Source organism: Micromonospora sp. NPDC005979 (assembly GCF_040614415.1).
In the GTDB taxonomy this organism is placed as follows: domain Bacteria; phylum Actinomycetota; class Actinomycetes; order Mycobacteriales; family Micromonosporaceae; genus Micromonospora.
The window spans coordinates 282,210-397,552 of the sequence record NZ_JBEXUR010000003.1 but is presented as its reverse complement, the minus strand read 5'-3'; the positions used below and the strand labels follow the sequence as shown (position 1 = coordinate 397,552).

Annotated in this window: 97 protein-coding genes and 1 tRNA gene (2 of these 98 cut by a window edge); 45 read left to right on the top strand and 53 right to left on the bottom strand. The window is 70.7% G+C overall.

Going from position 1 to position 115,343, the window contains the following annotated elements:
- The 6 genes from ABZ272_RS07990 to ABZ272_RS07965 all read right to left on the bottom strand — a co-directional run.
- Window positions 1-988, bottom strand: partial view of a DUF6596 domain-containing protein gene (locus ABZ272_RS07990; RefSeq protein ID WP_355049135.1) — the 5' portion only. Its footprint begins 266 nt before the window's first position; 988 of the gene's 1,254 nt are visible here — the first part of the coding sequence; its start codon is at window positions 986-988; the stop codon falls past the left edge of the window.
- The gene (locus ABZ272_RS07985) at window positions 985-1,341 is read right to left on the bottom strand and encodes a YciI family protein (protein WP_355049324.1); all 357 of its coding nucleotides are present in this window, start codon (window positions 1,339-1,341) and stop codon (window positions 985-987) included. The genes ABZ272_RS07990 and ABZ272_RS07985 overlap by 4 nt, the downstream gene beginning before the upstream one ends.
- Before the next feature lie 147 nt (window positions 1,342-1,488).
- On the bottom strand, window positions 1,489-2,823 hold the full coding sequence (locus ABZ272_RS07980) for a DUF2786 domain-containing protein (RefSeq protein ID WP_355049134.1): 1,335 nt from the start codon (window positions 2,821-2,823) through the stop codon (window positions 1,489-1,491).
- A 162-nt stretch (window positions 2,824-2,985) separates the two neighbouring features.
- The gene (locus tag ABZ272_RS07975; protein WP_355049133.1) at window positions 2,986-3,264 is read right to left on the bottom strand and encodes a hypothetical protein; all 279 of its coding nucleotides are present in this window, start codon (window positions 3,262-3,264) and stop codon (window positions 2,986-2,988) included.
- A gap of 69 nt (window positions 3,265-3,333) precedes the next feature.
- Complete coding sequence (locus ABZ272_RS07970; protein WP_355049132.1) at window positions 3,334-4,482, bottom strand: CaiB/BaiF CoA-transferase family protein; 1,149 nt, start codon at window positions 4,480-4,482, stop codon at window positions 3,334-3,336.
- The gene (locus ABZ272_RS07965; RefSeq protein ID WP_355049131.1) at window positions 4,472-5,632 is read right to left on the bottom strand and encodes an acyl-CoA dehydrogenase family protein; all 1,161 of its coding nucleotides are present in this window, start codon (window positions 5,630-5,632) and stop codon (window positions 4,472-4,474) included. The genes ABZ272_RS07970 and ABZ272_RS07965 overlap by 11 nt, the downstream gene beginning before the upstream one ends.
- A 141-nt stretch (window positions 5,633-5,773) precedes the next feature.
- On the opposite strand from ABZ272_RS07965, the gene ABZ272_RS07960 reads away from it, so the two are divergent.
- On the top strand, window positions 5,774-6,073 hold the full coding sequence (locus ABZ272_RS07960; RefSeq protein WP_355049130.1) for a hypothetical protein: 300 nt from the start codon (window positions 5,774-5,776) through the stop codon (window positions 6,071-6,073).
- Window positions 6,074-6,199: 126 nt separating this feature from the next.
- On the opposite strand, the gene ABZ272_RS07955 is transcribed toward ABZ272_RS07960, so the two are convergent.
- Complete coding sequence (locus ABZ272_RS07955; protein WP_355049129.1) at window positions 6,200-6,415, bottom strand: hypothetical protein; 216 nt, start codon at window positions 6,413-6,415, stop codon at window positions 6,200-6,202.
- An 82-nt stretch (window positions 6,416-6,497) separates the two neighbouring features.
- Between ABZ272_RS07955 and ABZ272_RS07950 the strand changes: the two genes are divergently transcribed.
- Window positions 6,498-6,806 carry a hypothetical protein gene (locus ABZ272_RS07950; protein ID WP_355049128.1) on the top strand — a complete coding sequence of 103 codons (309 nt, stop codon included), beginning with the start codon at window positions 6,498-6,500 and terminating at the stop codon, window positions 6,804-6,806.
- 144 nt (window positions 6,807-6,950) lie between these two features.
- Here ABZ272_RS07950 and ABZ272_RS07945 read toward each other — a convergent pair whose 3' ends face one another.
- Window positions 6,951-8,105: a peptidoglycan recognition family protein gene (locus ABZ272_RS07945; protein WP_355049127.1), complete on the bottom strand. Its 1,155-nt coding sequence runs from the start codon at window positions 8,103-8,105 to the stop codon at window positions 6,951-6,953.
- A 233-nt stretch (window positions 8,106-8,338) separates the two neighbouring features.
- On the opposite strand from ABZ272_RS07945, the gene ABZ272_RS07940 reads away from it, so the two are divergent.
- A complete protein-coding gene (locus ABZ272_RS07940; protein WP_355049126.1) occupies window positions 8,339-8,992 on the top strand; it encodes a TetR/AcrR family transcriptional regulator in 654 nt (217 codons plus the stop codon).
- 70 nt (window positions 8,993-9,062) lie between these two features.
- On the opposite strand, the gene ABZ272_RS07935 is transcribed toward ABZ272_RS07940, so the two are convergent.
- Entirely contained in the window at window positions 9,063-9,905 is an 843-nt protein-coding gene (locus ABZ272_RS07935; protein ID WP_355049125.1) for a zf-HC2 domain-containing protein, read from the bottom strand.
- A 72-nt stretch (window positions 9,906-9,977) separates the two neighbouring features.
- Between ABZ272_RS07935 and ABZ272_RS07930 the strand changes: the two genes are divergently transcribed.
- From ABZ272_RS07930 to ABZ272_RS07895, 8 genes are all read left to right on the top strand, one after another.
- Window positions 9,978-11,018: an SAM-dependent methyltransferase gene (locus ABZ272_RS07930; RefSeq protein ID WP_355049124.1), complete on the top strand. Its 1,041-nt coding sequence runs from the start codon at window positions 9,978-9,980 to the stop codon at window positions 11,016-11,018.
- 387 nt (window positions 11,019-11,405) lie between these two features.
- Window positions 11,406-11,495 carry a K(+)-transporting ATPase subunit F gene (gene kdpF, locus ABZ272_RS07925; protein ID WP_355049123.1) on the top strand — a complete coding sequence of 30 codons (90 nt, stop codon included), beginning with the start codon at window positions 11,406-11,408 and terminating at the stop codon, window positions 11,493-11,495.
- Complete coding sequence (kdpA, locus tag ABZ272_RS07920; RefSeq protein ID WP_355049122.1) at window positions 11,495-13,150, top strand: potassium-transporting ATPase subunit KdpA; 1,656 nt, start codon at window positions 11,495-11,497, stop codon at window positions 13,148-13,150. The genes kdpF and kdpA overlap by 1 nt, the downstream gene beginning before the upstream one ends.
- A 20-nt stretch (window positions 13,151-13,170) precedes the next feature.
- On the top strand, window positions 13,171-15,366 hold the full coding sequence (kdpB, locus tag ABZ272_RS07915) for a potassium-transporting ATPase subunit KdpB (protein WP_355049121.1): 2,196 nt from the start codon (window positions 13,171-13,173) through the stop codon (window positions 15,364-15,366).
- Entirely contained in the window at window positions 15,366-16,247 is an 882-nt protein-coding gene (locus ABZ272_RS07910; RefSeq protein WP_355049120.1) for a potassium-transporting ATPase subunit C, read from the top strand. Before kdpB ends, ABZ272_RS07910 begins: the two co-directional genes overlap by 1 nt.
- A gap of 77 nt (window positions 16,248-16,324) precedes the next feature.
- Window positions 16,325-18,877, top strand: a complete 2,553-nt coding sequence (locus ABZ272_RS07905) for a DUF4118 domain-containing protein (protein WP_355049119.1) — start codon at window positions 16,325-16,327, stop codon at window positions 18,875-18,877.
- A complete protein-coding gene (locus ABZ272_RS07900; RefSeq protein WP_355049118.1) occupies window positions 18,874-19,554 on the top strand; it encodes a response regulator in 681 nt (226 codons plus the stop codon). Before ABZ272_RS07905 ends, ABZ272_RS07900 begins: the two co-directional genes overlap by 4 nt.
- Before the next feature lie 98 nt (window positions 19,555-19,652).
- Window positions 19,653-21,662 (top strand): FAD-dependent oxidoreductase, encoded by a 2,010-nt coding sequence (locus tag ABZ272_RS07895; protein ID WP_355049117.1) that lies wholly within the window; start codon window positions 19,653-19,655, stop codon window positions 21,660-21,662.
- Here the strand turns inward: ABZ272_RS07895 and ABZ272_RS07890 are convergent.
- The 4 genes from ABZ272_RS07890 to ABZ272_RS07875 form a co-directional block, all read right to left on the bottom strand.
- On the bottom strand, window positions 21,623-21,967 hold the full coding sequence (locus ABZ272_RS07890; RefSeq protein ID WP_355049116.1) for an SAV_915 family protein: 345 nt from the start codon (window positions 21,965-21,967) through the stop codon (window positions 21,623-21,625). The genes ABZ272_RS07895 and ABZ272_RS07890 overlap by 40 nt on opposite strands.
- A gap of 74 nt (window positions 21,968-22,041) precedes the next feature.
- Window positions 22,042-22,545 carry a universal stress protein gene (locus ABZ272_RS07885; RefSeq protein WP_355049115.1) on the bottom strand — a complete coding sequence of 168 codons (504 nt, stop codon included), beginning with the start codon at window positions 22,543-22,545 and terminating at the stop codon, window positions 22,042-22,044.
- On the bottom strand, window positions 22,542-22,934 hold the full coding sequence (locus ABZ272_RS07880; RefSeq protein WP_355049114.1) for a hypothetical protein: 393 nt from the start codon (window positions 22,932-22,934) through the stop codon (window positions 22,542-22,544). Before ABZ272_RS07880 ends, ABZ272_RS07885 begins: the two co-directional genes overlap by 4 nt.
- Before the next feature lie 147 nt (window positions 22,935-23,081).
- Window positions 23,082-24,041 carry an SDR family oxidoreductase gene (locus ABZ272_RS07875; protein WP_355049113.1) on the bottom strand — a complete coding sequence of 320 codons (960 nt, stop codon included), beginning with the start codon at window positions 24,039-24,041 and terminating at the stop codon, window positions 23,082-23,084.
- A gap of 138 nt (window positions 24,042-24,179) precedes the next feature.
- On the opposite strand from ABZ272_RS07875, the gene ABZ272_RS07870 reads away from it, so the two are divergent.
- On the top strand, window positions 24,180-24,935 hold the full coding sequence (locus ABZ272_RS07870) for a dienelactone hydrolase family protein (RefSeq protein ID WP_355049112.1): 756 nt from the start codon (window positions 24,180-24,182) through the stop codon (window positions 24,933-24,935).
- Between the two features lie 17 nt (window positions 24,936-24,952).
- Here ABZ272_RS07870 and ABZ272_RS07865 read toward each other — a convergent pair whose 3' ends face one another.
- The 7 genes from ABZ272_RS07865 to ABZ272_RS07835 form a co-directional block, all read right to left on the bottom strand.
- A complete protein-coding gene (locus ABZ272_RS07865; RefSeq protein ID WP_355049111.1) occupies window positions 24,953-25,471 on the bottom strand; it encodes a YetF domain-containing protein in 519 nt (172 codons plus the stop codon).
- Between the two features lie 41 nt (window positions 25,472-25,512).
- Window positions 25,513-26,616: an L-dopachrome tautomerase-related protein gene (locus ABZ272_RS07860; protein ID WP_355049110.1), complete on the bottom strand. Its 1,104-nt coding sequence runs from the start codon at window positions 26,614-26,616 to the stop codon at window positions 25,513-25,515.
- Window positions 26,617-26,808: 192 nt separating this feature from the next.
- Window positions 26,809-27,684: an SMP-30/gluconolactonase/LRE family protein gene (locus ABZ272_RS07855; protein WP_355049109.1), complete on the bottom strand. Its 876-nt coding sequence runs from the start codon at window positions 27,682-27,684 to the stop codon at window positions 26,809-26,811.
- 92 nt (window positions 27,685-27,776) lie between these two features.
- Window positions 27,777-30,209: an AAA family ATPase gene (locus tag ABZ272_RS07850; protein WP_355049108.1), complete on the bottom strand. Its 2,433-nt coding sequence runs from the start codon at window positions 30,207-30,209 to the stop codon at window positions 27,777-27,779.
- Between the two features lie 97 nt (window positions 30,210-30,306).
- A complete protein-coding gene (locus ABZ272_RS07845; RefSeq protein WP_355049107.1) occupies window positions 30,307-33,321 on the bottom strand; it encodes a S8 family serine peptidase in 3,015 nt (1,004 codons plus the stop codon).
- Between the two features lie 502 nt (window positions 33,322-33,823).
- Window positions 33,824-35,074, bottom strand: a complete 1,251-nt coding sequence (locus ABZ272_RS07840) for a DUF222 domain-containing protein (protein WP_355049106.1) — start codon at window positions 35,072-35,074, stop codon at window positions 33,824-33,826.
- 528 nt (window positions 35,075-35,602) lie between these two features.
- On the bottom strand, window positions 35,603-36,082 hold the full coding sequence (locus tag ABZ272_RS07835; RefSeq protein ID WP_355049105.1) for a helix-turn-helix domain-containing protein: 480 nt from the start codon (window positions 36,080-36,082) through the stop codon (window positions 35,603-35,605).
- Window positions 36,083-36,189: 107 nt separating this feature from the next.
- Here ABZ272_RS07835 and ABZ272_RS07830 point away from each other — a divergent pair, with 107 nt between their 5' ends.
- Window positions 36,190-37,731 (top strand): MFS transporter, encoded by a 1,542-nt coding sequence (locus ABZ272_RS07830; RefSeq protein WP_355049104.1) that lies wholly within the window; start codon window positions 36,190-36,192, stop codon window positions 37,729-37,731.
- 226 nt (window positions 37,732-37,957) lie between these two features.
- On the opposite strand, the gene ABZ272_RS07825 is transcribed toward ABZ272_RS07830, so the two are convergent.
- Complete coding sequence (locus ABZ272_RS07825; RefSeq protein WP_355049103.1) at window positions 37,958-38,824, bottom strand: oxidoreductase; 867 nt, start codon at window positions 38,822-38,824, stop codon at window positions 37,958-37,960.
- Between the two features lie 151 nt (window positions 38,825-38,975).
- On the opposite strand from ABZ272_RS07825, the gene ABZ272_RS07820 reads away from it, so the two are divergent.
- The gene (locus ABZ272_RS07820) at window positions 38,976-39,518 is read left to right on the top strand and encodes a TetR/AcrR family transcriptional regulator (protein WP_355049102.1); all 543 of its coding nucleotides are present in this window, start codon (window positions 38,976-38,978) and stop codon (window positions 39,516-39,518) included.
- Between the two features lie 96 nt (window positions 39,519-39,614).
- Window positions 39,615-40,643, top strand: a complete 1,029-nt coding sequence (locus ABZ272_RS07815; RefSeq protein WP_355049101.1) for a medium chain dehydrogenase/reductase family protein — start codon at window positions 39,615-39,617, stop codon at window positions 40,641-40,643.
- Between the two features lie 7 nt (window positions 40,644-40,650).
- Here the strand turns inward: ABZ272_RS07815 and ABZ272_RS07810 are convergent, their stop codons facing one another.
- Complete coding sequence (locus ABZ272_RS07810) at window positions 40,651-41,430, bottom strand: SigB/SigF/SigG family RNA polymerase sigma factor (RefSeq protein ID WP_355049100.1); 780 nt, start codon at window positions 41,428-41,430, stop codon at window positions 40,651-40,653.
- Between the two features lie 283 nt (window positions 41,431-41,713).
- Between ABZ272_RS07810 and ABZ272_RS07805 the strand changes: the two genes are divergently transcribed.
- Window positions 41,714-42,928 carry a PP2C family protein-serine/threonine phosphatase gene (locus ABZ272_RS07805; RefSeq protein ID WP_355049099.1) on the top strand — a complete coding sequence of 405 codons (1,215 nt, stop codon included), beginning with the start codon at window positions 41,714-41,716 and terminating at the stop codon, window positions 42,926-42,928.
- Between the two features lie 67 nt (window positions 42,929-42,995).
- A complete protein-coding gene (locus ABZ272_RS07800; RefSeq protein WP_355049098.1) occupies window positions 42,996-44,063 on the top strand; it encodes a DUF2855 family protein in 1,068 nt (355 codons plus the stop codon).
- Between the two features lie 14 nt (window positions 44,064-44,077).
- Here the strand turns inward: ABZ272_RS07800 and ABZ272_RS07795 are convergent, their stop codons facing one another.
- A complete protein-coding gene (locus ABZ272_RS07795) occupies window positions 44,078-44,878 on the bottom strand; it encodes an SDR family oxidoreductase (RefSeq protein WP_355049097.1) in 801 nt (266 codons plus the stop codon).
- Window positions 44,879-45,103: 225 nt separating this feature from the next.
- On the opposite strand from ABZ272_RS07795, the gene ABZ272_RS07790 reads away from it, so the two are divergent.
- The 3 genes from ABZ272_RS07790 to ABZ272_RS07780 are packed head-to-tail and all read left to right on the top strand — an operon-like array spanning window position 45,104 to window position 48,250.
- A complete protein-coding gene (locus tag ABZ272_RS07790; protein ID WP_355049096.1) occupies window positions 45,104-46,936 on the top strand; it encodes a sigma-70 family RNA polymerase sigma factor in 1,833 nt (610 codons plus the stop codon).
- Window positions 46,936-47,568, top strand: coding sequence for a DUF305 domain-containing protein (locus ABZ272_RS07785; RefSeq protein WP_355049095.1), 633 nt, complete (start codon window positions 46,936-46,938; stop codon window positions 47,566-47,568). The genes ABZ272_RS07790 and ABZ272_RS07785 overlap by 1 nt, the downstream gene beginning before the upstream one ends.
- Complete coding sequence (locus ABZ272_RS07780) at window positions 47,555-48,250, top strand: hypothetical protein (RefSeq protein WP_355049094.1); 696 nt, start codon at window positions 47,555-47,557, stop codon at window positions 48,248-48,250. The genes ABZ272_RS07785 and ABZ272_RS07780 overlap by 14 nt, the downstream gene beginning before the upstream one ends.
- A gap of 8 nt (window positions 48,251-48,258) precedes the next feature.
- On the opposite strand, the gene ABZ272_RS07775 is transcribed toward ABZ272_RS07780, so the two are convergent.
- Window positions 48,259-48,816 (bottom strand): GNAT family N-acetyltransferase, encoded by a 558-nt coding sequence (locus ABZ272_RS07775; RefSeq protein ID WP_355049093.1) that lies wholly within the window; start codon window positions 48,814-48,816, stop codon window positions 48,259-48,261.
- 114 nt (window positions 48,817-48,930) lie between these two features.
- On the opposite strand from ABZ272_RS07775, the gene ABZ272_RS07770 reads away from it, so the two are divergent.
- The 3 genes from ABZ272_RS07770 to ABZ272_RS07760 are packed head-to-tail and all read left to right on the top strand — an operon-like array spanning window position 48,931 to window position 52,414.
- Complete coding sequence (locus ABZ272_RS07770) at window positions 48,931-49,641, top strand: siderophore-interacting protein (RefSeq protein ID WP_355049092.1); 711 nt, start codon at window positions 48,931-48,933, stop codon at window positions 49,639-49,641.
- Window positions 49,638-50,894 (top strand): MFS transporter, encoded by a 1,257-nt coding sequence (locus ABZ272_RS07765; RefSeq protein ID WP_355049091.1) that lies wholly within the window; start codon window positions 49,638-49,640, stop codon window positions 50,892-50,894. The genes ABZ272_RS07770 and ABZ272_RS07765 overlap by 4 nt, the downstream gene beginning before the upstream one ends.
- The gene (locus ABZ272_RS07760) at window positions 50,891-52,414 is read left to right on the top strand and encodes an MFS transporter (protein WP_355049090.1); all 1,524 of its coding nucleotides are present in this window, start codon (window positions 50,891-50,893) and stop codon (window positions 52,412-52,414) included. Before ABZ272_RS07765 ends, ABZ272_RS07760 begins: the two co-directional genes overlap by 4 nt.
- Here ABZ272_RS07760 and ABZ272_RS07755 read toward each other — a convergent pair.
- The 3 genes from ABZ272_RS07755 to ABZ272_RS07745 are packed head-to-tail and all read right to left on the bottom strand — an operon-like array spanning window position 52,411 to window position 58,052.
- Window positions 52,411-55,278 carry an FAD-binding and (Fe-S)-binding domain-containing protein gene (locus ABZ272_RS07755; protein WP_355049089.1) on the bottom strand — a complete coding sequence of 956 codons (2,868 nt, stop codon included), beginning with the start codon at window positions 55,276-55,278 and terminating at the stop codon, window positions 52,411-52,413. The genes ABZ272_RS07760 and ABZ272_RS07755 overlap by 4 nt on opposite strands.
- Before the next feature lie 27 nt (window positions 55,279-55,305).
- The gene (locus ABZ272_RS07750; RefSeq protein WP_355049088.1) at window positions 55,306-56,481 is read right to left on the bottom strand and encodes an anhydro-N-acetylmuramic acid kinase; all 1,176 of its coding nucleotides are present in this window, start codon (window positions 56,479-56,481) and stop codon (window positions 55,306-55,308) included.
- 11 nt (window positions 56,482-56,492) lie between these two features.
- Window positions 56,493-58,052 (bottom strand): sodium:solute symporter, encoded by a 1,560-nt coding sequence (locus ABZ272_RS07745; RefSeq protein ID WP_355049087.1) that lies wholly within the window; start codon window positions 58,050-58,052, stop codon window positions 56,493-56,495.
- Between the two features lie 243 nt (window positions 58,053-58,295).
- Between ABZ272_RS07745 and murQ the strand changes: the two genes are divergently transcribed.
- Window positions 58,296-59,189, top strand: coding sequence for an N-acetylmuramic acid 6-phosphate etherase (gene murQ, locus ABZ272_RS07740; RefSeq protein ID WP_355049086.1), 894 nt, complete (start codon window positions 58,296-58,298; stop codon window positions 59,187-59,189).
- Between the two features lie 21 nt (window positions 59,190-59,210).
- On the opposite strand, the gene ABZ272_RS07735 is transcribed toward murQ, so the two are convergent.
- The 8 genes from ABZ272_RS07735 to ABZ272_RS07700 form a co-directional block, all read right to left on the bottom strand.
- Window positions 59,211-60,566, bottom strand: coding sequence for a GAF domain-containing protein (locus tag ABZ272_RS07735; RefSeq protein WP_355049085.1), 1,356 nt, complete (start codon window positions 60,564-60,566; stop codon window positions 59,211-59,213).
- A 49-nt stretch (window positions 60,567-60,615) separates the two neighbouring features.
- Window positions 60,616-60,885: a hypothetical protein gene (locus ABZ272_RS07730; RefSeq protein WP_355049084.1), complete on the bottom strand. Its 270-nt coding sequence runs from the start codon at window positions 60,883-60,885 to the stop codon at window positions 60,616-60,618.
- A 28-nt stretch (window positions 60,886-60,913) separates the two neighbouring features.
- Window positions 60,914-62,770 carry a hypothetical protein gene (locus tag ABZ272_RS07725; RefSeq protein ID WP_355049083.1) on the bottom strand — a complete coding sequence of 619 codons (1,857 nt, stop codon included), beginning with the start codon at window positions 62,768-62,770 and terminating at the stop codon, window positions 60,914-60,916.
- The gene (locus tag ABZ272_RS07720) at window positions 62,767-63,090 is read right to left on the bottom strand and encodes a hypothetical protein (protein ID WP_355049082.1); all 324 of its coding nucleotides are present in this window, start codon (window positions 63,088-63,090) and stop codon (window positions 62,767-62,769) included. The genes ABZ272_RS07725 and ABZ272_RS07720 overlap by 4 nt, the downstream gene beginning before the upstream one ends.
- On the bottom strand, window positions 63,080-63,511 hold the full coding sequence (locus tag ABZ272_RS07715; protein WP_355049081.1) for a YbaB/EbfC family nucleoid-associated protein: 432 nt from the start codon (window positions 63,509-63,511) through the stop codon (window positions 63,080-63,082). Before ABZ272_RS07715 ends, ABZ272_RS07720 begins: the two co-directional genes overlap by 11 nt.
- Window positions 63,512-63,703: 192 nt before the next feature.
- Window positions 63,704-66,157: a ricin-type beta-trefoil lectin domain protein gene (locus tag ABZ272_RS07710; RefSeq protein ID WP_355049080.1), complete on the bottom strand. Its 2,454-nt coding sequence runs from the start codon at window positions 66,155-66,157 to the stop codon at window positions 63,704-63,706.
- 325 nt (window positions 66,158-66,482) lie between these two features.
- Complete coding sequence (locus ABZ272_RS07705) at window positions 66,483-67,853, bottom strand: ricin-type beta-trefoil lectin domain protein (RefSeq protein WP_355049079.1); 1,371 nt, start codon at window positions 67,851-67,853, stop codon at window positions 66,483-66,485.
- A gap of 355 nt (window positions 67,854-68,208) precedes the next feature.
- On the bottom strand, window positions 68,209-68,613 hold the full coding sequence (locus ABZ272_RS07700; RefSeq protein WP_355049078.1) for an ATP-binding protein: 405 nt from the start codon (window positions 68,611-68,613) through the stop codon (window positions 68,209-68,211).
- Window positions 68,614-68,829: 216 nt separating this feature from the next.
- Between ABZ272_RS07700 and ABZ272_RS07695 the strand changes: the two genes are divergently transcribed.
- Window positions 68,830-69,168 carry an STAS domain-containing protein gene (locus tag ABZ272_RS07695; protein ID WP_355049077.1) on the top strand — a complete coding sequence of 113 codons (339 nt, stop codon included), beginning with the start codon at window positions 68,830-68,832 and terminating at the stop codon, window positions 69,166-69,168.
- A gap of 8 nt (window positions 69,169-69,176) precedes the next feature.
- Here ABZ272_RS07695 and ABZ272_RS07690 read toward each other — a convergent pair whose 3' ends face one another.
- The 3 genes from ABZ272_RS07690 to ABZ272_RS07680 all read right to left on the bottom strand — a co-directional run bounded on the left by ABZ272_RS07690 (window position 69,177) and on the right by ABZ272_RS07680 (window position 71,752).
- The gene (locus ABZ272_RS07690) at window positions 69,177-70,418 is read right to left on the bottom strand and encodes a PP2C family protein-serine/threonine phosphatase (RefSeq protein ID WP_355049076.1); all 1,242 of its coding nucleotides are present in this window, start codon (window positions 70,416-70,418) and stop codon (window positions 69,177-69,179) included.
- A gap of 62 nt (window positions 70,419-70,480) precedes the next feature.
- Window positions 70,481-71,119 carry a malonic semialdehyde reductase gene (locus tag ABZ272_RS07685; RefSeq protein WP_355049075.1) on the bottom strand — a complete coding sequence of 213 codons (639 nt, stop codon included), beginning with the start codon at window positions 71,117-71,119 and terminating at the stop codon, window positions 70,481-70,483.
- A 162-nt stretch (window positions 71,120-71,281) separates the two neighbouring features.
- Window positions 71,282-71,752 (bottom strand): MarR family winged helix-turn-helix transcriptional regulator, encoded by a 471-nt coding sequence (locus ABZ272_RS07680; protein ID WP_355049074.1) that lies wholly within the window; start codon window positions 71,750-71,752, stop codon window positions 71,282-71,284.
- 151 nt (window positions 71,753-71,903) lie between these two features.
- On the opposite strand from ABZ272_RS07680, the gene ABZ272_RS07675 reads away from it, so the two are divergent.
- Together ABZ272_RS07675 and ABZ272_RS07670 are read left to right on the top strand one after the other, a co-directional pair.
- Window positions 71,904-72,437 carry a SigE family RNA polymerase sigma factor gene (locus tag ABZ272_RS07675; RefSeq protein ID WP_355049073.1) on the top strand — a complete coding sequence of 178 codons (534 nt, stop codon included), beginning with the start codon at window positions 71,904-71,906 and terminating at the stop codon, window positions 72,435-72,437.
- Window positions 72,424-73,656: a hypothetical protein gene (locus ABZ272_RS07670; RefSeq protein WP_355049072.1), complete on the top strand. Its 1,233-nt coding sequence runs from the start codon at window positions 72,424-72,426 to the stop codon at window positions 73,654-73,656. Before ABZ272_RS07675 ends, ABZ272_RS07670 begins: the two co-directional genes overlap by 14 nt.
- A 110-nt stretch (window positions 73,657-73,766) precedes the next feature.
- Here the strand turns inward: ABZ272_RS07670 and ABZ272_RS07665 are convergent, their stop codons facing one another.
- Window positions 73,767-74,675 (bottom strand): alpha/beta fold hydrolase, encoded by a 909-nt coding sequence (locus ABZ272_RS07665; protein WP_355049071.1) that lies wholly within the window; start codon window positions 74,673-74,675, stop codon window positions 73,767-73,769.
- A 327-nt stretch (window positions 74,676-75,002) separates the two neighbouring features.
- On the opposite strand from ABZ272_RS07665, the gene ABZ272_RS07660 reads away from it, so the two are divergent.
- A complete protein-coding gene (locus tag ABZ272_RS07660; protein ID WP_355049070.1) occupies window positions 75,003-76,409 on the top strand; it encodes a glycoside hydrolase family 6 protein in 1,407 nt (468 codons plus the stop codon).
- Window positions 76,410-76,548: 139 nt separating this feature from the next.
- Here the strand turns inward: ABZ272_RS07660 and ABZ272_RS07655 are convergent, their stop codons facing one another.
- The gene (locus tag ABZ272_RS07655) at window positions 76,549-77,769 is read right to left on the bottom strand and encodes an MFS transporter (protein WP_355049069.1); all 1,221 of its coding nucleotides are present in this window, start codon (window positions 77,767-77,769) and stop codon (window positions 76,549-76,551) included.
- A 159-nt stretch (window positions 77,770-77,928) separates the two neighbouring features.
- On the opposite strand from ABZ272_RS07655, the gene ABZ272_RS07650 reads away from it, so the two are divergent.
- Together ABZ272_RS07650 and ABZ272_RS07645 are read left to right on the top strand one after the other, a co-directional pair.
- The gene (locus ABZ272_RS07650; RefSeq protein WP_355049068.1) at window positions 77,929-78,588 is read left to right on the top strand and encodes a CGNR zinc finger domain-containing protein; all 660 of its coding nucleotides are present in this window, start codon (window positions 77,929-77,931) and stop codon (window positions 78,586-78,588) included.
- A 124-nt stretch (window positions 78,589-78,712) separates the two neighbouring features.
- A complete protein-coding gene (locus tag ABZ272_RS07645) occupies window positions 78,713-79,600 on the top strand; it encodes a helix-turn-helix transcriptional regulator (protein WP_355049067.1) in 888 nt (295 codons plus the stop codon).
- A gap of 81 nt (window positions 79,601-79,681) precedes the next feature.
- Here the strand turns inward: ABZ272_RS07645 and ABZ272_RS07640 are convergent, their stop codons facing one another.
- The 3 genes from ABZ272_RS07640 to ABZ272_RS07630 all read right to left on the bottom strand — a co-directional run bounded on the left by ABZ272_RS07640 (window position 79,682) and on the right by ABZ272_RS07630 (window position 83,116).
- Window positions 79,682-81,304: a serine/threonine-protein kinase gene (locus ABZ272_RS07640; protein WP_355049066.1), complete on the bottom strand. Its 1,623-nt coding sequence runs from the start codon at window positions 81,302-81,304 to the stop codon at window positions 79,682-79,684.
- Between the two features lie 177 nt (window positions 81,305-81,481).
- Complete coding sequence (locus tag ABZ272_RS07635) at window positions 81,482-82,312, bottom strand: M23 family metallopeptidase (protein WP_355049065.1); 831 nt, start codon at window positions 82,310-82,312, stop codon at window positions 81,482-81,484.
- A 102-nt stretch (window positions 82,313-82,414) separates the two neighbouring features.
- Window positions 82,415-83,116, bottom strand: a complete 702-nt coding sequence (locus ABZ272_RS07630) for an SDR family oxidoreductase (RefSeq protein ID WP_355049064.1) — start codon at window positions 83,114-83,116, stop codon at window positions 82,415-82,417.
- Between the two features lie 294 nt (window positions 83,117-83,410).
- Here ABZ272_RS07630 and ABZ272_RS07625 point away from each other — a divergent pair, with 294 nt between their 5' ends.
- Window positions 83,411-84,262, top strand: coding sequence for a VOC family protein (locus tag ABZ272_RS07625; RefSeq protein ID WP_355049063.1), 852 nt, complete (start codon window positions 83,411-83,413; stop codon window positions 84,260-84,262).
- Window positions 84,263-84,639: 377 nt separating this feature from the next.
- Here ABZ272_RS07625 and ABZ272_RS07620 read toward each other — a convergent pair whose 3' ends face one another.
- From ABZ272_RS07620 to ABZ272_RS07610, 3 genes are all read right to left on the bottom strand, one after another.
- Entirely contained in the window at window positions 84,640-85,296 is a 657-nt protein-coding gene (locus ABZ272_RS07620) for a nucleotidyl transferase AbiEii/AbiGii toxin family protein (protein WP_355049062.1), read from the bottom strand.
- Between the two features lie 2 nt (window positions 85,297-85,298).
- Complete coding sequence (locus ABZ272_RS07615; RefSeq protein ID WP_355049061.1) at window positions 85,299-85,865, bottom strand: hypothetical protein; 567 nt, start codon at window positions 85,863-85,865, stop codon at window positions 85,299-85,301.
- Window positions 85,866-85,959: 94 nt separating this feature from the next.
- Window positions 85,960-88,308, bottom strand: a complete 2,349-nt coding sequence (locus tag ABZ272_RS07610) for a DEAD/DEAH box helicase family protein (protein ID WP_355049060.1) — start codon at window positions 88,306-88,308, stop codon at window positions 85,960-85,962.
- 61 nt (window positions 88,309-88,369) lie between these two features.
- Here ABZ272_RS07610 and ABZ272_RS07605 point away from each other — a divergent pair, with 61 nt between their 5' ends.
- From ABZ272_RS07605 to ABZ272_RS07585, 5 genes are all read left to right on the top strand, one after another.
- A complete protein-coding gene (locus tag ABZ272_RS07605) occupies window positions 88,370-88,681 on the top strand; it encodes a hypothetical protein (protein ID WP_355049059.1) in 312 nt (103 codons plus the stop codon).
- A gap of 6 nt (window positions 88,682-88,687) precedes the next feature.
- Complete coding sequence (locus ABZ272_RS07600) at window positions 88,688-89,836, top strand: hypothetical protein (protein WP_355049058.1); 1,149 nt, start codon at window positions 88,688-88,690, stop codon at window positions 89,834-89,836.
- Window positions 89,837-90,199: 363 nt separating this feature from the next.
- A complete protein-coding gene (locus ABZ272_RS07595) occupies window positions 90,200-91,405 on the top strand; it encodes an IS110 family transposase (RefSeq protein ID WP_355049057.1) in 1,206 nt (401 codons plus the stop codon).
- 199 nt (window positions 91,406-91,604) lie between these two features.
- A tRNA-Arg gene (locus ABZ272_RS07590) sits at window positions 91,605-91,680 on the top strand.
- Between the two features lie 692 nt (window positions 91,681-92,372).
- Window positions 92,373-95,120, top strand: coding sequence for an NB-ARC domain-containing protein (locus ABZ272_RS07585; RefSeq protein WP_355049056.1), 2,748 nt, complete (start codon window positions 92,373-92,375; stop codon window positions 95,118-95,120).
- Here the strand turns inward: ABZ272_RS07585 and ABZ272_RS07580 are convergent.
- Entirely contained in the window at window positions 95,101-95,997 is an 897-nt protein-coding gene (locus ABZ272_RS07580; protein ID WP_355049055.1) for a serine/threonine-protein kinase, read from the bottom strand. The two genes, ABZ272_RS07585 and ABZ272_RS07580, sit on opposite strands and share 20 nt — an antisense overlap.
- On the opposite strand from ABZ272_RS07580, the gene ABZ272_RS07575 reads away from it, so the two are divergent.
- The 7 genes from ABZ272_RS07575 (at window position 95,981) to ABZ272_RS07545 (ending at window position 107,741) form a co-directional block, all read left to right on the top strand.
- Window positions 95,981-97,600 (top strand): PD-(D/E)XK nuclease family protein, encoded by a 1,620-nt coding sequence (locus tag ABZ272_RS07575; RefSeq protein WP_355049054.1) that lies wholly within the window; start codon window positions 95,981-95,983, stop codon window positions 97,598-97,600. The two genes, ABZ272_RS07580 and ABZ272_RS07575, sit on opposite strands and share 17 nt — an antisense overlap.
- The gene (locus ABZ272_RS07570) at window positions 97,597-98,646 is read left to right on the top strand and encodes a hypothetical protein (RefSeq protein WP_355049053.1); all 1,050 of its coding nucleotides are present in this window, start codon (window positions 97,597-97,599) and stop codon (window positions 98,644-98,646) included. Before ABZ272_RS07575 ends, ABZ272_RS07570 begins: the two co-directional genes overlap by 4 nt.
- A complete protein-coding gene (locus tag ABZ272_RS07565) occupies window positions 98,639-101,992 on the top strand; it encodes a signal recognition particle (protein ID WP_355049052.1) in 3,354 nt (1,117 codons plus the stop codon). The genes ABZ272_RS07570 and ABZ272_RS07565 overlap by 8 nt, the downstream gene beginning before the upstream one ends.
- Window positions 101,993-101,996: 4 nt before the next feature.
- Window positions 101,997-104,687: a DUF3962 domain-containing protein gene (locus ABZ272_RS07560; protein WP_355049051.1), complete on the top strand. Its 2,691-nt coding sequence runs from the start codon at window positions 101,997-101,999 to the stop codon at window positions 104,685-104,687.
- Window positions 104,688-105,002: 315 nt separating this feature from the next.
- Window positions 105,003-105,263 carry a hypothetical protein gene (locus ABZ272_RS07555; RefSeq protein WP_355049050.1) on the top strand — a complete coding sequence of 87 codons (261 nt, stop codon included), beginning with the start codon at window positions 105,003-105,005 and terminating at the stop codon, window positions 105,261-105,263.
- 596 nt (window positions 105,264-105,859) lie between these two features.
- Entirely contained in the window at window positions 105,860-106,435 is a 576-nt protein-coding gene (locus ABZ272_RS07550; protein ID WP_355049049.1) for a TetR/AcrR family transcriptional regulator, read from the top strand.
- A gap of 82 nt (window positions 106,436-106,517) precedes the next feature.
- Window positions 106,518-107,741 carry an MFS transporter gene (locus tag ABZ272_RS07545; RefSeq protein WP_355049048.1) on the top strand — a complete coding sequence of 408 codons (1,224 nt, stop codon included), beginning with the start codon at window positions 106,518-106,520 and terminating at the stop codon, window positions 107,739-107,741.
- A 149-nt stretch (window positions 107,742-107,890) separates the two neighbouring features.
- On the opposite strand, the gene ABZ272_RS07540 is transcribed toward ABZ272_RS07545, so the two are convergent.
- The 3 genes from ABZ272_RS07540 to ABZ272_RS07530 form a co-directional block, all read right to left on the bottom strand.
- Entirely contained in the window at window positions 107,891-108,658 is a 768-nt protein-coding gene (locus ABZ272_RS07540; RefSeq protein WP_355049047.1) for a hypothetical protein, read from the bottom strand.
- A gap of 55 nt (window positions 108,659-108,713) precedes the next feature.
- Window positions 108,714-109,313, bottom strand: coding sequence for an ATP-dependent Clp protease proteolytic subunit (locus ABZ272_RS07535; protein WP_355049046.1), 600 nt, complete (start codon window positions 109,311-109,313; stop codon window positions 108,714-108,716).
- A 136-nt stretch (window positions 109,314-109,449) separates the two neighbouring features.
- Window positions 109,450-110,037 carry a helix-turn-helix transcriptional regulator gene (locus ABZ272_RS07530; protein ID WP_355049045.1) on the bottom strand — a complete coding sequence of 196 codons (588 nt, stop codon included), beginning with the start codon at window positions 110,035-110,037 and terminating at the stop codon, window positions 109,450-109,452.
- 177 nt (window positions 110,038-110,214) lie between these two features.
- On the opposite strand from ABZ272_RS07530, the gene ABZ272_RS07525 reads away from it, so the two are divergent.
- The gene (locus tag ABZ272_RS07525; RefSeq protein ID WP_355049044.1) at window positions 110,215-111,225 is read left to right on the top strand and encodes a potassium channel family protein; all 1,011 of its coding nucleotides are present in this window, start codon (window positions 110,215-110,217) and stop codon (window positions 111,223-111,225) included.
- Between the two features lie 10 nt (window positions 111,226-111,235).
- Here ABZ272_RS07525 and ABZ272_RS07520 read toward each other — a convergent pair whose 3' ends face one another.
- On the bottom strand, window positions 111,236-111,718 hold the full coding sequence (locus ABZ272_RS07520) for a MarR family winged helix-turn-helix transcriptional regulator (RefSeq protein WP_355049043.1): 483 nt from the start codon (window positions 111,716-111,718) through the stop codon (window positions 111,236-111,238).
- A gap of 82 nt (window positions 111,719-111,800) precedes the next feature.
- Between ABZ272_RS07520 and ABZ272_RS07515 the strand changes: the two genes are divergently transcribed.
- A complete protein-coding gene (locus ABZ272_RS07515) occupies window positions 111,801-112,445 on the top strand; it encodes an NAD(P)H-dependent oxidoreductase (RefSeq protein WP_355049042.1) in 645 nt (214 codons plus the stop codon).
- A gap of 69 nt (window positions 112,446-112,514) precedes the next feature.
- Here ABZ272_RS07515 and ABZ272_RS07510 read toward each other — a convergent pair whose 3' ends face one another.
- Complete coding sequence (locus tag ABZ272_RS07510) at window positions 112,515-113,549, bottom strand: 2-oxoacid:ferredoxin oxidoreductase subunit beta (RefSeq protein WP_355049041.1); 1,035 nt, start codon at window positions 113,547-113,549, stop codon at window positions 112,515-112,517.
- Window positions 113,542-115,343, bottom strand: the 3' portion of a protein-coding gene (locus tag ABZ272_RS07505) for a 2-oxoacid:acceptor oxidoreductase subunit alpha (RefSeq protein ID WP_355049040.1). 46 nt of this gene lie beyond the right edge of the window; the window shows 1,802 of its 1,848 coding nt (coding positions 47-1,848); its start codon lies off the right edge, out of view — the gene reads right to left on this strand; its stop codon occupies window positions 113,542-113,544. The genes ABZ272_RS07510 and ABZ272_RS07505 overlap by 8 nt, the downstream gene beginning before the upstream one ends.

Below are 115,343 nucleotides of genomic sequence, written 5' to 3'. Positions count from 1 at the left end.
TCGGGGCGATCCGGCCCAGCAGCCGGTAGAGCGCGGCGATCTGCCGCCAGTCCGTCTCCGCCGCCGTCGCCGCCTCGGCGTGCACGGCGGCGATGGCGGCCTGGAGCTGGTACGGGCCGGGCGGCGACCAGGTCAACGCCTCGGTGATCAGTGCGACCCCCTCCGCGATGGCGGCGCCGTCCCAGCGGGAACGGTCCTGTTCCGTCAGCGGCACCAGCTCCCCGTCCGCGCCCACCCGGGCCGCCCGGTGCGCGTCGGTGAGCAGCATGAGCGCCAGCAGCCCGGTGACCTCGCCGTCGTCGGGCAGCAGCCCGTGCAGGACGCGGCCCAACCGGATCGCCTCGGCCGTCAGCTCGGCCCGGTGCAGGTCCGGCCCGCTGGACGCCGTGTACCCCTCGTTGAAGATCAGGTAGAGCACCCGCAGCACCGTTCGCAGCCGCTCCTCCCGCTCGGCCGGTCCGGGCATGGCGAACCGCGCGCCGGCCGCCTCGATCCGCTGCTTGGCCCGCCGGATGCGCTGGCTCATGGTCGCCTCCGGCACCAGGTGCGCCCGGGCGATCTGGGCCGTGCTGAGGCCGCCCACCGCGCGCAGCGTGAGCGCCACCTGCGCCGAGGGGGCCAGCGCCGGATGACAGCAGAGGAACAGCAGGGTCAGCGTGTCGTCCGCGTCCGGCACCGCCGGCTGGGCGTCCGCCGGAGGCGCCACCTGGGCGTACGCCGGCTCGCGCAGCGCCACCGCGACCTCGCGCTGCCGGCGGGCGCTCTCGCTGCGCCACTCGTCGGTGAGCCGGCGGGTCGCCACGGTGAGCAGCCAGCCGCGCGGGTTGTCCGGTACGCCCTGCCCGGGCCACTGCGTCGCGGCGGCCAACAGCGCCTCCTGGACCGCGTCCTCGCACCTGTCGAACTGGCCGTGCCGGCGGACCAGCAGGCCGAGGACCTGCGGCGCGAGGGTGCGCAGCAGGTCCTCGACCGTCCGGTCGTCGGTCACATCTCCGTCCCGGCCTCGTCCATGATCGGGCGAACCTCCATCGCGCCGCCGAAGCGCACGTCCGGCCAGCGGGCGGCGATCTCGGCGGCCCGCTGCGGGCTGTCGCAGTCCACAGCCAGGTAGCCGGCGAACTGCTCCTTGCTCTCCATGAACGGCCCGTCGACGACCTCGGGGTGACCGCCGGCCAGCCGGACCGTCTGCGTCTGCGACGGGTCGGCCAGCGCCTGGCCGCCGATCAGCTCACCGGTCTCGGTCAGCTCCTTCATGATCTCGTCGACCTCGCCAAACAGGGCGGTGCGGTCCTCTTCGGTCAGGCTTTCGGTGAAGCCGGGCCGGTTCCAGATCAGCAACATGTACTTCACGGGGATGCTCCTCGGTTCCTGGTCGCGCCCCGGCTGGGGTGCGGCTCACCGGAGGGTCGGAGCCGTCACCCCGTTCCCTACCGCGTACCGAAGAAAATCGCAGAAACGTCCGGCCGTGGCGTTCCCACGCCGGGCGGATCAGGGTCGGCCCGGCACCTGCCGAGGCTTGGAGCCGCCGCCGACGTCCAGGGATGCCCGATCGGCGGCCGACGTGCCGGACGACCAGCCCTCGGCGTCGCGCACGCTGAGCCGGTGCCGGGTCACGCCGGGGAACAGCGTCTCCAGTCGCTCCCGGACCGCCTCGCCCCGCGCGGCGAGCACCGGCAACAGCCGATCCGCCCCGGCTTCCGTCTGCCCCGCCGCCTCGGTCGCCGCGTCGGTGGCCGTGCGCAGCCGCTCCCCGATCCGCAGCGCGAACGCGTTGAGGAAGGACTCGTCCCACACCTTCGTCCGGCGGCCCGACCCGGGCCGGCGCTCGGCACGCCCGCGCAGCATCGCGGCCGTCGCCTGCACCAACAGCGACGTGTAGAGCAGCTCCACCGCCACGAGGTCCGCCGGCCACCCAAGCACGGTGGTGAAGCCGAGGTCGTCGGACCAGATCGCCTCGCACCGGTTCGCCGCCGCCACCTCCTGCACGAGCAGCGCCTTCGCCCCGGCGTACGGCGTCTCGACGCCCAGGCGCACCCCGCTCGGCACGTCGCCCCGCTCGGTGCCGGCGGCCAGCAGCGCCTCGTCGATGCTGTGCCGGGCGATCAGCTCCTGCGCCTTGCCGGTCAACGCCTCCGCCTCGGCCGGGAAGGTGGTCGACTCCGCCTTCGCCAACAGCGCGCGTACCCGGTCCAGCATCGGCGACCCGCTGCGGGCCGCACCGGCGGCGCGGGGGAGCGCCGTTCCGGCCGAGCCCGGCGGCGGGCGCAGCACCGCGATCGGCGGCAGGCTCTCCACCAGCGCGAGTACGTCGACCGCCGTGCGCAGCGCGTCGACCCGGTCCAGCCCTTCAGCGCGGGTCCAGTCGGCCACCAGATCCTCCGGGCCGACGTCCCGGCCGGCCTTCGAGCCCTGGCCGGCGTCCCGGCCCCGGCTGGCCTTCGAGCCCTGGCTGACGCTTGAGCCCTGGCCTGCCGCCTCCCGGTCCTGGGCGGCGAGCACGCGGAGCTGGTCGTCCCACCAGGCGGGGACCGGCTCGGCCTGCTCGCGTCGCTGCGCGGCCAGCGCGTCGCGGACCAGTCGGGCCGCGCCGGCGTCGAGCCGACGCCTGACGATCCGGTGTACGTCGACCGGCTGCCAGCCGCGCGGCCAGAGCCGCCCGAGGCCACGGACCAACCGTCGGGCCAGGGCGGCGTCCACCGCCGTCGCGCCGTCCGCCGTCCCGGTGCCGACCATCAGTCGGTCGAGCTGCCGTTCGGTCTGTCGTACGTCGGTGCCACGCACCGCCGCCAGCGCCTCGGCGACGAGGTCCTCCGCGTCCGGCACCGGCACCTCCTCGGCCCAGGCGGCCCACCGCGACCCGCCCCCACCATGATCATGCCGTCCCCCACCCAAGACACCCAAAACAGGAAGGTCGACCCCGCCCGTTAGGCGGTGATCAAGAGGTTTGCGTCACGGTGCGGCCGTCTTCTGACGCCAACCTCTTGATCAACGTTGTGGCGGGGTGGCCGCCAGTGCGGCCGACAGGCGGCGGAGGAACGCGCGGATGTCGTCCTCGCTGTGGTGCGTCTCGGCCTGGTCGTTGAGCGGGCCCGAACAGCGCAGCGCCTGATCGATCGCGTCCCGCGTCTCGGCCCGGTCGCCCGGGTAGCTCCCGGCGTCCACCCCGTCGGCGACCCGGGTCACCACCGCGTCGTCGAGCGCGCTGTCGAATTGGACCCCGTACAGGATCCCGTTGACGTGGCCCTTCCAACTGTCCGTACCCATGCGCTGACTCCCCCCGGACCGTCGGTGCACGACCGTATCAACGCGACACCGGCACGGCTGTCCCGCCGGCTACGACCAGGCGGTCAGGATCTCCTCGACCGGCGACACGTCCCGCTCCGGATCGGGCGCCGGGATCGGCGGGCCCGTCGGCGTACGGTCGAAGCGCGGCGCCGGTGCCGGTTGCACCTCGCCGTCCACCTCGACGAACGTCCCCCGGGCCGCGTTGTGCGGGTGCCGGTGCGCGTCGCCGGGAGCGAGCACCGGGGCGACGCAGGCATCCCGGTCGGCGAAGATCGCCGTCCACTCGTCCCGCGTCCGCTCGGCGAACCGCTCGGTGAATCGCCTGCGCAGCTCGTCCCAGCCGCTCGGGTCGTACTGGTTGGGCAGGTCCGCGTCGGCGAGGCCGAGACCGGCCAGCAGTTCGCCGTAGAAGGCCGGTTCCAGCGCCCCGACGGCCATGAAGCCACCGTCGGCCGTGGCGTACGTGTCGTAGAAGGGCGCTCCTCCGTCGAGCAGGTTCCGCCCCCGCGGGGCCGCCCACAGGCCGGTGCCGAGCAGCCCGTGCAGGAACGAAGTGAGCAGCGCCGAACCGTCGACCATGGCCGCGTCGACGACCTGGCCGAGGCCCGAGCGCTCCCGTTCGAGCAGCGCGGCCAACACGCCCACGGCCAGCAGCATGCCGCCACCGGCGAAGTCGCCGATCAGGTTCAACGGCGCGTGCGGGCGCTCACCGGCCCGGCCCAACGGTTCCAGCGCTCCGGCGACCGCGATGTAGTCGATGTCGTGGCCGGCCCGGGCGGCCAGCGGGCCGTCCTGGCCCCAGCCGGTCATTCGCGCGTACACCAGCCGGGGGTTGCGTTCCCGGCAGACGTCCGGGCCGAAGCCGAGGCGCTCGGCGACCCCCGGCCGGTACGCCTCGACCAGCACGTCCGCCCGCTCGACGAGGCGCAGCAGGTCCGCCACACCGGTCGGGGACTTCAGGTCCAGCGCGGTCAGCCGCCGGCCGCGCTGCAACGGTCCTCCGCTCGGCGCGGCCAGCCGACCGGCGCCCGGGCCACCCGGCCGGTCGACGCGCACCACGTCCGCCCCGAGGTCGGCCAGCACCATGCAGCCGAACGGCGCCGGCGCGAGACTGGCCAGCTCGACCACCCGTACGCCGGCCAGCGGTCCACCCCGCGACGATCCGTGCGTGCCGCGCGTGAACGCCTCAGAGGGCACGAGCGATCAGCTCCTTCATGATCTCGTTGGTGCCGCCGTAGATCTTCTGTACCCGGGCGTCGGCGTACATGCGGGCGATCGGGTACTCCGTCGTGTAGCCGTACCCGCCGAAGACCTGGAGGCACCGGTCGACGACCTCGCACTGCCCGTCGGTGAGCCACGACTTGGCCATCGCGGCCGTCGCCACGTCCAGGTCGCCACGCGTGTGCCGGACGACGCAGTCGTCCAGGAAGACCCGACTGACCCGGGTACGCGTCGCGCACTCCGCGAGCACCATCCGGGTGTTCTGGTGGCCCATCAGCGGCTTGCCGAAGGCGGTGCGCTCCTTGGCGTACGCGACGGTCAGCGCCACCGCCCGTTCCATGGCCGCCACCGCGCCGACGCCGATGACCAGGCGCTCCTGTGGAAGCTGCTGCATCATCTGGACGAAGCCCAGCCCCTCGACGCCGCCGAGCAGGTTGGCCGCCGGCACCCGGAACTCGTCGAAGAACAGCTCGGCCGTGTCGTTGGCGTGCAACCCGATCTTGGACAGCAGCCGGCCGCGACGGAACCCCTCCGGGTCCCCGCCCACCTCGCAGACCAGCAGTGAGATGCCGGCCGCCCGCTGCTCGGGGTCGGTCTTGACCGCCACGATGACCAGGTCGGCCAGACCGCCGTTGGTGATGAACGTCTTCGCGCCGCTGACCAGGTAGTCGTCGCCGTCGCGGACCGCCCGCGTCCGCATCGCCTGAAGGTCCGAGCCGCCGTCCGGCTCGGTCATCGCGATCGCGCCCACCAGCTCACCGCTGCACAGGCCGGGCAGCCACCGCCGCTTCTGCTCCTCGCTGCCGTACGCCACGAGGTAGCCGGTGACGATGCCACTGTGTACGGCCAACCCGAGGCTGCCCTCTCCGGCGTACGCCTGCTCGTGCAGCACCACGGCCTCGTGGGTGAAGTCGCCGCCCCCGCCGCTGTACTCCTCGGGCACGGACAGGCCGAGCAGCCCCAGCGCACCGGCCCGCCGGTAGTGCTCGCGGTCCGGGTGCCCCTGTGTCGACAGGCGTTCGGTGTGCGGCAGCACGTCCTTGCTGAAGAAGGTGCGGGCCAGCTCGGCGAGGTCGTCGTGTTCCGGTTCGCGCCAGGGCGAGGGGGAGCCGTCCGGGGTGGGCATGTGCACCACCCTCGCGCCCTGTTGGCAGCATGTCAATAAGCCCGCGACGCCTTGATCGACTCATGTTCCGTGAAGTCGGGCCGTCCACCCGAGCGGGACACCCCGCCTTGCAGGACGTCGAGTCGGGGCGAGAATCGTGCCATGAGAGCAACGCCGCCCCTGCTCGACGGAGCCCGGGTCACGCTGTTCGCCAACCTCGCGCCGGGGCAGTCGCCGACCGGGGCGACGCGGCACTCCGTCAGCAACTTCGCGGAGGTCGTCGCCCATCTGGCGATCGCCCGCTACGAGGGGACCGACGCGGAGTTCTACCTCTTTTACTGCGCGGACGACTGGCAGGTCGTCACGGACACCTGCCATCCCACGCAGGCGGAAGCTGTCGCGCAGGCGGTCCGCGAGTTCGGAGACGTGACGTTCACCCGGCTGGTGACGGAGGGCGGCTGAGCCCGCCCGCGGCGGCCTCCGGGACGTCCGCAGAGCGTGATCCACTCCGGATCGGCGATGTGGCGGTATTCCGGCGATCGGACGCGCCCAGATCGGCGATCTCGTGTGGATCACGCCAAACAGGTGCTACTCGGCCTCGTCGCCGTCCGTGGGGCGCGGCGGGCGGTGCTCGGCGATCCACGCCTCCACATCAGCCCGCAGCCAGACCGTGGTCCCGTGCAGCCTCTGAAACGGCGCGGGGAAGGTCGGGTAACGGATGAGCTGGCGCATGCGGGTCCGGCTCACGCCGAGCAGGTCTTGCAGCTCGTGTGGACCGACCAGCGGACCCGGAACTCCACCCATTACCTGACGGTAGGGCGATCAGGTATGCCAAATTAGGTCTACCTACTTGAGCAGCCCTTTCGAATGGGTGAGGGTGAACCTGGTGGTCCGAGAAGCGATCGGGCGTATGGGCGCGGTGCGGCGAGAGGCGGGCGTGGTGGATCAGGCGACGGAGTTGGCGTGGTTGCGGGAGCGGGTCGGGGGACTGGAGACGGCGTTGCACTGCGCGCGGCGGGAGTTGTTCGACCTGCGGTGTCGGCTGGCGTTGATCGGCCGGGTGGTGCAGGACGTCGACCGGGTGCAGCGCGCCCCGGGAGTCGCGGTCGGGGCGATCAACGCGGCGCTCTACTCCGAGACGTCCAACCTGCGGCACCTCGGCCGACACCTGGTCCGCCGTCGACGGCTCCAGTGATCACTTGATGCTGACCAGTCGCCGGGAACGCCCGCCGAACTGGTGAGCATCAGGTGATCACTGCCGGGAACGAGCGCGCCCCACCGCCTCCGCCGGGCGTCGGGGGAGACGGAGTCGAGACGGAGACGGTGGGGCGCGGGTCACCTAGTGGGGGTGCTTCGGCGGCGTCGGGAACTGCCTCAGCAGCACCGCCACCTCCTGGCGGAGCTTGCCGAGGTAGGGGTGGAAGGCGTCGCCGGGGCACTCGGTCGGATCGGCCCCGATGGTCGCCCAGTCCCGGTGGCCGGAGATGACGTCGACAGTGCCGCTCGCCCCGCTGACCGGGTTGACGTAGTTGGTCTTGGCGCCGGGGGCGAGCCGACCGGCGGCGGCGAGGCCCGCCAGGACGAACACCAACGACCGGTGCGCGGCGGCGCTGGGCTGGCGGGACGTGAACCGGCCCAGCAGGCAGATGCCGATGTTGCCGGCGTTGTAGCCGCCGACGTGCGCCGCGTTGACCATGAGCGGCCGGCCGTCGCTGCCGAGGCCCGGCCCGTACACCGGGAGGGGTCCCGGGTCGGAGTAGCGGCCCTCGTAGATCCGCCCCGCCTCGTCGATCAGCAGGTGGTAGCCGATATCACCGAACTCCTGAAGGACACACTGGTCGTAGTAGATGGCACGGACCGTCGCGGCCGGGTCCGGGTCCTCGTTGTGCTCGTACACGCCGCTGTGGTGGACGGTCAGCGTCTGCACCGGAAAGAACTCGGCCGGCCACAGTTCGCTGCCGTCGTCGGCGAGGCGCAGTGACTCGTCCGCGCCCCACCGGGATCGGGGCAGGTACGTCGGCAGCCGGCCACCTCGCGGAACCGGAAGGCTGTTCGTTCGCGGGTTGGCGATCGTCCGCCGGGGCCCGTCGACCATCTTCAGCTCGGCGACGGTGGCGTCGGAGCCGTCGGCGGTCTGCACCTCGTACGCGGTCGCGCCGTTGGCGACCACGACGTTCGAGCGGGCCGCTGACCGGCCGCCGTCCCGGCCGTTCTGGCACGCGTCCAGCTCCTGCCAGTCGCTCCACCCCTTGCCGGTGCGCAGGCGTACCGCCGCCGAGGGGCCGCCGTGCCGGATGGACAGGTGGGTCAGCGGGATGGCCGGCGAGGTCACCACCGTCCTGCTCATCAGGCGACCGCGCCGGGCGGCCAGCGGAGATGTCACCTCGGTGGAGGTGGCCGGTGCTGCCGTCGCGGAGCCGGCGAACGTGCCGGCGGCCGACAGGCCCACCGCCGCGCCGGCCGCGCCGGAGAGGACTCGACGTCGAGAAACCACAGTGGTGCTCCCTTGCTTGGTGCGCCAGGCGTCAGCCGGTATGCCAGCCGTCGGCCCGGGCCGTGGTGCCCTGGCGAGCCCTGCGGACACATCGCCAGGATGGGGCACTACAGAGGCTAAACCGGCACTCTGGACTTTCGGTTTATTGCCAGTGAAGAGCCGCGCGAACTCGTTACCTAGCGTGATCATGGCGAGAGCGTGGCTGGCCGGGCGCTGCCGCTAGGGTCGGGAAGATGAGTGTCGAGACCGCTCCCCGCCGTCGCCGGTTGGAGCCGGACGCCCGGCGCGGCCAGATCCTGGCCTGCGCGGTCCGCCTGTTCGGCGAGCAGCCGTACGTCGACGTGTCGACCACCGACGTGGCCCGGGAGGCGGGCGTCGCACGGGGGCTGGTCAACCACTACTTCGGCACCAAGAAGGACCTCTACCTGGAGGTTGTCCGGGTCATGGTGACCATTCCGGAGGTCGCCCTCGAACGGCTGCCCAAGGGTGATCTGCGGACCCGGGTCGACGCCAGCGTCTCGTGGTTCCTCGACGTGGTGTCCCGGCACAGCACCTCGTGGCTCGCGGCGGTCACGGCCCGGGGGATGGGCGGCGACGCCGACGTCGAGCGGGTGCTCGCCGAGGCCGAGGAGGTCGCCGCGGACCGGATGCTGGTCGCCGTCGGGCTGGCCGACGAGGCCAAGGACCACGAGGAATTGCGGGGAATGGTCCGGGCGTACTGCGGGCTGGCGACGTCCACCGCCCGGGAGTGGCTTCAGCGTGACGCGCTCACCCGCGCCCAGGTGCACCTGCTGCTCACCACCACGCTGCTGACGATCGTGGAGCAGATCATTCCGCAGGTCATCGCCGCCGACGAGCCGCTGCGCCCGGTCGACCCCCGCGCCTAGTCACCCGCCCCACAGCGGGCATGCCCCTGGGGGCGATGCCCCCGCCTCTCGTGCGGCGACCGTTCCCAGCTCAGGCCGCCCGGCGGTCGCCCGTCCGATCGGCGCGCGTGGCCCGACCGGTCCGCGCCGCCGGGGCGGCGTGCCGGTCGGCGGCCTGCGCGGGGTACGCCCCCGCGTTGACCACCCGCAGCGGCCGTTCGCCCTCGTCGGTGCCGAAGCGCCAGCGCGACGGCGTCGGCTGCCGCTGTGGGGCAGGCCCGCCGGGACGCAGTCCGGGGCGGGACAGCAGCACGGTGATCAGGTAACCGACCACCAGGAACCCGTGGCTGACCAGCCGCTCCCCGCTCACCGACCCGGTGGCCAGGTCGTTGACCGAGAGCAGCAGCAGGGTGCCGACGAACGCGCTGAGCATCGGCAGTAGACCCGCTGGTGGGCTGCGGCGTACCGCCACGAAGAGGAAGCCGGCCCCGACCGCGACGTTCCAGGCGGCCGACTCGTGCCACAGGTGCTGGCCCGAGGCGTGCAGGTGCTCCGCGGTCGCTCCCCGGCCCACCTGGGCGAGGCCGAGCACCAGTTGGACCGCGCCGAGCAGCCCGAGCGCCGCGCGCAGCCCGACGACCAGGGTGCCGCGTCCGGGCAGGTGGGGCCGCCACCGCGACCGGCGGGCCGCTGGCGCGTCGTCCGTCCCGGCGGTGGCAGCGCCGCCGATGGCGGCCATGATCGCTTCGGTCCGGTCGGGGACATCCGTGACCAATCGGGTACGAACGCGGCGCGTCACCGCCGCCGCCGTCGCGAACCAGGCCCGGCACGTGGCGCACTCGTCCAGGTGCCCCTGCGCCGCCGCGCGTTCGTCGGCGGTCTCCTCACCGTCCAGCTGCGCGGACAGGATCTCCCGCCACTGCTCACACCCCATGTGTGGGTAGTCGGTCCGGGCGTCGCTCCGGTTCCCGGCGGTCGTCACCCGTTGTGAAATACTCGCCCGATCATGACGCGCTACGGCCTGCTGATCCTGCCCGCCACCAACCGGGTATACGCCCGATCCGCGATCGACCTCACCCGGGCCGAGCTGGAGATCTTCGGCCGATCGGCGCTCGACGGCCGGATCGGCGAGCTGGACACCGAGGTCGTCGGCGGCGCGACGTACGTCACGTTCGCGGGTGACGGGCTGACCGAGCGGGACCTGGCCGTCCTGGGCAACCTGTCCGCCGGGTACGCGCTGTTCGAGATCGTCGGTGACCTGCTGCGCCCGGTCGAGTGGAGCCGGCTGGACCGGTACGACGACGACCTGCTCACCATCCAGAAGTACGTGGGCAAGACCAACGAGCAGTTCACCAAGCTGCTGCTCAACGTCACCCTGCTCGCGTCGGACTGGGCCGGCGAGCTGACCGACCGTCGGTTCCGGGTGCTCGACCCGCTCTGCGGTCGGGGCACCACCCTTAACCAGGCGCTGATGTACGGCTTCGACGCGGCCGGGATCGAGCGCGACCAGAAGGACGTCGAGGCGTACCGGGCCTTCGTCACCACCTGGCTCAAGCAGAAGCGCGTCAAGCACCGGGTGCTGGAATCGGGGCCGGTGCGGCGCGAGCGCAAGGTGGTCGGCCGGCGGGTACGCATCGAGCTGGCCCCGACCCGCGAGGAGCACAAGGCGGGCCGCACGCAGTTGCTGGACGTGGTCAACGCCGACACCACCCGCGCGGGTGAATTCTTCCGCCCGGAGACCGTCGACGTGGTGGTCGCGGACGCCCCGTACGGCGTACAGCACGGCAGTCGTACCGCCGACCAGGGCTTGTCGCGCGACCCGCTGGCGCTGCTCGCGGAGGCCGCGCCGGTCTGGGCGCGGGTGCTGCGGCCCGGCGGCGCGCTCGGCATCTCGTGGAACACCCACGTCGCGAGCCGCGACGACGCGGCGGCGGCGCTGGCCGACGCCGGCCTGACCGTGGTCGACGACGAGCCCTACCGCGCGCTGCGCCACCGGGTGGACCAGTCGATCATGCGCGACGTGCTGGTGGCCCGCCGCCCGGCCTGACCCGCCGCCGCCCACCCCCTTCGGGCCCTTTGCTCTGCTTCAACCGGCGCAACAGTGTGGGTGCCTCGCTGTCGCCTCCGTTGAAGCAGTGCAAAGGACGCGGACAGCTACCCCTCGCCTCCCGACTGCCGCGCCTCTGTGCCGCATTTCACCTGATCAGGTGCGGGTGTGAAAACGGCGTCAAGAAAAGGTTCCCGGCCGTCATGGTCGCGTTATGACCCGGGCCGACTGACGTGCACCTGGGCTTTGCTTGCCCCGCGCGACCGGAAGGCGGTCGCGACGAACCTTTCCGGTAAGAGGAGTCAGCGTGTCTGACGTGGTGTTCGTGGTCCTGACGGTGGCGCTGTTCGCAGTGCTCGCCCTGGTGGTGCGGGCGGTGGAGAAGCTGTGAACGCGGCAAACGCGGTCGGTCTGGTGCTCGCGATCGTCCTGGGCGCGTTCCTGGTGTTCGCCCTGCTGTTCCCGGAGCGCTTCTGATGACCATGACAACAGCGGGCGTCATCTTCGTGCTGACGCTGGTGGCGGCGCTCGTCGCCGCCTACAAGCCGTTCGGCGACTACATGTTCCGGGCCGTCTCCGGGACGAAGCAGTCGCGCGTCGAGCGGGGGATCTACCGTCTGGTCGGGGTCAACCCGGCCGCCGAGCAGACCTGGGGCGTGTACGCCCGCAGCGTGCTCGCGTTCTCGGCCGTCTCGATCCTGTTCCTGTACCTGTTCCAGCGGGTGCAGAACCACCTGTGGCTGTCGCTGGGCTTCGACCCGGTGGTGCCGCACGGCGCGTGGAACACGGCCGTGTCGTTCGTGACCAACACGAACTGGCAGTCGTACTCGGGTGAGTCGACCATGGGCCACTTCGTGCAGATGGCCGGCCTGGCCGTGCAGAACTTCGCTTCGGCGGCGGTCGGCATCGCGGTGGCGGTCGCGCTGGTCCGCGGCTTCGCCCGCAGCCGCACCGGGCAGCTCGGCAACTTCTGGGTCGACCTGATCCGGATCATGCTGCGGATCCTGGTGCCGATCGCGGTCCTCGGCGCCGTCGTGCTGATGATCGGCGGGGTGGTGCAGAACCTGTCCGCCGGCACCGACGTGAGCACGCTGACCGGCGGCAGTCAGACGATCACCGGTGGCCCGGTCGCGAGCCAGGAAGTGATCAAGGAGCTGGGCACCAACGGTGGCGGCTTCTACAACGTCAACAGCGCGCACCCGTTCGAGAACCCCACCACGTGGACGAACTGGCTGGAGATCTTCCTGCTCCTGCTGATCCCGTTCAGCCTGCCCCGGGTCTTCGGCCGGATGGTCGGGCAGAACCGGCAGGGCTACGCCATCGCCGCCGTGATGGGCATCCTCGCGTTCCTCAGCATCGCCATCACCAACGTCTTCGAGCTGGCCGGCCACGGCACGGTCCCGCAGGCGGTCGGCGCGGCGATGGAGGGCAAGGAGGTGCGGTTCGACGTCTCGAACTCGGCCACCTTCGCCGCCGCCACCACGCTCACCTCGACCGGCGCGGTGAACTCGTTCCACGACTCGTTCACCTCGCTCGGCGGCATGATGACGATGGTCAACATGATGCTCGGCGAGGTCGCGCCCGGCGGCACCGGCTCGGGCCTGTACGGCCTGCTCATCCTCGCGGTGATCACGGTCTTCGTGGCCGGTCTGATGGTGGGTCGCACCCCCGAGTACCTGGGCAAGAAGATCGGGTCGCGGGAGATCAAGTTCGCCTCGCTCTACTTCCTGATCACGCCGATCCTGGTGCTCGTCGGCACGGCCGCGGCGTTCGCCACCGGAAACAACTCCACGGCGCTCAACGTCGGGCCGCACGGCCTCTCCGAGGTGCTGTACGCGTTCACCTCGGCCAGCAACAACAACGGCTCCGCCTTCGGCGGCATCACGGTCAACACCACCTGGTGGGACACCGCGCTCGGGTTGTGCATGCTGCTGGGCCGCTTCCTGCCGCTGATCTTCGTGCTCGCGCTGGCCGGCTCGCTGGCCCGCCAGGCACCCACCCCCGCGTCCGAGGGCACCCTGCCGACCCACAAACCCCTGTTCATCGGGATGGTCGTCGGCGTCACGGTGGTCCTCGTCGCGCTGACCTTCCTGCCCGCGCTCGCGCTCGGTCCGCTGGCAGAAGGGCTCTGACCATCATGAGGAACGAGGACATGTCCGTCACGTCCGCCCCGACAGAGCAGCTTCCCGGCAGCCCGGCGACACAGGGCAACCGGATCGGCGGGGGCCTGCTCGACCCCAAGCAGCTCGTCCGGTCCCTGCCGGACGCCGTACGCAAGCTCAACCCGGCCACCCTGTGGCGCAATCCGGTGATGCTGATCGTGGAGGTCGGCGCGGCCTTCACCACCGTCCTGGCGGTGACCGACCCGTCGGTGTTCGCCTGGGCGATCACCGCCTGGCTGTGGCTAACCGTGGTCTTCGCCAACCTGGCCGAGGCGGTCGCCGAGGGCCGGGGCAAGGCCCAGGCCGCGACCCTGCGGCAGGCGAAGAAGGACACCATCGCCACCCGGCTGGTCGACTGGAAGCCGGGCGCGCGGGCCAACACCTACCGCGACGAGGCGGTGCCCGCGCCGGACCTGCGCCAGGGCGACATCGTCCTGGTCGAGGCGGGCGGCATCATCCCGGGTGACGGCGACATCGTCGAGGGCATCGCCAGCGTCGACGAGTCGGCGATCACCGGCGAGTCGGCCCCGGTCATCCGCGAGTCCGGCGGCGACCGCAGCGCGGTCACCGGCGGCACCAAGGTGCTCTCCGACCGGATCATCGTGAAGATCACCCAGAAGCCGGGGGAGAGCTTCATCGACCGGATGATCGCCCTGGTCGAGGGTGCCAACCGGCAGAAGACGCCGAACGAGATCGCGCTGAACATCCTGCTTGCCGCGCTCACGGTCATCTTCCTGCTGGCCGTGGTCACCCTCCAGCCGTTGGCGATCTTCTCCAAGGCGTACCAGGCCGCCGCGCCGGACAGCGGGGCGATCACCGGTTCCGGCGTGACCGGGGTCGTACTGGTCTCGCTGCTGGTCTGCCTGATCCCCACCACCATTGGCGCGCTGTTGTCGGCCATCGGCATCGCCGGCATGGACCGCCTCGTCCAGCGCAACGTGCTGGCCATGAGCGGCCGGGCCGTCGAGGCGGCCGGCGACGTCAACACCCTGCTGCTGGACAAGACCGGCACGATCACGCTGGGCAACCGGCAGGCCGCCGAGTTCGTACCGGTCGAGGGAATCGACGCCGCGACCGTGGCCGACGCCGCCCAGCTCTCCAGCCTGGCCGACGAGACCCCGGAGGGGCGCTCGGTGGTCGTGCTGGCGAAGAACGAGTTCGGGCTGCGCGAACGCGAACCTGGCGTCATGCCGCACGCCACCTTCGTACCGTTCACCGCGCAGACCCGGATGAGCGGCGTCGACCTCACCCCGGACGCCAGCGTGGACGGCGGCGCGTCGGGCACCGCCCGCCGGGTCCGCAAGGGCGCCGCCGCAGCCGTCATGAAGTGGGTACGCGAGAACGGCGGTCACCCGACCGAGCAGGTCGGCGAGATCGTCGACGCGATCAGCGGCACCGGCGGCACCCCGCTGGTGGTTGCCGAGCACGTCGACGGTCAGCCCGCCCGCGCGCTCGGTGTCATCCACCTCAAGGACGTGGTCAAGTCCGGCATGCGCGAGCGGTTCGACGAGATGCGCCGGATGGGCATCCGGACCGTGATGATCACCGGTGACAACCCGCGTACCGCGAAGGCCATCGCCGACGAGGCCGGGGTGGACGACTTCCTGGCCGAGGCGACGCCGGAGGACAAGCTCGCGCTGATCAAGCGGGAGCAGGAGGGTGGCCGGCTGGTCGCCATGACCGGTGACGGCACCAACGACGCACCGGCGCTCGCCCAGGCCGACGTCGGGGTGGCCATGAACACCGGCACGTCGGCCGCCAAGGAGGCCGGCAACATGGTCGACCTCGACTCCGACCCGACGAAGCTGATCGAGATCGTGGAGATCGGCAAGCAGTTGCTGATCACCCGCGGCGCGCTGACCACCTTCAGCATCTCGAACGACATCGCGAAGTACTTCGCGATCATCCCGGCCATGTTCGCCGGCCTCTACCCGAGCCTGGACGCCCTGAACATCATGCGGCTGGCCAGCCCGGAGTCGGCGATCCTGTCCGCCGTCATCTTCAACGCCCTGGTGATCATCGCGCTGATCCCGCTCGCCCTGCGTGGCGTGCGGTACCGGCCGGCCGCCGCGTCGAAGCTGCTCAGCCGCAACCTGCTGGTGTACGGCCTGGGCGGCATCATCGTGCCGTTCATCGGGATCAAGCTCATCGACCTGCTCATCCAGTTCGTCCCGGGGATTTCGTGATGCGTCTACCCACCTGGATCGCCCAACACCTCGCCGCCCTGCGCGCCCTGCTCGTCTTCACGGTGCTGCTCGGCCTGGTCTACCCGCTGGCCCTGGTCGCGCTCGGTCAGCTACCCGGCCTCCACCACAAGGCGGACGGCTCACTGGTCACCGTGGGCGGCAGCACCGTCGGCAGCTCGCTGATCGGCCAGTCCTTCACCGACGCGGACGGCAACCCCGTCGCCCGCTACTTCCAGTCTCGCCCGTCGGCCGCCGGCGACGGCTACGACCCGACCTCCACCTCGGCCAGCAACCTCGGCCCGGAGAGCGTCGTCGACACCATCGCCACCGACCCGGAGGAGTCCAGCGAGAGCCTGCTCACCCAGGTCTGCGCGCGCAGCAAGGCCGTCGGGGAGCTGGACGGCGTCGACGGCCGGCGGCCCTACTGCACCGACGACGGTGTGGGCGCCGTGCTCGCCGTCTTCCGCGCCGACGGCCTGACCGGCCCGGTCACCCGGGTGGTCAGCGTCAACCAGGCCGCCCCGGCGACGCCGTTCGTCTCCTCGTACCAGGGGGTCAGCGTGGAGCTGGCCAAGCCGGGTGAGGACTACGTCGCGGCCGGCGGGGTGGTCACCCCGATCCGGGGCGACGCGCCCGCCAAGCCGGCGGTGCCCGCCGACGCGGTCACCGCCAGCGCCAGCGGCCTCGACCCGCAGATCAGCCCGGCGTACGCCGAGTTGCAGGTGAACCGGGTCGCCCGGGAGCGTGGCGCGGACCCGGCGGCGGTCCGCAAGCTCATCAAGGAGCACACCGACGGACGCGGGCTCGGGTTCATGGGCGAGCCCGGCGTGAACGTGCTGGAGTTGAACATCGCGCTCGACAAGCAGTTCCCCGCACGCTGACGGCGTTAGGAAGGGCCCCTTCCTAACGCCAGGCGTTAGGAAGGGGCCCTTCCTTCTGATCGGAGAGGATTGACCCCGTGCCACGTGGAGAACTGCGCATCTATCTCGGGGCCGCTCCCGGCGTCGGCAAGACGTACGCGATGTTGGAGGAGGCCCAGCGGCGTGCCGCGCGCGGCACCGACGTGGTGATCGGCTTCGTGGAGACGCACGGCCGGCAGCACACCGCCGCGATGATCGGCGACCTGGAGCAGGTGCCCCGCCGGACGATGACCTACCGGGGTGCCGAGTTCACCGAGATGGACGTGGACGCGGTGCTGGCCCGCCGACCGGAGATCGCGGTCGTCGACGAGTTGGCCCACAGCAACGTGCCCGGCTCGCGGCACGACAAGCGCTGGCAGGACGTCCAGGAGTTGCTGGACGCGGGGGTCGACGTGCTGTCCACGGTCAACGTGCAGCACCTGGAATCGGTCAACGACGTCGTCGCGCAGATCACCGGCACCACCCAGCGGGAGACCGTGCCGGACGAGATCGTGCGCGCCGCTGAGCAGGTCGAGCTTGTCGACATGACCCCCGAGGCGCTGCGTCGGCGGATGGCGCACGGCAACATCTACCGTCCCGACAAGATCGACGCCGCGCTCGGCAACTACTTCCGGGTTGGCAACCTCACCGCGCTGCGCGAACTGGCGCTGCTCTGGCTGGCCGACAAGGTCGACGAGCAGCTCGACAGGTACCGAAGCCAGCAGGGCATCGCCGCCACCTGGGAGGCCCGCGAACGCGTCGTGGTGGCGCTGACCGGCGGGCCGGAGGGCGAGACGCTCATCCGCCGGGCCGCCCGCGTCGCCGCCCGCAGCAAGGGCGCCGACCTGCTCGCCGTGCACGTGGCCCGCAGCGACGGCCTGGCCGGCGCCGACCCCGCCCAGCTCGCCCGCCAACGGGTGCTCGTCGAGAGCCTGGGCGGCACGTACCACCAGGTGCTCGGCACCGACGTGCCGGCCGCGCTGCTCGACTTCGCCCAGGGCGTGAACGCCACCCAACTGGTGCTCGGGGCCAGCCGGCGGGGTCGCCTCGCGCAGATCTTCGCCCGGGGCGTCGGGGTGACCACCACCGCGCTCTCCGGGTCGATCGACGTGCACCTGGTCACCCACAAGCAGGCCGGCAAGGGCCGGCGGGCGGCGGCCGTACCGGCGGCGCTGTCCCGGCGTCGCCGGCTGCTCGGCTTCGGCCTGGCGGTGCTCGGCATGCCGCTGCTCACCCTGCTGCTGAAGACCCTGCCCGACCTGACGCTGACCAACGACATTCTGCTGTTCCTCGCCGGGGTGGTCGGGGTCGCGCTGGTCGGCGGGGTGTGGCCGGCGCTGGTCGCCGCGCTCGGCGGGTCGCTGCTGCTCAACTGGTTCTTCACCCCGCCGTACCGGACGCTCACCATCGCCGAGGCCGACAACCTGCTCGCGCTCGCCGTGTTCGTGGGGGTGGCCCTCGCGGTGAGCTGGATCGTCGACGTGGCCGCCCGGCGGACCCGCGAGGCCGCGCGGGCCGCCGCCGACGCGCAGACCCTCGCCGCCGTGGCCGGCGGCGTGCTGCGCGGCGAACGCCCGCTTCCGGCCCTGCTGGACCAGCTCCGCGAGACCTTCGGACTGCGGGCGGTGAGCCTGCTGGAACTGGCCGAGGAGGCCAGCGGCCGCCCCGCGCGGGCCCGTGAGGAGCACGCCTGGTGCGTCGTGGCCAGCGTCGGCGAGCAGCCGGCCTGCACGCCCGACGACGGCGAGACGGCGGTACCCGTCGACGAGCGCATCACGGTGGTGCTGAGCGGCCGGCGGTTGGAGGCCGCCGACCGGCGGATCGTCGAGGCGTTCGCCGCCCAGGCCGCCGTCGCGCTACGCCAGGAGCGGCTCGCCGAGGAGGCCGCCACCGCCCGGCCCCTCGCCGAGGCCGACCGGATGCGCACCGCGCTGCTCGCGGCGGTCAGCCACGATCTGCGTACGCCCCTGGCGTCGGCGAAGGCGGCGGTGACCAGCCTGCGCAGCCACGACATCGAGTTCGACGAGGCCGACCGCGAGGAGTTGCTGGAGACCGCCGAGGAGTCGCTCGACCGCCTCGCCCGACTGGTCGCGAACCTGCTCGACATGAGCCGCCTCCAGGCCGGCGCCCTGGGCATCACGTCGACGACCATCGGCCTGGAGGACGCCGTACCCCTGGCCCTGGACGAACTTGGCCCGGCGGCCGCGACCGTCGCCACGGACATCCCGGCCGACCTGCCGGCGGCCACCGCCGACCCGGGGCTGCTGGAACGGGTGCTGGTCAACGTCATCGCCAACGCGCTGCGCTACAGCCCGCCCGACCAGCCGCCCACGATCACCGCGAGCGCGCACGCCGGCCAGGTCGAGCTGCGGATCATCGATCGTGGGCCCGGCATTCCGGAGGACAAGTGGGAGCACGTCTTCCTGCCGTTCCAGCGCCTCGGTGACCGGGACAACCAGACCGGCGTCGGCCTCGGGCTCGCCCTGTCCCGCGGGTTGGCCGAGGCGATGGGTGGCAGCATCACCCCGGAGACCACCCCCGGCGGTGGGCTCACCATGGTGCTGCGGCTGCCCGCCGCCGCCCAGACCAGCCGCAAGGAGCCGCAGGAATGACGCGCATCCTGGTCGTCGACGACGAACCGCAGATCCTGCGGGCTCTGCGGATCAACCTGCGCGCCCGCCGGTACGACGTGGACGTCGCCGCCACCGGGGCCGCCGCGTTGAAGGCCGCCGCCAGTCACCCGCCCGACCTGGTGGTCCTCGACCTCGGCCTGCCCGACATCGACGGCGTGGAGGTGATCCGGGGTCTGCGCGGCTGGACGGCCGTGCCGATCATCGTGCTCTCCGGGCGGGCCGGCAGCGAGGACAAGGTGGCCGCGCTCGACGCGGGCGCGGACGACTACGTGACCAAGCCGTTCGGGGTGGAGGAGCTGCTGGCCCGCATCCGCGCGGTGACCCGGCGGCTCGGCGCGCCCAGCGAGGCCGTGCCGGCGCTGCGGATCGGCCGGCACACCGTCGACCTGGCCGACCACCGCGTGTGGCGGGACGACGACACCGAGGTCAAGCTGACCCCCACGCAGTGGAGCGTGCTGGAGAAGCTGCTGCGCCACCCCGGCAAGCTGGTCAGCCAACGCCAGCTCCTGCAGGAGGTGTGGGGGCCGGAGTACCAGAACGAGACCAACTACCTGCGGCAGTACCTGGCCCAGCTCCGGCGCAAGTTGGAGGACGATCCGGCCCGTCCCCGCCACCTCATCACCGAGCCGGGCATGGGCTACCGCTACCGCCCCTGACCGTTGACACCCGCCCGCGGAGATTGAAGAATTTCGCTAGCAGCGGCAGCGGCGTGCTTCTGTAACCGTCCCCTCCGGTTACCCCTTGGGAGTTCGCCGTGTCCCTGCCCCTGTCCCGTCGCCGGCTGTTGGCCGCCGGCGGCGCCGGCCTCGTCCTGGCCGGCCTGGCCGACCCGTTCCGCGCCGGCCCCGCCCGAGCCGCCGTCACCACCGCCGACCTGGTCGTCTACGGCGCCACGTCCGGCGGGCTGGCCGCCGCGATCACCATGCGCCGACTCGGCCGCACCGCCGTGGTGGTTGAGCCCACGAGCCACGTCGGCGGGCTGAGCACCGCCGGGCTCGGGGCCACCGACACCGGCGTCCAGGCGTCCATCGGCGGGCTGGCCGCCGAGTTCTACCGCCGGGTGTACGTCAAATACCACGGCGGGACGCTCACGCCGACGTCCCCGCTGCGGATGACCTTCGAACCGCACGTCGCCACCGCCGTGTTCGCCGAGATGCTGGCCGAGGCGGGCGTCCCGGTGGTCGTCGGGGCCCGGCTGTCCAGCCTCGGCCGTACCGGCAACCGGATCACCGAGCTGCGCACCGAGGACGGCTCGGTCTATCGGGGTGGGGTGTTCGTCGACGCCACCTACGAGGGCGACCTGCTCGCCATGGCCGGGGTGAGCTTCACCGTGGGGCGGGAGTCCAACGACACGTACGGCGAGACGATCAACGGGGTGCAGTCCCGCAACACCCACCAGTTCGTCTACCCCGTCGACCCGTACGTGACGGCCGGCTCGCCGACGAGCGGTCTGCTGCCGGGCATCTCCGCCACCCCGCTCGCCCCGCAGGGCAGCGGCGACGACCGAATCCAGGCGTACTGCTTCCGGATGTGCCTCACCCAGGCCGCGAACCGTATCCCGTTCGCCAGGCCGTCCGGCTACGACCCGATCCGGTACGAGCTGCTGCTGCGCCACATCCAGGCCGGCTACACCGGGCCGTACTTCACCACCGGATCGATCGGCGGCGGCAAGACCGACTCCAACAACAACGGCGCGGTCTCCACCGACGACATCGGCTACAACTACGCGTACCCGACCGCGAGTTGGGCCGTCCGGGAGAGCATCATCGCCGAGCACCGCACGTACCAGCAGGGACTGATGTGGTTCCTGGCCAACGATCCCCGGCTGCCGGCGACCGTGCGGGACGCGACCGCCCGGTGGGGGCTGCCCGTCGACGAGTTCACCGGCACGGGTGGCTGGCCACCGCTGCTCTACATCCGCGAGGCCCGCCGGATGGTCTCGGCGTACGTGATGACCGAGGCCGACTGCCGGGGCCGGACGCGGGCCACCGACTCGGTGGGCCTGGCGAGCTACACGATGGACTCGCACAACTGCCAGCGGGTGGTGGTCGACGGCCGGGTCCGGAACGAGGGGGACGTGCAGATCAGCGTCCCGCAGCCGTACCCGGTGAGCTACCGCGCGATCGTCCCGCACCAAGCCCAGTGCGCCAACCTGCTCGTGCCCGTCTGCCTGTCGGCCAGCCACATCGCGTACGGCTCGATCCGGATGGAGCCGGTGTTCATGATCCTCGGGCAGGCGGCGGCCACCGCGGCGTCGCTGGCGCTCACCGGCGACCTCGCCGTGCAGGCCGTCTCCGTACCCGCCCTCCAGGCCCGGCTGCGCCAGGACGGCGCGGTGCTCGACTGGGGAACGCCCGGCGAGGTGATCCTGGACAGCGCGGCGACCAGCGGGATCACCCGGGCCGGGACGTGGCTGCGCAGCACCAGCATCGGCGGCTACTACGGCGCGGACTACGAGCACGACGGCAACACCGCCAAGGGCGTCAACCGGCTACGGTTCCGCCCGACGCTGCCCACCGCCGGCTCGTGGACCGTGCACCTGCGCTGGACCGCCGACCCGAACCGGGCGAGGAACGTGCCGGTGGACATCGCGTACTCCGGTGGGGTGACCACCCGGACCGTCGACCAGCGGCAGTCCGGCGGCCAGTGGGTGTCGATGGGCACCTACCCGTTCACCGCGGGCAGCGACGGCAGCGTGCTGATCCGCACGGAGGACACCGACGGCTACGTGGTTGCCGACGCCGTGCGCTTCGTACCGGCCTGAACGGGCGCGGTCGGCGCGGCCCGGTCGCCGGCGGGCGTGGCCCGGTCGCCGACCGGCGCTGCCAGGGGACCGACGCTCTCCTCGAGCGGCGGGGCCACCAGCAGGGGGTCGACCTGGATCCGGTCGATGCCGAGCGGGCGCAGCATGCCGCGCAGCGCCGACTCGCACAGCACCTCCCAGGGCTGGTCCGCGCCCATCGCGGTGACCAGCAGGTCCGGTCGGGTGAAGGCGATGCCCACCCGCTCGCCCTGCGGTGTGCGGCCGGTCCGCACCGTACCCACCAGCCGTCCCGGCAGCTCACGCACCGGAACGGCGTAGGTTATCGGGCCGTCGTCCATGGTCGGGGTGGTCCTCTCCGGTCGTGCCGGACCGTTGGCGGTCATCGGCTGAGTTGTTCGAGGTCGCGGGTGAACTGGCGGATCGTCGCGGCCCGCGCCCACGCGGGGGCCGGCACCGCGACGACCGGCACAGCGGCACGGCGTACGCAGTACCGGGTCACGTGCCCCCGCGACCGGCCGAACCGGCCTCGGCCGGGGCTGCCGACGACGAGCAGGTCGGATTCCCGGTCCGCGTGGTCGACGAGTACCTGCCCGGCGTACCCCTGTGTGGTCACCAGCCGAACCGGGATGTCCCGGGGTACGCCGCCCATCGTGGCGTCGAAGACGCCGCGCAGGTAGACCAGAGCGGCCCGGTCGCATTCGTCCTGCCAGCGCCACGTCAGCGTGCCGGGCCGCCAGGTCGGCGCGAAGACCCACGCGCGTACGGCGTCCACCTGCGCGCCCTCGCGGCGGGCGAGCTGCACCGCGCGGCGCAGCGCCTGCATGCCGGCGAACGAACGGTCGACGCCGACGACGATCCGGTGGGCAGCGGCGGTGCGGCTCATGCGGCGGACACCGCCCACGCCGCAACGTCACGGCGGGGCTCGGCCGGCTCGGACAGGTCGAGCGCGCGGAGGATGTAGTTGGCCTCGACCACCTCCACCCCGGCACGCAGACGCAGGTCGGCCACGGCCCGGTGCAGCATGGTCACGCTCGGCGCGGAGAGTCGCACCACGGCGTCGACGTCGGCGGCGATCCACCACGCGTCGACGGCGCACGGCTCGTGCCGCAGGTACTCGACCAGGTGGCTGCCGGGCGCGGCCGGGCCGAGTCGGACGCTGACCAGCGCCTCGTGTCGGCGTTCCGGCCCGTCCGCGCCGGAAGCCGGCTCGATCGGGTCGCCGTCGGGCGGTGGGTTCCCGCGTTCCCAGCGTGTCATCCGCCAAGGACTCATGGACCCATCGTCGCCGCCCGAGGTCGGCGCGGGGCCCGTCGATACGCCGTTTCGACGGGCCCGCGTCGAATCTTGACGCGCCCTTCACGCGGCGGAGCCGCTACCGCATGCGGCGGCTTTCCGGGCGCCGCGCGGGCGCGTTCGGGGTCAGAACCCGACGCCGACCAGCCGCGCGGAGACCACCCAGAGGCGGGCCGCGTCGTCGGCGCTGCGGGCCGCACGGTAGACGGTCAACTCGGTCGGCGCGCCGGTGAACTGTCCCAGACCGTCCGGCCCGTAGAACCGGCCGCCCTGCGCCCGTTCGCTGGTGGCCGCGTAGAGGGCGGGCCGCAGGCCGGCGTCCACCGACTGCACCAGGACTCCCCAGCGGGCCAACCGGCTCATCAGGGCGTGGTGCGGCGAGGGCCGGCTGCGGCCCAGGTTGGGCCCGGACGCGTACAGGTTGGTCATCGTGGTGCCGGGGTGCGCCACGTTGCTGGTGACGCCCCAACCGCCGACCCGACTACGCCTGTCGAACTCCAGCCCGAAGAGCAGCGTGGCGAGCTTGGAGGCGTTGTACGCGCGGACCGCCCCGTACCGCCGGGTGCTCTGCAGGTCGTCCCAGTCCAGCCTGCCGGAGCGGGCGGCGCTGCTCGACATGGTGGTGATCCGGGCCCGTCCGGCCCGCAGCAGCGGCAGCAACCGTCCGGTCAGCGCGAAGTGGCCGAGGTGGTTGGTGCCGAACTGCAGCTCGAAGCCGTCGGCGGTGGTGTGTCGGGTGGGTGGTGCCATCACACCGGCGTTGTTGATCAGGAGGTGGATCGGTCGCCCCTCGCCGAGCAGCGTGTCGGCCAGTGCGGCCACCGAGTCCAGCGAGGCGAGGTCCAGCCGCCGGGTCGACACGGTGGCGCCCGGCGCGGCGGCCCGGACGGCGTCCAACGCGGCGTCACCCTTGGCCGGGTTGCGGACCGGCAGCACCACCTCCGCTCCGGCGCGGGCCAACCGCCTGGCCAGGGCGAGTCCCAGCCCGTCACTGCCGCCGGTCACCACGGCGAGCTTTCCGGTCAGGTCCCCAACGGTCTCATCGAGCACGACAACCTCCACGTCGCGGCGTCCTTCATCGGTCACCGACAACACTGGGCCGGTTCGCGCCCGGTATTCAGGGTGACCTCGTCCAGGGATCGCCGATCCCTGGCTGGCGGGCCGGTGCCCAGAGAGGGCGAGTAACGTTCCGAACGGACCAAGATCGGCGTACGAGGAGGCTCGGTGCAGACGACGACGGTGGACATCCCGACCAGCGACGGAACGGCGGACGCGAGCCTGACCCGGCCCGACGGTGACGGCCCGTTCCCGGCCGTGCTCCTCTTCATGGACGCCTTCGGCCCCCGGCCCCGACTGGTGGAGATGGCCGAGCGGATCGCCGAACGCGGTTACCTGGTGCTCACGCCCCACCTGTTCTACCGGGCCGGCCGGGCGCCGCTGTTCGACCTGTCCCGGCTCGGTGAGGCGGACCAGCGAGGGGCCCTCTTCGAGAAGATCGTCCCGCTGATCGGGGCGCTGACGCCCGACGTGATCAGCCGGGACAGCGCCGCGTACCTGGACTTCCTGGCCGCTCGCGACGACGTCCGGCCGGGCCCGGTCGTGATCACCGGTTACTGCATGGGCGGTACGAACGCGCTGCGGGCCATGGAGGCGCACCCGGACCGCATCGCGGCCGTCGCCAGCTTCCACGCCGGGCGGGTCGTCACCGACGCGCCGGACAGCCCGCACCTGGGCGTCGGCTCGATCACCGGCGAGCTGTACTTCGGGCACGCCGACGCGGACCAGTCCATGACGCCCGAGCAGATCGCCACCCTGGAGAAGGCGCTCGACGCCGCCGGGGTGCGCTACCGCTCCGAGGTGTACGGGGGCGCGCACCACGGCTTCACGATGGCCGACACCCCGATGTACCACGAGCAGGGCACCGAGCGGCACTGGGTGGCCCTCTTCGACCTGCTGGACCGTGTCCTGCCAGTGCGCTGAGGCGGGCGGCTCGCAGGTCAGCCGAGGCCGTCCTGCGCGTTACGCGGCCGGCCGGGCGTACGAGTGGTGACGCTGAACCGCCCGTCGGCCTCCATCCGCACCTCGCGAACCTGGTCGAGGTCGACGACGCCCTGCTCGCGCAGCAGGGTGTGCAACTCCTCGTCGGTGATCAGCTCCCGGCGCATGTTCTCCCGCACGATCCGCCCGTCCCGCACCAGCACCAGCGACCCGGGCCGGATCAGCCGGGCGGCGGCCGGCCAGCGGTACGCGACGGCGTTCAGCAGGTACGACCAGCCGATGATCACCCCGACCAGCAGCACCCCGTCGGTCACCGAACGGTAGCCGCCGGACATGCCGTTCTGGGCGGCGTCGGCGAGCAGCACGATGACCAGCAGGTCGGTGACGCCGGTGGTGCCGCTCTCCCGTTTGAGGATGACCCGCAGGAGGATGAACAGCGCGAGGTACATGACGCTGCCCCGAACCACGATCTCCACCAACGGGGTGTCCGGGACGAACAGCTCATGCCAGTCGGCCACCCGACGGGCTACCCGCCGCCCGCGTAGCCATGCCTGACCGGTCAGGGGCGCAGCAGCACCGGTCCGGCGTCGATCCTCACCCGGAACAGCGCGTACGGCTTGCGTCGCAGGTCCCGGCCCCCCTGGTACTGCGGCTGCCGGTGCAGCTGGTTCGCGGTCACGTAGAGGTGCCCGTCGGCGGCCACCGACATGGTGTCCGGCCACAGCAGGCGCGGGTCGTGCACGAAGGTCTCGTACTCGCCGTCCGGCAGCCGCCGCAGCACGGCGTTGTGCTCGTACGAGGTGAAGTAGAGCCGCCCCTTGTCGTCGGACTCCAAGCCGTCCGACCCGGTGCCCTTGTCCCCCTCGTCGACGACGGTCGCCGCGACCGCCTCCTGCGTGACCGACGGGTCGGCCAACGCCTCGGCCGAGACGCTGTGCAGGCGCCGGGACAGCAGCGGGGAGTAGTACAGCCGCTCGCCGTCGGCCGAGATGGCGATGCCGTCGGAACCCATCGCCAACGGCTTCGCGGGGCCGTCCGGCGGCCGGTTCATGAGCGGACGACCCTCGACGAAGGGGCGGAAGGTCGTCACCGGGTCCGCCTTCGTGGACGGGTGGTCGTGCAGCCGCCGCCAGGAGGCGCCGCTGGCCAGGTCCACCACGATGATCCCGTTCGGCCCGGAGTCCGTCGAGTCGGTGATGTACGCGACCCCGGCCTCGCCCCGGCGCAGGTCGAAGCGGACGTCGTTGAGGTACGTCGTCGGCGGCGCCACGTCCTGCGGGAAGGTGATCACCTGGGCCACGGTGTCGCTGTCCAGGTCGATCCGCACCAGCTTCGGCCCACCCGGCTTCGTGGGCTGGAACTTCGGGCTGCCGGTGTCCACCACCCAGAGCCGGTCCGCCGGGTCCACCACGATGCTCTGCACCGACACGAACGCGCCCGCGTCGTCGACGCCCGACGGGCTGTTCCACGCCTCGTCGGGGAAGGGCACCTCCTGGCCGTCGCGCAGTTCGACCACGCCGGCCGGCGGGTCGTCGCCCCATTGCGGGAAGTTGACGAAGATCCGGCCCTGGTGCGAGACGCTCACACCGGTCGGCATCGGGCCGGTGAAGGTGTGCACCAACTCCAGCTCGCCAACCGGCTCGTCGCCGACCGGCCCGTTCATGACGAACGCTCCACGGTGCTCATCGTCCAGCCCCCTGCCGTCGGCCCATTTCCACTTCCGACGCGGCTATTCCCGCCCCGGCGTCCGATATGCCTCTGCCGCTCTCCGCGGTCCGGCGTGGGTCGTCGGTGGCTGCCCGACGTCGGGTCAGACCGGTTCGGCGCGGGTCGTCGAGGGCCGTCCGACGTCGGGTCAGACCGGCTGGGCGGGGGAGACGGGTAGGCCGGGGACGGGGACGTCGACCGCGAGCAGCGCGCCGTCCGTCGGGCCGGCCGACGTGAGGCCGACCGAGGCGGTGCCGATGAAGAGACGCCGCAGGTCGGCGCCGCCGAGGCAGATGCCGGCCGGCTGGGCCGCCGGTAGCTGGATCTCCCGGTCCAGGCTGCCGTCCGGTCGGTAGCGGCGGACCGCCGAGCCACCCCACAGCGCGACCCAGAGGTGACCCGCCGCGTCGAGCGTCATCCCGTCCGGGCTGCCCTCGCCCGGGGAGAGCCGCACGAACGGTGTCCGCCCGTGCAGGTCACCGGTGACCGGGTCGACGGCGAACCGGTCGATCTCGCCACGCGGCGTGTCCGCGAGGTACATGGTGGTGCCGGCGGCGTCGAACGCCGGTCCGTTCGGGATGGACAAGCCGGTCACCGCGGGCACCGGCGTCGCGCCGGGAGTCAGCCGGAACAGCGTGCCGCCGCCGGGCGTCTGCGCGTACGTCATGCTGCCGGCCCAGAAGCGGCCGTGCGGGTCGGCGACAGCATCATTCATCCGGGTGGGCTCGGGCGCGTCGGCGACCAGGTCGGCGACCGGCCGGGGAGCGCCGGCAGCGGGCAGAACGGCGACGCCGGTGCCGGCGGCGGCGAGCCACTCGCCGGGCCGGTCGGCCACCGGGGCGACCGCGCCGAGCGGGACGTCGAGCCGGCGCAGCTCCTTCAGCCCGGCGGGCCGGTCGCCGTCGGTCTCCAGCAGACGCCCGGCCAGCAGGTCGACCAGGACCAGCCGGTCGTCGACCCAGCGCAACCCCTCGCCCAGCTCCAACCGCTCCGCGTTCCAGACGGTCGGTTCGGTCAGCTCCATCGTTCCTCCTGCGGTTTCCCGGCGGTGGCAGGGGTCCGTGCCGTTGCGCGGACCGTACCGCGCCCCCACGCCATCCACGCGCCCACGCCGGCTCAGGCCGGGACCAGCTCCCGGCAGCGGCGCAGCGCGGCGAGAGCGAGCGGCGCGTCCCTGCCCGCGATACCGGCCTCCAGTTCGGCGACCGCCCCGGCCGCGCGGGCCGGATCACCCGCCGTCACGGCCGCCTCGGCCAGCACCAGTACGGCATCGGCGGCCCACGCCAGGATGCCCTTGGCCCGCACCAGCGTCAGCGCCTCGGTCGCGTGCCGCACTGCCTCGTCCGGCCGCCCGCGCAGGACCAACCGAGCCAGCGCCGAGAGCGCCTGCACCAGCGGCCAGATCGCGCCGACCCGCCGCGCGTCCGTCACCACCAGACGGAGCGCGCCGTCGGCCGCCTGTACCTCGTCGTCGTCGCTGGCGCTGCGGGCCAGCACGGTGGCCAGGTCGGCCCGCGCGTCGAGCAGGGTCACCGGCATCCGCTCCGCGCTGACCACCAGTCGGGACAGCCGTTCGGCCAACCCGTCGAACCGCCCGGCGGCCCGGTCCAGCGACAGCTCGGTCGCCTCCACGAGGGAGGCGAGCCGCTGGTAACCGGTCTCCTCGACCAGCTCGCGGCCATCGGCGAGGAGCGCCGTGGCCCGGGCCAGGTGCCCGGCGTGCAGCGCGCCCTGCGCCCAGTTCAGGCAGGCCCGCGCGTGTTCGCGGGGTCGGTCGACCAGGTCGGCGGAGCCGCGCAGCTCCTCGACGATCGCCCACGCGCCCGGGTCGCCCAGCTCCAGCAGCAGCGAGGCGCGGGCGATGCGTACCGCGAGGTGCGCCGCCGGGTCCCGGCTGGCGACCGCGGCGGCCTCCGCCTCCGCGCACCGTGCCAGGTGGTCGTCGACGTGCCGTCCGACCACCGTGTCGGGGGCCGCCAGCACCGCGAGGGCCGGGGCCCTGCGGCGCGGTGCCCGCAGGTACGGCACGGCTCGTTCGATCTCGGTGTACCCGCGCAGCGCCTCGCCCTGCTGACGCAGCATCCGGCCGAGCACCAGACCCAGTTCACCCCGGGTGCCGGGCGGCAGCCGGCGGTCTGCCAACAGCCGTTCCAGGACCGGGATCGCGGTCGCCTGGCTGAGCCCGTCGATGGCCGACCGGCCGAGTTTGCCGGCCAGCCGCGCCCGTACCGGTCGGGGCAGCTCGGCGACGTCCATCGTCTGGAGCAGGAAGTCGGCGGCGGTCGCGTCGTCGCCGCGCTCGGTGGCCAGGTCGGCGGCGGCTTCGGCGTTGCGGACGAAGTCGGCGCCGCTACCCGCCAGCCGGTAGTGGTGGGCGAGCTGGGCGACCGGGCGGGGCAACTCCTGTTCCAGCACCCGGGCGACGCGCAGGTGCAACCACTCCCGGGTCTCCCGGGGCACCAGGTGGTACACGATCTGGCGGGCCAGGTCATGACGGAACCGCAACCCCTCGCCCTCGTCGTGCAGCACCCCGGCCCGATGCGCGGCGGCCAGCGCCGCGGCCACGGTCGCCCGGTCCGCGGCGAGCGCCGCGGCGAGGACACGCTGATCGGGCGCCCGGCCCAGCACGGCGGCGGCGCCGAGCACCTCCCGGGTGGCGTCGTCGAGCGGGCGTAGTCGCCAGAGCAGCACATCCTGTAGGACGAACGGCACGCTGTCGTCGGCCAGGGGGTCGCCGCCGCGCTCGGCGAGCGTCCGCAGCACCTCCTCCACCACGAACGGGATGCCGGCGGTGCGGTCGAGCAGGGTGGCGGTGAGCCGGGGCGACGGCTCGTCCAACCGCAGGGTCCGGGCGGCCAGTCGACGCACGTCGTCGGCGTCGAGAGGACCCAGCGGAACGCGGGTGACCGCCCGGGGCGTACGCGAGAGCACGTCGTGGATCGGTGTGCTGCCACCCGGCGGCGGCGTGCGGGCCGTGAGCAGCACGGCCAGACCGTCCACCGGGCGGGCGCCGAGGTAGCCGAGGAATTCGCAGGTCGCCGGGTCGGCCCAGTGCAGGTCCTCGAGCAGCAGCGTGGCCGGGCTCAGCGCGGCCAGCACCGCGGCGGCGGCCCGCAGCAGGCGGTGCCGTTCGGCCGCCGGGTCGGCCAGCGGTGGCGGCGCGGCGGGCAGCGCGTCGGCCAGTTCGGGCAGGAGCGGCGCCAGGGCGCCCGCCACCGGGTTGAGGGTGTCGACCGGTCCGAGCCGGTCCGCGCCCGCTCGGATGGCCTCCAGTAGGACGCCGAAGGGAAAGGGCTCCGGTACGTCGTCGCACTCGCCGACCAGGTGCGTTCCGTCAAGTGTGGCGAGGAGTTCGGTGACCAGCCGGCTCTTGCCGATGCCGGGCTCGCCTTCGAGCAGGACCAGGCACGGCGGGGCCTCGACGAGGCGGCGTAGCTGGGCCAGTTCGGCTTCGCGTCCGACGAACTCGACGGGTCCGCGCAGGCGTGCGGGGCGAACGGAGGTGGAACCCCCGCCGCCCCGCGTCGTGTTGTCGTCGCCGCCGCTCACCGTGGGGCGAGCAGATCACCCGTGCGCGGGCGGTCGGCCGCCCGGCGGGCCGGTGGTGACCCAGGTCACACACCGGCCCGCCGGGCCGTCGCCGATGTCAGGACTGGACGGTGACCGGCACGGTCTTGAGCGACCCGTCGCCGTTGCGGAACTCCAGTACCCCGATGTAACGCCGCCCCGGCAGGAGCCCCGACCAGCGGAGGGTGAGCTTCGCCGTCGCGCCCGGCTGCACGCTGCGCTGCTCCGGGTCGATGGTGGACCGGCCGGTCGAGGTGCCCGGCGCGCCCGGCAGGTAGCTGGTGATGGTGTACGCGTTGGTCTCGTCCGCGATGTTCTCGGTGAACTCCTGCTCCACGACCACGATGTAGTCGCCGGCACCGTCCGGGAGCGTCACCTTGGCACCGTCACGGCCGCTGGCCGTGGCGGTCACGAACTTCCCGTCCTTGTCGTAGACGTAGAGGCTGAACTCCGTGCACTCCATCACCCCCTCCTCGTCGTCCCAGTCGATGTGGGAGCAGGTGGGCCGCGCCGAGGTCACCTGCACGAGTGGACTGCGGGTGCCGGACGGCACGTGCAGGGTGGTCCTGCTGATCGAGGCGGGCAGCGGGACCGGAAGGTTGTCCGACGTGCTCCAGTCCCAGCTCGGCCCGTCGCCCTTGAGGGTCACCGCGGTGCTGGTGCCCGCGGTCAGGCCGGAGAGCTGCGAGATCAGCTTGCCCTTGTAACCGACCTCGGCGGCGATCGAGACGCTGCCGGAGGTCCCCTTGCCGACGACGGCGTCGGGGGCGACCAGCCCCGAGTTGTGCACGATCAGCGGGGTGCGTACGCGATGCTTGAACTGGTCGCTCCAGGTGAGCGAGCCGTCGGCCCAGGTGTCGAACGCGCCGCCGGTGTTGGTGATCTCCACGCTGAAGCGGGCGGACTTACCGGGACGGATCTGCATCTTCGCCGGGGTGACCTTGACCTGGTAACCCAGCGGGGCCTGCACCGAGGAGGAGTAGGTGCTGGTCTTGTCGCCGACGTTGGTGACGGTCCGGGTGACCGTCTGCTTGCCCACCATCCGGCCGAACGCGATCGACGGGTAGTTGAGCTGCGCGGTGTCGATGGCGCCCGTGGTGTCGCAGCCCTCCAGGTCGCCGAGGCCGAAGTCGCTGCCACGGTCGGCGGAGACCCCGCAGAGGTACCTGATCCAGTCCCGCTGGTCGGAGTCGTACACCAGGCCCGGGTCGAAGGCGCCGCCCGGCTTGACCTGACCGGCCCCGTAGTTGAGCGGGGTGGCGTCCCGGGTGCCGATCTTGATCGGGTTGCCCTTGTCGGTCTTGTCCGCGGCGCTGGTCATCAGCGCCGAGCGGACCGCCGCCGGCGACCAGTCGGGGTGCTTGGCCAGCAGCAGAGCGGCGATACCGGCGATGTGCGGCGCCGCCATCGAGGTGCCGGACTCCAGCGCGAAGTCCTCCCCGCCGATGGACGGCGAGAACGCCGCCACGATGTCCTGGCCGGGAGCGCTGATGTCCGGCTTGAGCAGCTCGCCGGCGTTCAGGTTCGACGGTCCCGCCGACGAGAACGCGGCGACCGAGGGCGCTTCGACGATCTCCAGCTTGGCCGGCGAGATGGACGCCGTGGGGTTGCCCTTGGCGACGTACGCGGTGACCGTGGCCAGATCCACCTCGTTGATGTGCACGGTCGGGACCGTCTGGACGTCGGCGTTGAGGGAGTTCAGCTCGTCGTTGTAGAGCACCATCCCGATGCCGCCGGCCCGGGCCACCTCGATGCTCTTGTCGGTACGCGGGATCTCGCCGCGCAGGCAGAGCACGATCGCACCCTTGACCTTTGCCGGGTCCAGCGTGTCGTCGGCGCAGAGACCCGCGCCGTACGCGCCGTCCGGGTCGAGTGCGCTGTCCCGCGCGAAGACCAGCCGCGCCGGCCCGACACCGGTCTCGCCCAGGCCCGCCCCGGTGATCCGAGTGCCGTCGCCGAGGGTGAGCGTCCGGTTGTTCTGCCGGTCGGTGGTGCTCGCGGCCACCGTGGTCACCCACGGCGTCGAGTTGTCGACCGTGTTGGGGTACGGGCCGGAGTTGCCGGCGGCCGCCGCCACGAACACCCCGGCCGCCGCCGCGTTGAAGAACGCCGCGTCGACCGCGCCGAACTGCTCGCTGTCGTCACCGATCGAGTAGTTGATCACGTCCACGCCGTCGGCGACCGCGTCGTCGATCGCGTGCACGATGTCGATGTCCGTCCCGGACGCCGAGCCGGCGCCGTTGTCGTACAGCGCCTTGTAGATCGCCAGCCGGGCGGCCGGCGCCATGCCGGAGATCATGCCGAGGTCACGGCCGCCCTGCGTCGCCCGTACGCCGTGGTTGCCGGCGGCGGTACTGGCGGTGTGGGTGCCGTGACCGTTGCGGTCCCGGGGCGACTGATAGTCGTCCGGGAACGCGTCGGCGATGCCGCTGTCGTTGTACCAGCGCGCACCGATCACCTTGTTGTTGCAGGTGACCGGCGCCTCGACGCCGACATCACAGGTGCCCTTCCACTTGGCGTCGATGATCGCCTGGTCCGGCCGAGGCGTGGGCAACGCCGCGAAGCTCGCGCTCTCCGGCCAGTACCCGCTGTCGATGACGCCGACGATGACGCCCTCACCGGCGCGGGACTCCCCGCCGAACTCCTGCTTCCACACCCCACCCTTCCCAGTGAGGCCGAGGTAGTCGGGCGTGTGCGAGGTGGCTGCGTGCACCGTGCGGCTCTCGTACACCGCCCGCACGCCGCGCGTCGCGCGCAACCGGGCCGCCTGCGGTCCGGTCAGGTCCGCGGCGAAGCCGTTGAACGCGGTCTCCAGGGTGACCCGGGTGCGGTCGGCCGGCACGCCGACGCTGGCCAGGACAGCCGAGCGCTGCTGCCGTAGGTGCTCGCGGTAGGCGTTGGCGGTGCCGGAGGTGCGGTTCAGCTTGCCGCCGGGAGCCGGCTTCGTCGCCGCGATCCCCGGAACCCCACCGGTGTACGTCGCCAGCGGCTCCTCGGCGAGCTGGACCAGGTAACGGGCCGTCGGGCCGCTGCTGGTCGGGGCGGCGGTGGCGCTACCCGGCAGGCTGGTCAGGCCGGCCGCAGTCAGCGCCACGGCGGCCAGCATGCCGACGCCGCGTCTGGTCCGTCCGGGCCGATGTGTGATCGGTTGTGGCACGTCGTTGCCTCCACGTTCGGTGCCGGCCGTCACGACTGATGACGGTGGCCGAAACGTAGGATCGGCGCCGATCTTCCAGAAGCCTTCGTAACCTCGCTGTCATCTTGGAAACAAGCTCGTAACGTAACGGGTACTTTGCGCGTCATTTCCGACGGCGCTTCTGCCGCTTCCGCTTCCGCTTCCGCCGCTTCCGCTTCCGCCGGTCGTGCTCGTGCCGGGCGGTGCCTGTGTTCGTGCCCGTGCCCGCCCGTGCCCGTGTCCGCCCGTGCCCGTGCCCGTGCCCGTGCCCGTGCCGTGCCCGTGCCCGTGCCGTGCCCGTGCCGTCTCCGCGCGTCCCGCAAGCTGTCCGTGGCGTGCCTGTTTCCTCTTCTACGCACGGGTGCCTCTGGTCGCGGGCATGGTTCGCCTGCTGAGAGTCTTGCTCGTCGGACGGGTTGGCTTATCTGCGTCGGTGGTAGTGGTTGCGGCGTGGGACTTGTTCCGGATCGAGCCACGCAGGCGGGACGAATACTGGGTGGCCGTCACCGCCGAGTCGGACGTGCCAGTCGCTGTGATGGATGTGGCGGTGGTGGTGGCCACAGAGGAGGACGGCGTTGTCGAGGCTGGTTTCGCCGCCGTCTGCCCAGTGTCTGATGTGGTGGGCGTCGCACCAGCGCGGTGGGCGGTCGCAGCCGGGGAATGCGCAACCACGGTCACGTAGGACGAGCGCCCGGCGCAGCGGCCCGGCGATCAGGCGACGTTGTCGACCAACGTCGAGGACCTGTCCGGCGCCGTCGAGGACGGTGGGCAGGATGGCGGAGTCGCAGGCGAGGCGACGCACTGCATCCGGGGTCAGCGTGGGGCCGGTGTCGAGAAAGCCGGCGCTGAGCTGCCGCGTCAGCGTGTCATAGGCGGTGGTGACGACGAGCTGAGCGGAGTCGCCGCCCCTGGTGGGCAGCTCTCCGGTGCGCAGGGCGAGTCGACAGATGTCGGCGAGCGCGTCATGGCGGCGCTGGCCGGGACTGCGTGTGTCGTCGAGGCCGGTTGGTGCGGTCAGTGGATCGATGGCGGCGCGGAGCAGGCCGGCGGTTTCGGCGTCGAGGGTGCCGGTGAGGCGGAGGCGGCCGTCGGTGAGGGTGGAGAGGCTGACGTGGCGGTCGCGGGCGGCGCGCCGGGCTTCGGCGTCGAGGGCGGCCTTGGCGGCGGCGTCGGCGGTCTCGGGCGCGACGTGGTCGAGGATGCGGGTGCTGAGTTTGCGCAGCAGGGTGGGCTCGAATTGCCCGGCCCAGTCGACGAGCACCGTGACGGCCTTGTCGGCGGCTTCGGGGCCGGCGGTAGCGTGAACGGCGGTGACGGTGTCGATGATGACCCGAGCCTGGTCGAGCGTGATGTCGGCGTCGGCCAATGCCTGTCGTACCGCAGGGTGGCCGGCGTCGAGGGTGCTGGCGAGATCGACGAGGCGGCGGGCCGTCGGGTTGGTGAGGTGGAGGCGTTCGCGCAGCCATATTGCCGTGGAAGACGCGCCTTGAGCTATCGCCGTTCCCCTGCCGTCCAACTCTCGAATCAGTGTCAGTTTGACGGCGGCCAGGCGCTGCTCGATGCGGTGTGCGGCGTCGAGCGCGGCGATGAGATCGTCTGCGGGGAGGGCCCAAACCGTCGTGTCGGCGCAGGCCACGACCGCAGCCTCTGCCTGCGTCAACCCTTCCAGCATGACCTCAGAGTAGAACACCTGTACGACACTTCTATGACCAAGATCGATCTGTCCAGTGTCCAGTGTCCAGTGTCCAGTGTCCAGTGTCCAGTGTCCAGTGTCCAGTGTCCGCTGTCCGCTGTCCGCTGTCCGCTGTCCGCTGTCCGCTGTCCGCTGTGCGGAGTGCGGAGTGCGGAGTGCGGGGTACGGGATGCGGGGCACACGGTTCCCGACCGCCCCGAACCGCCACGACTGCCCCGACTGGCCCTGACCGCGCCGAGCCGGCTTGACTGCCCCGAGCGGTCCACGTGCCCCGAGCGGCCCACCTGTCCCGAATGGCCCACGTGCCGCGAGCGGCGCTGAGCGTCCCACGCGCCCGAGCGGCCCACGCGCCCCGAGCGGCCCGCCTGCTTCGAGCGGCCCGCCTGCTTCGAGCGGCCCGCCTGCTTCGAGCGGCCCGCCTGCTTCGAGCGGCCCGCCTGCTTCGAGCGGCCCGCCTGCCCAGCGCCCCAAACGCCCCGAATGGCGGCAGCAGACCTGGCTGAGGCGTCACTGTCGGCGGATCAGGCCCGGTCCCGCGGTGATGTCGATCTCGCCGTCCTCGACGTCGTGTCCGGCGGCGCAGCGGAGCACCGCGCGGACCGGTTCGCCGCAGTCGTGGTGGGTGGCGCGTATGCCGGGGCCGGCCTCGTCGGCGCTCCAGGTGTCGCCCCAGTTGCGCAGCGCGGTGATGACGGGCAGCAGGTCGTGGCCCTTGCGGGTGAGTTGGTACTCGTGGCGGGTGCGCTGGCCTGGCTCCCGGTAGGGGATCCGTTCGAGGAGTCCGGCGGCGACCATCTCCTTGAGTCGGGCCGCCATGGCGGGCTCGCCGACTCCGACGCGGCGGACGAAGTCGTCGAACCGTCGGGTGCCGAGCAGTGCCTCACGCATGATCAGGATGGTCGAGCGGCTGCCCACGATGTCCATCGCTCGTGCGACGGAGCAGTTCTCCATCGACCAGGATTCGCGGTCGTTTCGTAGGTCCTCCATGTGGTCCAGCTTACCTGGCTTGCGTTGACGCTAGCCAGGTAGATCATCCCGAGTTATCCTGGCTTCGCAATACATAAGTCAGCTAACCTCCGACCCGAGGACGTCCAGTGACCACCAGCAGCACGGCCCCGAGCGGCCCTGCCGTCAGCACCCGCGCGGCCGTTCGCGGTTCCCGCCCGGTGACCCTGATCGCCATGTGCCTGGGCGCGATGATCACGTTCCTCCAGATCACCGCCACGGTCTCCGCCCTGACCACCATCCAGGCCGACCTCCGGGTCGATCCCACCACCGTGATCTGGATCCCCAGCGCCTACACCCTGGTCGTGGCGAGCCTGGTGCTGTCCGCCGCCACCCTGGGCAACCGCTACGGGCGCCGGCGCATGTTCGGCGCCGGCATCCTCGCGATGATCGCCGGCGGCGTCGCCGTGGCCAGCGCGCCCACCGTGGGCTGGGTGATCGTCGGGCAGTTGGTCGCCGGCCTCGGCGGCGCCCTGATCCTGCCGAACAGCCTGGCGATCCTCGGCGCGACGTTCACCGACCCGCACCGCCGTACCGAGGTCATCACCGCCTGGTCCGCCGCCTCCGGCATCGGTCTGGCGATCGGCCCGCTGATCGCCGGTGCGCTGCTGCGTCAGCACTCCTGGCACAGCGTCTACCTGTCGACGATCGTGCTCGGCGTGGTCACCCTTGTCGTCACCGCGATCGGGGTGGGCGAGTCGCGGCCCAGCGCGGGACGACTCGACCTGCCCGGTCTGCTGCTGGGCACCGTCGCCATCGCCGCCGCCGTCTACGCCATGATCCAGGGCGGACGGGACGGCTACACCAGCGGAGTCGTGTTGACCGCCTGGATCGTCTCGGCCGTCGCGCTCGTCGCGTTCGTCCTGATCGAATTGCGCACCAGTGCGCCCATGCTCGACGTACGGCTGTTCCGTTCGGCGTCGTTCAGCGCCGTCATGGTCGTCGCCGCGGTGTCGCTGTTCGGCTTCACCGGTGTGGCGATCCTGCTCGTCCTCTTCCACGAACGTGCCCAGGCGCTCAGTCCGCTGGACACCGGCTGGCGGATGCTGGTGCTCTTCGGCGCGTACGTCCTCGTGGCCTTCGCCGCCGGGCGGGCCATCCGGCGTACCGGATTCAAGGCGCCGCTCACCCTCGGCCTGGTGCTCGGCGCGGTGGCCGCCTTCGGGCTGGCGGCGCAGGGCCCCACCACGACGTTCGACCACCGCTGGGCGCTGTTCGTGCTGTTCGGCGCCGCCAGCGGTCTGGTGGTGGCGCCGGCGACGGCGGCGGCGCTGGCCAGCGTGGCTCCCGCCCAGGCCGGCATGGCCTCCGGAGCGGTCAACGCCTCCCGGCAGGTCGGCTCGGTGCTCGGCTCGTCTCTGCTGGGCACGTTGCTCACCACCACGATGGCGGCCGACCTGCCGGACCGCCTGGCCGCCCACCAGGTGGGCGAACCCACCCGGAGCGCCGTGCAGGCGGCGGTCGCCGCCGGCGCGACCGGCGACCAGCCGCTGCCCGAACCGGTCCGCTCGGCGCTCGCGGAGGCCATGACCTCCGGAGTCCAGGCCGGTCTGCGGGTCAGCGGCATCGTCTTCCTCGTCACCGCCGTCCTCGCGCTCACCCTCATCCGAAACCGCCCCCACCAGCACTGACGTGAGCCGCGCCAGCGCCGGGCGCCCGCTGGCATCAACGCCAGCCGGCCGCGCTGGAGCGCCGGGCGGATCAGCGCCCGCCGGCCGGTCCGGCGCCGGCGCGGGCCGCGTGAGCGCCGGCTCGGCCGGTCCGCCGCCGGGCGCGGGCCGCGTGAGCGCCGGGCCGGCGGCGGGCCGCCGCCCCACAAGCACGAGCCGGGGGTACGCGCCAGCGCCCGGCCCCCGATCAGTCGCCGATCGTGTTCAGATCCTCGATCGCGTCGGCCGGCAGCGTCAGATCGGCTGCGGCGAGGTTCTCCCGCAGGTGTGCCAGCGTCGACGTGCCGGGGATCAGCGCCATGGTGGGGGAGCGCTGCAGCAGCCAGGCCAGGGCGACCTGCTGGGCCGAGGCACCCACCCGGTCGGCCACGGCGTTGAGTGTGTCGGACTGCAACGGCGTGAACCCGCCGAGGGGGAAGAACGCGGCGAAGGCGATGTTCTCCGCCGCGCACCGGTCGACAAGCGCGTCGTCCTGCCGGTTGGCGAGGTTGTAGAGGTTCTGCACGGTGACCACCGGGGCGATGGCCTGGGCCTCGTCGAGTTGGGCGAGCGTGACGTTGCTGAGCCCCAGGTGTCGGATCAGCCCCTCCTGTCGCAGCTCCGCCAAGGCGCCGAACTGCTCGGAGAGGGGATCGTCGCCGGTGCCCTCGGCCACACCGACCCGCAGGTTGACCACGTCGAGGACGTCCAGGCCGAGGTGCTGGAGGTTGTCGTGGACCTGGGCCTTCAGCTCGTCCGGTCGGAGCGCGGGAAGCCAGGAGGCGTCGTCGCCGCGCCGCGCGCCGACCTTGGTGACCAGGTGCAGATCGTCGGGGTACGGATGCAGCGCCTCGCGGATCAGCTCGTTGACCACCACCGGGCCGTAGAAGTCGCTGGTGTCGATGTGACGGACACCCCGGTCAACCGCCTCGCGGAGTACGGCGAGAGCCTGCGCGCGGTCGCGCGGGGGGCCGAAGACGTGCGGGCCGGCGAGCTGCATCGCGCCGTAGCCCATCCGGCTCAGGGTGAGGCCGTCGGCGGGAGTCAGTGCGCCGCCCGGAAGGTTGTCGCTCATGTCGTCCCTCTATCCGTTGTGGTAGCGGTTATGCGCACTACGACTCTCCTTCGGTCTCCGCCCGACTGCCAGGGCGAGGGTGTGCCTGGCAGTGACGCAGCCCGGGAGATAACCTTGACGCAGCGTTGTTTGTGAGTGCACACTTACAAACATGCGATCCACCGCCGAGGCCCGTCGGGCCGTCGTTCTGAACGCCGCCGTGTCGGCCTTCGCGCGTACCGGCTTCCACGCCACGCCGGTCACCGCGGTCGCGGCCGCCGCCGGCATCTCCGAGGCGTACGTCTTCCGGCTCTTCGCCGGAAAGCTCGGGTTGTTCGTGGCGGCGGCCGAGGCGTGCTTCGAGCGGATCGTCGCGGCGTTGGAGGTGGGTGCGGAGCGCGCCGGGGACGCCGGCCCGGACGAGATCCTGGACGCGATGGGCCGCGCCTACGCCGAGTTGATCGCCGACCGCGATCTCCTGCTGCTCCAGGTGCAGGCGCAGGCCGTCACGGACGTCCCCGAGATCGCCGCGGCCGTGCGAGCCGGCTACAAGCGCGTCGCCACCTTCGTGCAGAACCGGTCCGGCGCGGGCGATGCCCAGGTGCAGCAGTTCTTCGCGTACGGCCAGCTCTGCCATTTGATCGTGACGGCCGGCCTGGAGCAGGTGCCCGAGCCCTGGGCCCGGGCGCTGACCGCCGGCATCGACCACCCCTGATTCCACGTCCCACCACGGGCCGCTGCGGCGGCCCACTTTTTCCGCCCAGCATATGAGTGAGTGCACACTCACAAACACACCCGAAGGAGAGAAGCGATGACCAGCAGCGGAATGATCACCGAAGTGGTGCTACCCGGCGTGGTGGAGCCGGACGGGCTCCAGATCAACCGACGCGCCATGCCCGTCCCCGCCGCCGGGCAGGCGCTCGTCGAGGTCGAGGCCACCGGCATCTCGTACGCGGAGCAGAGCATGCGCCGGGACCTCTACCCGGGTCAGCCGGCGTTTCCGTTCGTACCCGGCTACGACCTCGTCGGCACCGTCCGCGCGGTGGGGCCGGGAGGTGACGGCTCGCTCGTCGGCACCCGGGTCGCGGCGGTCACCAAGACCGGCGCCTGGACCACGCACGCCGTCGTGGACGTCGACGACCTCACGCCCGTACCGCCCGGCCTGGATCCGGCCGCTGTCGAGACCGTCGTCGTGAACGGGGTGACCGCCTGGCAGATGCTGGACCGCGCCCGGCTGCGGGCCGGGCAGACGATCCTCGTGCACGGCGCGAACGGCGGTGTGGGGACGGTCCTCGTCCAACTCGGACGCCACCTCGGGCTGCGGGTCATCGGCACCGCGGCCCCGCGACACCACGAGGCGCTGCGGGCGCTCGGCGTCGAACCGCTCGACTACCGCGCCCCGGACCTGGCCGCACGTGTCCGGGAGTTGTCTCCCGACGGTGTCGATGCCGTCTTCGACCCGGTGGCCGGACCGGGCGTACGCACCTCGTACCGACTGCTCGCCCCCGGTGGCACGCTCGTCGTCTACGGCACCGCGTCGGCCACGGGCGCACGGTCGATCGCCTGGGTCTTCGTGAAGCTGCTGGCCCGCCTCTACACCTGGAACGCTCTGCCGAACGGCCACCGGGTCGGCTTCTACAACTTCTGGGCCGGTCGCCTCACCCGCCGTGCGGCGTTCCGGCGTCGGCTGCGTACCGACCTCGGTAGCGTGCTCGACCTCCTGCGCCAGGGCGTGCTCGTGCCGCAGATCGCCGCCCGCTATCCCCTGACCGAGGTCTCCGCCGCGCTGGCCTTCGCCGAGGCCCGCACCCGGCCCGGCAAGGTGGTGCTGGAGCCCTGACCCGGCTTCAGTCGACGTCCGGGGAGAGGTGCTGACGCAGGGTGTTCAGCGACCGGGCGAGCAGCCGGGAGACGTGCATCTGGGAGACGCCGATCCGCTCGGCGATCTGGGCCTGGGTCAGGTTGCCGTGGAACCGCAGGCTGAGGATCCGGCGCTCGCGGTCGGGCAGCGTGGCGAGCGCCGGGCCGAGGGTGACGCGGAGGTCGACGAGGTCCAACTCGTGGTCGTCCACCCCGAGGGTGTCGCCGAGTTCCAGGGTTCCGTCGGCACCCACGGGCGTGGACAGGGACGTCGTCCGGTACGCCCGGGCCCCCTCCAGCCCTTCCAGCACGGCCTCCTCGGAGACGTCGAGGTAGGCGGCGATGTCGGTGACCGTCGGCGAGCGGCCCAGGGAGTGGGTCAACGTGCTGTTGGCAGCGCTGATCGACAGCCGGAGTTCCTGGAGGCGGCGAGGCACCCGTACGGCCCAGGTGCGGTCCCGGAAGTATCGCTTGATCTCGCCGGCGATGGTCGGGATGGCGTACCCGCTGAAGTCGACGCCGCGGTCGGCGTCGAAGTGGTCGACGGCCTTGACGAGACCGACCATGGCGGTCTGCGTCAGGTCCTCGTCGGGCACGCCGCGTCCCGAGTAGCGACGGGCCATGTGGCGGGCGAGCGGCATCCACGCCTCGATGGCGCGGTCCCGCAGGGCCGGTCGGCGCGGGTCGTCGGCCGCAAGGGTGGCCAGTTCGACGATGATTTCGTCTGTGCGCCGGTGGTCCTGAACAGTGTCGGTGGTGGTGGGCACGGGACGGTCCTCTCCCTGCGTGCCCGTCTACGAGGCCGACCGGAGAGAGATCCGAACCGGCTGCCGCCGGAGCGCATGGACGGACCGGATGCGCTGTCGAAGAGGGATCACAACCCGGGCCTCGCCACCGCGTCATGTCGTTCGTGTGCCAGCCCCGACGCTACCCGAAAGGGCTAGCTATTACTAGCCGAAAGTATGAGTGGCCGAAGGTGGGGCGAGGTCAGGCGCACATTGGCAGTTCGCTCTCGGGCTCCTAGGGTGGTCAGGACACGGGAGGTGGAGCGTGGTCGACGCCGGCGATGCGGCGCGTTGGCTGCAGCTCAACGCACCCCGGGGCGGGCCGGACGAGTTGTCGCTCCTGGTCACCCGGGCCGCGCCGGCGATCGGCGCCACCGAGATCGTCATCTACCTGGCGGACTACACCCAGTCGTGCCTGGTGCCCCTGCTGGGCGCCGGTCTGACGCGGGACCAGTTGACGATCGAGACGACCCTGGCCGGGCGGGCGTTCACGACTCTCGACGTGCAGCGGGCCGCCGACAGCCCGGACCGCCTCTGGGTGCCCCTGCTGCTCGGCTGCGAACGACTGGGGGTTCTGGAGGTCGTGTCCCCGGACGCTGGCGACACGGCGTTGGACGGGCCCGCCTGGGAGTTGGCGGTCAACATCGCCCAGGTCCTGGTGAACCGCCGGCTCTACGGCGATGTCGTCGAGCGGATGCGGCGTCGCCTGCCGATGCAGGTCGCCGCCGAGATCGTGTGGGGGCTGTTGCCGCCGCTGACCTTCGCGACCGACGATCTGGTGATCACCGCGATCCTCGAACCGTGCTACGACGTCGGCGGGGACATCTTCGACTACGCGCTGAACGGCGACGTGCTCAGCGTCGGGCTCTTCGACACCTGTGGACACGGCATCAAGGCGAGCAGCCTGGCCTCCCTGGTGGTCAGCGCGTACCGCAACGCCCGCCGATCGGGCCTCGACCTCGTCGACACGGCCATCAGCATCGACCGGTGGGTGCGCTCGGAGCACCCGAGCTACTTCGCGACCGCGCTGCTCGCCGAGCTGGATCGGCGCACCGGTCGGCTCAGGATCATCAACGCGGGTCACCCCGGTGCCATGCTGCTGCGCGACGGCAAGGCCATCCGGGAGTTGCCGGGGCCGACCGCGCTGCCGCTCGGCCTGGGTCACCTGTCGGAGGCCAGGCCCCGGGTGTACGAGGAGGAGCTGCATCCGGGAGACCGCGTACTCGCCTACACCGACGGCATCACCGATGCGAGGAATGGCGAGGGGGAGCGGTTCGGGCTGGATCGGCTCGTCGACTTCGTCAACCGCGCCCTCAACGACGGGCTGCCCAGTCCGGAGACGATGCGCCGTCTGGTGCGTGCCGTCCTCGCGTACCAGGACGCGCAGCTCGACGACGACGCCACGGCCCTGTTCCTGGAGTGGCAGCCGCCGCACCTGCCGCTGAAGCACCTGCGGCACGTCACCGCACCGCAGCCCTGACCGGCGAGTGGGATTTTGCACTCCCAGTGCACTTGTCTTCGATTTCGGGGCTGTCTAGCGTCACAGCATGGCTGACTCGTGGACCTTCGCCGTGGCCCGTGACGACCTTCGCCGCACCACGCTCGCCGACGGCGACGTGCCCGCCGTGCCCGAGGGCGCGGCGCTGCTGCGCGTCGACCGCGTCGGCCTCACCGCCAACAACGTGACCTACGCGGTGCTCGGCGAGGCGATGCGGTACTGGGAGTTCTTTCCACCCGGCCCCGGCGGGCTCGGTCCACAGTGGGGGCTGCCGCCGCTGTGGGGCTTCGCCGAGGTGGTCGCCTCGGCGGTCGCCGGCGTCGCGGTCGGCCAACGGGTCTACGGCTACCTGCCCCCCGCCGGTCACCTGGTGGTCCGGCCCGACCGGGTGGACGCGTCCGGGTTCCGCGACGCGAGCCCGCACCGGGCCGGGTTGCCCTCGCCGTACAACGCGTACCGGGCGACCGACGGCGACCCGGCCTACCAGGCCGGGCAGGAAGATCTGCTGATCCTGTTCCGACCGCTCTTCTTCACCTCCTTCATGCTGGCCGACCAGGTCGTCGACAACGACTTCTACGGCGCGCGGTCGCTGGTGCTGTCGTCGGCGTCGAGCAAGACGGCGTACGCCGCCGCGTGCGAACTGCACGGCCGTGGGGCGCGACTGGTCGGGCTCACCTCGCCCGGCAACGTCGCGTTCACCCGGTCCCTGGGCTGCTACGACGACGTCGTCCCGTACGGCGCGATCGACACCCTGGACGTGGTCGACACCGCGTACCTCGACCTGTCCGGCGCGCCCGCGACCCGGGCCGCGCTCCGCGAACACCTCGGCGACCGGCTCGTCCGGGACATCGCCGTCGGGCTCACCACCCAGACGCCCAACGCCGACGCCGCCGGGGAGGTCTTCTTCGCGCCCGTACAGATGCGAAAGCGCAGCCAGGACTGGGGGCGCGACGGGCTCGACGCGCGGTTCACCGACGCCTGGCAGCGGTTCGTCCCGAGGGTGAGCGGATGGCTCGACGTGCGGGTCGGCCACGGTCCGGAGGCGCTGCGGGACGCCTGGCTCGACGTCCTCGCCGGTCGTACGCCCCCACGGGTGGGCCACGTCGTCCAGTTCTGAGCGCCCGGCAGCCGTTACGGCACGATGGCGTCGACGTAGCCGCCGTCGACCCGGACCGCCGCGCCCGTCGTCGCGGAGGCGAGCGGAGAGGCGAGGTACGTGACCATGTTGGCGATCTCCTCCGGCTCGATGAGCCGCTGGAGCAGCGACTGCGGCCGGTGCAGCCGCATGAACTCCCGCTGGGCCTCCTCCCAGGGGAGGCTGTCGCCCACGAGATCGGCGACGAGGTCCTCCACGCCGCCGGTGTGGGTGGGCCCGGCGAGCACCGAGTTGACGGTCACCCCGGTGCCGGCCGCGGCCTTCGCGAACCCGCGCGAGACGCCGAGCAGGGCGGTCTTCGAGACGCCGTAATGGATCATTTCGGCGGGGATGACGACGGCCGAGTCGCTGGCGATGTACTGCACCCGTCCCCAACCACGGTCCATCATCGCCGGCAGGTAGGCGCGGGTCAGCCGGACACCGGCCAGCACGTTCACCTCGAAGTAGCGACGCCACTCGTCGTCCGAGATCTCCAACGGCTCGGTCGGTCCGAAGACGCCGAGGTTGTTGACCAGGATGTCGACGCTGGGCAGCAGGTCGAGCGTGCGAGCCGTACCCTCGTCGGTCGACACGTCCGCGTCCACCTCGACGACCTCCGCGCCGGGGACCTCGTCGCGCAGGGCCTTCGCCGCCCGCTCCACGCTGGCGGCGGTACGGCCGTTCACGGCCACCCGCGCCCCCGCCCGGGCGAGCCCGACCGTGATGGCCGCGCCGATGCCCTGGGTCGAGCCGGTGACCAGCGCGGTCCTACCGGCGAGATCGATCTGAACCGTCATGTCCCGTCCCCGTCCTTGCGCACTGCACCCGCTTGCCGCAGCCTCGACCGTAACGGTGTCGGCCGGACCCGGCAGGGTGAGTCGGACAGATCACGCCCGACGCCCGCGGCCGGTGTCCGGTCCGAGCAGAAAACCGTAATCTGACCTGCCACCGCTCGTCTCCGATCAGGAGGCGGTCAGCGCGCACAGGCGCTGGTCGGACCGAGCGCACAAGGAGTGGAACCCATGTCGTCAGCCGGTCGGGCAGTTGCCGATCCCGGGTTGGTCGTCGCGGCGCGACAGGGCGACCGGCGCGCTCTCGACGACCTCGTGGCGGCCTCGCTTCCGCTGGTCTACAACATCGTCGGCCGCGCGCTGCGCGGTCACGCCGATGTCGACGACGTGGTCCAGGAGACCCTGGTACGGGTGATCCGGCACCTGCCCACCCTCAACGACCCGGCGGCGTACCGGTCCTGGCTGGTGGCGATCACCATCCGGCAGGTGCGCGACTGGGACCAGCGCCGACGGCTCGCCCTCAACCGGGACGCCGGGCTGGACGCGATCCACAACGTGCCCGACCCCGCCTCCGACTTCGCCGGGATGACGATCCTGCGGCTCGGCCTCACCGACCAGCGACGTGAGGTCGCCGAGGCCACCCGGTGGCTCGATCCGGACGACCAGGAACTGCTGTCGCTGTGGTGGTTGGAGGAGACCGGCGAGCTGACGCGTACCGAGATCGCCGAGGCGGCCAATCTGTCGCCGGGGCACGTCGCGGTCCGCATCCACCGGATGAAGGAGCAGATCCAGAGCGCCCGTGGGGTCGTCCGCGCGCTGCACGAGCGACCCGGGTGTCCGGACCTGCACGCCGTGACGGCCGAGTGGGACGGCAACCCGAGCCCGCTGTGGCGCAAGCGGTTGGGCCGACACGTTCGGGACTGTGCGTTCTGCGGTCACCTGGGCGCCGCCTTCCTGCCGATCGACCGGCTGCTCGCGGGGATGTCGCTGTTGCCGCTGCCGGCCGGCCTCAGCGCCCACCTCCCGCAGGCGACCGCGCCCATGACCGTCGCACCGGCTGTCGGGTCGTCGTCGAAGGTCGCCGGCCTGGCGGCGCACGCGCCCAGTGGCCTGCTGCCGTCCCTCGCGGCTTCGGTGGCGGTGGCGGTCACCGCGGTCACCGCGTTGGTGGTGCTCCTGCCGGCTGATCCGGCCGCCGCGCCACAGGCCGCGCCCTCCTGGGCGGCCGCCCCGCCCGCCTCGCCCACCGTCGTCGCCTCGCCGAGCAAGGCGCCGTCACCGAGCGTTCGTCCGTCGCCCTCGAAGGCGCCGGTCGTGCCGGCGGTCAGCTCCGCGCGCAAGGGCGTCGGGGTGTGGAACTTCGCGGGCGTGAGTCAGGCGTTGGCCAACTCGAAGGCCGGTTGGTACTACACCTGGGGCACCCAGCATCCCGGCATCACCACCCCCAAGGGAGCGACGTTCGTTCCCATGATCCGCAGCGCGGAGAACGTCAACGCCGGAGAGCTGGCCCGAGCCCGGGCCGCCGGGCCCTACCTGCTCGGCTTCAACGAGCCGGACCTGCCCGAGCAGGCCAACATGACCGTCGACCAGGCGCTGGACCTGTGGCCGCAACTGATGGCGACCGGCAGCAAACTGAGCAGTCCGGCGGTCGCCTGGGGCGGCGCGGATCCGCAGGGTTGGCTGGGCAGGTTCATGGCCGGCGCCCAGGCCCGGGGTCACCGCGTCGACTTCATCGCCCTGCACTGGTACGGCGGCGACTTCACGACGGCCGCGGCCGTGGACCAGCTCCGGCAGTACCTGCAAGCCGTCTACCAGCGGTACAAGAAGCCGATCTGGCTGACCGAGTTCGCGCTGATCCGCTACGACGGCGGGGGCCAGGTGTTCCCCACTCAGGAGCAGCAGGCCGCCTTCCTCACCGCGGCCACCAGCATGCTCGGCCAACTCTCCTACGTGCAGCGGTACGCCTGGTTCGGCCTGCCCGCGACCGACAAGGACAAGACCGGGTTGTTCAGCGATGGTTCCAAGGCGACGGCTGTCGGCCGCGCGTTCCAGGCCGCGCGCTGATGACGGGTTCCGCGCTCAAGACCCCCGCCTGGCGGGTCGCCGGCGTCGCCGTGACCCTGGCCGCGACGACGCTGGCCGTGGGCCTGACCTGGAACGCGAGCCGCCCGGAGCAACCCGCCGCGCCCGCGCCGTCAGCTCCCGCGCCGGTCGCGTCGGTGCTGCTCAACGGCACCGACGACGCCTTCATCCAACTGCTGCTCCCGATGGACGAGGGCGTCCTCGCGCTGATCGACCATCTCGACACCCGCCCGTCGGCCACCGACCCCGCGCTGCGCGCCGTCCTCGGTGACATCCGGACGGCGCACCGGGCCGAGGCGTCGGAGCTGCGGAGTCTGCTGGCCGCCGGCAACGTCCCCGAACAGAACATCCACGAGGGGCATCAGATGCCCGGCATGGTGACGGACGACCGCCTCGCCGAGCTACGTGCCGCCCCCGACGCCGAGGTGCCGTCCAGGGCCGTGGGTCTGCTCCGGGCGCATCTCGAGCAGACGGTGGTGCTGTGCCGGGGCGAGCAGAACGCCGGGGGCAGCCCCGAGGCGCGGGCGCTCGCCGGCCGGATCCAGGCGACGCGGGCCGCCGAGCTGAGCGCTCTGGCAGGTCGCCCCGGCGCTACCGGCGATGCGGACCACTGACCTGTACGACACCGTCGGCGGTCCGGCGCCGGTGTCGCGGGCTGCCCATCGTGCCGCGACGACCGGGTACGCGGACAGCGTCCGGCGAGGTCGTACCGGTGGGGCAGGGTCACCCCGCCGGGGTGCCGCGACCACACCGACGGCGGGCTGGCGCGGTGGGCACCGCCGGGCCACGGGTCACGCCACCCTGGTCCGGGCGAGCGCGCTGGTGGGCCTGGGGTGGCTGCTCGCGATCCTCGCCGCGCCGCACGTCACCCTCTCCCCGGGCGGGCGGATGCTCGCCCTCTTCTGCCACCTGACCTGCCTGGTGGTGGGCTTCGGCGCGGTGTTGACGGTGGACTGGTTCAGCCTGCGCTGGCTGCTGCGTCGCGAACCGCTCGACGCCGTGCTGAACGCGGCACGAGCGGCTCACCCGCTCATCTGGCTGGGCCTCGTCGGTCTCGTGGTCAGCGGCGCGGCGTTGGGACCCGACACGTCCTCCGCGCTGGTGTGGGTCAAGCTGGTCGCGGTGCTCGTCGTCGGCGTCAACGGGCTCTTCCTCGGCCGGGTACGGGATCGACTCGTCGCGGTCCAGGACGGCCCGCGCTGGTCCGCTCTGCTGCCCGGCGTCGCCGCCGCCCTCACCTCCCAGCTCGGCTGGTGGGCCGCGACGCTGATCGGCTTCCTCAGCGCGAATCGCTGATCCGGCGGTCAGGCGGCCGGGTGGTCGGCCTCGAAGCGGGACCGGGTGAGGAACGCGAGCTGGGCGCGCTTGTCCGGCATGTCGATCTCGGCGTCGAAGGTGAACCCCTCGATCTCCAGGCGGCGCAGCGCGAGGTGGTTGCGGACGTCCGGCTCGACGACGATCCGCCGCGCGGCCGGGTCGCGGAACAGGAACCGCGCCAGGGCCGGACCGACCGCGTCGGTGAGGCCACGGGCGAGGTGCCGGGCTGGGCTGAGCAGCAGGTGCATCCCGATGTCGCCGGGCTGTACGACGTACCGCTCGCCGACCGGGTCCGCCTCGGGCTGGTAGGTCTGGAACAGGCCGACCGGCTCCCCGTCGACGCGGATCAGGTACGCGTGGTGCGTGGGCAGGCCGTCGACGAAGGCGTAGATCTCGCGGACCTGGTCGAGGGTGTGTGTCCCCATGCCCCAGAACGAGTTCCGGGGCAGCGTGACCCAGCGGTGCAGGAGCGCCGCGTCCCGGTCGGGAGCCACGGGCGTCAGCGTGAACTCGCCGAGGCCGGTGATCTTCTCCTGGTATGTCATGTCGTGCTCCTTTGCTGCTGCGGGCTGGGATGGCGCGAGGGGGACACGCGTTCCGCGCGCGGCGAAGGTAGGTTAGCCTGCCCTAACAAAGGTTCGCCTTACCTGGAGGGGTGCGTGAAGCGGAACTGGGAAGCCCTGGTCCTCAAGGCCATGGGAGGCCGGGACTTTCAGTTGACGGTGCGGGCCACCGAGTCGGTGGACGGGCACTACCAGCGGCTGCTCCTGGACGACGGCGGCCTACTGGCGGCGTGCGGCGTCCACCCCACGATGTGGGTCCGACTGTGGTTCGACAACGACGGGCGGGCGCACCAGCGGGCGTACACGCTTGTCGACCCCGACCCGGCCACCGGTCGGTTCAGTCTCGAATTCGCCATCCACGACGGCTGCGCCGCCCGCTGGGCGACCTCGGCGCGGGTGGGCGACACCATCGTCGCCACCGTGCAGGGCAGTGCCTTCGCGTTGCCCGACCCCGCGCCGGAGCACCTCTACCTCGTCGGCGACGCGGCCTCCCTGCCGGCGGTCAACAGCCTGCTCGACGCCGGCGCCGACATCCCGGCGACGATCTGGCTCGAGTACGCCCACGAGGGCGAGAAGGCCCTCGCGCCGCGCGCCCGCGCACATCACGACGTGACCTGGGTGCCCCGGGACGCCGACGGCCAGCACCTCGTCGACACCGTCCGCTCCGATCTGCCGGCCAACGACGCGGCCCACTACTGGGTCGCCTGCGAGGCGGCCACCACCCGGGGCCTCACCCGGCACATTCGCCGGACGTTGGGCGTGGACAAGGACCGGCTGACCTCGCTCGGCTACTGGAGAGCTCCGTGAGAGGCCGGCTCGGCACCCTCACCGCGCTGTACGTCACCCAGTACCTCGGCATCGGCTTCATCACCGTCGGACTGACCGCCATCCTGCGCGACGGCGGCACCTCGCTGGACACCCTCGCGCTGCTCCAGTTCGTCGGCGTGATCTGGCCGGTCAAGTTCCTCTGGGCGCCGATCCTCGACCGGTACGGCTCCCATCGCCACGGCCACTACCGGTCCTGGCTGCTCGTGCTCCAGAGCGCCCTGGTGTTGGCCCTGCTGGCCCTGCTGCCGTTTCCCCGTCCGGCCGACGCGCTCGGTCCGGTCATCGCCATCTGCGCCGCGTACGTCTTCTTCTCCGCGACGCAGGACATCGCCGTGGACGCCGTGGCCGTGCGGATGCTCCACGAGGCGGACCGGGGGACCGGCAACGGCATCCAGGTGGCGGCGAGCTACCTCGGCAACCTGCTCGGCGGCGGCGCCTGCGTACTGGTCTTCGACCGGTTCGGCTGGGTGCCGGCGGTCGGCCTGCTGGCCGCGTTGACCGCAGTCGGGCTGCTGGTGGTGTGGCGGTTCGCCGAGCCGGCCCGTACCGACCGGGTCGACCGCGTCGGTACCGCCTACCGGGCACTGCTGTCGGTGTTCGGCCAGCCCGGCTGCCGGCGGTGGACCTTCGGCGTCGTGCCACTGGTCTACGTCGGCGCGGGCATGGCGTACGCGCTGGTCACGCCCGCCCTGGTGGACGCGGGATGGTCATTGGGCCAGATCGGGGTGGTGACCGGTGTGGTGACCAGCGCGCCGGCCATCGTGGCCGGGCTGGTCGCCGGGGTCGGCGTCGGCCGGTTCGGTCGCGGCACCATGCTCGTGGTCGGCGGGGTGGCCCTCGTGGTGTCGACGACGATGCTGCTGCCGTTGCTGAACGGCCGTGCCCCACTGGGCGGGACCGTCACCGCGCTCTGCTGCTTCATGGTGGCCTACACGATCGCCAACGTCGTGCTCTACACGGTGAACATGGACTATTCGCGGCCGGGAACCGGTGGCACCGACTTCACCGTCCTGTCATCGTTCGGCCTGGTGTGCTCGTTCGTGGCCTCCTCGGTGGGCCTGGCGGCCGCGGACCGGGTCGGCTACCCGCCGGTGGCGGTCGCCGCCGTCGTGCTGGTGGCCGCCGGGGTCGCCCTCGGTCTGGCGCACCAGCGCCGGTTTCCGCGCACACCCCACGCCGCCGCCGAGCCGGCGACCGGGAGCAGTTCGACCGGCGTACGGGCGGCGGTGTGACGCTCACCCAGCCGGTCGCCGTACCCACGGCGTCGGTCCGACCACCACACCGCTGGCTCGTCCTGGCCGTGCTCTGCGTCGCTCAACTCGTCGTGGTGCTGGACAACACGGTGCTGACCGTGGCGGTGCCCGTGCTCACCCGCGAGCTGGGCGCCAGCACCGCCGACGCGCAGTGGATGATCAACGCGTACGCCCTGGCCCTGTCCGGGCTGCTGCTCACGGCCGGGGCGGCCGCGGACCGGTACGGCCGACGCCGGATGCTGCTTGCCGGGCTCGTCCTGTTCGGACTCGGCTCGCTGGCGGCGGGCCTCGCGAGCAGCAGCGGTCAGTTGATCGCCGCACGGGCCGGGATGGGCGTCGGCGGGGCGCTGCTGGTCACGTCGACGCTCGCGGTGGCGATGCAGGTCTTCGACGGGCCCGAACGCTCCCGGGCCATCGGCATCTGGGCCGCCACCAGCGCGTTCGGCTTCGCGGTCGGGCCGCCGATCGGTGGCACCATCCTGGCCCACCTGCCGTGGGGTGCCATCTTCCTGCTGAACGTCCCCATCGTGCTGGTCTGCCTGCTCGTGGGGCGGGCGCTCGTCCCCGAGTCCCGTGGCACGGCCGGGGGCCGCCTCGACGGGTGGGGCGCCGCGCTCTCCACCGCGGGGCTGACCGCGGTCGTCTTCGCGATCATCGCCGGGCCGGAACGGGGTTGGGCCTCGATCGAGGTGGTCGGCACGGCGGGTGCCGGCGTACTCCTGCTCGGCTGGTTCGTCCGCTGGGAGCGACGGATCGCCCATCCCATGCTGGACCTGCACTTCTTCCGGAACCGGCAGTTCGTCGGCGCGGTGTCCGGGGTCGTCCTGGTCACCTTCGGGGCGACCGGCGCGCTGTTCCTGCTGACCCAGCACCTCCAGTTCGTCCGTGGCTATCCGGCCTGGGAGGCGGGCCTGCGCATGGCCCCCTTCGCACTGTCCATCGTGCTGCTCAACGTCAGTGGGGTGGCCGCCGCCGTGATCCGCCGTCTCGGGCTGGCCGCCGCCATCGCCGTCGGGATGACCCTGCTCGCGGCCGGCCTCGCGGCGGTGACCCTCCGGTCCGACGCCGGGTACGGGGTACTGCTCGCTGGCCTGCTCGTCATGGGCGTCGGCTGCGCACTGGCCAACCCGGCGATCGTGGAGGCGGTGATGAGCGCGATCCCGGCCGAGAAGGCCGGTGCCGGTGCCGGCGTGGACGGGACCATGACCGAGGTCGGCAGCAGCCTCGGCATCGCCGTACTCGGCGCCGTTCTGAACGCTCGGTTCGCGGCGCTGCTGCCCGCCGCGCTGGCCGGCGCGGACTCGTTCCCGGCGGCGCTCGCCGCCGCGCGGGAGGGACCGCAGCGGGCGGAGGTGACCAGCGCCTTCGCCTCCGCGCTGGAGACGGGGCAACTGGTCGGCGCCGCCGCGGTCCTGGCCGGTGGTCTGCTCGCCGCCGCGCTGCTGCGCCGCGCGGACACCGCACAGTCGTTGACGGCCGGCAGCCAGGCCAACAGCTAGGCCGGCGGCTCGACCGCCTCGGCGAGCAGCTCCAGCACGTGCCGGTACGGCTGCCCGGTAGCCCGACTCATGCCCATCTCGCAGGTGCGGTTGCAGGAGGCGTACGCGTCGTGCGGGCGCTCGTTGACCTCGGCGGCCTGGGCGGCGGTCGCGCCGGCGGTGACCTCGGGGTGCAGCAGTCCCCGGTCACCCGCGAAGGCGCAGCAGCCCCAACTGTCCGGCACGGTCACCGTGTCGGCGACCGCCCGGGCCACCGTGTGCAGGTCGTCGACGCCGTCGAGGTGCACGGTCGAGCAGGTGGGGTGCAGCGCGAGCGAACCGAGTCGCCGGGCCTCGGGCAGCGCCGGCAGCAGGTGCCGCGCGGTGAAGGTGACGCTGTCGACGAAGCGCAGCCCGGCGTACCGCGCCCTGTCCTGGACGGCGAGCGCGGCGGTCAACTGGGCGAGGCCGTGGGTGCAGGACGACGCGTCGCAGACGACGGGCAGCCGGCCCTGGTCGCTGGCGGCCCACAGCACGGCCAGGGTGCGCTCGGCCATCTCGCGGTGCCCGGCCGGGTAGCCCTTGGACTGCCAGGGCGTTCCGCAGCACAGACCCGCCGTGCCGGCCGGTACGACCACCGGCACCCCGGCCAGCTCGCACAGGCGCAGGAACGCCGCCGCCGAGCCGCCGGACGGACCATCCTGGGCCGCGAAGACGCTGCCGATGCAGGCCGCGAAGAACACCGCCTGGGCGTCCGGCGCGCTGCGCGGCGTCGGACGGGACGCCCCGGCCCGGGGGATGTCGTCGCTCCATTGTGGTACGAGTTCGGTGCCGCCGAGGGACCGGAGCACCCCGGTCGCGGCGCGGACCACCGGCGTCGGGGTGACGTGCGCGGTGTTCAGCCCGACCCGGACGCCGGTCATGGCGGCCTTCCAGTGCCGGGCGACACCGGCGGCGGTGCGCTGGGCGCGAGGGCTGTGCCGCTCGGCGCGCAGCCGCTTCATCGCCGCGCCGGTGTCGATGCCGACCGGGCAGGCGGTGACGCAGAGACTGTCGGCGGCGCAGGTGTCCACCGCCGCGTACGCGTAGTCGTCGGTCAACTCCCGGCGGCGCTCCTCGTCACCGGCGGCGGTGGCAAGGGCGATCTGCCGTTGCAGCACGATTCGCTGCCGGGGCGTGGTGGTGACGTCGGCGGTGGGGCAGACCGGCTCGCAGTAGCCGCACTCCACGCAGGCGTCCAACTCCTCGTCCACCGTCGGGACGGCCTTGAGCTGCCGCAGGTGCACGCTCGGGTCGTCGTTGAGCAGCACGCCCGGGTTGAGCAGGCCGGTCGGGTCGCACAGCCGCTTCAGCTCGCGCATGACGTCGTACAGCTCGTCGCCGTACTGACGGCGGACGAAGGGCGCCATGGCCCGGCCGGTGCCGTGCTCGGCCTTGAGGGTGCCGCCCTCGGCGAGCACGAGGTCGACCATGTCGTCGGTGAACCGCGCGTAGCGGTCGATCTCGGCCGGCGTGTCGAAGGACTGGGTGAGCATGAAGTGCAGGTTGCCGTCGCGGGCGTGTCCGAAGATCACCGCATCGCCATAGCCGTGCCGCTCGAACAGGTCGATCAGGCCGTCGCAGGTGCCGGTGAGGCGGGACATCGGCACCGCGATGTCCTCCAGCAGGGCCGTGGTGCCGGGCGGGCGGGCCCCGGCGACCGCCGTGTAGAGGCCCTTGCGCAGGTGCCAGAGCTTGGCCCGCTCGCGCGGGTCACGGGTCAGCTCGGTGCCGGTGACGGCGGGCAGCCGGTCGAGCACCGACCGGGCGTCGGCGAGCGTCGCGGCCAGGTGCTCCGCGCTGTCCTCGGCGAACTCCACCAGCAGCGCCGCGTGACCGGTGACGGTCAGCCCGCGCAGGGTCGCGCTCGCGCCGGAGTCGCGCTGGCTGACCCGCAGCGCGGCCGCGTCCAGCAGCTCGGCGGTACGCGCGCCGGCGGCGAGCAGGGCGGGCAGCGCGTCGGTGGCGTCGGTGAGACCGGGCAGGATGAGCAGGCCGGTGGCGGCATGGGGGTGGATCTCGACGGTCCGGAAGACCGCCTCGGCGACGAAGCCGAGCGTGCCCTCGCTGCCGATCATCAGGTGGGCGAGCATGTCGACCGGGCTGCTGTGGTCGAGGAGCGAGTTCAGGCCGTACCCCATGGTGTTCTTCATCGCGAACAGCCGCTCGACTGTGGACCGCGAGCCGGGGTCGGACCGCACCCGGTCGCGCAGCCGCAGCAGCCCGGCGTGCAGCTCGGGTTCGGCGGCGCGCAGCCGCTCGTCGGCGTCGCGGGCGGCGGAGTCGACGACCGTGCCGGACGGCAGCACGAAACGCAGCGACTCCATCGTGCGGTACGCGTTGTCGGTGGTGCCGCAGGTCATCCCGCTGGAGTTGTTGGCCACCATGCCGCCCACCGTGCAGGCGGCCTCGCTGGCCGGGTCCGGGCCGAGCCGACGGCCGTAGCGGGCCAGCCGGGCGTTGGCCTGCCGGATCGTCAGTCCCGGTTGGAGCCGGATGCGCCGCCCGTCGTCGAGCACCTCCGCGTCGCGCCAGTCGGTGCGCACGTCGACCAGGACCCCCGCGCCGCCGGCCTGCCCGGCGAGGCTGGTGCCGCCGCCGCGCAGGGTCAGCGGCACCCCGGCCTCCCGCGCGCCGGCCATCAGCGCGCCCACCTCGGCCGCCGACGCGGCGCGGACCACCGCCTGCGGCTCGAACAGGTACGGCGAGGCGTCGTGCGCAGCCGCAAGCCGCCGGGGCAGTTCGGCGCTGACCCGGCTCGGGTCGTCGAGGCGGGAGCGCAGCAGCTCGGCGACCTCGCGGGCGCGGACGCCGGTGGCGGTCGGCGCGGGTACGACGGTGCTCATTGGACGGCTCCTTCCGGAAAGGCGCGGTCAGTCGGACGCGACGATCAGCAGCCTGGTCGGGGCGGTGCCGCCCGGCGCGGGCAGCCGCAGCGGTTCGCGGCCGGGGGTGATGCTGCCGAGCACCGAGGCGTGCCGCGCGCCGGTGCCCGAGGGCAGGGTGCCCGGCAGCCCGTGCACGGTCAGGTAGCCCAGCAGCGCGAACGCCAGCGCCTCCTTGGCGTCCGACGGGACACCCACCTCGTCGCTGGACGTCAGGTCGACGCCGGGCAGCTCGTCGACGAGCATGCCCATCAGCGTCGGGTTGTGCGCCCCGCCGCCGGAGACCACGAGCCGGGTGACGCCGCGCGCGCGGCAGGCGTCGGCCACCGTGACCGCCGTCAGCCGGGTGAGCGTGGCCAACACGTCCCGCGGATCCGGGGTGGGCACGTCGGCCAGGGCGGCGAGCAGGTACGGCAGGTGGAACAGCTCCTTGCCGGTGCTCTTCGGGCCGGGCAGCCGGTAGTACGGCTCGTCGAGCAGCCGCCGCAGCAGCGCCGGGCTCACCTGCCCGGCGGCTGCCCCGCGCCCGTCCCGGTCGTACTCCTCGACGCCGCCGCTGAAGTGGCGTACGGCGGCGTCGAGAAGCGCGTTGGCCGGCCCGGTGTCGAACGCGAGAGGGTCGGCGTCCGGCGCGACGACCGTGATGTTGGCGATCCCGCCCAGGTTGAGGGCGGCCGGGACGCCCGGCAGACCGCGCAGCAGCAGCGTGTCGAAGAGGGCGACGAGCGGTGCGCCCTGGCCACCGGCCGCGACGTCGCGGCTGCGCAGATCGGCCACGACCGGCAGTCCGGTGGCCTCGGCGATCCAGGCCGGCTGACCCAGTTGGAGGGTGCCCCGGACCACGCCGCCCTCGACCCAGTGGTGCATGGTCTGGCCGTGCGAGACGACCAGGTCGGCCCGCCCCTCGCACAGCTCGGCGAGGGCTCGCGTGCCGGCCTCGGCGAACGCCTGGCCGATGCCGGTGTCCAGCACGCAGATCGCCTCGGTGCTGGTCGGCGCGGGTGGCAGGGCGGCGGCGATCCGGGCCCGCAGCTCGTCCGGGTACGGGTGGCTGAGCCGGCCCAGCGGGCGCATCCGCAGGGTGTCGCCGGTCAGCTCGAACTCCGCGGCGGCGGCTTCGATGCCGTCGTAGGAGGTGCCGGACATCAGGCCGATCACGCGCATGGCGGTCTCCCTCATGCCCGGCCCACGGGTGCCGCCGTCGTCTCGTCGTCATCGTCGACGCGGCTGTGGTCGTACGGCTCCGGGGCCGGGTGGAACCAGCTCGACACCATGCCGACGGCCAGGGTGATCAGGACGCCGATCGGCACCAGCCACTGGGCGGCGATGGCGGTCGCGGTGGTGGTGCCGGCCGTCGTCACATCGATCTTGACGTAGCGGACGATGTAGGTCATCACCGCGACCGTGACGAGGAAGGCGATCACCGCGTCGACCTGGTTGGCCCGCTTCACGAGGCGGCCGAGCAGGAACGCCCCGAGCAGCGCTCCGTAGGTGTAGCCGGCGATGGTCAGACCGGTCAGGTAGACGTTCCCGGTGCTGGAGCTGAACGCGCAGGCGAAGATCGCCATCAGCACCGCCCAGACCAGGGTCATCACCCGGGCGAGCCGGAGCATGGTGTCGTCCGACGGGACCTTCTTGAAGAAGCTGTGGATGAAGTCGGCGACCGTGGAGTTCGACATCGAGTTCAGCGCCGACGACAGTGACCCCATCGCCGCGCCGAGGATGCCGGCGACCAGCAGGCCGGAGATGCCCACCGGCAGGGCGTGCAGGATGAAGTTCGGGTACAGGTTGTCGGTGCTGTTCAGGCCCAGCTCCTTGAAGGTCTGGCCCTTGTTGTACGACCACAGCAGCGCGCCGACCAGCGAGAACGCCGCGAACTGGATGACCACGAAGATGCCCGAGGAGACCATGGCCAACTGGCCCTCGCGCAGCGTCCGGGTCGACAGGATGCGCTGGACGATGAGCTGGTCCGACCCGTGGCTGGCCATCGCGAAGATGGCGCCACCGATGATCGCGGTCGGCAGGGCGAACGGGCTGGTGAGCACGTGCGCGAGGTCGAAGTTGGTGTCGAAGAGCTGGAACTTGCCGGCGTCCAACGCCTGCGAGTAGCCGTCGAACCCGATGGCGTGGCTGAGCACCGCGATGGCCAGGATCGCCCCGCCGAGGTACAGGCCCATCTGGATGGCGTCGGTCCAGATGACCGCCTTGATGCCACCGAGGTAGGTGTAGACCACCGTGATCAGCGTCAGCACGATGATGATCGCCTGGTAGCCGACGTTCAGCCCGAACTCGTCGAGGAGCAGCTTGATCGGGATGGCCGAGGCGAACAGTCGTACGCCCTCGGCGAGCAGGCGGGTGAAGACGAAGGTGATCGACGCCAGGCCCTGGAGTTTCAGGCCGAACCGCTCACCGAGGTACTGGTAGGCGCTGACGAAGCCACCCCGCTTGTAGAGCGGGATGAGCACCGCGGCCACGATCACGCGGCCGATCACGTAACCGAGGGCCAGTTCGACGTTGCCGAAGCCCTGACTGCTGTACGCGCCGCCGGGCACGCTGATCACCGTCAGGACACTGGTCTCGGTGGCGACCACGGAGAACGAGACGGTCCACCAGGGCAGCTTTCCCTCGCCCACGAAGTAGTCCTTGGACGACTTCTGTTTACCGGACAGGCGTAGTCCGACGGCGGCGATCACCACGAGGTACAGCACGATCACGACAAGGTCGAGTTGACGCACGGTTCACTCCCAACCAGCGGGGTTGTCAATAAGTGACGTTGGCCCACACTAACCCGAAACTTTTTGCCAGTGCCCGTCCGGTCTGGTTACGCTGTGGTCTCAGCCTGCCGATACGGGGCGGACGCGAGGCCCAAACGGTGCGTTGCCGGCGGATTCTCAACGATCTGGCGCGCGTCGCCGAACTGGTCAGGGAGCACTCGCCCGGTCGGCGACTGAGTCACCAGCGAGAGGAACGAACACCCCGTGGACCTCAGCACCCTCGGCACCGAGACCCGCAACGACAAGACCACCGACCTCGACCGCATGTCGCCCACCGAGATGCTCCTCGCCATGAACGACGAGGACCACACGGTCGCGGACGCCGTCCGCCGGGCCGTGCCGGACATCGCGGCCGCCGTCGACGTCGTCGTGGCATCGCTGCGCCGAGGCGGCCGGTTGATCTACCTGGGCGCCGGCACCAGCGGCCGGATCGGCATGCTCGACGCCGTCGAGTGCCCACCGACCTTCGGTACGCCGCCCGAGCGGGTCGTCGGTCTGCTCGCCGGCGGGGCGGGCGCGTTCGGCGTCGCCGTCGAGGGCGCGGAGGACGACCCGGACCGCGCCGTCGCCGATCTGGACGCGATCGACGTCAGCGACCGCGACACCGTGGTGGGGCTCGCGGCCAGCGGTCGTACCCCGTATGTCGTGGGTGGGTTGGCGCACGCCCGCGCGCGGGGGGCGAGCACGGTCTCGGTCGCCTGCAACACCGACGCGGTGGTCAGCCGGCACGCCGACGTCGCCATCGAGGTGCCCACCGGCCCCGAGGTGCTCACCGGCTCGACCCGGCTCAAGGCCGGCACCGCCGAGAAGCTCGTCTGCAACATGCTCTCGACCGCCACGATGGCCCGGCTCGGCAAGGTCTACGGCAACCTGATGGTCGACATGAACGCCACCAACGCCAAGCTCGTCGACCGGGCGCGTCGCATCGTCGCCGAGGCCGCCGACACCGATCTCGACACGGCCGCGGGGGCGCTGGCCGCGGCGCACGGCCACGCCAAGACGGCCATCGTGCTGCTGCTCGCGCACTGCACCGCCGAGGAGGCCGCGGCACGGCTTCGCGAGGCCGACGACGACGTCCGGGCGGCCGTCGCGGCCTGACCGGCCGTCGCGCCGGGGCGGTCAGCGGTTGACGTACGCGGCGAGGCCGCCGAGCTCCTCGTTGGCGATGAACACCGACCGTACGTTGAGGATGGCCTCCTCGACGTGCGTGTCGCAGCCCCAGGCCGAGTCGCCCCACGAATCGGCGATCTTGATCCGGGCAGGTGCGGAGCAGCCCTGGACCCCGCCGAGCTGGCAGTGCTCCGGATGCGGTCGGGCGGCCTGGGCTGCCGCGGCGTTACGCATCCGCTCGGTGAGCTCCGCGGCGGCGGTCGCGCGCTGCTCCGCCTCGGCGCGCAACTGCCGCTCCGCGCGTACCGCCCTGGCCAGCTCCTCGTGGGCTGCCCTGGCGCGCGCCTCGGCGGCCGTCTTCGCCTGCTCGACGTGGTGACGCTCGATGGCCAGGGCCGCGGTGTCGGCGAAGACCCGGGCCAGGGCCAGGTCGGTGTCCTGCGGGACGCGTGGCGTGCGGTGGTACATGGCGAAGGTGCCCAACAGTCCGCCGTCGCGGGCCAGGATCGGCATCGACCAGCAGGCGGCGAGACCGGCGCGCCCGGCCAGATCCCGGAAGTCCGTCCAGAAGGGGTGGGTGTCGATGTCGGTGACGATGACCGGCTCCCGCCGGTACGCGGCGGTGCCGCACGAGCCGACACCCTCGCCGGTGGCGATCCCGTCGATGGCCTGGTTGTAGAACTCGGGCAGGCTCGGCGCGGCCCCGTGTCGCAGGTGCCGGCCGTCCTCGTCGGCGAGCAGCACGGAGACGAGCACCTGCTCGGGCGCCAGATCCTCGATGCAGCGGGCCATCCCGTCCAGCACCTCGGTCAGCGGCGCCTGACGGGCGATCTGCTCCAGCAGCGCGCGGTGCTCGGCCATCAACCGTTGGGCGTGCTTGACCTGGGTGATCTCCACGCCGATCACGCGGATGCCGGTCACCGTGCCGTCGGCGTCGCGGCGCGGCTCGTAGGTGAAGTCGAAGAACGCCTCCCGCGCGTGCGGCCCGACACCCAGCACGATCCGCGCGTCCCGACCGGTGTACGGCTCGCCCGTGCGGTAGACCTCGTCCAGCAGGTCGAGGAAGCCCTGACCGGCCAACTCGGGCAGCAGCTCGGCGACCGTGATCCCGGTGCGCGCGCGTTCCGAACCGATGGCGGCGAAGAACGCCGGGTTCGCCGCCTCCACCACGTGCGTGGGCCCCACCAGGGACGCGAACACCGCGATGGACTGTCCGAACAGCGCCCGCAGATCCTCCTGCGCCGCCTGCCCGGCGTCCGAGGACCGTACGGCGGTCGCCCGCTGGTTCGGTACCGCCGTCATGCTGTGGTCGCCCCTCTCCGGTACGGCTTCCGTCGCCGCACCGCTGGATTGCGGTTCGCTCACCCCGGCCAGGATACGAAAAGGGCCGCGAAGCCGCCGGGGAGGGCGCGGCTCAGGCGCTCTCGTCCACGAACTTGTAGTAGCTCATGCGGAACCGTTGCAGCAGCGCGCGCATGAACTCCGGGCCGGCCTCCGGCGACACCCGGTGCGCGCCGACCGGCACGCCGTTGTCGTAGAAGTCCTGTGCGACTGCACCCCACTCCGGATCGAGAATGGTCAGCGACACCGGTTGGCCGGGCTGCCAGTTGAACTCGGCGACCCGACGATTGGTGTGCTGGGCGAACGTGTACAGCGCCACCCTGGTCGCCGCCTGCTCGGTCATGCCTGCCTCCTGGTTCACCACGGCTCACTCACCACGGGCTCGGCGGGCGGAAGGCGTTCCACGCCTCGCCCGTGATCGTGCCTCGGGCACGGATCTCGTTGAAGCGGTCCATCGCACCGGACAGCGCCTGCTCACTCAGGCCGGTGCCGCGCAGCCGGTCGGCCAGCACCGCCGGGTCGGTGTCCTGGAGCCGGGCCATCGTCTCCGGGCTCAACGGCCGGTTCATCTGCTGTGTCACGAAGTCCGAGCGCAACGGCTCGGCGTTCGACTCGGGGAACGAGTAACCGTGGTCGATCGCGACCAGGCGGCCGTCGGGCCCGGTCAGGTAGTTACCCATGTGCCGGTCGGTGTTGCCGCTGATGTAGTCGAGGACCGCCATCCGTTCGCTCTCGGCGGCCGGATAGGCGTTGGCGGGGCGGCCCGGGCTCGCGTTCTCCACGAACTCCTGCATCGACCCGGCCCCGTGCGGCCCGTCCCAGCGCGCCGTCGTCGGCACCAGGCCGAAACCCAGATCCTCGTCCAGGCGCGAGGCGGCGACCTCACGCGCGGCCAACTCGTTCTCCGGGATGGTGGAACGCACCTGGACGAACTCGTTCTCCGGCACGTTCGGCTTGTAGACGCCGTGCGTACCGTCGGTGAACGTGACGTCGTACGCGTCGTTGACGTGTCCGCCGGGGTCGAGTTCGGTCATGCTGTGCACCTCTCTGCCGAGCAGCCGCAACTCGGCCTCACTCGCATGATCGGGCATCAGCGGATCGGCGTTGAAGCCGGAGTCCGGTGCGGCGCTCCCGTCGGGGTCCGTCGGCTCTTCACCACCGTGCGACGTGCCGCCGTCGTGCGACGTGCCGCCGTCGTGGCCCGGCCCGCTGCTGCCTAGCCCGCCGCCGCCCGGTCCGCCACCGCCGGGCCCGCCACCGCCTGGTCCGCCGCCGCCTGGTCCGCCGCCGCCTGGCCCGCCGCCGGCTGGCCCTGGCTCGCGGTCGACGTCGGGTGGCCAGTCGTCCTGCCGGGCCCGCGGTGGCGGCTGGCCGCCGCCCGCCGGGTCGGTGTAGCCGCGCGCGCCCGGACCGGGGGCCGGCATGTCGGTGGAGCGCGACCCGCCCGGAGTACGCCGGAGGCCCCGCAACGCCGTGCGCAGAGTGTCGAGCAGTTCGCCGAGCTTGGAGAGGATCGGCCGCAGACGGCTGACGCTGCGGGCCAGCGCCGTGAGGAGCCCGGAAACCTTGGCCGCCCACTTGGCGACGAGCGAGGAGACCTGCGCGGCGACCAGCGGGGTGGCCGCGCCCAGGGTCAGGCCGGCCTCGGCGAGCCACACCCACAGCCGGACGGCGAGGACCGAGACGAAGTCGGCGATGAGGTCCCGGACCAGTTCCCGGACCAGCGCCACCAGCAGGCCCGCGCCCTCGACGACGGTGCCGATCAGATCGGTGGCGTCCGCCAGGCCGGCGAGGTGACGCAGGTGCTGGTCGCTGTAGCGGCGGTACGCCTCGGACGCCGGGCCCGTCCAGGTGGCGATCTCGGTGCGGACGGCCTCGGACAGTGCGGTGGCCTGGTCGCTGACCTGCCGGGAGACGTTGTGCCAGGTCTGCGCGTACGCCGTGATCTGGTCCGGGTCGCCGGCCAGCCAGTCGAGGGCGTCCGAGAGTGGCTTGACGTGCTCGATGAGCCAGGCCACGCCCCACGAGACGATCGACCCGATCGGGTCGACGCAGGTCGCCAGCACCTCCATCGACGTACCGAAACCGCCGATGGTCAGGTCGACCCAGGAGCCGCTCTCGATGCCGTTGCGCAGGTCGACCAGGCTCTCGACCAGACCGAGGCCGCTGTACGAGGTGGTGGTGTCCTGACGGGCGGCGATCAGCGGGTTCGCCACGTCGGTGCTCACTGGTGCATCCGCCCGAGGGAGGCGGAGATCGTCGCGTCGGTGTCGTGGTAGGCGTCCACCGTCTCGTCGAGCGCCCCGGCCGCGCTGTGCAACGCCTCCTGCGCCGCCGCGAGCGCCTCGGTGGCCGGGCCCTGGAGGAAGTCCAGCAGGAAGGGGAGCGCCTGGCAGACGGGCAGGTGCCCGTACGCGCCGGCGCCCATCCGCACGTACGCCGCCGCGTCGTGTGCGACGCCGATCCCCGTGGAGATCCGGTCGACGGAACGGGCGTGCGTGGTCACCGCCGCCGTGGTGACCTCGAAGCCGGCTGCCTCAGCGCCCACGGTCACCCCATCGGCCGTACCCCTGCTCGTCCTCCTCGGGCACCTCCGGGAAGCGCGACTCGTAGCTGCCCACGACGGCGCGGGCGGTCTCGGAGTCGGCGCCCACGGTCTCGGCGGCCGCCTCGGCCACCTGTGGCGCCAACCCGCCCTGGGCCCGGCGCATCACGGCCAGCACCTCGGCGGCGATCTCGTCCGCCCGCCAGCGCAGCACCCGGTCGTCGAGCCGAAGGTCGGTCATGGCGCCGGAAGCGGCGACGGTGACCTGGACCGCGCCGTCCGCGCCCTCGGCGGTCGCCGACATCGCCGCCACGCGCTCGGACAACTCGTGCGCGCGGGCGGCCCGCTCGGAGATGCCCGCCGCCCAGGAAGCGACGAATTCTTCGGTCGCCGCGCCGAAGTCCGCGTTCGGGAACTGCGCCATCAGACCTCCCCCGGGTAACCACCGCCGGCCGCACCCGGGGAGGCCCGAGGCGGCGCAGCCAGCACACGATACGCCCTCACCCTCCGACGTGGAGCCCGCGCCGGCCGCCCGAACGGCGACTCCCGGCCGCTCGGGTGAGCGGCCGGGAGCCATCGATCGGGGGTACGGGTCTGGCGTGGACCCGTTACCCGTTCAGCCGCGGATCCACTGCTGGTTGCTGCCGCCGGTGCACGTCCAGATCTGCACGGCGGTGCCGTTGGCCGTGCCCGCGCCGTTGACGTCCAGGCAGAGTCCCGAGGCGACGCCGGTGATCGTGCCGTCGCCGTTGACGCGCCACTGCTGGCCGCCGCCGCCGTTGCAGGTCATGATCCGCGCGCGGCTCCCCGTCGAGCTGCTGGCCACGTCGAGGCACTTGTTGCCGTAGACGGTGAGCTGGTTGCTGCTGGTGAGCGTCCACTGCTGGTTGGCCCCGCTGTTGCAGTCCCAGATCTGCACGACCGAGCCGTCGGCCTGGCTCTGGCCGTTGACGTCCAGGCACCGGTTCGAGCCCGCGCCCCGGATCGTCCCGGTCGCACCCGGCTCACCGGAGTTGCCGACCGGCGTGACGGAGAGGTTGTCGAACTGGGCGCTGACTCCCTGACCCGTGCCGTAACCGATCTGACCGGCGACCCAGGTCGAGTCGGAGACCGTGCCGACGGTGGTGCCGTCGATGCTCGCGCTGAGGGTGCTCCCGTTGAGCGTCAACGCCAGGGTGTGCCAGCGCCCGGTGCCCAGCGCCGAGGTGTTCCCGCTGGCCAGCGTGCGCCAGTTGCCGCTGGTGTTGTTGCTCCGGATCGACCACGCTCCACCGTCGGTAACCCGGAAGTAGTAGCCGTTCAGGTTCTGCGGCCCCTGGTGGTTGTACGTGTTCGCCCGCCCGATGAGCTGCGCGTAGCCGGACTTCTCCAGCATGACGTCGGAGGAGAGCGTGTAGTTGCGCCAGCTCAGGTCACCCAACAGCGTGTACGGCTCGGCCTGGCCGGACGTCCAGAAGATCGGCGTCTGCTCCGACATCTGCCGGACGCACCGGCCCGAGTGGCCGCCCCCGCAGGTGGCGATCTCGAACGAACCCTGCTGGTCCATGAGGTACTTGGCCTCACGCCCGACGTCGTAGCTGTCGAACGTGTCGCTGTACGGCAGCTTCAGGGTGCCCTGCGCCGGGCTGGTCGCCGTGCCCTTGCCCTGCCCGCTGGTGGTGGTGATGCTGTAGACGTAGCCGGGCTGAACGGTGAGCGAGAAGCGGCCGCCGCTCGGGGTGAGGTCGCTGCCCCGGACGAAGTGGTCGGCGGTGTTGTTCGACCTGACGTTCGTCGACCAGACGTGGACGGTGCCGGTGGACAGTCCGCCGGTGACGGTGAAGTCGAGGGTCTGCGCCGATCCGGCGTCCATCGTCTCGACGATGGTGCTGTAGTCGCTGTTGTTTGTGGACTTGAGCGATACGTAGCTGCCGTTGTTGCGGTTGCCGCCGAGGTAGCCGCTCGATCCGTCGAGGTAGCGCCAGCCCGGCGCGGTGAACTGCGTGGTCTGCGCCATCACCCACGTGCTCTTGCCGATCGAGTACGCGCCGGACCAGGGCTGCTGGGCCACCGCCACGCCGGTGGTCGCCCACGGGATGTTGGGGGTGATGGCGGCGATGGCGGGCCAGTTGATGTAGCCGGTCATCTTGCCGTCGATGTAGCCACGGTTGATGCCCCGGGCGAGCGCCTGCGCTCCGGCGTTGTAGTCGTCGGAGCCGTTCTCGCTGGCCCAGAGCGCCTTGCCCGTGGAGATCGCGTTGTTCGAGCTGGGGCAGCTGCTCTGGGCGCTGCGGTAGCCGCAGACGTAGTGGCTGCCAAAGACCTGTACGGCGTTGGCGAACGCCGGGTCGCGCAGCGACTCGTCGGCGGCGCCCCAGCCGAAGTCGTCCGAGGCCACGATCTTGACGTTGCTGTAGCCGCGGGAGTTGAGGGTCGAGCGCAGGTTCTTGTACCAGGTGGCGTTGTAGCCCTTCTCGTTCCACCCGCCGAGGTAGTTGATGGTCAGCCCGTGGGTGCCCGCGCAGTCCAGCCAGGCGACCAGGTACTCGATCGAGTCGTTCGACCAGAAGTTGCCGTTGCCGATCCAGCCCGGCGCACCCCACGCCAGTCCCGCCAGGGCGATGTTGGGGTTGCGCGTCCGCGCCTGCTCCATGAGCCACCACTCGTAGCCCCGATTGCAGTTGATGCTGCCCCGGGTGTGCTCGTGGCTGGGCTCGGCGCCGGAGGTCGAGTTGGTGTCGCCGCCGATCTCGGTCTTCAACAGCTGCATCGCCGCGCCACGGCCCGGCTTGAACAGGTAGTCCAGGATGTCGCTGCGCTGCGGTTCCGGGTAGTCGATCAGCAGCCGGCTGTTGCCACCGCCGCCGCTGACCGCGCCGATCCCGTCGAGCGCCCTTCCACCGGATCCGCCGTTGATCGTGATGGCGGTCGCGGCCTGAGCGGGGGAGGCGACGGCCGTCAGAACGGCTGCCGCCCCGACGAGCGCCCCCACCAGTGCGGCCGTTAACCGACGTGGACGTCGCGTGTGTCGCCATGACCGGCGTCGTGCCGCCTCGCCAGTACCGCGCCGCCGACTCTCTCTACCGAACATCTGATTCGCCTCCCGGACCGTCCCGACACCCGAAGCCGTACGGCAGGTTGTCGAGCTGTCGCAAGGCACTGGGGCCGATGATCGAAGATCGTTGATGAGCAGACGTCGTATGTTAAGCACCGCATAGATCGGCGGTCAATGCCACTAGCCCGGCCAATTACCGCCATTTGCGTCGACGGACTTCGAGTGATGACAGAGAAAGATTCGATGAATGTGTCTGTTGGTGGCGTGCTGGGTGGCTCGGCAGCGGAACCGTGCGGCTCCGCCGCCGAGCCGGACCGTGGTGCGGCAGCACCACGGTCCTACCGTCGCGAGACCGCTCGGCTCAGCTTCGGGTCCACCGCTGGTTGGCGGCGCCGTTGCAGTCCCGGATCTCGGCGCGCGTGCCGTTGGCGGTCCCGTTGTTGACCAGGGCGAGGCACCGACCGGACCCGACCCCGGTGATCGAGCCGTCGGAGTTGAACCGCCACCGCTGGTTGGACTGGCCGTTGCAGTCCCAGATGATCACGGAGCTGCCGTTCGCCGTGGCGGCGCCGTTGACGTCGAGACACTTGCCGCCGAATACCCGCAGCTCCTGCGCCGCCGTCGAGGTCCAGCTCTGGTTGCTCTGGCCGTGGCAGTCCCAGACGATCGCCGCCGAGCCGTTCGCCTGCGAAGCGCCGTTGACGTCCAGGCAGCGGCCGGAGGCGGTGTTGCGCACTGCCGACGTGCTGCTCGGTGGCGGGGTGGTCGGATTGCCGGTGGGCGACACGGTCGGGCTCGGCGTCGGGTCGGTGCTGCTGAACTGCGTGAAGAACCGCCACACCTCGCCCTTGGTCCAGGTCCGCGCGCCGCTGTCCCCGCCGCCGTCCACCGGGCCGGGGGTGTGCCCGCCGTCGAAGGCGGCCCAGACCACGGGATAGCCGGACCGGCAGCCGGAGTACGTGGTGGTGATGTGGGTCAGGCTGCCCGCTCTCGGCTCGGGAGGGCTCTGTGCCGTGCATCCGTTGTTCCGCACGAACGTGTCCCGCAGGGACCGCCCGGCGGAGACGTTGAGCACCGGGTCCCCGATGCCGTGGATGCCCATGTACGCGATCGGCTGGGTGCCGCCACCGCAACCGCTGAGCTGGCCGCCGGAGTAGACCGCCACGGCCCGGAAGACGTTGGCTCGGGAGCAGGCCAGCGAGTAGCTCATGCCTCCGCCGTAGCTGAAGCCGAGCGCGAAGAGCTGCGACGTGTCGACGCAGAGGTCGGCCTCGATCTGGCTGATCATGTTGTCGACGAAGGTGACGTCCTGGCCGCTGGGGTTGGCCCAGCCGTTCCCGTTGCCCTGGGGGGCGACGAAGATGGTGCTGTTGTTGGCCTGCTGGCGCAGGCCGTAGTAGGACCAGGCCGCACCGTCCGACCCGCCACCGTCGACGTCGTTCATGGTGCCGCCGTTCCAGTGGAATCCGAAGATCAGCCGGTACGGGTGGTTCCGGTCGTAGTTGTCGGGGATCCGCAGGATGAAACTACGGTTCTGACCGCTGCTCTGGATGGACCGTTGACCGCTGGTCAGCGTGGGCGCCTTGCCGCACCCGGCGGTCCCGGCGGCCGCTGCGACGTTCGCGGCCGACGCGGTGGTGCTCACGCCACCGGTCACTATCGCCGCACCCACGGTCGCGACGACGAGCGCCGCCGTCGCAAGAGAACCGAGGATGGGTCTACGTCCTGTCATGATGGGCTCCCGCCAATCGGCACGAAGTGATAGGTGAGGGGATCCACGGCGACCACGAGACACGCCACCGCTCACCGCTGCCGACGCCGCTCGGCGCGGACGAAACCCCGATGCGGTGTGCCCACGGACCGACCGGCTCGTCGCCACGGGTCTGCACCGCTGGTTCCGCCGCCCAAGCGGGACCAGAGGGTCGTCGAATCGTCGGTGGCCACGTCGTACGCCCGAACGCCACGCCCGGCCGTCGATCGGAGCAACCGGTCCACGACCGAATCGATTCGGCCCCGACGCTAGATCTGGCAGTGAAATATGTCAATGCTGTGTCGAGTGGGTTGCGACCCGACGCGAGGGGCCGGCGCTACGGCGCTGTTCGTACCTCGCTGAGGTTCTTGGTGATGCGTAGCAGCACCTGGTCCGGCGTTCCGTCGACGAAGGTGGCCGCGTCGGAGAGCGCGGCGATCAGCGGTAGTCCACGGCCGCCGATGGTCAGCGGCGCGGGAAGGTCGGCGTCGAGCTTGGCGGCGTCCGGGGTGCTGCCCCGGTTGCCGACCTCGATGACACAGACGTCGTCGTCGATGCTGATCGTGAGGTCGACGTCGCTGCTGGGATCGGCGTGGATCACCGCGTTCGAGCACGCCTCGCTGATCGCGACCGCCAGGTTGGCGCGAACGTCATCGCCGATGTCGGTCAGGCTCAGCAGGGTGGCCAGGATGTGCCGGGCTCGGGCCACCGCCGACGGCTGGCGTGGGAGCGACACTGTCATGCCCACCCGCATCGCTCAGCCCCTTCCCAGCCCCGTGCGTCGTGAGCCCGGATCACCCTGTCATACCCACGGCCGGGTGCTCCGATACCCGTGCCGCCACGACGGATCGGGAACCTTCGAAAGGCGTTCGGCGTCGGCGTCTGGCACGGTAGGGGCGAGTAGTCACCGCACAGCGGGTTGGCGCAGCGCACGTGAGGGGGAGTGGTGGATTTCGCGTTGACAACCCGGCGAGGGCGCGTCGGCACGGTGGTGGAGGTCGCCGGCGATCTGGACATGAGCACCACACCGCGTCTGCGGGACGGGCTGCTGGAGGCGGTCGAGAGCGGCGCCCGGGTGGTGGTGGTCGACCTCGCCGCCGTCGGGTTCATGGACTCCAGCGGCCTGGGCGCGCTCGTGATCGCCTACAAGGCGATGCGGGCGCGGGACGGCTGGCTCGGCCTGGCCGGAGTCCAGCCGTCGGTACGCAAGGTGCTGTCGATCACGTCGGTGGATCGGGTCATCGAATCCTTCGACAACGTGCAGGACGCCGAGGAGGCGTCCCCGGCGGCGTCCTGAGCGTCGTCTCAATGGGTGCTGGCGCGGTCGATGCCAGCGCCGGCGGCGGTACGACGTGGCCCGTGGCCGCCGTACCAGTCGATGACGAGCAGGGTCGCGTCGTCGGCCAGCACTGGGCCGGCCGTCGCCAGCACCTTGTCCGAGAGCGCCCGGACCGCCTCGCGCGGGTGCAGGTGGGCGATCTCGAGCAGCGCCGCGCCCAGGTCCAGATCGGCGGCGTTGCGTTCGCGCATCCCGTCGGTGACGATCACCAACCGGTCGCCGGGGAGTAGGGAGATCTCCCCGCTGCGGTAGCGCTCCTCGGGGAACATGCCCAGCGGGAAGTTGCTGGGCAGCTCCACCGGTACGACCCGGCCGCCCCGGACCAGCAGCGGCGGGACGTGCCCGGCGTTGAGCAGTTCGCAGCGACTGGTACGCAGGTCCAGCCGGCCGAGTACGGCGGTCACGTACGCGCCGGGCACGTTGGCGTGCTCGGCGACGGCCCGGCTGGCCTGGTCGGCCTGCGCGACGAGGCTGTCGCCACGACGGCGGGTGTTCCGCAGGCTGCCCACCCCGAGGGTGGCGGTCAGCGCGCTGGCCACCCCGTGCCCCATCGCGTCGGTGACGCTGACGTGCAGCAGGTCCCGGGCGAGGCTGTAGTCGAAGGTGTCCCCACCGACACTGGCCGCCGGTTCAAGCCAACCGGACAGCGCGAAGGCGCCGGCCTCGCAGGTGAACGCGGCGGGCAGCAGCCGGCGCTGGATCTCCGCCGAGAGAGTGAACGGGCTGCTGCGCTGACCCCACTCGAACAGGTCGGTGTGCCGGCGGTTGGCGATGACCACGAACGCCAGCGCGTGCGCGGTCCGGGCGATCTGGGCGATCACCGACTCGTCCGGCTGCTGCGGAAGGGCGATCTCCAGCAGACCGATGGCCTCGCCGCGTTCGGTGACCGGCGCCAGCACGGTCCACCGGCCGTCGCCCGGGATCACCCGGGTGCTCTGCTGACGAAGGACCTGCTCGTGGGGGCCGCCGTCGAACGGCAGGACCTCGGCGGCCTCCTCGTTCTGGCGACGGCCGCGGCCGCCGGGGGTCGGTTGGTGGGTCAGTCGGACCAGCGCGCGACCGCTGAGGTCCGCGATCAGCAGCGAGACACGTGACGCGTGCAGCGCCGCGGCGATGGTGCCCGTGACCGCCTCGACCGCCTCCACGGGGGCGGCGTCCTCGGCCGCCTGCAACACCCCGGTCAGCACCGCCTGCCCTCGCTCGTCCACCCGTCGAGCATAAGCAACCGCTCGCCGGGCCGGGTGTGCTGCCTCGGCCCGCGAGGTGCCGTTCAGGCCCAGCGCACCACCTCGTCATGCCCGAGTCGGGGCAGTCGGGCGTACCAGGGGTCCTTGCCGGGGTGTCCGATGTTGACCACCAGGATCGAGTGGAAGCGGCCGTCCGGGAAGAAGTCGGCGTCGATGCCGGCGGCGTCGAAGCCGCCCATCGGACCGGCGGCGAGCCCCTGCGCGCGGACGGCGAGGATGAAGTAGCCGGCCTGCAGGGTCGCGTTGAACGAGGCGGCCCCCGCACGCAGGGCGTCGTTCGCGGCGAAGACGTCCCTGAGCTCCGGTTTGTACGGCAGGACGGTCGGAATGTGTTCGTGGAACCGATCGTCCATGGCCAGTACGGCGACCGCGGGCGCCGAGGCCGTCTTTGCCCGGTTGCCGTCGTTCATGTGCGTGACGAGTCGATCGCGTCCGACACCCCTGCGTACGTACAGCACCCGGAGGGGTTGGGTGTTGGCCGAGGTCGGTGCCCATCTGGTCAGCTCCCAGATCGCGGTCAGTTCCGCGTCCGAGACGGGGGTCTCGGCGAAGGTGTTGGCGGTGCGGGCGCCCGTGAAGAGCAGGCGCTTCGCGGTCGCGTCCAGCGCGCCGAGCGGGTGGCCGTGGGCCTCGGCCCTGGCGCCGGTGTGATCAAGAGTCATGACTGCCTCGCTTTGGTTAATGTGTGAACCAAAGCCTAGGGCGAGATAGTTAACGCATCAACCAATCCGGCCGGGTGGAGGTGTGAGCTGCGCCGCATGGCGGTGCCAGGAGCACGGAAAACCGGCCCCAGATGAACCAGGGCCGGCGGTGGGAGGTCGGCGCTAGCTGGCGGCGTCCAGGGCGGCGAGCCGTCGACGTACCTTGTCGGTGATCGTGATCAGCGTCCGCAGCTCCGCCTGGGTGAGCTGGTCGACCACGGCGTCCCGAGCGTCCGCCACGTGTTGCCGGGCCGCGGCGGCGATCAGCTCCCGGCCAGCGGCGGTGACGGTGACGACCGCGCCCCGCTGGTCGGCCTGCGAGCGTTCACGCGTCACCAGGCCGCGACTCTGCATGCGCGACAGGTGTTGGGACAGCCGGCTCTTCTCCCACCGCAGGCGGTCGCCCAGCTCGAACGACCGCAGCCGCCCCTCCGGGGCCTCCGAGAGGTGGGCCAGCACCTGGTAGTCGGCGTGCGAGAGGCCGCAACGGGTACGGAGCTGGCGGTCGATGAAGGCCGACAGGCCTTCCTGGGTCGCCATGAGCCCACGCCACGCCCGCTGCTCCTGCTCGTCCAGCCAGCGCGGCTCCGTCACGGCCGCAAATCTACCAGTGGTTGATCCGTGAACCACTCCGTCGATGCGGACCCGGGCTCATCGCTCGGTAGTCACACAACTACTTGTCCGGCCGGTGCAACTTCCCGGTACGCCGGTTCCGTTCTACCTCCGTCACGAGGAGGCAGTCGACGTGAAAGCCGAAGACGAGCAGGCATTCCGCGAGTTTGTGACGTCAGAGATGGCGTCACTGCGCAAGCTGGCGTACGTGACCTGCGGCGACTGGCACACGGCGGAGGACGCCGTCGCCAACGCGCTGGTCAAGCTCTACCCGCGGTGGCGCAACCTGGACCGACCCGATCTGTACGTCAAGACCATGGTCTACCGGGCCGCGATCGACGAGACCCGTCGGCCGTGGCGGCGCGAGCGACCGACCGGTGACGCCATGCCGGACGTGGTGGTGCGGGATCCGGCCGCCGCGACCGACGAGCGGATGCGCCTGCGGGTGGCGCTCGACGCGGTGCCGGCCCGGCAGCGGGCCGCGGTCGTGCTCCGGCACTACCTGGGTCTGAGTCTGGAGGACACGGCGGGCGTCCTCAACTGCACGGTCGGCGCGGCCAAGAGCCAGGCCTCGCGGGGCCTGGCGAAGCTGCGCGAGTCACTCGCCGGCGAACGCGTCAATCTCACCGGGAAGCCGATGGAGGAGTGGACCAATGCAGTTGCGTGACCTGGTGGACACGGTGACGAGTGACGAGCCGCCGATGGCCCGTACCGTCGACGACATCATCGCGTTGGGGCGGCGGGCCGAGCGGCGTCGCCGCGCGGGGTTCGCGTCGGCCGGCGCGGCGGGCCTGGTCGCGGTCGCGGTCGCCGGCGTGCTCGTCCTGCCCGCCCTCAGCGCCGAAGAGAAGACCACGCCGGCCCCGGCCGGCGTGACGACGTCCAAGCCCGGCCAGGTTGCGTGGTCCGACGCCGAGCCGTTCACCTTCACCTTCAGCGGGTACGACGCCGGCACGCTGCACGTGCAGGACCCGATCGTCGCGTCCACCGCGTACCAGATCGCTTCCGTCTACTCCGACGGTCACGACTCGAACGACCGGCCGGTGAGCGAGGAGGGGGCCGATTCCCCGGGCGTCGGCACCGAGATGGAGAGCAAGAAGGGGGCCGGCGACGACAAGCCGAACCTGTGGGCATACCTGACCGTCTACCGACCGGGCGCCTTCGACGCCACCGGCATCAAGGGCGGCACGAGCGTCACCGTGGCGGGGCGCAAGGCCCTGCGGGCGACCCTGCCGGTCGGCCTCGACCCGCGCAACGAGTCGGACACGCGCAACAAGCTGTTCGCCTGGGAGTACACCGACAACGCCTGGGCCGTTGTCACGTCGGTCTCCTCGGACGAGGCCACGCCGAGCTTCGAGGACCTGGGCGGCCTGGTCGAGGGGCTGAAGCCCAGCCGGCCGACGCCGGCCCTGGTGCCGTTCACGGTGGGCTACGTTCCGGCCGGCTACCAGCCGCTGCAGATCGGCACGCACGCCATGCCCGGCCTCAACGGCGTCGCGGCGGCCCGCGCCGGTGACTACGGAGGCGCGACGTACACCAAGCCCGCCGCGCGCACCTCGGGTCTGACCGCGCCCTACGACTCGGCCGAGGACGGCATCGAGAACGGGTTCCACATCTTCGTCACCCCGAACACCAGCTCGAACCAGTCGCCCGAGCCCGGTGCCACCAGGTGCTACGGCGCGTCCGAAGCGAGCGGCCGGAACGCCGACGGTGGCTTCTGCAACATCTGGAGCGCCGACGGCAGGGTCGTCCTCCAGGTCAGCTCCGCGGGTCTCGGTGCCCAGCTGCCCCGGGCCGAGCTGCAAAAGATCGCCAGGGGGATCACGGTGGCTGACGTCCGCAACGAGTCGACCTGGACCCCCGCCGCGACGGCCCTTCGTCCGTAGCCGTTGTTCCGCTGCGCCCCCGGCGGTGACCGCACGCCCGGATGCGGTCACCGCCGGGTTCGGCTCGTATCAGGCGTTCGGTACGTCCCGGGCTTCGGCCTGGGCAGCTCCTACCGGTGTTCGACGCGGTACGCGCCGTTGCTGTTCGCCGCGCGCTCGCCGAGGTCCTTCCAGGCGCCGCCGTCGAGCCCGAGAACATCCAGGAGGTACGCGGAGACGGCGTCGGCGACGAGCGCCACGCGCGCCGGGTCCTCGTCGGTGGTCTCGGCGACACTCTCACCGGCGATGCCACCGAGGGTGTGCTGACCTTCGGCGATGGTCAGCATGCTCTTGGGCGAGGGGCTCAGGTGATAGGCGTCGGTGAACCAGTCCGGCCCGCGGGTTGACATCGCCGATTTGTCCTCACCACCGGTGATGACGAGGGTCTGCGTGGTCATGGTGGAGTAGTCAGGTCGCATGAATGGCAGGTGCTCGGCCGCGAACGGGGTGAGGCTGTCGCCGGTGCCGGTCGCCGCGATGAGGACCCCGGCCCTGACCGCGTGGTGCGAGAAGTCCTCGCCCGGTGTGCCGTCGGCGTCGAGCACGCGAGCGCCCAGGAGGGTGCCGACCGTCTGGCCGCCCCAGGAGTGCCCGACGGCGGCTACCCGCCCCTCGTCGACGCGGCCGCGCAGGCCCGCCTGGTCGAGGATGTCCCCGAGGTTGTCGAGGATCGCGTGCAGGTCGGCGATCCGTACGCGCCAGATCGTGCCGAACCGTGGGTCGTCGAACCCGATGCCGTTGCGCCGGGAGTCGAGGTGGGTCGGCTGGACGACGACGAAGCCGGCCGCCGCCCAGCGGTCGACGAGCGGTTCGTAGCCATCCATCGACCAGGCGTTGCCGTGCGAGAAGACGATCAGCGGGAGGTCCCGGCCGGACTCCGGCGCGGTGACCTTGACCGGTAGGTCGATGCCGCGTCCCTCGCTGGGCACTCGGATGGGCTTGATCGCGACGAGTCGCTGTGTGGCCTGTTCGGTATGCATGGTGCGGTGCTTCCTCTGCGTGAGGTCGGTCTGCCGTGATTTAGCGGAACGCTGTTCCGCTAACCGTAGCGGAACAATGTTCCGCCAACAAGGCGGGGCTGGTTGGCTGCCGCCGCTGGTCCCGGCTGGTGAGTCGCTTGACCGCTTTTGCTAATACCGTTAGCCAAAAGGCTATGAATGATAGCCGGGGTGTCGTCGAGGAACGCGAGCGGGTGGTCGTACGACCGGAAGTTTCGCGCACCTTGGCAGCGGCGCGCGCCTCCGCTACCTTCATGGGAACGCTCCCATGAACTTAGATACATCGATGTGATCAGGAGGAAACACGACGTGGCTATCCTCTCCCTCCGGCGACGCAGATCCACGGCCCTCAGCGTGGCCGCGGTCGCGGGCGCTGCCGCCGCCGGCGTATGCCTCGCCGTCAGCAGCGCGTCTGCCGGCACGATCTCCGGGCCGCTCTACCGCGACCCGAGTTCGGCGGTCGTACGCTGGGTCGCCGCCAACCCCGGTGACTCGCGCGCCGCCGTCATCCGCGACAAGATCGCGAGCCAGCCGCAAGCCCGCTGGTTCGCCAACTTCAACATCTCGACGGCGCAGTCCGAAGCCGCCGCCTACGTGGGCGCCGCCAACGCCGCGCAGCAGATCCCGGTGCTCGCGATCTACCAGATCCCCAACCGGGACTGCGGCGGGGCCAGCGCCGGTGGGGCGCCGGACCTCAACCAGTACCAGACCTGGGTGTCCAACTTCTCGCGGGGACTGGGCAACCAGACGGTCATCATCATCCTGGAGACCGACTCGCTCGCCCTGCTGACCTGCCTGAACAGCAGCGAGATCAACGCCCGCAGCCAGGCAATCTCGACGGCCACCCGCACCCTGAAGTCGGCCAACCCCAACGCCAAGGTCTACCTCGATGCCGGCCATTCCACCTGGAACAGCGCGGGTGAGACGGCCAACCGGCTGCGGGCCGCCGGCGTGCAGTACGCCGACGGCTTCTTCAGCAACGTGTCGAACTACAACTCGACCTCCAGCGAGGCCAACTTCGGTCGAGCGGTGATCTCCTCCCTCAACGGCATGGGCATCTCGGGCAAGCGCCAGGTGATCGACACCAGCCGCAACGGTGGCGCCAGCGGAGACTGGTGCGGCGACGACAACACCGACCGGCGTATCGGTATGTACCCGACGACGAACACCGGCGACAGCAACATCGACGCGTACCTCTGGGTGAAGCCTCCGGGCGAGGCGGACGGCTGCCGCTACACCGCCGGTTCGTTCCAGCCCGACCTGGCCTACAGCCTGGCCAACGGCGTGCCCAACCCGCCCACGACGGCCCCGCCGACGACCCCGCCGCCGACGTCCGCCCCGCCGACCACGCCGCCCCCGACCACGCCTCCGCCGACGACCCCGCCGCCCACCACGCCCCCGCCCACCACGCCGCCGCCGACCGGTAACGGCTGCTCCGCGTCGGTGGCGCTCAACCAGTGGTCCGGTGGCTTCACGGCAAGCGTGACGGTCACCGCCGGTTCCGCGGACATCAACGGCTGGACGGTGACCATCACGCTGCCCAGCGGCGCGGCGGTCACCGGTGTCTGGAACGCGCAGGCCAGCGGCACGAGCGGTACCGTCCGGTACACCAACGTGAGCTATAACGGACGCGTGGGCGCCGGGCAGTCGACCAACTTCGGCTTCCAGGGCACCGGCACCGGCCCGGGCGCGACGGCCAGCTGCGCGGCCGCCTGACCCCAACCGAAGTCACGGCCCGGCGCGGAGGACCACCTCCGCGCCGGGCCGGCACCATCGGGGGTACGGGGGCCGGACCGGCCAGCGGCGGAGGGACGATTCAGCGATCGGCACCGTACGGCGGCTCGCTGCCCGGGACTCAAGCATGAGCTGCGGACTGTCCGATCGGTCGCGGGTCGGGACCGCGACGGGCCGTTCCGTTCGCTCGTCTTCGCCCACGGGACATCTCGTGGCCGGCGAGCAACGCCAACGCGACGGCCGTCAGCAGGCCACCGAACAACGGGACGACGCGCACTCCGGCCGTCGCGAGCAGGCCCGCTCCGATGAGCGAGCCCGCCGCGAGGCCGACGTTGAACGCGACGCTGAGGCTGGCCGACGCCATGTCGGTGGTCGACGGGGCGACCTGCATGATGCGGTGCTGGATCCCCGCGATCAGTGAACTGAACGACATCCCCGCCACGGCGAGCAACGGGATCGCCGCCACCTTGCTCGCGCCGATCCCATAGAGGCCGAGCATCGCGGCGGTGAGGAGCCCGAGCAGCCCCAGCACGACACCGAGCGGAAACCGGTCCAGGACCCGGCCGACCGCCCAGGTGCCGACGACGCCGAACGAGCCTTGAACGAAGAGCAGCAAGCCTAGGGACGCAGTGGCGAATCCGCTCACGTCGAGGAGGAAGACGGTCATGTACGTGAAGGCGCCCATGGCGCCGGTGACCGCGAAAACGGTGGCGACGAGGAGCACGACGAAGCGCTGACGGTCCGGCATCGACCCGATGTCTCCCGCACTCTGTCGCGGTGTGACACGCGGTAGGAGCAGGGTGATCGCAAGGCAGATGGCGAAGCCGAGGACGGCCATCGCGGCGAAGGCGGCCCGCCACCCGAACTCCCCGCCCAGCCAGGTGCCCAGCGGTACGCCCAGGACCGGCCCGAGCGCGTTACCGATCGAGAGTCGAGCCACGACGCGGCCTCGAACGTTCGCCGGAAACATCGAGATCGCTACGGGAAACACCACTGCCCAGAAGACGCCGTTGGTGGTGGCGGACACCAGTCGTGCGGCGAGGAGCACCTCGTAGGAGTCGGCGAAGGCCGACACGGTCGTCGCGGCGGCGAAGACACCCAGGGTGCCGGCGAGTAGTGGACGCCGTGGCACTCGCCGGGTGACCCGGGTCAGCGGCAGGGCCACGATCGTGACCACGACGGCGTACCCGGTCACCAGCAGGCCGGCCTCGGACCTGGAGCGTCCCAGGTCTGGCGCGATCAGCGTGAGCAACCCGATCGGCAGGACCTCGGTGGTGACGTAACAGAACGTGGCGGCGGACAAGGCGACGAGGGCATGGACCGCGCGTCGAGGATGCGCCATCGGCTACCTCCCAATCCTCAGAGGTCGTTATGTGATTCCACCTAACCATGATTAGACGGTAGCGTGAAGCCATAGATGCTCTCTGTTGTCGCAGGGCGAGAGAGCGGTGCCGCATGTAGGGCAACCGTCCTAATCTGTATAGGTGGTAGCCTCATCGGTATGCCCCTCAATGTGTCCGAGCTACCGTTGGTCGGCGGGCACCCGGCGCTCGACCTGGTCAACACCCTCGAACGAGGCGGCAACTCGCCGCCGCACGACTTCCTGTCCGACAGCCCCGCCCTGCTGAGCTGGTCGGTCCGGGTGGGGATGATCAGCGACGCGGAGGCCGACCAGGTCGCCCGGGCGTGGTACGACGAGCCGGCGGCGGCGCACGCGGGGCTCACCGCCGTGCGGGACATCCGTGAAGGGCTCCACCTCGTGCTGCTCGCGGTCAACACCGACGCGGACGATGACACCCTCGCGGCCGGTGACACCGTCGCGGCCGGTGCCGCGCTGGTCGGACTGCACGAGCGTTGGTCGGGCGCGGCCGCGCGCGCGAGATTGGTGCTCGGCTCGTCGCAGGTGCGGCTGGCCTACGGCACGGTGCCCGCCATGTTGGTGCCCGACCGGACCGCCGAGGCCGCCTTCGACATCATGCTGACCGCCGATCTGACCCGGGTGCGCCGCTGCCCGGTGCCTGAGGGTGGCTGTGGCTGGTTGTTCCTCGACCAGAGCCGCAACGGTTCCCGTCGCTGGTGCCGCATGGCTGACTGCGGCAACGTGGTGAAGGCGCGACGGCTCACCGAGCGCCGCCGGGCAGCCCGATCCTCGCCCTCGTAGGCATCGGTCGACGTTCGACGGGCCGTGCGCCGCAGCTGCGCGGCCCTTTGGTCGGCCTCGCCATGCGGTGCCTACCACTGCCAGGGAGTGGTTGGCGCAGGCAGGGCTGGCAATACTTCGAGTCATGAACGCGAGAGGACAGCTCGGCGACTTCCTCCAGGCCCGGCGCTCTCAGCTGCGCCCGGAGGACACTGGCGTGCCGACGTACGGTGAGCGGCGGCGCGTTCGCGGACTACGCCGGGAGGAACTGGCCCTGTTGGCGGGAGTGAGCGTTTCGTACTACTCCCGGTTGGAGCAGGGCCAGGCGGTGAACGCCTCTCCTGAGGTGCTCGACGCGCTCGCCCGGGCGCTGCGGCTCGACGACGCGGAACGCCGCCACCTCGGCGAGCTCGCGGCGGGAACCCGCCGCCGGCCCGCCGCGCGTCGCCTGCCCCCGGAGCGGGTGAGCCCAGCGGTCCGCCAGCTCGTCGCGGTGCTCGGGGACGTACCGGTGGTGGTGCTCGGCCGCCGGGCCGACGTGCTGGCCTGGAACACCGCAGGCCATGCCCTCTTCGCCGGCCACCTGCCTCGGGAGATCCCCGAGCGGCCGGGCCAGTACGTGAACATGGCGCGGCTGGTGTTCCTGGACGCCCACACCCGCGACCTGTATGCGGACTGGCCCACCAAGGCCCGCGCCGTGGTGGCGACGCTCCGGATGGCCTCCGGGCAGCACCCGGACGATCCGCTGATGGCCGCGCTGGTCGGCGAGCTGACGGTACGGAGTCCGGAGTTCGCCACCCGGTGGGCCGACCACCGGGTGAAGGCCGGCGGCGACACCGTCTACCAGATGCGTCACCCGCTGGTCGGCGCGATGGACGTTACGCAGCAGACCCTGCGTACCGAGGACGGCCAGACCGTCGTGGTCGCCACCACCGAGCCCGGCTCCGCATCCCACGCCGCGATGACGTTGCTCGTGCACGGTGCCGTCACCACCCGTGCCGGCGCTGTCCAGCCGGCTGCCCTGCGCGACTGACACCACCCCACCGGCCGACAAGAGGTGCTCCGACGGTATCGCGTCCACCACCCCGCCGCGCCGCCGATCCGTCCCCGTCGGTCAGGCCGCGCCCCGGTCGACCAGGCTGAACGTCGTGTCGATCGGGGCGTCACCGAGATGCTCGACGTAGATCGCCTTCTTCGTCGGGCTCCACTGCACCACCCCGTACTCGTCGCTAATGATCGAGTAGGAGGTGCGTCCCTTGTCGTCCTTGCCCTCCCGGGACAGCGCGAACACGGTTGCGGCGGAGGCGTAACACTCGGCTCCCACCAGCGACGCGTACTGCTTTGAATCGATCTTGACCCCGAGGCACGGTCGGTGGGCGATGTCCGGATTCAATGACTTGATCATGAAGTCGACGCCGACCGGCTCAAGCACGAAGAGCGCATCCTTGCCGGTGCCGTCGCCCGTCTCGAGCTCGCCGTGGAACGGCAGCTTCAGGTCACGGTCGATCTCCACCAGGTGCAGCAGGATTCGCCGCTGACCGGTGAGTATCGCTTGGGTCGGGTCGGTGCTCCTCGACGCTGACGGGGTGGGCGTGCCCGAGGTGGCCGTGGACGCGGTGGTCGCCGCCGGTGCGCTCGCCGCCGGGCTGCCGGTCGACGTCGAGCCAACGTGATCCGGTTCGGACCCGCCGTCGAGCAGTCGCGGGCCGAACAGGGCGGCGGACACCAACACCGCGATCACCGCCGCGGCTGCTCCCCCCGCAGTGAGCCAGCGACGCCGGCCCCAGCCCCGGCGACCGGCGGCGGCGAGGCCCGGTGGCACCGACCGCCCGTCCTGGTCAGCGCCACCCGCGGCCGCCGGCACACTCGCCGCCGGTGCCGCGCCCGGAAGGTGGGCCGACTCTCCAGCAGCTCCCGCGTACCCTGCCGTCAACAACCCATCGAGCAGGTCGCGGGCGGTGGGACGGGCAGCGGGATCCTTCTCCAACGCCCGGGAGACCAACTCCCGCAGCGGCCCATCGAGCCCGGTCAGATCCGGCGGTTGAGTCAGGATCCGCATCGCGGTGGCGGTAGCCGAGTCGCCCCCGAACGGGTTGCGGCCGGTCGCGGCATGGGCGACCAGGGCACCCCAGGCGAAGATGTCCGCAGCCGGGCCCACCGGATGACCAGACGCGGTGTCCAACCGCTCGGGAGCCATGTACGAGACGGTTCCCACCATCTGGTTCGTCCGGGTGTGCTGGCTCGTCGCCTCGAACGCTCGGGCGATACCGAAGTCGATGACCTTGATTCCGCCCGGCGCCACCAGGACGTTCGCCGGCTTCAGGTCCCGGTGGATGACCCCGGCGCTGTGGATGGCGGTGAGCGCGGTAGCCACCCCGACCGCGATGCTGTGTAGCTGCGCCGCCCCCAGCGGCCCCCGCTCCCGGAGCACCTGGGCCAGGCTGGGGCCCTCGACGTACTCGACCACCAGATACGGCGGTTCGTGGTCCGGGTCGGCGTCCAGGACCTCGGCGGTGCAGAACGGTGGGACCTGGCGCGCGCGGTTCACCTCGCTACGGAATCGGCCCCGGAACTCCTCGTCGTGCGAGAGTTCCGGACGGACGACCTTGACCGCCACCCGCCGTCCCTGTGGCGAGCGGGCCAGGAAGACAGTTCCCATGCCACCGTCGCCGAGCCGGTCCAACACGTCGTATCCGCCGAGGCGGGCCGGGTCACCGGGACGCAGCCCGTCGTTCACGCCCGATGCCCGCAGACCGCGACCACCACGCGAGCCGTTCCGCCTATCACCCGTTCCCCTTAGGTCAGTCGGACGCCGACCGCAGCCTATCGTCCGCTTACCCAACGTCGTCGATGCCATCCACGTCCGGGCAGAGCCGGGGTGTCTCGGGTGTGGCCACCGCGGCGAGCGGCCGAATCAGCCGATGCCGTCGACCGCGGCCCTGAGCGCATTGATCGACGGATCCCAGCTGAAGTTCAGGACGGGGATTCCGGAAGCGGCGGCGTTGCTGTCGCCGCCGAGGACCACCGCCCGCGGCTTGCTGGTGCCCTGCGGAACCACCAGGTACCAGCTGCCCTTCACATTCGCGATGAACACTTCGTCTACCTCCTGGTCGGGCGGGTTCGGGGCGGTGACGTCCCCGACGTAGCTCTCGAAATCGACCGTCGCGCGGAAGTCTGTCGGGCTTCCGGTGTTCAGCCAGAGGCTCGTGTGCACGTGCGGTCCGACGCCCGAGTCACTGCCGTTCGCCGAGGCGCCGGTGTACGCGATGGCCTGGCCTCGTGACACACGCTGACCGTTAGCGACGATGATCCTCGACAGGTGCAGGTGCCGGGTGTAATTGCCGTCGTCGTGGGCCATCCCGACGACGCGTCCGGTCGCGGTCGAGGTGTCGGTCTTCACGAAACGGATCGTGCCGTTCGCCGCGGCCATGACGGGGGTCCCGGTTCCGACCGCGTAGTCGGTGCCCGGCTCACCCGATGGAGGCGTCCGGTTCCGGTGATCCTGCCAAGAGCTTGAGATCCGGACGTTCCCGCACGGCCTCTGGTAACTGCCGGCAGCGTGAGCGGAGCCAGGCGGGAGGCCAAAGGCGGACGACAACCCGGATGCCGCCAACGCGGCGCTCGTGAGAAACCCGCGCCTCGACAGTCCACGCAGGTAGGCGAGGCCGCCAAGGTCCTCGGGCCGCGGACCGTCGTGGCTCACGCCCGGGGGAAGGTCAGGTCGAGAGTCCTCGCCGAGGATCATCGATGCAATTTAAGGTCCACCTACCGTGAGGGCAAGGGCACCGTGTCCAAAGTCGGCGGTCACCCGCCCTCGCTGCTCTCGGGGGCGACCTGGTGCAGCGGCCTAGGCTCGGCCGGCGTCAAGGGTGAGGTTGACGCCGTTCGCCGACGAGTTCTCAAGCAGGGACAGGCACCCGTCGACGATGTCCTGCATGGTCGGCAGTTCCCCGGTAAGGGAGAGCTGGCGAAGCGGCTCGAGCAGGGCCCGCTTGTCCACCCAGGCGGGGCTGTCGACGACAGCGCCGGGGTGGATCGAGTTGACCCGTACCGGCGCGAGCTCAACGCTCAGGGTGCGCACCAGTCCGACCATTGCGGCGTTGACGGTGGACAGCACGGTCGAACCCGGATACGGCCGGTCCTTGGCCATCCCGCCGAACAACAACACGGCGGCACCGGGCGCGAATCGGTCGTGCAGGGCGGCCACCACCGCCGCATAGCCGACGACCTTCGTGGTCGCCAGCGTCACTGCCGCCGGAACCGCGAACGACGCCACCGTGTTGCTGTCCCGGACCATTCCCGCGATCGCGAGCCGATCCACCTGACCGACGTCGCGAAGCGCGTCCGCCATCGTCTCCGGTCGGGACAGATCAAGCCCGAGGCAGGAGACCGAACCACCGGTGTCAGCGGTCAGCCGCTCCGCCTCGGCCCCGGCCCGCTCGGCGCTCCGTCCGGTGATCGTCACCTGGTCGCCCCGACCGGCGTACTCGGCCGCCAGCTCGCGGCCGATGCCCTGGGTGGCGCCCACGACCAGAACTCGCAGGGTCATCCACAATCCTCGGCGCAGAGAGCTTCCAGCCCAAGGACGAAGGTGGCAGCGCAACGGTTCACGCATCGGGCCAGCTTCTTCGATGGCAAGCCGCTCGCCAGGCGTCCGGGTCCCGATCGCCAGGCAGGGAAAACGTACCGGAATTCCCAATCATCAGGCCGATTAAACGTGCCATTCCCAATTGCATTCTCGGGCTCCCTGGCGGTTCTCGGCTCAACTGGAAATAAAGTATTCATCAATTCACGGCCATCAAGCTCATAGGCATCCGTACGCGGTTGTCGAAGGAGTGTCAGGGTGGAAGAAGTGATCTCGTCGAAGATCTCTCGGCGAAGCCTGTTCGCGGTGGCCGGCGCCGGCGCCGCGCTGGCCACTGCGGCCGGTTGCTCGCCCTTGAAGAGCGATGCCGCTCCGGCCGCGTCGGCCACGACAGCGTCGCGGCCGAACCCGGACGGCGTCGCGCTCGGCCTGCGGCTACAGGGCATCCAGCACTTCGGTTTGACCGTCGACAACATGGAGCGTGCCTTCGAGTTCTACACCGAGGTGCTCGGCGGGACCGAGGTGATGCGGGACGGCGACTTCCAGGGCCAGGCGATCCACAACACTATCCTCACCGACCAGGAGATCCTCGCCGCCGAGCAGAAGGTCGATCCGAAGTCGATCGGCGTCCCCGATCTGGCCGGCGGACAACAGCGTCTCGACGTACGGTTCGTGCAGTTCGACAACGTGGTGATCGAACTCCTGCAGTACCGCGACGCGAATCAGCCGCAGGGCACTGGCCGGAGCTTCGCGCAGCCACGGGACCACATGAGCCCGGCCTACCCGCGCTCCATGCACATCTGCTTCCACATGCGCGACGACGTGGATTTCAACAAGTTCATCTCCGAGCTGGAGGCCGAGAGCGCCCGGCGCGGCATGAGCCAGGTCAAGGCCAACCGGGTCGTGACGGTACGCACCGAGCCTGCCCGTCTCGCCGCGCCGGCGAGTTCCAACACCAACAAGATCAAGGAAGGCAAGTCGAACGGCTGGGCGCTGATCTACTGCAAGGGCCCGGAGGGCGAGCAGTTGGAGTTCGTCCAGGCGCTCGACCCGGTGAAGCAGGTGTTCGCTCAGGCGAAGGAGCGGCACCTCGCCAAGATGAGCGGCTGACGACCGGTGACGCCGGGCCCCGGAACGGCTACCGGGGCCCGGCGGCGACATACCCCCGCGTGCTGTGCGTGTGGTCCTGGGCTGGGCGGACACCGGTGCGGGGGACGTGGGTGCGAACGGGCCAGTCCCTGCCACCCCGGGTGAACCCAAGGTCGCTAGACCGTCCCCTCGCGCCCTCGTAGCTCAGGGGATAGAGCATCGGTTTCCTAAGACGACGCTCCGTCGGTGTCCACGAGCCGACGGCCTGCGGCTTTCCTACTGTCACCCCTTGCGTGCCGGTCGCTTCGCGGGCTCGCTGCGATCGCTTGCCGAAAATCAGCTGGAACGTTGTGGGTCCTCCGGGTGCAGCTTGACATTGCCGCGAGTCGGGAGCCGAGTCATCCTTCCTCGTCGTCGAGCAGATCGCGGCGCCACTCCGCGAATCGGCTTCGGAGATCGTCCAGCGCTGGGCCGGTGACGCCGTACTGGGCGAAGTCGTCGGGATCGAGCTCGTTGGCTTGTCCGAGGGCGTCGGCGAAGATGCGCGGGTCGAAGCCACGGTCGGCGCGCTGCGCGAGGGCGACGAGGGCGACGAGGGCGTCGCGGGTGTAGCGGCCGGATCGGAGTGTGGCGTCGATGTCGATGAAGTCCCGGGCGAACGCTCGCCCGTAGAGGGCGCTCATCTTGTTCGCGACCGCGTCGTCGGGGTGCAGTACCGGTCCGATCGCCATGAGGATCGGATCGTTGGCACGCCAGTCCACGCCGAGCTCGACCTTGGAAGCCCGCACACCGTCGGTGACGGCCAGCCGGGCGAAGGTGTCGTACTGCCGCTCGGTCTCGACGGTCAGGCCGTCGCCGCGGTAGGCGTGCACGACGGCGACGACCGCGGCGGTGAACTCGTCGCGACGGTCCCACGCGGTGAACAGGTCAACGTCCTCACTGGGCCGCTCGACAAGCCCGGCGGCCTGAACCGCGTAACCGCCGGCCAGCGCGAAGCCGTAGCGATCGGCCGCCGCGAGCCCGGTGCGGGCGAGGCGTTCGTGGAAGGGGTCCACCGCTACGCCGCGTCGCTGCGGGTGGCGGCGAGTTCGGGGAAGGCTTCCTCCCAGCGCTGGCGGAGCCGGGGTGGCAGCCAGAGGGTGGGCCAGAGCCGCCGGAGGAGGCCGGCATCGAGCCAGGCGTGCAGATCCTCGACCGTGCTGGCTTCGGTGAGCACTACCTTGTACATGCTGGCCAGGCGTGCGGGCCGGTTCAGGTCGTACTCGGCGTGCCCGGACCAGTCGAGGTGACGCGGAAGCGTCACCATGCCCTTGGTGGGGCCGTGCAGCGCGGCGAGGGTTTCGGCGATCACATAAGGCTTCCGGTCGCCGTAGGGCTGGTAGTCCGCTGGTGGCTGGGGTGATGTCCTGCGCCGGTTGATGTTTGTCGCCCGCCGGACTTCCGGTCGGAGTGCCTGACGGATCGTTTCCCGGCTGTATCCGGTGACCCGCTGCAGATCCACCGGCCGCCACCCGGCCGCGTGGAACGCCCGCAGCTGCTCGTCCCGCTCGGTCAACGCGGCGGCCCGCGTCGCCTCATACCGGGAGACAACCGCCTGCAACTCATCCTCGGAGAACCGGCCCATGACCGCTAGCCTACCAGGCTAGGCCCAGCACGCTTGGCTTACGCGATGTCTCTGTAGCCGGCGGACCAGTCATGATGATCGCGATGGGATGCATTCATGTCCTGGTGAAGCCGAGTGTCCGGTATCCGGGCATGCGGCGTGGGAGTGAGGCGGCGAGGATGGGGGTGGCTGGGTCGTGGTAGTCGTGGACCTCGGCGACGTCCTTGCCGGGTGCGGCGCGGATGACGCGGCCGGCGCACTGGACGAGTAGGCCGTCGTAGGAGATCGGGCCGGCGAGGAAGAGGGAGTCGAGGGCTGGGGCGTCGAAGCCTTCACCGATGAACGGTGTGGTGCCGATGACGAGCAGGCCGTCGCCGGTCTTGGCGCCGTCGAGCCGGTGAACGATGGTCCGCCGTTCGCTGGTGCTCATCGCGCCTTGGAGCACGAGCGCCTGGTGTCCGCGTGCGGCGAGCAGAGCGGTGAGTGCCCCGACCTGGGCGACCCGTCGGGTCAGGACGAGACAGTTGCGACCGCGGGTCAGGGCTACGGCGACATCTTCGGCGATCTGGGTGTTGCGGGGCTCGTCGAGGGCCAGTCGCCGGTGTACCTCGGCGAGCGCGCCGGGGGCGTCAAGGTCGACGTCGCCGGGCTGGAAGATGGTCTCGTGGATGAACAGCGTTCGACGGGGTCCGGCGTCGGTGTACATCGCTGCCGCGAGAGTGCCTTGTTCCTCGTCGGTCAGGGTGTGCCGGACGGGTCCGAGTTGCCAGGTGACGAGTTGGCCGAGGCCGTCTCGTCGGGTGGGGGTGGCGGTGAGACCGAGCCAGAACTGCGCGGCGATCCGTTTGACCGAGTGTTCGTACGCGGCGGCGCCGAGGTGGTGGCATTCGTCGACGATGACGTGCCCGTACCCCTGAGTCAGGGCGGCGACGTCGTCGCGCCGCGCCAGGGAGGGCAGCAGCGCGATGTCCACCGTGCCCGTGAGCTTGCGTCGGCCGCCACCGAGTTGCCCCGGCCTCAATCCGAGGAACTGTTGGATCCGGGTGCGCCACTGGTCAGCGAGGGCTTTGCGGTCGACGAGGACGAGGGTGGAGGTGTTGCGTTCGGCGATCACGGCGCAGGCCATGACGGTCTTGCCGGAGCCCGGTGGGGCGACCAGGATCCCGTCGTCGTGGGCGAGAAGTGCGCCGACCGCGTTGGCCTGCCTGCTGGTGAGTTCGGCGGTGAACGCGGCGTCGATCTCGGTCCCGGGGTTTCGTGCGTCCGTGACGGCCAGCCGGGATCCGGCGCGCTCGACGATCGTGGCGATGGTGTGCCGCAGGCCCCGCGGGAGGACCAAGCGGTCATCGAGGGTGAGGTCGTAGCCCTGGATGAAGCGTGGGGTGTCCCAGGTGGACTTGTGGAGTCGCTGCAGCTCGTAGAACTTTGGGTTGGCCATGGCGGCGGCGTGCTTGAACGTCGCCAGCGCGGCGGGGGTGAGTTGTCTGGCGTCGATGCTCAGCCCGGCGCCTACCTCCGCGTGGACCACCGGAGGGAGCGGAGGGTGGACCTGGGTCGCGGCGGACCGGCTCATCGTGGCGACGTCGGCACCGGTGGCGGCTTGCTTGGCCTGCCGGGCGACGTGTTCGGCGTCGCCGGGGCTGAGCCGGTCCAGCGTCGACAGGAACGCCCACTGGTCCGCGTGCGGCTCGAGGGTGCCGAGGTCGAGAAACGTGGTCAGCCCGTCCTTGCGGCGGCGGCCCTGCAGCGGTGCGGCGATGAGGTTGCCGAAGCCACCCTCGGGCAGGACGTCCTGGTTGGGAAAGAGACGGTCGTACGACCGCAGGTCCATCGACCCGCGCAGCACTATCGCCTCGCGCAGCAGGACCGTGCCGACGGCGCGCGCGGTGGCCGCGGGAACAGCGCCGGTGAAGAAGATCCACACGTGGGCGCCGCGGCCTGACTGGGAGATCTCCATCGCGGCGGGCACCGCGCTGGCTCGCGCCGCTTTCACATAGGCCAGGGCGTCGAGCATCGCCGTCGGCCCGTCGAAGTCGGCCACGACGAAATGACAGGTGTTGCCGGGCATCAGCGGGTACAGGCCCATGAACACGTCGCCGACCAGATGCGCCGCGACGACCTCCGTCGTCCGGTGCAGGTAGGCGGCACCCCGCCGGTCCATACCCTTACGCCAACCGCCCGCGACCGCGGGCATCCAACCGGCGGCACCGGTACGGACGTTGTCCCACCGCACGGCGTACACGTCGGCCCGTGCCCGGAACCGGTCGACGAACATCGCCAGCTTGTCCCGAGTCGGCGAAGCCATGGTGACCAGCCCCGGCGGCTCAACCGGCGCGGACAACTGCTCCGGCGCCGCAGACGTGTCCTGGCCGCGCAGCTCCAGCAGACGCGCCAGCCGGGCGTTCTCCGCCCGTAACCGCTCCACCTCCCGCCGAAGATCGACGAACTCGGCTACCGAACCCATGCCGACCATCCTCGCGCATCAGGCTCCGGGCACCGCGAGACCGGTCCGCTATCCTCCGCCGATGGCATCGAAGGGCAACGCCACGCTGCAGGCGATGATCGAGGAAGCCACCGTCGACGCGTACGGCGACGACGAGCAGCTCACCGGCCTGTTCGCCATGATCAAGGAGCATCTGGCGGTGCCGTTCACCACCACCGTCCTCGGCGTCGAGGTCACCGTGCGGAAGGTCGACCTGACCGCTGACAGCATCGTCGCGGTCTGCGCCCGAGGTCGCCACCGGCAGAGGATCGACCTCCTTGATCTGCCGCTACCCACCCCCGCGCCGGACGGCGCCGGTTGGATCGACGTCTATCGGCACTGGGCCGGAAGGTAGGCCACGATGAGCGAGTACCAGTACTACGAATTCATCGCCGTCGACCGGCCCCTCATCGGCCGGGAGCGGGCCGAGCTGCGGTCGCTGTCGACCCGGGCCGACATCACCGCCACCAGCTTCGTCAACACCTACGAGTGGGGCAACTTCAAGGGCAACCCCCGCACGCTGATGGAACGGTACTTCGACGCCCACCTGTACCTGGCCAACTGGGGAACCCACCAGCTCATGCTGCGGCTACCGAAACACCTGCTCGACCCCGCAACCGTCGCCCATTACTGCCAGGGCGACAGCGCGTCCGTGTGGACCGCCGGCGAGCACATCATCATCGACCTCCACGACGACGAGGACGGCACCGACGAGTGGGACCTCGACGGCCACGGTCTGCTCACCTCGATCATCCCGGTCCGGGCCCGCCTCGCCGCCGGCGACCTGCGCCTGCTCTACCTGGCCTGGCTGCGCTGCGTACAGTCCGAGGAGATCGCCGACGACGAGCCCGAACCGCCCGTCCCCGCCGGACTGGGCACCCTCGACGCGCCCCTCACCGCTGTCGCCGAGTTCCTACGCATCGACTCTGATCTGATCGCGGTTGCGGCGGCCGGGTCAGCGCCAGCCGCCGCCGGTGAACCGACCGCTGCGCAACTACGCACCTGGGTCGTCGGGCTGCCCGCTCGGGACAAGGACGCCATCCTGACCGACCTGATCACCGGCGGCGACAACCACCTACGCAGCCGACTGTTGCGCCGCTACCGCGACGCACACCCCACCGACGCGGCCACCCCGACGGCCGCCCGCACCGCCGGGGGACTACTCGCCACCGCCGCGAAGTTGCGCGCCGAACGGGAACGACGGGACGCCGACCAGCGCGAACGCGAGCGGGTTCGCCGGGAACGGTCCGCCGCAGCCGCCCGGCAACGACACCTCGACGCTCTCGCGGTCGACCAAACCGCCGCATGGCAGCGGGTTGACGAACTCATCGCCACGAAGAAACCCCGCGAGTACGATACCGCAGTTCAGCTCCTCGTCGACCTACGCGATCTCGGCGAACGCGACGGAGACAGCACATCGTTCCGACAGCGGCTGGCCGAGCTACGGGCGGTGCACGCCCGCAAGCCCAGCCTGCTCGAACGCCTCAACCTCGCCGGCCTCGACACCTGACGCACGGTTCGCGGCCCGGTGACCCTCGCCAGAGTGTGGGGAGGTCGTGAGGCCACCGCGGCGTATCGGGGACGCTCCGGACAGCCGGCGCCAATGGCAGGAGGCTCCAGGCGTTCGCCCGGACCCGCAACCAGACATCGAACCGTGTCGTTCACGAGGGTGGACCCGGAGGGCCGGTGACTGTCTGGGTGTGTGCTACCGATGTCATGGCCAGCTAGGAGTAGGACGCCCCGGCCCTCGCTGACAACCGCTGTATCAGCACTGGATGGAGACTTGCGACCGATCGCCCTTTCCGAAGTTGTGGCTACTGAACCGCGGCGGGTCCCACGCCCCTGACCAGACAACCGAAAAGGGTGGTGCCCGATGGGCAGCCTGTGGGCCGGCGTCGACGTCGGCAAGACCCACCACCACGTGTGCGTTGTCGACGACGACGGCACCGTAGTTCTGTCTGAGAAGATTCCCAACGACCAGCAGGCCATCTCCGGCATCGTCGGGCGGCTCGGCAAACGCCGTAAGCCGATCCGCTGGGCAGTCGACCTCCGCGGCGGACCGGCGTCACTGCTGCTGGCGGTCCTGTTCGATCGGGGTGCGGACGTTCGCTACGTCAGCGGCACCGTCACCTCACGGATGGCGGAGGCGTTCCACGGTGAGCGCAAGACCGATGCCCACGACGCCTACGTCATCGCCCAGACCCTGCGCATGCGCGGCGATCTACCGACCCTCACCGTGGCCGACAGGGTGCAGCAGCAGTTGAAGCTGCTCGTCTCTCGCCGCCTCGACCTGGTCGCCGACCGGGTCCGCATCACCGCCCGCATCCAGGACCTCTTGACCATGATCAGCCCGGCCCTGGAGAAGACGCTCAACCTGCGCAGCAAGGGCGCTCTGCGGCTCCTCGCGCAGTGGCAGACCCCCGCCGGACTGCGCCGCGCCGGTGAGGACCGCATCCTGGCCTACCTACGCCAGCACGGCGTGCGGGCAGCCAAGGCCCTCACCGCCAAAGTCCTCACCGCCGCTCGGGCACAGACCGTCGCCGTCGCCGGGGAGGCCACCGCAGGCGGGATCCTGGCGCAGATGGCCACCGACCTGGAAGCGGTCAGCGACCGCATCACCGCCATCGAGGAAACCATCGCAAGTATCGTCGCCGAGCACGAGCTGGGAGAGATCATCACCAGCCTGCCCGGCATCGGCACCACCCTCGCCGCCGAGTTCCTCGCCCACGCCGGCACCCTGACCACCTACCCCAGCGCCGCGGCACTTGCCGCGCACGCCGGACTCGCGCCGATCTCCCGCGACTCCGGCCGCCGCCAAGGCCACCAGGTCCGACCCCACCGCTACCACCGCGGGCTACGCCGGGTGTTCAGCATGTCCAGCTTCACCGCCCTGACCCACTGCCCACGATCCCGCGCCTACTACGACAAGAAACGAGCCGAAGGAAAGACCCACCGCCAAGCCACCGCCGCCCTGTCCAGACAACGCCTCAACGTCCTCTGGGCCTGCATCCGCGACAAGACTCCCTACCAGCCCAAACAACCAAGATCAGCAGAGGTGGCACAGTGCGAACTCGCGTAGAGACTCCTCCAGCGGATGCCAACCCGGGTGAACCGGCGCCAACGCGGGTCACCGCGGCGCACCGCCGGTCGCAAAACGGGGTTCGTGTGCTCCGGGTGTGCTCCTGGGCTGGGCGAACAGGGGTCCGGGCAACGTAGGTGAACGTGGGCCACTCCCTGCCACCCCAGGTGAACCCCAGGTCGTTACACTGACCACTCGCGCCCCCGTAGCTCAGGGGATAGAGCATCGGTTTCCTAAACCGTGTGTCGCAGGTTCGAATCCTGCCGGGGGCACCAACCTGCGACGAGTTTCCGCAGCTCAAGGCCATGATCGCCACGAGGTGATGGTCGTGGACTCGGATTGAGGGTCGGTCGGCTGGTCCCGCCGTGGCAGTTTGCCCAGCTCAACGGCCATCGGGCCGCCTCAAGAGTTGTCGCAGGTTCGCGTCCTGGGTGGCACGCAAAAGCATCTCGGCCAGTTGCGTCGACCTATGACAAAGCGGGCCGTCCCGAGGGCGGAGGTCGCCTCGCAGCAGCAGCCTTATGGCTCTGTCCCAGCTGCGCAAAGGTGAAATCCTCACCCTGCTCGATGATATGAAGGAGGGCGCCCACCGACGCCCTCCTTCACCCTTCGCAAGCGTCAGCGGGTCGGGCCGGATCGCACGCAGTTCGCGACCTGCTTCGACGGCGACGGCTTCGACGTCGCCGGTGCCGTGTCCGGCTTCGTGTCCTTACGACGCTTGCGGTGCGACGGCCAGGTGCCGGGACGGCTCATGACCGGCGTCGTCCGATGACGGGAAGCCGACTTCGGACGGTGGAGTTCGAGCATGGAGATCCTTTCACTCACGGTACCCCCGGGTCGCTTCTTCGAGATCCGGAGACGGGCTGTTCGCCACACTCGAAAGTGTGGCAGATCGATACCCCAGAGTTCGGCTATCAGTGTGAGTGCAGTGTGAGCATCGGGCTGGACCCGGATGCGACGATCGTCCATGTCGAACGCCGAACCGATCGAACGGGCCCTGGAGATTGTGGAGTTTCACCTGCTGGGCGACGTGCACGTCGTCGATGATGATGATCAGGAAATTTTTCTCTCGCCACAACAACGAGCGCTGCTTGCCGTGCTCATCCTGGCTCCCGGCCAGCGCGCCGACCATCAGCACATCACGGATCAGCTCTGGCCGTCGGGCGGTGGCTCGGCGGCGGCGCTGCGGCAATGCGTGACCGGCCTGCGCAAGAAACTCGTAGACCGCGTGCTGAAGGGCGGCGATCGTGGCTTCGTAGAAATCCGCGTCGCTCGGAACGAGGTCGACTATTTTCGGTTTGTCGACGGCGTGACGAGCGCCTTAAAAAGACCAATCGAGGAACGGCTCGAGGTGCTGCGCTCCGCGCTCGTGGAATGGCCTGACGAAATAGCACCTCTGGTCGGTACTGGGGAATACGAAGTCCTCGGCCTGCGAGACGCGCTAACGAAGGAGCGAGTCAATGCTGCCGAGCGGTACTTGCGGTCACTGGAAAAGTTAGATTCGCGGGAGTTTTCGGATCAATTGCGCCGTGCACGTCGACTGTGGCCGGCAGACTCGGGCCTGTTCGCGATCGAGTTGGAGTGGCGTTTTTCTCGACGGCGAGCGGACGTCCACCAGTTCTACCAAAACTGGGTCAGAGAATACGGCCGCCCAGCCCTTGCGATCGAGCAGCTGTATATACGGCGCAGTCGTGGCTCAGTTCTTGGGCTTGCCGAACTGTCGACCCCACGCCAATTACCAGCACACCGTGCGAGCCTCTTTGGGCGGGAGGCGCAGCTCGCCGAATTGAACGAGGTACTGATTCGGGACGACCCCACCGCGTTGCGCGCGGTAGTGGTCACAGGGATGCCGGGCGTGGGCAAGAGCCAGCTCGTGCAGTATTGGGCCGACAGCGTGGCGGCGTCCTTCCCTGACGGCACGCTGTACATCGATCTCAACGGCTTCGGCTCGCGAGAGGCGCCAGAGGAGCCCACCCAACTCCTGGCCAGGCTGCTCAATGACCTCGGCGTCGAACCGTCGGCGCCGACGTTCGACGGGATGGTCACGACCTACCGCACCGCGTTGTCTGGTCGGCGAACGCTGGTGGTGCTGGACAACGCAAGGGACGAACGGCAAGTCCGCCCTCTGTTGCCTGGCAACGGTCTGTGCGCGGTCGTCACGACGAGCCGCGACCGCCTCGAAATGCTGCAGATCCAGGAGCAGGTCCACGAGATCTGGCTGGGCCCGCTCGGCCATGCGGACGCTGTGGCGCTGCTCAACGGTGATCTCGGCACTGCGCGCGTCGGCCACACCCAGGAGAGCCTCGACGAGATCGCCGCCCTGTGCGGCGGGTTGCCGCTGACGTTGACGGTCGTCGCCGCCCGGCTTCGGTCCAGACGGCGGGAGAGCCCTGCCGACGTCGCCGCGTCGCTGCGGGATGAGCACACGCGGCTTGACACCCTCGGCCATCGCATCGGCGACCTCGACATCCGGAGTGCACTGAACACCTCGTACAGCGCACTGCCAGACACCGCACGCAGGCTGCTCGCTCAGCTCGCTTTGCACCCAGGCCCAACCATCGGCTGGGCAGCCATGGTCGCCCTGTGTGGAGGCCCGGCCCTCGCAGTAGCGGGTGATGAAGCCCTCACCGCAGCGAACCTGCTGGACCAACCGGCCCTCGATCGGCGCACGCTGCACGACTTGGTGCGGCTGTTCGCGACCGAGCGCGCTCAAGACCTGCCGCCGGTCGACCGGTCGCAGGCGATCGATCGCATCTTCGGGTACCTACTGCACAACGCCCACTCGTGTGATCAGGTGCTGGCACCTGATCGCCGACTTCCGATCGGCGAACCGACCGGCTTCGACGTAGTACGCCCAGCCACGGTGCACGAGGCCATGGCCTGGCTCACGACCGAGTATGCGACTGCGACCGCTGCGGTCCGGCGTGCTCACGAGCGTGGTCTCGACGCGCACACGTGGACGCTTGCACTCACCCTTGTCACCTTCCAGTGGCGGACGCACCGCTATCCGGACTCGGAGCGCTACCTGGGGTACGCGATGCAAGCTGCCGATCGTTCGGCGTCACCGACTGTGCGGGCGTTGGTCCGCCGAGCCTTGGGCGGTTCACTGCGCGGACTTGGCGAACGTCCTCGCGCGAAGTCCGTGACGATCGAAGCAGTGGCCCTGGCCGAACAGGATGGCGACGAGCACGGTGTCGCCCATGGGAGACAGCGGCTCGCCCTGCTGCACCGGGAGATGAACGAGCCGCAGGCGGCTGCACATCAGTACATGCTCGCGCTGGCCGACTTCCGCCGTCTTGGGGTCGCCACGGGCGAGGCTCACGCCTTGGCGGGCCTCGCCGACGTACGGCTCGATCTCGGCGACGTGGGGGCGGCGCTGGAGTTCGGCGAAGCCGCAGTAATCCTGTTCACGGAAACAGAGGACGAGAACGGACAGGCAAATACGATCGTGGGCCTCGGGCGTGCGTATGCCGCGGGGAACGACAACGTCAGGGCCGCCTCGCATTTTGAGGACGCAGCGTCGCGGTACCGGAAGATGCAGTATCGCAGCCGGGAGGCGCTGACACTGGTCGAGCTGGCCGGAGCGCAGCAGGCCGGGCTGGCGTTCGCCGACGCCCGCGCATCGCTGAGGCGCGCTAACGAGATCTATCTCGATCTGGGTGACTCGGCCGGGGCCGACACTACCGATGCGCGCCTCAGGAAGCTCGATGCCTGAGATGGCGACCGTAGCGATACCACTCGGCCGGGTCGGGGTGTGGCGCCCGGGGATCACGCCGCTCGCCCTGGCGCGGCAGCTTCGGCTCCAGAGCCGCCAGGATTTCCGCTGTGTCTGGTCGCCGATTCGCGTCGAATGCCACCATCCGCAGGCCGATCTCGCGGAGTACGTCATCTATATTCTCCAGCGGAACTCCGGGGAATTGCGGTGTCTCGTGCTTCGGAGGCCCATCGTGTTTCGCATATGGCACGTGCAGCACGCACATCTTAAAGAGAGTCGCCCCCAGGGCGTAGACATCCGTTCGGACCGTGTGTGGCGCGTTTGTGAGGTGCTCCGGCGGCGTGTAGCCATGGGTGCCGCAGGGACCGAAGTCTCCGGCATCTTGGCGGATCGCACTGCCGAAGTCGAGCAGCCATACACTGCCATCCTTCCGGACAGCCACATTGTCCGGCTTGATGTCGCGGTGCAGCAGGCCGCGGCCATGGACCTGTCCGACAATGGTGCACAATTGTGCCATGGTGGCAATAGCGAACTGGGTGCGGACGGGGGCGTTGCTCTCCGCAAGTCTCGACAGTTGTTGCCCATCAATGTAATCCATGACGAAATATCGGCGACCGATATGCCAACCGTCGTCGTGGACTGTTGGAATACCAAAAATTCCATGCAGCTGTTTCGCATTTGTCAGGTCTTCGTCCAGCTGATCAGCAAGGCTCTGGAACTCGGTTGCGGAATGGAGCGTGCGACTCTGTTGGACCTTGATTGCCACGATCTGGCCATTGCGTCGATCGCGTGCCTTGAATACCTCACCGTATGTGCCGTCGCCTATTCGACACGCTACGTCGTATCGTCCGTCGATTCTGGTGCCCGATTCGATCACAGCAACTCCCGACCAGATCATGAAAGCGAGGATCAGTATGGCAGCGTGGCAACAGCCTGACGGCGTTGTCGGCGATTCGTCGTTCATCAGGGTGTCGCTCGGGGTTCTCGGCCCCCAGCGGTACCGCTGCCCGGCCCGCGACGCGATGGCCGCCCGCCCGAATCTCGTCGCATCGGTCGGCGTCCGGCAGGGACGCGAACTCCTGGAGTCGTTCACGCTAGGCCCGTTCATGACCGCGCTCGACTTGATCGAGGACCGGCGGTTCACGGCCGACCAGGCGCTCATCACCGTAAGGGAGCACTCGCAACGCCCGATCCACGACGGCGTCCTGCAATGGACCACGCACGCTATCCGGGCCTACCTCGACGCGTTTCCCAGCGACGCGGATCGGTCGATGCGGCCAGTGCGGAGCCGGTGGACATCCCAGACTCGGCTGGGCGAGCCGGACGACCGCGGCGCTCGCCGGTATGAAATGAACGTCTGGGGTCGCTGCTACGTCTCCTCCGACGGTCGCGTGCGCGAGCTCCGCCTCATCGCCAACCGGCTAAACGCACGCAGCCGGGGGGACGCCGAGATCGCCGTTGCAGCACTCGTTGTCGCCAAAGGGAGCCCTGGTCGACCTCCCAAGCGGGTGCGGATCGTGCAGTTCGGCGTCCTGGAGGGCGCCGCTGAGACGCTCTTCGACAACACCCCCGAGGCTGCCGCCGAGATGTACCGGCTGCATGCCAAGGCCGCCCTCGCGTCGATCGTGGACAGCACCGAGTATCGGCCGGGGGCAGCGTGCGCCGACTGCCAGTTTGCCTCCGTCTGCCCGAAGCTCCCTCGCCAGCCCGGATTGCTCGGCGTGCCGGATTTCGCCAAACCCAGACGGAGCTGGTCGGCGACGAACGCGCGTTCCTACCGGAATTGCCCCGCACAGGACTACCTGCGGCAGCAGCGGCTCCCGGTTGACGCCACGATCGAGCAAAGCGCGGCGGCCGAGCGCGGCCGAGCCGTGCACGCCTTTCTCGAACGGCGGCACGGGCAGGCCGAGCGGAAGCGCTGCGATCTGCACGTTCCGTCGGATTGGGTGCCGGCAGGGTACGAGCTGACCGACGACGACCGCGGCCTGGGCGCACGGTTGTTGCGGCAGCATGCCGAGATCTGTCCGTTGCGGTACGCGAATGAGGTGAAGACGGAACCGGATCTCGCGTACGACGACACGGACGCTAACGTCGTTGTGCTTGTGAAGCCGGACCTGCTGTATGAGGAACGCGGCGCATGGGTGTGGCGCGAGGTGAAGACGTCCGGTAGCGATCGGCGCCGGCCGGCCGACGTGCTCGTGGAGTATCCGCAGCTAGCGCTCGGGATCGTACTGGTCGCACGCGGAGCTTTTGGGCTGGGACGCGGTCGCGTCGAGCTCGAGGTACTGCGGCCCGGTGGGGCGGACTTGATGATGTTCGACCCGTTCACCGACGGCGTGCGGAAGCGGGCCGAGCGGGTGCTGCTAGATCACGTACGTGCCTGGCGCGCCGACGACCGATTTGCCGCGGTACCAGGCGACGGGTGCCGACGCTGCGAGGTGTCCCGCTGGTGCTCGGCAAAGGCCGGAGCTGCGGTATGACCGAGGAAGACGGGGCTTCGCTCCTGCGTGACCTGGCCCGGGCAATGTGCGCGCTCGCCGCCGCCGGCCGTACCGGTGTGATTTCTCTCCCGTATCCGCCTATCGTCCAGCGCACGCTGGACCGTGTCGTGTGGGCCTGCCTCGACCGCGGCGAACGCCCGCCAAACAGCGTCGTGGAGTTGGTCGCTTGGTGCGCAGAGCGCACGCCGAACCAGTGGCCGTTCCCGGTACCGGCGGGGTTTCTCAGGCAGGCCTCGGTACTGGTCGATCCGCGCGTACGGATGCCGACCCGCACCTGCGTCGAACTCTGCGCCGACGGTACGGACGACGCACTGGACGCGGTGGCCCAGCAGTTGATCCGTCGGCTTAGCGAGACGAACACGGGCGCGGGATCGATCGACAGTACGCGAGCGTTCCTGATCGACCACCCGGTCTTCGACCGCACTACGGCCCAGCAACCACGTCACATGGCGATTTGGCGTCGCGTTCAATCGCTCTACGCGAGGGTTCCGGCCATGCATCGCTTCGAGCGCTTTGTACCCACCTGTCCCACGTGTGGGCTACTTGCCCGCCTCGACGCCGAGGGACGGCTTGTCTGGTGTGAGGGCGAACTCTGCCCACGTGACACTGCTGTTCCCGATCCCATGCCGGCGGCCGACGAGGTAATGCTGCTCTGCGAGCCGTTGCGGCAGTTCGTGGCCCTGCCCGGGCGCGCCGAGCGGCAACTCCGGACCGACCTGGCCGGTCTCGGGGTCAGCTGCACCCTCATTGACGCCGCCGAAGGCGCGTTGGAGCTGAGCTCCCCTGTCCGGGGCAGGCGGATTGTCCGCGTTGTCGACCGCATCGAGCCTGCGCTGCTCGCAGCAGCTGCGGCGGGCTGGCCGGACTCGCTAGTCGTGGTGCCGGATCGTCTCTTCGACCACAACCCTGCATACCGGACGGCGTTCTCGGCTGCGAGGCCGCCGACTATCGACATCCCACTCGTGTCTGTGAGCGAACTTGTTGCCCTTGTCTGCGCCGCTATTGAGGAAACGCGCCATGCGTAGCCCGAAGCCGGTGCTACAGCCGGTACTCGATCTGCTGCTCGACGTCCCCAACATCAACATTTCGGGACCCGAGTTGCAAACCATGTGCGAAGTCGAGGTCGGCCTTTGGCTGCAGCAAAGCCTCATCCCGAAGGCGGCGGCTGCCGACGCTTGGCCGTTGTTCAGCGGGTATCCGTTCGCCAGGGCTTGGGGCTTAGCCGTCGATGAGCGGCTGCTGCGGGTGGCCCGCCATACGCTTTGGCCGTACCAGCGGCAGACTGCGTGGGCGGACATGCTGGACTTCTACAACCGGTGCGACCCGAGACTGCGCGGTTTCTCGATCCCCGACCCGCGGTTGCCCGCCGAGCGGCTGTCCCCAGCGTTTGCCCCGAAGCGCTGGGAGCAGTACGACGAGCTGCTCCGTCAGGCGCCGCCGTTCACGCGCGTCGAGCTTCCGCCTGCGAGCGCCGGACGATATCGGTTTTCGGTCGGCCAGGCAGTGGTCGGGGTCAGCATCCCCGATCGGCCGAAGGTTGCTCCGCAGCCGCACGACCTCGGCCTGTCCCCGACAGGGCGAGGCGCGCCGCTGACGATCAGCCGATGGGCGCTGCTAAAGACCGCGCGCGACATGGACGAGTGCGAGCCCCAGGATTGGTACGGGCGGCTGGAGCGAACCGACTTCTTCACGCGTGGCGATCGCACCTTCGATCACAGCGACGACCTTCCCATCGACCGCATCCAGCACCTTCTAGGCATTGTCGGGGCCGGCAAGAGCACGATCCGCGACATCATCACGATCCATCTCGCCCGGCGCCACATGCGGGTCACGGTCGTCGTCGGTGACGTCGCCGAGGTGCTCAAGCTGGTTCAGCTGTACAACACGCATCTCGGCGACCAGGTGGCCGCGCCCATCGTCGGCTCCAGCGCGCGTGAGCGGCACGCCCAACGATTGCACCGCAGGATCGCGAGCCGGGAAACGCCGAACGTACTCGGCCACGATGATCCGGGTTTCCAGTACCTGTCGACCTCGTGTGTGATCAACAACTTGCTGCCAACCGACGACGAACCGTTGACGTTCAACGAGGCTCCCTGCGACAACCTGTACGCGGAGGCTCCGGCCCGGCGCGGGGACGGCGAACGCATGCCAAAGGGTCGGAGGTCGGCGTGCCCGTACTGGTCCGGCTGCCCCCGGCATCATGGGGAGCGGGCTCTCGTGGACGCCGCCATCTGGGTGACAACCCCAGCGGGCTTGGTCGAATCACCGGCTCCCCGCCCGCAGAACGCGGAGCGCGTCCGGTACCTCGAACTCGCCTGCCGCCGCAGCGACCTAATGATCGTCGACGAGGCCGACCGGGTGCAAATGCAGCTTGACCAGTCGTTCGCGCCGGCCGTCTCGCTGGTCGGCGGAGCGGGCAATCGATCGCTACTCGATGACCTCAACACCCACCGAATCCGCGAGCTTGCCTCCAGCGGCCGTACGCAGCTCTCTGATCGTGACGTGGAGAACTGGACCGCCGCGGTCAACGTCGTTACCGCGGCGACTGACCGGCTCTACGCAATGCTGGTCGGTGACCGCGAGTTGCGCCGGTGGGTCAGGGTGGGCTACTTCAACGCCTGGACGCTTCAGCTGCGGCTCATCGAGGACCGGTACCCTGCGCCGGACGACCTCGCGGCCCGGACGAAGCTCACCGAGCGGCTAGACGAGTTCCGCGACAACCCGTTTGCCGATCGCCGCGAGAGTTCGGAGGGGGAGCTCGTCCGGCTGGCCGCGGAGCTGCTCTATACGAACTATCCGGCCCTCACACGCAGTCGCCTCGGCCTCCTAATGCGGACCATGTTCGACCTGGAGCCCGTGCTGGCAGAGAAGCGGAAGGCATTCGCCCCGGGGAACGCGCGCACCCGGCGAGAAACGCCAGAGCAGTGGGTAGAAAAGCAGTACCGCAGGTTCGGGTTCATGCTCCTGGTGTCGATGCTGGAGCGGAAGCTCTCCCTGGTCAACGCGATGTGGCCGCGGGTCGAAATGGCGCTGAAACTCAACTTCAACCAGATGTACCGGGGCCCGGTGGACCATCGCCCGGTCGTGCCCGAGTCGCCGATGGGCAACGTCGTGGGTTTTCAGTTCATCGTAAGCGGCCCCGACCCCGGTGGCGTGCGCAGCGGGGAGTTGCAGTACTTCCGGTGCCTGGGTGTCGGCCGTGAGCTTCTGCGGGCAATGCCGGGACTGGCCGAGGTGGACGCCCAACCACCAACGAACGTACTGCTCATGTCCGGTAGCAGTTGGGCGGGCGTTTCCAGCCGGTACCACCTGCCGGTGCCCGTCGGCGTCATCCTGAAACCGAAGCCCGCCCCTTGCAAGGACCGGCCCGGCATCGACGACTCCGAGGCACGTATCGAGTTTCTAGGCTCTGGCGATGCGCCGATCCGCGTCTCGGGCAAGCAGGGAGATGCCCGAGACGAGGCGCTGCGAACGATCGCCCAACGGCTCGGCGAGCAGGTCGACGATCGGCCCAGCCGGCTGGAGTGTGAACTGCTGGAGTTGCCGGAGGCACGGCGGCGGATCCTGCTGCTGGTCGGCAGCTACGAGGAGACTGCGGTCGTCGCCGACGCTCTTCATACGCTGAGCGAGCGCTGGCGCGGTCACGTTCTGCGACTCGTGGCGGACGACGACGAGACCTTCGACGTCGATTCAAACGGCGACGATCTGCACGCCGGCATTCTGCGTCGGGGTGACGTGGACAACCTCGCCGAGACCGGAGCCGATGTACTGGTGGCGCCGCTGCTCGCGGTCGAGCGTGGGCACAACATCCTGAACGACGCGAACCAGGCCGCCATCGGCACTGTGTACTTCCTTATCCGCCCGCATCCGCGACCAGACGACATTTTCTTGGCCATTCACGCCATCAACGACTGGATCGTCAGGGCGATCGACTCGGGCGCGTTCGACACCTGGGTCCGCGACCATGACACGATCGCCGAGGCCGCGCGCGAGGTGCGGAAGCGAGCACGATCCAAGTGGTATGGCATGCTCGCCCGGCCCCTCTCGTGGGGCAGGCTGCGTGAGGACCGCGACAGCGTCACCTGGGACATGCTGGTCCTGATGTGGCAGGTGATCGGCCGCCTTGTCCGCGGCGGCGTTCCGGCCCGCATCGTCTTCGTGGACGCCGCGTTCGCGCCAAACCTGGCCGAGGAATCCGAGCTCCCGGACACCCGCGAGACGAGCCTCCTGCATTCCGTGCTGTACGTGCTGCGCCCGTATTTCGACGACGCATCGTACGTTCCGGAACACGATCGCTTCATTGTCGACGCCCTGTATCGGCCGCTCTGGCTGGCCCTCGACCGCTGCATCCGACCCACCGTGGAGAGGTAATGACGTGTACGACTTGATACGGCCGACCGCATACGAGCCCGATCCCGCGCTGAGAGGGTGGACGGAGGACCTCTACGTAGTTACGTTCAACGAGCGGTGGCGCACGGAGCTGACCAGCCTGTACCGGCGACGGCTCGGAGCCGGGGAACAGCCGAGAACGCTGCCGGTCAAGGCCTTGAATGCACTCCTGCGCGCGCTGGCACCCGGAGTCATGGCGACCGGTCGAGACGCGCCGATGGACGCGGAGGTGCCGTGGATCTACGCGCGGTCGCCGGTGCCCGAAGCGGTCATCGCCCCACTGGTGGCCTCGTGGGCGCTAGACAGGTTCACGGACGACGACCACGCGGTCGCCACCATCGAGGCGCTTCTTGAGGAAATCCCGAAATGGGAGGCCGAAACGGTGGACCTCGGCCCGGTTTCGGTGTCGCCGGGCGGCACGGCCGATCCGAATCGACGCCTCTACTCGCTGGTGCCCGACATGCTCGCGGCCCGCCTGGCTGCCCGTCCGTACCGCCCTGCCGGAGCCGAAAGCGACATCTGGTTCCGCGTTGTCGATGTGTCAGAAGGATCCGAACTGGTGTCCTGGCCTCCGCGCCGGTACGAGGCTAAGCATCGCGTCTGGTTCTACTCGGGCTATGTTTCGATCACCCTGCAGACAGTGCCGTTCCGGCCGACCTATCGGGTACACGTCACGACCGGGATCCGTCGTTGGACGACGAACTCCCAGCCCGACCTCGGCAACGGGCGAACGGCCGGGGTGCTGCTCGACGTGCCGCTGCCATGGGCCGGCGCCAACGATGAACGTAACCGCACGGCGCGGCTTATCGCCAACCGTATCGGCTACCAGCGAGCCCTCGGGCGGGTCGACTGGCTGCGCCGCGGTCCGGCGAACCTGCTGCCTGATCTGGACATCACGCGCACCTACCCGACGGCACTCGACGTTGCTCGAGAGCCGCACGTTTGGCTGGAGGGGCGGCACTCGGTTGCTGCGGGGATCATCCACCGCAACGGCGTCGCCGATCATGCGGTTGCCGACGGGCTGTTTGTTCATGAGCGGGCGCTCCTCGACTCGTGGGTTGAGGAAGCGCTACGCCCGTTGCTGCGCCGCGTGCCCGACCTACAGCGGGTCAGGATGACGAACAAGCCGACCCTGCTCAAGAAGGTTCCGAAATCAGCCGAGCCGGCCGTGCGGCTCGAGGCCCAGCGCATGGCTTCCAAGGCCCGCCGGGAGGCGCTCATCGCCTGTCTAGATGGCAGAACCCTCGACATCGACATCGTCTGGCGGTTTCCAAATACCCGGAAGCAGCTACTGACAAGCATTGCCGAGGTGCTCGGCCTGCCGGGTGGGGCCGATGAGTATTCCGGCGATCAGGAGTGGCAGTTCGGCGGCTTGCATGTCCGCATCCATATGTCCGAGCTCGGGGCCCTTGGCGGCCCGCTCGAACTGCCCTCCCGGACGGGCCTGGCTGGCCGAGCCGCGCTGGGTGAGGCGATCCGCGCGCGGCGCGCGGCCGTCGCCGCGCGGTTCAAGCGGTCTGAGCACGGCGTCGGGTTGGCCTTTGTGGAAATCAGCGAGCGACAGGCCTTCCTCAAGGACACTGATCCGAAGTTCGCCCTCCGGCTCGGGTTCGCTGACACCGGCCGGCTGACCAAGTTTTTCGTGGCCGCCGAGGAAACGTTGACGACGGCGCAGGACAAGGCACGCTGGACGGTGCTGGATGGCTTGCGCCAGCTCGGGGCCGTGACCATCCCGGCTTTGAGGGTGCGTTCCGGAGCGCCAGAAAACCTGCAGTACCTAGCGCTGTGGGTGGTGCGACGCAACCGAAGCGGGCCTACCCGGATGGCCGGCGAGCGGCTCATCGCGGTCCTGATGCGTCCTGGCGACACCACGCATCCGGTTTGCGGCTGGGATGACCATGCCAAGGCCTGGGTTCCGTACCAGCGGCTCCTGATCAGCCTCGCCGAACGGGTCGAGACCGTCGATGCGACCGAGGACGACGGGACCGACAAGCGCCGCTCCAAAACGTCGCATGACCAACGCGACGACGTCGAGCGCCGCATACGATCGATGCTCTACCAGATAAGGGACCGTCCGACGCTACTTCTTGCGAACGCCGGCAACCTGCGGCACTCCTGGCGCTGGCTCCGCAATGGTTCGCTGACGATTGACCAGCTCGGGTTCGGTGATGGCGAACTGCAACGCCTGGCGGTGTACGGCCCAGACCTACGGCTGATTGTTGTCCGGGACAGCTGCGGCCGGGAAGAGGTGCCCCAGTGGTACGCCCCGAACGGTGAAGGGGCGGCCGGGTTGGCGGCGGGGCTGTGGGCCGAGGACCCCGCTTCCGAGGACAATCGCGTGTTCGTCAGCACCGTAGATAAGCCGCACACCGCTCAGGGCGCGAACGGCGTGATGAAGCTGACGCCGGACCCGTCCGGCCGGACCGGACCGGGGCAAAAGGCATGGAATCCGCGGTACCTGGAGCTGATTGTCGTCGGGTGCTTGTCGGAGAAGGCACTGGCGGACGCAGGCCGGTCCCATGTCGCCGCCGATGAGCCATCGACTTGGGCGACGATCGCCCACCAGCTCCGATCCCACGACGACTACGTCCCGCTGGCAACGCCGCTGCCCATGCATCTGGCGAAGCTCGCGGCCGACTACGTGTTGCCGACGGTGCCGGACCAGCAGGACGAGTGAACGAGCGAGTATCGGGAGGGCCCTGCCGGAGCGTGGCGGAGCCCTCCCCGGCGCGGGGGGCGAGAAAGGAGAGATTGGTTGGTGTCGGCATACCGGCACAAGGACTGAGTTAGGTACGGCTCGACGTGCATTAGTCGGGGGTTGGCCCGTCTATCTGCGGGCGCCCGCCAGGCGAGCCATCGGACTTGCACTGGGCGGTCAGCTGTGAATCTATCGAGCCGTCATTACGACTCGGTGAACCTGCCAGCCGCGGCGCGACTGTGGCGCGGACGGCTCGTTGAGAGGGATAGGAGCGCAAGCCAAGGAGTCCAGACGATGACCACCCCCACCCCTGAACGAGTCATCCGGCCGCCCTTCCCGGTCCAGCCGCCGCATCGCCGGAGCCGTCTCGGCGAACCCACCGTCTACATCGAGCTCGTTGTCGTCGACAGCAACGGCCAACTCGGAAAGGAGCTGCTTCAGAGGCAAGGAGCGGCCGTGAGGGAGGCCCTCCAGTGGTTCGCCGACCATCCTCCGCCGAGCGATGCCGAACGACAAGACGACACCGAGAACGAAGACGAGAACGAGGCGCCGTAGCCGCTGTGGGCTACTTCGCGGGCAGTCCGTATCGGCACTCAATCTCCACCACCGCCTGGTTTCGCAGCTCAAATATTGTCGCGGATGCTCTGTGGGCCACCCCGGGGGCACCAATGCAAGGCCCTGACCAGCAACAAGCTGACCATGGCGTAGATCCCTACCTATGTCGATAGCGGCAGGGCGCCGACCGTCTCTTCGAGCGCGGTCGCCACCGGCCGGCGGTTGCGGCCTTTGGCGGGCACGGGCTGTCCACCGCGTATGCGCCTACCGCTTCCATCGTGACGACGCCCGGCCGTGGCCGACCTGACCGGGATCACCCAGCCCACCCTGATCCTGCGGGGAGGCAACGACATCATGATCCCGACCAAAGCCACTCACCTCATGGCCGGCCTGATTCCGAACGCGAAGATCACCATCTTCCCGACGTGTCGCACGGATCAACCTTCCAGTACGCGGCCGAGGCGGCCCGGCAGACGCTGGCTTCCTGGCTTGAGGTGCACCCGCCGCGACGTACACGGTTGATCCTGTGACGGTCCGCGCATTTATTGCACCGATCGTTCTCAAAAGCTAGGCTGGCGGTCGGGAGGGCGTGGATCATGGCGCGACACAAAGAGTTCGAACCCGACGTGGCGCTCGACCGCGCGGTCGAGGTCTTCTGGGATCTCGGATACGAGAAGGCGTCGATGGGGGGCCTCGTCGATCGAATGGGAGTCGGCCGGAGGAGCTTGTACGACACCTTTGGCGACAAGCGCGCTCTCTACCTGAAGGCCCTGGATCGGTACTCCGGCACCGTCGAGAGTGAGCAGAGGCAGCTTGCTGCTGAGCAGGCTGGAGCGCGAGATGCGTTGCGCGTGCTTTTCGAGGCGTCGATCCGCGAAGGTCCTCCTCGTCCGGCGGGCTGTTTCGTTGTGAACACCGCGACAGAGGTCGCTGTGCATGACGACGAAGTGGGTCGGTGGGTGGCGCGCAGTTTCCGCCAATGGCAGACGCTTATCGAGGACCTCATCGCTGATGGCCAACTCGCTGGCGAGATCGCCGGCCATCATGATCCTGAAATCTTGGCTGCCGTTCTTTTCAATGCCTGGATCGGACTCCGGGTGCAGGCGCGGGTGGACAAGGATCCTCAGCGGCTGGCGCCGATGATCGAAGGCATGCTGCGGCTGCTGGACTGATCGGGGCCGCTGGTCCAGCGATCGTCAGAGCGTGGCGGCCTGTTCTGAATCCGCACCGATCGTTCTTAAAAGGTGGTGGGAGATGTTGATGGAGGACGGCGAGACCGCGGAACGCGGCTTCTGGCCCGCTGTGGCAGCTATCGCGCTCGGGGCTTTCGCTCTGGTGGTGACCGAGTTCCTTCCGGTGGGTCTACTCCCACAACTGGGCGCGGACACCGGTGTGTCGGCGGGAGTGGCCGGTCTGACGATCACCGCACCGGCTGTGGTCGCCGCAGTTGCCGCTCCGGCGATGACCATGCTCATCGGTCGAATCGACCGCCGGACGGTCCTGCTTGCGCTCACTGGCCTACAGATCATTTCGGCGGCCGCATCGGCGTTGGCTCCCAACTTCGGAGTGCTGCTGGCGGCGAGGTTGCTGCTCGGCGTAGCGATCGGAGGCTTCTGGGCCGTCGCCCTGGCCGCGGCCGCCCGGCTCGCACCGGCGAACAAGGTCCATGTCGCGTCATCAGCGGTGATCGGTGGCATCTCGGTCGCCAGTGTGGTCAGTGTTCCTGCCGGCGCGGCAATAGCTGAGCATGGCGATTGGCACCATGCCTTTTGGATCGCTGCCGTGCTGGCCGCCGCCACCCTGGCCCTGCAGGCCGTGGTGCTACCGCGCATCGAAGCGGGGCAGTCCGTCATCCCCGCGCACTTCTTCGGTCTGCTCCGTACGCCGAGAGTGTCCCTGATCCTGGCCGCCATTCTCTTGATCGTGGCAGGCCACTACGCCGCCTACACCTTCATCGCACCGTTCCTTCAGCAGACCGTTCACCTGCGCCCAGGTCCGCTCAGCGCTTTGCTGCTGGCCTACGGGATGTTCACCGTGGTCGGCAATTTCGGAGGCGGCGCGGCAGCAGGCAGGCGGCTGCCCGCATCGGTCCTGGGGATGGCAATAACGTTCTTCTCGGCCCTGCTCGCGGTTGCCTTGTTCGGAAGCTATTCGATCGTGGCGATCCCGGCGATGCTCGTCTGGGCGCTCGCCTGGGGAGCCGCCCCGGTGGTGACGCAGCTGTGGCTGTACCACGAGACGCCCCACGCGATCGAAGCGGCCCAGGCCATGAACAGCAGCGTCTTCCAACTGTCCATAGGTTGCGGCTCGTTGCTCGGGGGTCTCGTTGTGGACACCGTCAGCGTCCGTAGCTCGATGTGGCTTGGCGCTGCCGTCCTGGCCTGCGCCATCATCACGGTCTTGATTGTGCGCTCGTTCGGCCACAGGCCGACCGGGCCGGCTGCCGGGAGGCCTGTCGCCACAGAATTCGTCCCATGAGAGGCGCCGGCCGGTAAAGCGCAGAGCGGCTCCGCCGCTGGGTCGGACTGCGGGATGTTACGCGTGACCCTGTGACCGGCAGAACAGCGTGGGCTGCGGGAGTCCCGCAGCCCACGCCCGACGGCTGACGCCGACCATGTTTCGGCGTGTCAGAGGAACTTGTACATCTCGGCGGAGGCGGCCTCGGTGTCGGCGGCCGGCGGAGCGGCCACGGTGACCTTCTCGCCGAAGCCGCTCATCTTCATGTCGGTGACGAGGTCACCCAGACTCTTCGTGGCGATCGTGTAGGACAGGGCGGTGAGCCGGCCGTCGGCGTCGACGGTCGCCTCGAAGGGGATCGCCTGGGGCTCCTTCGCCAGCTTGGCGGTCGACTCGAGGCCCTCGCGCATGCCGCCGTCGGTGCTGGCGGTCTCGGCGGCTTTGTTGAGGTCGGCGGTGCCGCTGTAGTGGCCGGGGCTGACCTCCTGGGCGACCACGACGCCGCCGATGAGGCCGGTCTGTGCCTTGAGGTCGAACGACTGGCGCAGCGAGCTGGTCGGCCGGAGCTTGTTCAGATCGATCTTCATCCAGGGCTTCTCGCCGTCGAGCGAGTCCGACTTGATGTAGGCGACGTCGCCGATCAGCCGGGCCTCGATCGGCTCCGGCGCGGTCCCGGTGACGTGGATCGCCTTGGCCGCGGGGTCGACCTTGCCCTTGAGGCTGACCGACTGGCCACCGGCCTTGACCGAGGCGTCCATGGTGACCGTGCCGGCGAGGCTGCGTTCCATGGCCTGCCGGACGGCGGCGGCCGGTTCGAGCTTGGGCGTGGTGGGAGCCGAGGATGGTCCGGACCCTCCGGTGTCACCGGAAGTGGTGTCGCAGCCGGCCACGAGGGCGGCGGCGAGGGCAATCGAGAGGACAGGGATCAGTCGACGCATAGACGTGACCCTAACCAAGAAGGTCCACTCTGGGGGGCCCGGCCAACACGCTGGGTCAATCCGCCGGCAGCTGTTCGGCGTGGGTGAGCACCCGGTCGACGATGCCGTACTCCCGGGCCTGCTCGGCGGTGAACCAACGGTCCCGGTCCCAGTCGCGCTGGATCTCGTCGAGGGTGCGTCCACTGTGCTGGGCGATCAACTCCTGCATGGTGCGCTTGACGTGCAGCATGTTCTCGGCCTGGATGGTGATGTCCGAGGCGGTGCCGCCCATCCCGCCGGACGGCTGGTGCATCATGACCCGTGAGTGCGGCAGCGCGTACCGCTTGCCGGCCGCTCCGGCACAGAGCAGAAACTGTCCCATCGAGCCGGCGAGGCCGAGCGCCAGCGTGGCGACGTCGTTGCGGACGTAGCGCATCGTGTCGTAGACCGCCATCCCCGCGGTTACCGAGCCGCCCGGCGAGTTGATGTAGAGGTAGATGTCCCGGTCGGCGTCCTCCGCCGCGAGCAGCAGGATCTGCGCGCAGATCTGGTTGGCCGACTCGTCGGTCACCTCGGTGCCGAGGAAGATGATCCGCTCCCGTAGCAGCCGCTCGAACACCTGGTCACCGAAGGTCGGCTGACCGTTGTCCAGCATCCGCACGTCGTACCCGATCATGTGTCGCCGCCTTCCGCGCTGCCGGCGGGCGGCGGGACCGCCTGGGGAACCGGCTCCTCCAGCGTGCGCGCGGCGGCGGTCGCGGCCCAGGGATTCTGCCGCCAGCAGATCGGCCCAGGGCAGAACCCCAGCCGGCCTACACCCGGGTCAACCGCCGCCGGCCCGTCCGGGCCCGGCGGCAGGCCAGCAACTTGGAGGTACGCGGACCGGGGCGCCCGGCCGGTGCGGAGGCGATCAGTCGAACTCGCAGCCCCGCCCCTCCGACAGTCGACCCGACGGGCGAGGCTGGACCGCCGACGTGCAGGATCGGCCCGCCCAGCCGCAGCACCGGCCCGGCCGGTTGCCGTGCGGGGGCCGGAGCGGCGGCCACGGGTGGCGTCGCCCCACCGGGCTGAAAGCCGATTCGGAATGCGGGGCGGGTCTCGTTGCGTGGCGCGGGCACCTGTTCGAGCCGGGCCAGAGCGGCCCGGGGCGCGGCGGGAATGCGACGCTCGACTCGGCGCAGGTCGTCGCGGGCCGCCTCGAGCAGGTCGGAGAGTTGGATGCCCAGGGCTCGGCAGATCGCCGCCAGGACCTCCGACGAGGCCTCCTTGCGCCCGCGTTCGACCTCGGAGAGGTAGGGCACGGAGACCCCGGCCGCCTCGGCCACCTGGCGCAGGGTGCGGCCCTGGCCCTGGCGTAGCCGGCGCAGCACCCCGCCGATCACTCGTCGTAGCAACGACATGCGGACCTCACTCTCGCGGTCGTCGTCGGGGACCCCTCCCATCATCATGCCGGTTGCCGACGGTCGGGGCCGACCCGTGCATGCCGGGTCGACCGTCGTCGTAGCCCGGGCGTGCGAAGCGTCGCGTACCCGCTATGTTGTGGACGTGCAGGCGACGGCGGCGGGGCAGGTTCGACGGTGATCCATTTTCCCGCGCAGCGCCGGGGCCCGCTGAGCGCGCTGAGCCTGCGGCTCGCGGCCGCCCTCGGCCTGGTCTTCGCCGTGGTGGCAGCGGTCTACCTGGACCGGGACGGCTACCGCGACGTCAACGAGGACGGCCTCACCCTGCTCGATTGTTTCTACTACGCGGTGGTCTCGCTCTCCACCACCGGCTACGGGGACATCACCCCCGCCGCGCCGTCGGCCCGGCTGGTCAACGTCCTGTTCGTCACCCCGGCCCGGGTGCTCTTCCTGATCATCCTGGTCGGCACCACCCTGGAAGTCCTGACCGAGCAGTACCGGACCGGCCGTCGCCTGTCGCGGTGGAGGAGAACCGTGAAGGACCACGTCATCATCTGTGGCTACGGCACCAAGGGTCGCAGCGCGGTCAACGCCCTGATGGAGAACGGCCTGGACCGGTCGAGGATCGTGGTGGTGGAGCGCAGCACCGCCGCACTGCGGCAGGCCACCTCGGCGGGGCTGGTGGCGATCGAGGGCTCGGCGACCCGTTCCTCGGTGTTGAACGAGGCGCACGTCCGGCACGCGAAGGCAGTGATCATCGCGACCGACAGCGACGACGCGTCGGTGCTGGTGGCGTTGACCGTTCGGCAACTCACCGCCGGTCAGGTCCGGATCATCGCGGCCGCCCGCGAGGCGGAGAACGCCCCGCTGCTCAAGCAGAGCGGCGCGCACCACGTGATCGTCTCCTCGGCGACCGCCGGCCGCCTGCTCGGTCTCTCGACCTCGGCGCCGCCGCTGATCGACGTGGTGGAGGATCTGCTCACTCCGGGGCAGGGGATGGCGTTGGCGATGCGCTCGGCGGAGCGCGACGAGGTGGGTCGCTCACCGCGTGAGCTGGACTCACTGGTGATCGCCCTGGTGCGGCGCGGCAAGGTGGTCACCCTTGCCGACAAGGCCGGCGCGGTGATCGAGACCGGCGACATGCTGGTGCACGTCCGCGACGACCGCCCGTCCACGGCCACGGTCTGAGGGACGCGCGTCAGCAGGCGTCCGCGTCCACCTCGCTGATGGCTTCGGTGCAGAGGACCGGCGTGGTGGTGGCGGCTCGCCGTAACAACTCGTAGAGCGTCTCCCGCTCGGCCGGCCCCAGCGCCCCCAACACCTCGTCCTCGGCGCCCGCGAGGGCGCACTCGGCCTCTTTGAGGCTTTTCGCACCATCTTCGGTGAGTTCGACGACGTGCCGCCGACGGTCCTGCGGTGACCGCCTCCGCTCGACGAGATTCTTCGCTTCGAGGTCGTTGAGCAGCCCAACGATGTTGGTGCTGTCCATTTCCAGGGTGCTCGCGAGCGCCTGCTGACTGATGCCGCCGCCCGCGCGCAGCACCGTGAGCGCGACCAGGTGCCGCGGTCGCAGGCCCAGTGGGGCGAGCACCGACTCCGCCCGCAGTCGCATCCGGCGCGCCAGGTGGTCCAGCAGGGCACCCGAGCGGTGCTCCGAGGGATCCAGCGGCAGGGCGGACATGTGACCCAGTCTACCGACGCTGTGGAACATCTGCCTGCTATAAATAGTTGGTGCAACACAGACGATCCTTGGAGGAGGAATCATGAACCTGCTGCATATCGATTCGAGTATCCGGGGTGACTGGTCGGTCAGCCGGCAGCTCACCGCCCGGGCCGCCGCGGCCTGGCGCGCGGCGCACCCCGACGGCACGGTGACCTACCGCGACCTGGGTGCCGAGCCGCTGCCGCACCTGGACTCCGACGGCGGATTGGCGCGGATGACGCCGCCGGACCAGCACACCCCCGCCCAGCGCGACTCCTGGGAACTCAGCGAGCGCCTCGTCGACGAGGTGAAGCGGGCCGACGTGGTCCTGCTCGGGTTGCCGCTCTACAACTTCGGAGCCCCCAGCAGCGTCAAGTCCTGGGTCGACCACCTGATCGTCGCCGGCCTCACCTACGACCCGACGACCCAGGAGGGCCTGCTCAGCGGTCGCGAGTTCGTGGTGGTTGCCACCCGGGGCGGCGGCTACGGCGAGGGCACCCCGCGGCACGGCTGGGACCACGCCGAGCAGTGGCTGCCGCACGGCCTGTCGATGACCGGCCTGGAGCCGCGCTTCATCACCGCGGAACTGACCCTGGCGCCCACCGTGCCGGCGATGGCCGAGCTGATTCCGCTGCACGAGGCCAGCCTCGCGTCTGCCGAGAAGGAGATCGACAACCTGTGGACGCCGGCCTCGGCCCAGCGCTGAGACGGCACCCGACACAACGAGAGCGGCCGCCCGGATCCGGGCGGCCGCTCTCGTTTCAGGTCCGACGGGTCAGAGGATCGTCCAGGTGTCGCCACTGCCCAGCAGGCCCGCGAGCTGCTGCTCGGGCGTCTCGGTGACCTTCGCCTTCGCCGTCGCCAACTGCTCCTGCACCACGCTGTCGTAGGACGGCCGGTCCACCGAGCGGAACACGCCGATCGGCGTGTTCCGCAGGTCCAGACCGGGCAGCCGGGACAGCGCGAACGCGTACGCCGGATCGGTCACCGTCGCGTCGTGTACGACGATCTCCTCGGGGCGTACGGAGTTGGTCTCCCGGACCTCCAGCCCGAACGCGCCCGGCGGGTGCACCACGCAGAACCGACCGTCCGCGCCGAAGGTGATCGGCTGGCCGTGCTCCAGGCGGATCAGGTAGTCGTCCCGGGTGGAAGGGTCCTTGAGCTGCTCGAACGCCCCGTCGTTGAAGATGTTGCAGTTCTGGTAGATCTCCACGAACGCCGAGCCCTGGTGCTCGGCGGCGGCCCGCAGCACCGACTGGAGGTGCTTGCGGTCGGAGTCGATCGTGCGGCCGACGAAGCTGGCCTCCGCACCCAGAGCGAGCGAGAGCGGGTTGAACGGCGCGTCCGCCGAGCCGGCCGGCGTCGACTTGGTGATCTTGCCGACCTCGGACGTGGGCGAGTACTGCCCCTTGGTCAACCCGTAGATCCGGTTGTTGAACAGCAGGATCTTGAGGTTGACGTTGCGCCGCAGCGCGTGGATCAGGTGGTTGCCGCCGATCGACAGCGCGTCACCGTCGCCGGTGACCACCCAGACCGACAGGTCCGGACGAGACACCGACAGACCGGTCGCGATCGCCGGGGCGCGGCCGTGGATCGAGTGCATCCCGTACGTGTTCATGTAGTACGGGAAGCGCGACGAACAGCCGATCCCGGAGACGAACACGGTCCGCTCGCGGGGGATGTTCAGCTCCGGCATGAACTGCTGGATCGCCGCCAGGATGGCGTAGTCACCGCAGCCGGGGCACCAACGCACCTCCTGGTCGGACTTGAAGTCCTTGGCGGTGAGCTTGAGGGCGACGGGCTCAGACATTCTTCAGGACCTCTTCCAGCGTCGTCTCCAGCTCGGCGGCCGTGAACGGCAGGCCGCGGACCTGGTTGTAGCTGATCGCGTCGACCAGGTAGCGGCCCCGGATGACGTGGGCGAGCTGGCCCAGGTTCATCTCCGGGATGACCACCTTGTCGTAGGAGCGCAGCACCTCACCGAGGTTCGCCGGCATCGGGGCCAGGTGCCGCAGGTGCGCCTGGGCGATGGACAGGCCGCGCTGGCGGACGCCACGGCAGGCCGCGCCGATCGGCCCGTACGTCGAACCCCAGCCGAGCACCAGCACGCGGGCGTCGCCGTCCGGGTCCTCCACCTCGATGTCCGGCACCGGGATCGTCTCGATACGGGCGGCCCGGGTGCGGACCATGAAGTCGTGGTTCGCCGGGTCGTACGAGATGTCGCCGGTCTTGTCGGCCTTCTCCAGTCCGCCGATCCGGTGCTCCAGGCCCGGCGTGCCGGGGATGGCCCACGGACGGGCCAGGGTCTCCGGATCGCGCAGGTACGGCAGGAAGGTGGTGCCATCCTCGCCGTTGGGCGCGGTGGCGAAGTCGACGCGCAGGTCGGGCAGCGACTCGACGTCGGGCAGCAGCCACGGCTCGGAGCCGTTCGCCACGTAGTTGTCCGACAGCAGGATCACCGGCGTGCGGTACGTCAGCGCGATCCGCGCCGCCTCCAGCGCGGCGAAGAAGCAGTCCGACGGCGACTTCGGCGCGATCACCGCGACGGGCGCCTCGCCGTGCCGGCCGTACAGCGCCATGTTCAGGTCGGCCTGCTCGGTCTTGGTCGGCATGCCGGTCGACGGGCCGGCCCGCTGCACGTCCACGATCACCAACGGCAGCTCCAGCGCCACCGCGAGGGAGATCGTCTCGCTCTTGAGCGCCACACCCGGGCCGCTCGTGGTGGTCACACCGAGCGACCCGCCGTACGAGGCGCCCAGCGCCGCGCCGACCGCGGCGATCTCGTCCTCGGCCTGCATGGTCAGCACGCCGAACCGCTTGTGCTTGCTCAGCTCGTGCAGGATGTCCGACGCCGGCGTGATCGGGTACGCGCCGAGGAAGACCGGCAGGCCCGAGCGGACCCCGGCGGCGACCAGCCCCAGCGACAGGGCCGCGTTGCCGGTGATGTTGCGGTAGGTGCCCGGGTGCATCTTCGCCGGCTTGACCTCGTAGCGGACCGCGAAGTCCTCGGTGGTCTCGCCGAAGTTCCAGCCGGCCTTGAAGGCGGCGACGTTCGCGGCGACCAACTCCGGGCGCTTGGCGAACTTGGCCTCCAGGAAGCGCAGGGTCGACTCGTACGGCCGGGAGTACATCCACGAGAGCAGGCCGAGCGCGAACATGTTCTTGGACCGTTCGGCGTCCTTCTTGGACACCTGGTGTTCGGCCAGCGCGCCGACCGTCATCGACGTCAGTGCCACCGGGTGCACGACGTAGCCGGCCAGCGAGTCGTCGTCCAGCGGGCTGCTCTGGTAGCCGACCTTGGCCAGGTTGCGCTTGGTGAACTCGTCGGTGTTGACGATGATGTCCGCGCCGCGCGGCAGGTCGGCCAGGTTGGCCTTGAGGGCGGCCGGGTTCATCGCCACCAGCACGTTGGGCGCGTCACCCGGGGTGAGGATGTCGTAGTCGGCGAAGTGCACCTGGAAGCTCGAGACGCCCGGCAGCGTGCCGGCGGGGGCCCGGATCTCGGCGGGGAAGTTCGGCAGGGTGGAGATGTCGTTGCCGAGCTGCGCCGTCTCCGAGGTGAACCGGTCGCCGGTCAACTGCATGCCGTCGCCGGAGTCGCCGG

Bases quoted from the DNA above. Each gene is read 5' to 3' on its own strand.
- ABZ272_RS07610 (WP_355049060.1), bottom strand. From the start codon at position 88,308: ATGGGTTCGGTAGCCGAGTTCGTCGATCTTCGGCGGGAGGTGGAGCGG.
- ABZ272_RS07565 (WP_355049052.1), top strand. From the start codon at position 98,639: ATGCGTAGCCCGAAGCCGGTGCTACAGCCGGTACTCGATCTGCTGCTC.
- ABZ272_RS07715 (WP_355049081.1), bottom strand. From the start codon at position 63,511: ATGGCGCAGTTCCCGAACGCGGACTTCGGCGCGGCGACCGAAGAATTC.
- kdpA (WP_355049122.1), top strand. From the start codon at position 11,495: ATGACCATGACAACAGCGGGCGTCATCTTCGTGCTGACGCTGGTGGCG.
- ABZ272_RS07775 (WP_355049093.1), bottom strand. From the start codon at position 48,816: ATGACATACCAGGAGAAGATCACCGGCCTCGGCGAGTTCACGCTGACG.
- ABZ272_RS07665 (WP_355049071.1), bottom strand. From the start codon at position 74,675: ATGCATACCGAACAGGCCACACAGCGACTCGTCGCGATCAAGCCCATC.
- ABZ272_RS07700 (WP_355049078.1), bottom strand. From the start codon at position 68,613: ATGACAGTGTCGCTCCCACGCCAGCCGTCGGCGGTGGCCCGAGCCCGG.
- ABZ272_RS07615 (WP_355049061.1), bottom strand. From the start codon at position 85,865: ATGGGCCGGTTCTCCGAGGATGAGTTGCAGGCGGTTGTCTCCCGGTAT.
- ABZ272_RS07635 (WP_355049065.1), bottom strand. From the start codon at position 82,312: ATGATCCTCGGCGAGGACTCTCGACCTGACCTTCCCCCGGGCGTGAGC.
- ABZ272_RS07940 (WP_355049126.1), top strand. From the start codon at position 8,339: ATGAGTGTCGAGACCGCTCCCCGCCGTCGCCGGTTGGAGCCGGACGCC.
- ABZ272_RS07960 (WP_355049130.1), top strand. From the start codon at position 5,774: ATGAGAGCAACGCCGCCCCTGCTCGACGGAGCCCGGGTCACGCTGTTC.
- ABZ272_RS07930 (WP_355049124.1), top strand. From the start codon at position 9,978: ATGACGCGCTACGGCCTGCTGATCCTGCCCGCCACCAACCGGGTATAC.
- ABZ272_RS07785 (WP_355049095.1), top strand. From the start codon at position 46,936: ATGACGGGTTCCGCGCTCAAGACCCCCGCCTGGCGGGTCGCCGGCGTC.
- ABZ272_RS07965 (WP_355049131.1), bottom strand. From the start codon at position 5,632: ATGCCCACCCCGGACGGCTCCCCCTCGCCCTGGCGCGAACCGGAACAC.
- ABZ272_RS07780 (WP_355049094.1), top strand. From the start codon at position 47,555: ATGCGGACCACTGACCTGTACGACACCGTCGGCGGTCCGGCGCCGGTG.
- ABZ272_RS07705 (WP_355049079.1), bottom strand. From the start codon at position 67,853: ATGACAGGACGTAGACCCATCCTCGGTTCTCTTGCGACGGCGGCGCTC.
- ABZ272_RS07935 (WP_355049125.1), bottom strand. From the start codon at position 9,905: ATGGGGTGTGAGCAGTGGCGGGAGATCCTGTCCGCGCAGCTGGACGGT.
- ABZ272_RS07885 (WP_355049115.1), bottom strand. From the start codon at position 22,545: ATGAGCCGCACCGCCGCTGCCCACCGGATCGTCGTCGGCGTCGACCGT.
- ABZ272_RS07985 (WP_355049324.1), bottom strand. From the start codon at position 1,341: ATGTTGCTGATCTGGAACCGGCCCGGCTTCACCGAAAGCCTGACCGAA.
- ABZ272_RS07800 (WP_355049098.1), top strand. From the start codon at position 42,996: ATGGCTGACTCGTGGACCTTCGCCGTGGCCCGTGACGACCTTCGCCGC.
- ABZ272_RS07815 (WP_355049101.1), top strand. From the start codon at position 39,615: ATGACCAGCAGCGGAATGATCACCGAAGTGGTGCTACCCGGCGTGGTG.
- ABZ272_RS07670 (WP_355049072.1), top strand. From the start codon at position 72,424: ATGCAGTTGCGTGACCTGGTGGACACGGTGACGAGTGACGAGCCGCCG.
- ABZ272_RS07820 (WP_355049102.1), top strand. From the start codon at position 38,976: ATGCGATCCACCGCCGAGGCCCGTCGGGCCGTCGTTCTGAACGCCGCC.
- ABZ272_RS07515 (WP_355049042.1), top strand. From the start codon at position 111,801: ATGAACCTGCTGCATATCGATTCGAGTATCCGGGGTGACTGGTCGGTC.
- ABZ272_RS07520 (WP_355049043.1), bottom strand. From the start codon at position 111,718: ATGTCCGCCCTGCCGCTGGATCCCTCGGAGCACCGCTCGGGTGCCCTG.
- ABZ272_RS07795 (WP_355049097.1), bottom strand. From the start codon at position 44,878: ATGACGGTTCAGATCGATCTCGCCGGTAGGACCGCGCTGGTCACCGGC.
- ABZ272_RS07585 (WP_355049056.1), top strand. From the start codon at position 92,373: ATGTCGAACGCCGAACCGATCGAACGGGCCCTGGAGATTGTGGAGTTT.
- ABZ272_RS07730 (WP_355049084.1), bottom strand. From the start codon at position 60,885: ATGACCGAGCAGGCGGCGACCAGGGTGGCGCTGTACACGTTCGCCCAG.
- ABZ272_RS07825 (WP_355049103.1), bottom strand. From the start codon at position 38,824: ATGAGCGACAACCTTCCGGGCGGCGCACTGACTCCCGCCGACGGCCTC.
- ABZ272_RS07570 (WP_355049053.1), top strand. From the start codon at position 97,597: ATGACCGAGGAAGACGGGGCTTCGCTCCTGCGTGACCTGGCCCGGGCA.
- ABZ272_RS07860 (WP_355049110.1), bottom strand. From the start codon at position 26,616: ATGAACGGGCCGGTCGGCGACGAGCCGGTTGGCGAGCTGGAGTTGGTG.
- ABZ272_RS07545 (WP_355049048.1), top strand. From the start codon at position 106,518: ATGTTGATGGAGGACGGCGAGACCGCGGAACGCGGCTTCTGGCCCGCT.
- ABZ272_RS07910 (WP_355049120.1), top strand. From the start codon at position 15,366: ATGCGTCTACCCACCTGGATCGCCCAACACCTCGCCGCCCTGCGCGCC.
- ABZ272_RS07510 (WP_355049041.1), bottom strand. From the start codon at position 113,549: ATGTCTGAGCCCGTCGCCCTCAAGCTCACCGCCAAGGACTTCAAGTCC.
- ABZ272_RS07630 (WP_355049064.1), bottom strand. From the start codon at position 83,116: ATGACCCTGCGAGTTCTGGTCGTGGGCGCCACCCAGGGCATCGGCCGC.
- ABZ272_RS07955 (WP_355049129.1), bottom strand. From the start codon at position 6,415: ATGGGTGGAGTTCCGGGTCCGCTGGTCGGTCCACACGAGCTGCAAGAC.
- ABZ272_RS07855 (WP_355049109.1), bottom strand. From the start codon at position 27,684: ATGGAGCTGACCGAACCGACCGTCTGGAACGCGGAGCGGTTGGAGCTG.
- ABZ272_RS07900 (WP_355049118.1), top strand. From the start codon at position 18,874: ATGACGCGCATCCTGGTCGTCGACGACGAACCGCAGATCCTGCGGGCT.
- ABZ272_RS07600 (WP_355049058.1), top strand. From the start codon at position 88,688: ATGAGCGAGTACCAGTACTACGAATTCATCGCCGTCGACCGGCCCCTC.
- kdpB (WP_355049121.1), top strand. From the start codon at position 13,171: ATGTCCGTCACGTCCGCCCCGACAGAGCAGCTTCCCGGCAGCCCGGCG.
- ABZ272_RS07540 (WP_355049047.1), bottom strand. From the start codon at position 108,658: ATGCGTCGACTGATCCCTGTCCTCTCGATTGCCCTCGCCGCCGCCCTC.
- ABZ272_RS07750 (WP_355049088.1), bottom strand. From the start codon at position 56,481: ATGCGCGTGATCGGCCTGATGTCCGGCACCTCCTACGACGGCATCGAA.
- ABZ272_RS07975 (WP_355049133.1), bottom strand. From the start codon at position 3,264: ATGGGTACGGACAGTTGGAAGGGCCACGTCAACGGGATCCTGTACGGG.
- ABZ272_RS07605 (WP_355049059.1), top strand. From the start codon at position 88,370: ATGGCATCGAAGGGCAACGCCACGCTGCAGGCGATGATCGAGGAAGCC.
- ABZ272_RS07755 (WP_355049089.1), bottom strand. From the start codon at position 55,278: ATGAGCACCGTCGTACCCGCGCCGACCGCCACCGGCGTCCGCGCCCGC.
- ABZ272_RS07530 (WP_355049045.1), bottom strand. From the start codon at position 110,037: ATGTCGTTGCTACGACGAGTGATCGGCGGGGTGCTGCGCCGGCTACGC.
- ABZ272_RS07880 (WP_355049114.1), bottom strand. From the start codon at position 22,934: ATGAGTCCTTGGCGGATGACACGCTGGGAACGCGGGAACCCACCGCCC.
- ABZ272_RS07685 (WP_355049075.1), bottom strand. From the start codon at position 71,119: ATGACTCTTGATCACACCGGCGCCAGGGCCGAGGCCCACGGCCACCCG.
- ABZ272_RS07650 (WP_355049068.1), top strand. From the start codon at position 77,929: ATGCCCCTCAATGTGTCCGAGCTACCGTTGGTCGGCGGGCACCCGGCG.
- ABZ272_RS07535 (WP_355049046.1), bottom strand. From the start codon at position 109,313: ATGATCGGGTACGACGTGCGGATGCTGGACAACGGTCAGCCGACCTTC.
- ABZ272_RS07835 (WP_355049105.1), bottom strand. From the start codon at position 36,082: ATGGAGGACCTACGAAACGACCGCGAATCCTGGTCGATGGAGAACTGC.
- ABZ272_RS07645 (WP_355049067.1), top strand. From the start codon at position 78,713: ATGAACGCGAGAGGACAGCTCGGCGACTTCCTCCAGGCCCGGCGCTCT.
- ABZ272_RS07555 (WP_355049050.1), top strand. From the start codon at position 105,003: ATGACCACCCCCACCCCTGAACGAGTCATCCGGCCGCCCTTCCCGGTC.
- ABZ272_RS07840 (WP_355049106.1), bottom strand. From the start codon at position 35,074: ATGCTGGAAGGGTTGACGCAGGCAGAGGCTGCGGTCGTGGCCTGCGCC.
- ABZ272_RS07550 (WP_355049049.1), top strand. From the start codon at position 105,860: ATGGCGCGACACAAAGAGTTCGAACCCGACGTGGCGCTCGACCGCGCG.
- ABZ272_RS07710 (WP_355049080.1), bottom strand. From the start codon at position 66,157: ATGTTCGGTAGAGAGAGTCGGCGGCGCGGTACTGGCGAGGCGGCACGA.
- ABZ272_RS07655 (WP_355049069.1), bottom strand. From the start codon at position 77,769: ATGGCGCATCCTCGACGCGCGGTCCATGCCCTCGTCGCCTTGTCCGCC.
- ABZ272_RS07790 (WP_355049096.1), top strand. From the start codon at position 45,104: ATGTCGTCAGCCGGTCGGGCAGTTGCCGATCCCGGGTTGGTCGTCGCG.
- ABZ272_RS07595 (WP_355049057.1), top strand. From the start codon at position 90,200: ATGGGCAGCCTGTGGGCCGGCGTCGACGTCGGCAAGACCCACCACCAC.